We start from the raw sequence: 112750 nt of genomic DNA on the forward strand, positions 1-112750 counted from the left end.
CAGGACGAGCCGGTCCGCAGCCTCGCCTACGACATCGCCAACACGCAGGCCAACCAGCGCGGCATGCTGCTGGGCTGGCTGGACCTGTGGGGGCTGCCGAAGGTGGTGGCCGACGAGCCGCCGATGGCGTGGATGGGAACGTCCGGGGGCGGCCACGGCGGGCACGCGGGTCACTCCGCCGCGCCGGCGCCGCCCGCCGGGTCCGGGGCGATCATGCCGGGCATGGCCACGAAGGAGGAGCTGACGCGGCTCGGCGCCGCCGGCGGCCGGGACGCGGAGGTGCTCTACCTCCAGTTGATGACCGACCACCACAGGGGCGGGGTCGCCATGGCCGAGGGCTGCGCGCGCCAGTGCCAGACCCCGGCGGAGCGCTCGCTGGCCCAGGGCATGGTGGAGGCCCAGCAGTCGGAGCTCACCCTGATGGCGGACATGCTGCGGCAGCGCGGGGCGGCGCCGCGCGGCTGACGCGGGGCCCGTCGGGACGCGCCCGTACGCAGGTGGGAGGGGGTCGCCCTCGCCACCCGTACGGGCGCGTCCGCTTCGTGTGGAGTCGCGTAGCCCGAACGGGCGAACGAGGATGGGGAGGCCGGGACGGACGCGTCCGCGCCCGCCGCGACGGCGTGCTCAGGAGGTTCACCCATGACCACCGCCGGAGAGATCATGCACCCCGGGGCCCAGTGGATTCCCGCCACCGAGACCCTGGACCGGGCCGCTCAGCTGATGAGCCGCCTCAACGTGGGCGCGCTGCCCATCAGCGACGCCGAGCAACGGCTCTGCGGCATCCTGACCGACCGCGACATCGTGATCGGCTGCGTGGCCAAGGGCCACGACCCGTCGAAGGTGACGGCGGGCGACATGGCGAAGGGCACCCCGCGCTGGATCGACGCGGGCGCGGACGTCTCCGAGGTGCTGGAGGAGATGCAGAGCCACCAGATCAAGCGGCTGCCCGTGATCAGGGACAAGAAGCTGGTCGGCATGATCAGCGAGGCCGACCTGGCCCGGCACCTCTCGGACAAGCAGATCGCCGACTGGGCGGAGCAGGTCTACGCGCGGGGCTGACGGGGCCGCGCCGCTTCCAGGACCGCCCGCGCCACCTGGTGCGGGCGGTCCAGCATGACGAGGTGGCCGGCGGGTTCGGCCACCTCGAAGCGGGCACCGAGCCGCTCGGCCAGGGCCTCCTGGCGGGCGAGCCAGCGCAGGGCCCCGCGCCCGGCGCCGCCGGGGTGGCCCACGAGGACGGTGAAGGGCACGGCCGTGGGGCGGGTCTCCCGCAGGGCGGCCACCTCGGCGGCCATGTCGGGGTAGCGGGAGTTCTCCAGCAGCGCCCCCCGCCACACGCGCCCGGTGCGGTAGCAGCGGCGTACGAGGTCCCGGGGGGCCGGGTCGCCCCCGCCGGTCCGGGAGGCCCGTACGACGAGGGCGCGGGCGGCCGGGCCGAGCGCTGCGGGAAGGCCGGCGGCGGTCACCGCGCGGCCGGCGGCCCGGGCGGCGCCGGTGCGCCAGGCGGCGGGCAGGAGCGTACGGGGGTCCTCCTCGACGCTGGAGTCGAGGAGGACGGCGGCCGCGGTGCGCTCCGGGTACAGGCGGGCGAAGGCCTCGGCGTGGAATCCGGCGATGGAGTGCCCGACGACGGTGACGGGACCGGAGCCGGCCGGGCCGAGGGCGTCGAGGAGGGCGGCGATCCGGTGGGCCTCGCCGGCCGCGCCCGGGGGCTCGGCGGCCGGTCCGCTCAGTCCGTGTCCGGGCCGGTCGAAGCGGACCACGGTGCGGCCCCGGGCGGCGAGCAGCCGGGCGACGGGCTCCCAGTCGAACCAGGCCATGGCCAGTCCGGCGGCCAGGACGCAGACCGGTCCGCTGCCCTCGACGACCACGTGCAGCGGGACCCCGTCGACGCGTACGAAGCGTCCGGCGGCGCCGCTCACGTACGGCGCTCCCGGTGGACGGAGTGGGCGAGCAGGCCCAGCCAGAGCGCCACGAGCAGCACCTGGAGCCGCTGTCCGGCGCCGAGGGCCCAGGTGCCGTGCCCGGCGGTGTAGAGGGCGATGGCGGTGAGGGTCCAGGCGGTGGCGAGGAGTTCCAGGGCGACGAGGGCGGGGCCGTAGCGGGCGAGCGGCGCGAACCAGCCGTAGCGGCGGGCCGCGACGGTGAGGGCGACGATGCCGGTGAGGGCGCCGGTCATGGCGAGGCTGCTGCTGACGGCATGGGCCTGATGGGTGGCGGGAACCAGTCCGGCGGTTTCGCGGGCGGCGCACTCGGGGTCCACGGTGGGCGCGCAGCTCAGCGGCAGCCAGGCGTCGGCGGCGGTGGCCGCGCCGAAGAGGGTGACGCCGGCCCAGCCGATGACCGCCCAGGGGCGGCGGGACTCGGCGTACCGCGGCAGCCGGGCCAGGGCGAGCAGGCCGCCGAGGAAGACGAGGACGCCGGCGGTGAAGTCGGTGGCGCGGAAGAGGCCGCCGAGCGGCTGGTCCTGCGCGGCGAGCTCGCTGACGTAGGTCTCGATGGGGTTGAGACCGGTGGAGAGGACGACTTCCAGCACCCACGCGGTGTAGGCGGCGGCGCCGAGACCGATGAGGGTGGCGACGGGCCAGGCGCTCGGGGCGGCGGGGCCGTTGCTGCCATTCGTACGCATAGTGTGACTAATCCTAAGCAGATCCGGGGCCGGGGCCTCGGCCGTAGCCCACCAGACGGCCGACCGGGTCCCACGACAGGAAAGACGTACGAGCGGGCGGACGCGTGCCCGTACCGCACGGCGCGATCACGCGGCGGGCCGGGTGAACCGGGGCATTTCCCCCCGACCGGGGCGGGGCGGGCGGGCCGGGGCCGCCAAGTCGGTTGGTGGGGCTGCCCGGCCGTGGCAGGCTGACGCACGCAGGCCCCCAGCCCACCCACCGCCGAGGACGCCCCAGGTATGAGCACGCCCCCGAACCCGCCCAGCAGCCCCGCCGGTCCGCCGACGGAGCCCGAGGGCACGCCCATACCCGAGACCCCGGCGCGGCCGTCGCTGGACAAGCGGCCCCCGGCCGGGCCCGGCCCGGCGTCGCCCTCCCTGTCGAAGGCCCCGGCCCCGCAGGACGCGGCCCCGGCCGACGCGGCCCCCTCGCTGAGCAAGACCCCGGCTCCGGCCGACGCCGTCCCGGCCCCCGTGACGCCGCCCCCGGCGGCTCCGGCCGCTCCGGTGACCCCGGCGGCTCCCGCCACCCCGACGCTCGTGACGCCGTCGCCGGCCCCGGTGACCCCGCCGCCCGCCGCGCCCGCGGCCCCGTCGGCCCCCGCCGACCACAACCCCTTCGCGGCGCCCGCGCCCGGCGCGCCCGCGCCCGCCGGGCAGTTCGCGCCGCTCACGCCCGCGCCCGCCGCCCCGCCCGTCGGGGGCTACGGGGCTCCGGCCAACGCCTGGGGAGCCCCGGCCGGCCCCGTCGGCGGGGGTCCGGGCTACCCCGGCTACCCCGGATATCCGGGCCAGACCGGCTACCCGCCGCCCGCCCCCCGGGCCACCAACGGGCTCGCCGTCGCCTCCCTGGTCCTCGGCCTCGTCGCCCTCCCGGTCTGCTTCGCGCCGTTCTTCTTCTGGATCGGCACGCTCATCGGCCTGACCGGCCTCGGCATCGGCATCGCCGCCATGGCCCAGGCCCGCTCCGGCGCCCCGCGCAAGGGCATGGCCCTGGCCGGCACGGTCCTCGGCGGGCTCAGCCTCCTGGCCTCCGTCGGCGGCGGGTTCCTCACCGTCGCCGTCCTGCACGAGGCGTCCGACCGGGTCGAGCAGAGCATCGAGGAGGCGCAGCGGGACGAGCCGTACGCGATCCCGTCGTACGGCCTGCCGCCCGCGGTCCCCAGCGAGGGCCCCGGCCTGAGCACGCCGCTGGCGTTCGGCGAGACGTTCACGTACCCGAACGGCATCAAGGTGAGCCTGTCGTCGCCGAAGAAGTACGTCACCAGCAGCGAGTACATCGAGGTGGGCAACGCGGTCCAGGTGACCATGACGATCACCAACACCACCGACAAGCCGCACGAGGTCATCTACGCGGTGCCCGACGTCACGGACGAGAAGGGCAACGAGGGCAAGCTCGTCTACGACGGGCGGATGCCCAAGGACATCTCCGGCACGGTCAAGCCGGGCGAGACCGCCACTGGCACGATCGCCTACGAGGTGCCCGCGGGGACCAGGAACATCAACGCCCAGGTCTCCCCCGGCATCCTCCTGCCGGACGCGAAGTTCAGCGGCCCGATCGGCTGATCCGCGCGGAGCCCAGGACATCGCGTCAGAAAGACGATTAGACTGGGCTCCGTGCCTCAACTTCGTCTCGCTCTGAATCAGATCGACGCGCACGTCGGCGACATCGCCGCCAACGCGGACTCGGTCGTCCACTGGACCCGGCACTCCGCCGAGCAGGGCGCTCACCTGGTGGCGTTCCCGGAAATGGTGCTGACCGGGTACCCCGTCGAGGACCTCGCCCTGCGCGGCTCCTTCGTCGAGGCCTCCCGCACCGCGCTCCGCGAGCTCGCGGAGCGCCTCGCCGCCGAGGGCCTCGGCGAGCTGCCGGTGGTCGTCGGCTACCTCGACCGCACCGAGCAGGCCGTGCCCCGCCTGGGCAAGCCGGCCGGCTCCCCGGAGAACGCGGCCGCCGTCCTGCACGGCGGCCGGGTGGTGCTGCGCTTCGCCAAGCACCACCTCCCCAACTACGGCGTGTTCGACGAGTTCCGGTACTTCGTGCCGGGCGACACCCAGCCGGTCGTGCGGGTCCGGGGCGTGGACGTGGCCCTGGCGATCTGCGAGGACCTCTGGCAGGACGGCGGCCGGGTCCCGGCCACCCGCTCCGCCGGGGCCGGGCTGCTGATCTCCGTCAACGCCTCCCCGTACGAGCGCAACAAGGACGACGTGCGCCTCGAACTGGTCCGCAAGCGGGCCCAGGAGGCCGGCTGCACCCTCGCCTACGTGGCGATGATGGGCGGCCAGGACGAGCTGGTCTTCGACGGCGACTCGATCGTCGTGGACGCCTCCGGGGAGGTCGTGGCCCGCGCCCCGCAGTTCTCCGAGGGCTGCGTACTGGTGGACCTGGACCTCCCGGCCGCCGCCCCGGACGCCCCCGAGGGCATCGTCGGCGACGGTCTGCGGATCGACCGCGTGATCCTCTCCGAGGGGCCGGTGGAACCGTACGAGCCCGTGGTCCCCGGCGGGTACGCCGACCGCCTCGACGACGACGAGGAGATCTACGACGCGCTCGTGGTCGGCCTGCGCGCCTACGTCACGAAGAACGGTTTCCACTCCGTCCTGATCGGCCTGTCGGGCGGCATCGACTCCGCGCTCGTCGCCGCCGTCGCCTGCGACGCGGTCGGCGCGCAGAACGTGTACGGGATCTCGATGCCCTCGAAGTACTCCTCGGACCACTCCCGGGGCGACGCCGCGGACCTGGCCGAGCGGACCGGGCTCAACTTCCGCACCGTGTCGATCGAGCCGATGTTCGACGCCTACATGGGAGCACTGGGCCTGACCGGCCTGGCCGAGGAGAACCTCCAGTCCCGGCTGCGCGGCACCCTGCTGATGGCGGTGTCCAACCAGGAGGGCCACCTCGTGCTGGCCCCGGGCAACAAGTCCGAGCTGGCCGTCGGCTACTCCACCCTGTACGGGGACTCGGTGGGCGCGTACGGCCCCATCAAGGACGTCTACAAGTCGGACGTGTTCCGCCTCGCCCGGTACCGCAACCGGGCCGCCGCCGGGCGCGGCGAGATCCCTCCGATCCCGGAGAACTCCATCGCGAAGCCGCCGAGCGCCGAGCTGCGCCCGGGCCAGGTCGACACGGACTCGCTGCCGGACTATCCGGTGCTGGACGCGATCCTGGACCTCTACGTGGACCGCGACCAGGGCTTCGAGGCGATCGTCGCGGCCGGCTTCGACCGCGAGCTCGTCGCCCGCACCCTGCGGATGGTCGACACGGCGGAGTACAAGCGCCGCCAGTACCCGCCGGGCACGAAGATCTCCGCGAAGGGCTTCGGCAAGGACCGCCGGCTGCCCATCACGAACGGCTGGCGCGAGCAGGCGTAGCCCGCCCGTACGCGCGACGGGCCCCGGCCGCTTCCGAGGAAGCGCCGGGGCCCGTCGCGTACGGGGACTACGGGCGGACAGTGAGCTTCGCGGCGATGGGCAGGTGGTCGCTGCCGGTGCGCGGCAGGGTCCAGGAGGCCTCCGGCTTGATGCCGCGCACCATGATCTGGTCGATGCGGGCCATCGGGAACTGCGCGGGCCAGCTGAAGCCGAAGCCGTCGCCCGCCGCGCCCTGCGTGGACCGCATCTGCGAGGTGACCTCGGACAGGGCCCGGTCGTTCATGGTGCCGTTGAGGTCGCCGAGCAGGATGACCTTCCGCAGCGGTTCGGCGGCGAGGGCCGCGCCCAGCGCGTCGGCGCTGTTGTCGCGCTGGTTGGCGGTGAAACCGGCGTTGAGCTTGACCCGGACCGAGGGGAGGTGGGCGACGTAGACGCCGATGGCACCGGTGGGGCCGGCGACGGTGGTGCGCATGGCCCGGACCCAGCCGAGCCGGATGTCGACGGGCTTGCTGGAGGTCAGCGGGTACTTGCTCCACACGCCGACCGTGCCCTCGACGGCGTGGTACTTGTACGTGCTCGCCAGCGCCTTCTCGTAGACGGGGACGGCGCTCGCCTTGAGCTCGGTCAGCGCCAGCACGTCCGCCTGCGACTTCGCCACGGACTCGGCGGTGCCGCGCGGGTCCGGGTTGTCGGCGTCGACGTTGTGCGCGGCGACCGTCAGGTTGCCGCCGGGGCCCGACTTGTCGGTGACCAGTCCGGCGAAGAGGTTCGTCCAGACCGCGGCGGTCAGCAGTATCGCGATCAGCGCGGTGGCGGACTTGCGGATCACGGCGGCGACCAGCAGCAGCGGCACCATGACGCCCAGCCAGGGCAGGAACGTCTCGGTGAGGCTGCCGAGGTTGCCGACGTCGTTGGGCAGCTCCGCGTGCAGGATCATCACCAGCGACGTCAGTACGGCCAGTGCGGCGGTCACGATGCCGCGCTTCCAGATGCCCCGGTCGTGCCTCAGTCCGGCCAGCCGGCGCCGGAGACCGGATCGCGAGGGCCCCGGCTCGGAGCCGCCGTTCCCCGTCTCCGTCATGTACGCCTGTGCCATGCCCATGTCCTCGCTGCCGTGCTCGCGCTCCGTCCCCGCCCCTTGACCCTAGGCGATGCACGGAGCCTTCGGTGCCGTCCGTAGCGGCCATACAACCGGAGGGACGAACGGCCGTGCGGCCGGGGTTCCGCTTGTCACGAAACGCGCACATTCGCTCGGGCGTGGCCGGAGGCGCGCCGGGAGTGTGACGGACCGGTCATCGTGTCCCCTCCGTGGCACTTCCGCCGCGGGCGGGACGGGTGCCACCATGGTGGGTGAGTCCGGGGACGCCGTGAGGGCGCCTCGAGATGACACAAGGAGCAGTTGCAATGTCGCATGCCGTTTCGCCTGCCCGCGAAGCCTCTCCGACCCTGTACGGGGGCACGGGCACCCGGCGCATCACCGTCCGCGACCTCACCCTCGCCAAGGAACGCGGCGAGAAGTGGCCCATGCTCACCGCCTACGACGCGATGACCGCGTCGGTGTTCGACGAGGCCGGCATCCCGGTCATGCTCGTCGGCGACTCGATGGGCAACTGTCACCTCGGCTACGAGACCACCGTCCCCGTGACGATGGACGAGATGACCCTGCTGTCGGCGGCCGTCGTACGGGGCACCAGCCGGGCCCTGATCGTCGGCGACCTGCCGTTCGGCTCCTACCAGGAAGGCGCCGTGCAGGCGCTGCGCAGCGCGACCCGGCTGGTCAAGGAGGCCGGGGTCGGGGCGGTCAAGCTGGAGGGCGGCGAGCGCTCGCTGGCCCAGACCGAGCTGATCGTGCAGTCCGGCATCCCGGTCATGTCCCACCTGGGTCTGACCCCGCAGTCCGTGAACGCGATGGGCTACCGGGTGCAGGGCCGCAGCGACGAGGCCGCGCACCAGCTGCTGCGCGACGCGAAGGCGGCGCAGGACGCGGGTGCCTTCGCGGTGGTCCTGGAGCTGGTCCCGGCCGAGCTGGCCGCCGAGGTCACCCGGTCCCTGCACATCCCGACGGTCGGCATCGGCGCGGGCTCGGAGTGCGACGCGCAGGTGCTGGTGTGGACCGACATGATGGGGCTGACCGGCGGGAAGATGCCGCGGTTCGTGAAGCAGTACGCGAACCTCCGCCAGACCATGGGCGACGCGGCGAAGGCCTTCGCCGAGGACGTGGTCGGCGGAACGTTCCCGCAGGAGGAGCACGCCTTCCACTAGGCACGGAGGCGGCCCGGCGACCAGGATCGTCGCCGGGCCGTCGGCCGGCTGTCGGTCTGCTGTCGGATGCTTGTCGGCCGCATGTCGGGGCTTTGTCAGTGGCGGATGGTCCCATGGTCGGCATGACGCGAAACGACAAGCATCCCAACGCCGTGGAAGTGCGGGGTCTGGTCAAGCACTACGGCGAGACGAAGGCCCTCGACGGTGTCGACCTCGATGTCCGCGAGGGCACCGTCCTCGGGGTCCTCGGCCCCAACGGCGCCGGCAAGACCACCCTGGTCCGCTGCCTCTCCACCCTGGTCATCCCCGACGCCGGCACGGCGCGGGTCGCCGGGTTCGACGTGGTCCGCCAGCCCCGGCAGCTGCGCCGGACCATCGGCCTCACCGGCCAGTACGCCTCGGTCGACGAGAAGCTCTCCGGCTGGGAGAACCTGTACATGATCGGCCGGCTGCTGGACCTGTCCCGCAAGGACGCCCGGCTGCGCGCCGACGAGATGCTGGAGCGGTTCTCCCTGACGGAGGCCTCGAAGAAGGCCGCCATGAACTACTCGGGCGGCATGCGCCGGCGGCTCGACCTGGCCGCCTCGCTGATCGGCAACCCGGCCGTCCTCTACCTGGACGAGCCGACCACCGGTCTCGACCCCCGCACCCGCAACGAGGTGTGGGACGAGGTCCAGCGGCTGGTCGCCGAGGGCGCGACCGTCCTGCTGACCACCCAGTACATGGAGGAGGCCGAGCAGCTCGCCAGCGAGCTGACGGTCATCGACCGCGGCAAGGTCATCGCCAACGGCAAGGTCGACGAGCTGAAGGCGCGCGTCGGCGGCCGCACCCTGAAGATCCGCCCGGCGGACCCCTCCGACCTGCCGGGCATGGCCCGCTCGCTGTCCGAGGCCGGTCTGGACGGCGTGGCCGGCTCCCAGGCCGTGCCGGACGAGGGCGTGCTGCTGGTCCCGATCCTGAGCGACGAGCAGCTGACCGCCGTGGTCGGGCTGCTGGCCGCCCGCGGGTACGCGATCGCCGACCTCGGCACGTACCTGCCCAGCCTCGACGAGGTGTTCCTGTCCATCACCGGGCAGAAGCCGTCCTCGATCGGGGACTCCGTTCCCGCCGAGCACACCGAGAAGAATCAGGAGGTCGCGGCATGAGCACCGTAACCACGACGAAGCAGCCCGCCGACACCGCGGCCGTCCCGGCTCCGGCGGCCGTACCGTCCGGCGAGGGCCGGATCGGCCTGCGGGCCAACCTGCGGCACATCGGCGCCCTGGTGCGCCGCAACGCCCTGCAGATCAAACAGGACCCCGAGTCGATGTTCGACGTCCTGTTCATGCCGATCATCTTCACGCTGCTGTTCGTGTTCGTCTTCGGCGGCGCGGTCTCCGGCAAGGGCAACCAGGGCGCGTACGTCAGCTACCTGGTCCCGGGCCTGATGGCCATGATGGGGATGAACATCGCCATGGCGGTGGGCACCGGCGTCAACGACGACTTCAAGAAGGGCGTGATGGACCGCTTCCGGTCCATGCCGATCGCCCGGTCGTCCGTCCTCCTCGCGAAGATCGTCGTCGAGATCGGCCGGATGCTGATCGCCATCACGATCCTGCTCTGCGTCGGTTTCCTCCTCGGCCTGTCGATCGACGGCTCGATCCTGGACCTGTTCTTCGCGATCGGTCTGTCGGTCGTCTTCGGCGCCTCGCTGATGTGGATCTTCATCCTGCTGGGTCTCACCATGAAGACCGCGCAGGCCGTCCAGGGCATGGCGATGCTGGTCCTGATGCCGCTCCAGTTCGGCAGCTCGATCTTCGCGATGCCGTCCACCATGCCCGGCTGGCTGCAGAGCTTCACCGACTACAACCCGCTGTCCAACCTGGCCGACGCCGCCCGTGCCCTGATCAACGGCACTCCGGTCGGCGACTCGGTGTGGATGACGCTGGCCTGGTCCGTCGCCATCACGGCGGTCACCATGCCGCTCGCCGTCCGCAAGTTCCGCCAGAAGACCTGATCCGCGGACCGGTCCGTTCGGATCGCGTCCCGGACGGACCCCGACCGGGGGCCGGGTCAGACGAGGGCGGTGGCCTCCTCCAGGGTGAGGTCACCGCCTTCGGCGTACGCGGCCTCGTACGCCGCGTCGCCCAGTGCCGCCCGCGCCAGTTCCTCGGCGCGGGCGGCGTCGTCGCGTTCGGTGGTGACCGGGACGTGCCCGGGCGGCAGGTGCCTGCGGTACGCGCCGAGCAGCCGTGCCGCGTCGTCCGCGCGGCCGGGCCCGCCGGGCGGGGCGAGGCCGGCGAGGGAGACGGCCGCCGTCAGCAGGAACACGGCGGGCAGCTGCGGGGCGACCATCATCGCCAGCGGATCACGGGCCGCGGCGGCCGCCTGCCGGATCACGGTGAGCGCGTCGGCGTACTTGCCCTCCTGGTTGTCCAGCCAGGCCGCGGTGGCGAGGAGGAACACGTCGAAGATGGCGTACGCGCCGAGGGCGAACTCCTCGCGCAGGGACCGGAGCTGGGCGCGGGCCTCGGGGATGCGGCCGGTGCGGCCCAGGATGCCCGCGAGGAACATCCGGGCTGCGGGCATGGCCTCGTTGCCGTAGTGCCGGACGTGTTCGAGGATCTCGTTGAGGATCTCCTCGGCCTCCTCGGCCCGGCCGTTCTCGACGAGCGTGCCGGCCATCCGGACCCGCAGCACGGTCACCTGGGCCTTGGCGCCCAGCCGTTCGGCGTGCTCGATCGCGGCGCGGAAGTCCCGCGCGGCCAGGTCGTAGCGGCCGCGCTTCTCCAGTGACTCGGCGCGCGCGGAGAGCGCCTCGGCGCAGCCCCAGTCGTCGCCGAGCGCGCGGAAGAGCTCCAGGCTCTCGTCGGCGTCGCGGCTGGCGTCGCCGCCCCAGTCGGCGCGGTTGGCGAGGACGTTGGCGCGCAGCTGGAGCGCGGAGGCGAGCTCCCACGCGTAGCCCAGTTCGCGGGAGACGTCCACGGTGTCGTTCAGGACGCGCTGGAGCATGCCGGCGTCCCCGGCGATCATCACGGCGTAGACCCACAGTCCGGCCGGGGGGCGGCAGGTCTGCGGCAGTCCGGGCCGGTAGACGGCGAGCATGGCCTTGACCTGGGCGTGGACCTCGGGGGTGTTCCAGGAGTCGCTGGTCTGGTCGCGGGCGGCCAGCCGGATCATGTGGATGCCGCGCCAGGCCTCGGTGAGCAGTTCGCCGCTGTAGGGCGGGGGCGCGTCCACGACGCGTCCGTACACGGGCTGCGCGGGGGCGGCGGGCTCGGCGAAGGGGTCGGGGCCGAGGGCCACGGCGGCGTCGGACCAGTGGCGGGACTCGGTGCGCAGGTCGAGCATGTGCCAGTACCAGACCAGCGAGTGGACGAGGCACAGCACTTCGTGTGCGGCGCGGGCGGCGACGGCCCGGCGCAGGGCCGTGCGGAGGTTCTCGTAGTCGGTGGTGATGCGGTCGGCGGCGGCGCGCTGGCCGTGGCCGCGCAGCAGGGGTTCGGTGGTGCGGGCGAGTTCGCGGTAGTGGACGAGGTGGCGGCGTTCGGTGGCGGCGCGGTCGTCGCCGCGGGCGGCGAGGCGTTCGGCGGCGTACTCCAGGACGGTCTCCAGGAGGCGGTAGCGCATGCCGGTGCCGTCGGGGCCGGGGGCGGCGACCACGAGGGACTTGTCGACGAGGGAGCCGAGGATGTCCGCGACGTCGTACGCGGGGTCCGCGCACACCTCCTCGGCGGCCGCGAGGTCACAGCCGCCGGCGAAGACGGACAGCCGGGTCAGGACGGCCCGTTCGGCCTCGTCGAGCAGGTCCCAGGACCAGTCCACGACCGCGCGCAGCGTCTGCTGCCGGGGCAGGACGGTCCGGGCCCCGCCGGTCAGCAGCCGGAACCGGTCGTCGAGACGGTCGGCGATCTGGCGCGGGGTGAGCAGCCGCAGCCGGGCCGCGGCCAGCTCGATCGCCAGCGGGAGCCCGTCCAGGCGCGAGCAGATCTCGGCGGCCGCTGCCGGGTCGTCGGCCGGGGAGAAACCGGGGCGTGCGGCGGCCCCGCGGTCGGCGAGGAGCCGCAGCGCGACCGGGTCGGGCAGTGGCTCCACCGGCCGCAGGAACTCCCCCGGCACGCCCAGGGGCTCGCGGCTGGTGGCCAGGATCTGGACGCCGGGGCAGTGGGTGAGGAGGCGTTCGGCGAGTTCGGCGGCGGCCCCGATGACGTGCTCGCAGTTGTCGAGGAGCAGCAGGAGCCGGCGCCGGGAGCAGTGCTCGACGAGGCGGCCGAGGGGGTTGTCGCCGGTCCGGTCGGTCAGGGCCCGCAGCTCCTCGGCGGCGCGGAGTTTGGTCTCGCGGGCGCCCAGCGCGGTGAGGGCGGCTTCGGCGACGTCCTCCGGATCGTCGACGGGGGCCAGCTCGACGAGCCACACCCCGTCGGGCCAGCCGTCGGGGGCGTGGGCCTCGGCGGCCTCCTGGGACAGCCGGGTCTTCCCGGCGCCGCCGGGGCCGAGCAGGGTGACCAACCGGGAGCGGCCGAGGTCGCGGCCGATGACCCGGATGTCCTCTTCCCGGCCGACGAAGGTGGTGAGCCGCGCCCGGAGGTTCCCCGGGACGGCCTCCGGCTGCTGCGGGTGGTGGCCGCCACCACCGCCACCGGCCTCCAGGCCTGCGGGGCCGGGGCCCTGGGGGCCGGTGGCGGGCGCGGAGGCCGGAGTACCGCCGGCCGGAGTACCGCCGCCCGGGGTCCCGGCCCCGTCGCCGGGAGGGCGGGTACCGGGCGCCGGGGTGCCGGGGCCGGGTCTGTGGGGGCCGGGGGACGGGGTGAGGAGTTCCGTGTGGAGGCTGCGCAGGGCCGGGCCGGGGTCGGCGCCGAGGCGGGCGGCGAGGTCACGGCGGACTTCCTCGTACGCGGCCAGCGCCTCGGCCGGACGGCCCGCGTCGCGCAGGGCCCGGATGCGGAGCACCTGGAGGGGTTCGTCCAGCGGCCGGCGGGCGCACAGTTCGGCCAGCTCCGGCAGGATCTGCGGGGCCTCGCCCAGCTCCAGGGCCGCGGCGATCCGGCCCCGGCGCGCGTCCGCGCGTACGGCCTCCCAGCGGGCGGACTCGGCGGCCGGGTCGGGCAGGTCGGCCAGGGCCGGGCCGCGCCACAGGGCGAGGGCCTCGTCGTAGAGGGCGGCGGCCCGGGCGGGGCCGGACGCGGCGGCGGCTTCCCGCACCAGGCGCTCGAAGCGGTACAGGTCGACGTCCTCGCGGCGCGCGTCGAGCAGGTAGCCGCCCTCGGCGGAGCGCACGGCCCCGGGTCCGAGGGCCCGCCGCAGCCGTCCGACCAGCGCCTGGAGTGCGGCGGGGGCGTCGGCGGGCTGCTCGGCGTCCCATACGTCGGCGACGAGCAGGGCGGGAGGGACGGCCCGTCCCGGGCGCAGGGCGAGGGCGGTCAGCAGGGCCCGCAGGCGTGGGCCGCCGACGGCGACGGTGCTCCCGTCGTCGCGGAGGGCCTGGGCGGTGCCGAGAATCGCGTAACGCACCGGCCCATTGTCGCCGGACCCGCACTCCTGCCCGCGCACGGCCCGGGATAGGTTTCGCCGCATGGGTCACCAGGGCAGCCGCGGCGAGCGGCAGATCAGTTCCGTATTCCTCGGCGTCGTCGCCGTCATGGCGGTCACGGGCTGGGCGGTGTGGACGGGTTACGCGGCGAGCCCGGGGCTGGCCGTCTTCCTGTTCGTGACGTCGGCGTGGATCGTCTCGCTGTGCCTGCACGAGTACGCGCACGCCCGCACTGCCCTGCACGGCGGTGACATCAGCGTCGGTTCGAAGGGCTACCTGACGCTGAACCCGCTGAAGTACACGCACCCGCTGCTCAGCATCGTGCTGCCGGTGGTCTTCGTGATCCTGGGCGGGCTGGGTCTGCCCGGCGGCGCCGTGTACATCGAGCGGGACCGGATCCGGGGCCGCTGGAAGCACAGCCTGATCTCGGCGGCGGGCCCGCTGACCAACGTGGCCTTCGCGGTGGTGTGCACGGCGCCGTTCTGGCTGGGCGCCCTGGACGGGGTACCGGTGCCGTTCCGGATGGCGCTGGCCTTCCTCGCGCTGCTCCAGGTGTCGGCGGCGATCCTGAACTTCCTGCCGGTGCCGGGGCTGGACGGCTTCGGGGTCATCGAGCCCTGGCTGTCGCACCGGGTGCGCCGGGAGGTGGCGCCGCTGGCGCCGTTCGCGCTGATCGGCGTGATCGCGCTGCTGTGGATCCCGGCGGTCAACACGTTCTTCTTCGACGTGGTGACCGGGGTGCTGGGCGGGCTGGGCGTGTCGGACCTGGACACGTACTGCGGGCGCGACCTGTACCGGTTCTGGCAGGACGCGGACGGGTTCTTCTGCGCGGTCCCGGCCGAGTAGTCCGGACCCCGGAGTTCGGACCCGGGCGTTCGGGCCTCAGGGTCCGGACCTCGGGGTTCAGACCTTCTGGGGCTTCTCGGCCTTGGCCTTGCGCACGTAGTACCAGGCCATGTTGGACGTGAGGCCGGCCAGCAGCACCCACACGATCCCGAGGAAGCTGCCCTCCACGAAGGCGATCACGGCCGCGGCCACGGCGAGGGCGCAGACGACAACGGCGAACACGGCAAGGCGGGGCATCGGGCACAGCTCCTCGGCGACACGGGACGGGGTCGAGCCCCTCCAGTGTCCCCCATCGTCCCCGCGGTGCGCCGCCGGGCGGGTGCGGCGCGGCGGCGCGGGCTGCCGGGGCCGCGTCGGGCGGCCCCGGCGGCGGGCTCACACGTCGGTGAGGCGCAGGCCCGCGTGGGCCTTGTAGCGGCGGTTGGTGGAGATCAGGTTGGCGACCATGGCCTCGACCTGGTGGGCATTGCGCAACCGGCCCGCGAAGACGCCGCGCATGCCCGGGATGCGGGCGGCGAGGGCCTGGACGAGGTCGGTGTCGGCGCGGGACTCGCCGAGGACCATGACGTCGGTGTCGATCTCCTCCACGGAGGCGTCCTGGAGCAGGACCGCCGAGAGGTGGTGGAAGGCTGCGGTGACGCGGGAGTCCGGGAGCAGGGCGGCCGCCTGCTGGGCGGCGCTGCCCTCTTCGACCTGGAGGGCGTAGGCGCCCTGCTTGTCGAAGCCGAGCGGGTTCACGCAGTCCACGACGAGCTTGCCGGCGAGGTCCTCGCGCAGGGATTCGAGGGTCTTGGCGTGGCCCTCCCACGGCACCGCGATGATCACGATGTCGCTGCGGCGCGCGCAGTCGGCGTTGTCGGCGCCCTCCACGCCGAGGCCCAGCTCCGCGGCGGCGGCCTCGGCCCGGTCGGCGGCGCGGGAGCCGATGATCACCTTCTGGCCGGCCCGGGCGAGCCGGTAGGCCAGGCCGCGGCCCTGGTCGCCGGTGCCGCCGAGGACGCCGACCACGAGGCCGGAGACGTCCGGCAGGTCCCAGGGGTCCTTGGCCGGCGGCTTCTGCGTGCTGTCTGAGGAAGTCATGGGGGCGAGGGTACTGCCGAGTAGGCGACGGTTCGAGCCCCGTCGGGCAGGGCGAAGAGGAAGGAAGCGCTCCTCCCGGTCGGCCGGATGGTGCAGGATGCCGCCATGGACGCCGTCAGGGTCGCGCTGCTGCGCGAAGTGCTCGCCGGTACGCAGTGGCCGCGGGACGCCCGGCGCTTCGCCGGCTCGCTGCGGCGCTCGGTGGCGCCGTCCGGGGGCGCGCTGCTGCTGGTGGGGACGGAGCAGTACGAGCCGTGGCACATGGCCGCGCACCTGGTGGACGAGGCCGCCTGGTCGGGGCTGCCGGAGCTGGCGCCGACGCTGGTGCGCCACCGGGTGCTGCCGGGCGAGCCGCCGCACCTGTCGGTCGGGCTGACCCGGCTGGAGGCGGCGCGGCGGGGGCACACGCTGCTGGTGGTGGCTCCGGAGCGGCCGGGCGAGGGGCTGCTGGAGCGGATCCACGACGCCCGCCGGTCGGGGGCCACGGTGCTGGCGCTGGACGGTGGGGACCCTGATCTGGGGACGCTCGCGCACGAGGCGCTGTCGGTGCCGGACACCACGGCGGGGCTGGACCTGGACACGGTGCAGCACCTGGTCAGCGCGGCGGCCGGGGAGAACAGCCTGCCGGCGCAGCGGGGGCCGCGGCGGCTCCGGGACCGCCTGGCGCGGCTGGCCGATCAGCTGACCGCCCCGCCGCCCAGCCGCTGGTAGGGCGGGACGGCGTCCGGGCGGGGTCTACGGCGTCGTGCCCTCGCCCTCCTCCTCACGGGTCTTGTCGTTCCACTTGGGGTCGTTCTGCCATTCGAGGTTGCGTTCCTGCGCGGTCTCCATGGCGTGACCGGCTTCTTCGGGGCTCTGGTACGGGCCGAAGCGGTCCTTGGCCGGGCAGTCGGGGCCTTCTTCGACCTTGTTGTGGACGAGGCAGTAGTACCACTCGCCCGGTTTTCCCACCTGACGCTTCTTGAACAGGGCCATCGCCGTCGGGCTCCTCTCGATACCGGTCTCTGTCGCCATGCTGCCCCATCCCCGCTGGATACACTCGCTCGCATGTCTGGCCAGTCGCTGCTCGTACCAGGCGAGCTCTCTCCCGCCCGTTCCGTTCCCGGAAACATCCGCCGGCCCGAGTACGTGGGCAAGCCCGCGCCCACTCCGTACACCGGACCGGAGGTGCAGACGGCCGAGACCATCGAGGCCATGCGCATCGCCGGCCGGATCGCCGCCCAGGCGATGGAGGAGGCCGCCAAGCTGATCGCGCCGGGGGTGACCACCGACGAGCTGGACGCGGTCGCCCACGCGTACATGTGCGACCACGGCGCCTACCCGTCGACCCTGGGCTACCGGGGCTTCCCCAAGTCCCTGTGCTCCTCGCTGAACGAGGTCATCTGCCACGGGATCCCCGACTCGACCGTCCTGAAGGACGGCGACATCGTGAACCTCGACGTGACCGCGTACATCGGCGGGGTGCACGGCGACAACAACGCCACCTACCTGTGCGGGGAGGTGGACGAGGAGTCGCGGCTGCTGGTGGAGCGCACCCGCGAGGCCCTGAACCGGGCGATCAAGGCGGTCAAGCCGGGCCGCCAGATCAACGTGATCGGCCGGGTCATCGAGTCGTACGCGAAGCGCTTCGGCTACGGGGTGGTCCGGGACTTCACCGGGCACGGCATCAACTCGTCGTTCCACTCCGGGCTGATCATCCCGCACTACGACAGCCCGCACGCCACCACCGTCATCGAGCCCGGCATGACCTTCACGATCGAGCCGATGCTGACGCTGGGCACCCACGAGTACGACATGTGGGAGGACGGCTGGACGGTCGTGACGAAGGACCGCAAGCGGACCGCGCAGTTCGAACACACGCTCGTGGTGACGGACGCCGGGGCGGAGATCCTGACCTTGCCGTAGGCATGAACCACCCGGACCTTTTTACCGACAGGACGTCGGGAACACATTGACTTAGGCAAGCCTAAGTAGGAAGATCGGGCGTGGCGGCACTGCCGCCACGTCTGTTCCCCCTTCCTTCCGGAGGTCCGCCTTGGACGCCTTCTCCACGGTCATCCGTGTCGCCTCGCACGAGCAGCACACGGAGGCCGAGACCTCTACGTTCATGAGCGACCTGCTCGGCGGGCGGCTCGGCGTGGACGCGTACACCCGCTACACCGAGCAGCTGTGGTTCGTGTACCGGGCGCTGGAGGACGCGGCAGCCTCCCTGCGGGAGGACCCGGTGGCCGGGCCGTTCATCCAGCCGGAGCTGATGCGCGTCGCCGAGATCGAGCGCGACCTGGCGCACCTGCGCGGGCCCGGCTGGCGCGAGAGCCTGGTGGCGCTGCCCGCGACGCGGGCGTACGCGGACCGCGTCGCCGAGTGCGCGGCCACCTGGCCGGGCGGGTACGTGGCCCACCACTACACGCGCTACCTGGGCGACCTGTCCGGCGGCCAGATCATCCGCGACAAGGCGGAGCGCACCTGGGGCTTCGAGCGCAAGGGCGACGGCGTGCGGTTCTACGTGTTCGCCGACATCTCCAACCCGGCCGCCTTCAAGCGGACCTACCGCGAGCTGCTGGACGCGATCGCCGCGGACGACCTGGAGAAGCAGCGCATCATCGACGAGTGCAAGCGCGCCTTCGACTTCAACGGCGCGGTGTTCCGCGAGCTGGGCGAACAGTTCCGCCTCAGCGCCTGAGCACGCGTACGGGCGTACGCGCGGAAGGGCCGGCCGGTGCACGGTGCACCGGCCGGCCCTTCCGCGTGCCGCGGCTCAGGCGGCGAAGCGGACGCGGCCGCCGATCTCGATCGTGCCGTCGGGTCCGGGGGCGGTGAGGATCTGGGAGCCCTCGCCCTGGGTGATGTTCAGGGCGCGGCCGAGCTGGGCGGTCAGGAGGATCGCCGCCGAGCCGGTGGCCTCGTCCTCGGTGACGGCCCCGTCGGGGCGGCGGGGGAAGCCCCGGGCGCGGATCCGTCCGGCGGTCTCGTCCTCCCACGCCCAGGCGTACAGCCAGCCCTCGCCCGGCGGCGGGGCGGGCAGGGCCTCGACCTCGGCCGCGCTCGCGTACTGCTCGGTGCGCTTGCCCGTGACCCACTCGGGACGGGCGGTGATCCAGGTGAACTCCCCGTCGCCGCGGGCCCATACGGATCCGGCGGGCGGGTTGAGCTCCTCGATGTCGAGCAGCCAGGCCACCCCGACCAGCGGGTGTCCCGCGAAGGACATCCGCGTGCCGGGGGTACGGATGTCGACGACCCCGCGCTCGGGGTCGTCGACGAACACCGTCTCGCTGTAGCCGAGTTCGGCGGCCAGCGCCTGCCGGGACGCGTCGTCCGGGCAGGTGCGGCCGTCGCGGACCACTCCGAGCGGATTGCCGAACCGGCCGTCACCCGCGCAGAAGACCTTGATCACATCCAGATCGTTCACGCGGGCATTCAAACACGGCTCAGACCTGAGCCGTACGGCGGCGGCGTGCGGCGTACACCGCGCCCGCGCCGGCGGCGACCACCAGGCCGGAGACCCCGAGGAGGGCGCCGGCGGGGATCTCGGAGCCGGTGGAGGCCAGGTTGCCGCCGACGGAACCGCCGCCGCCGGCCGAGCCGCCGCCCACGGCGGAGCCGGTGGTACCGGTGCCGCCCGTGGTGCCGCTGCCGCCGGTGGCGCCGCCGGTCGCCGGGAGGGTGACGTCCTTGTCCACGGCCACCGAGAGGTCGAGGGAGTCCATCGGCTTGCCCGGCTTGTACTTGTCCAGGACCGCGTTGTCGTTGGCGAAGACGGCGGAGCCCTGGGCGGTGAACGCCGCGGGGACCGCGTTGAGGGCCAGCAGGCCGTTCGTGGTCTTGTAGTCGGCCTTGGACAGGTCGAGCGTGGCGAACGGGACGTCCTTCTGGGTGCCCGCGGCCGTCTTCGCGTCGAGGATCAGGGTGCCGGTCTTGCCGGTGGCGGCGATGCGGACGTTGCTGAAGGTCAGGTCGAGCTTGTGGGCGGGGTACTCGAAGCGCAGGGTGCCGTCGAAGGAGGCGTTCAGCTTCTGGTTCTTGGCGTCGAGTTCGCCCTTGCCGAAGGCGAAGGCGTAGGTGTTGCCGCTCTTGGCGGCGCCGCCGCTCGCGGTGATGCCCTTCTCGCCCACGTACTCGCGGAAGGACTGCATGATGCCCCAGGTGAGCTTGCCGCTCAGGATCTTCTGGGGGCCGTCGGCGGGAGCGGTGGACGTCGCCGTCGTGGAGGGCTTCGCGGTGGTGGACGGCTTCGTCGACGGGGTCGTGGAGGGCTTCGTCGACGGGGTCGTGCTGGGGGTGGTGCCGGGAGTGGTGCTGGGGGTCGTGCTCGGCTTGGCCGACGTGCTGGTGCTCGGGCCCGGCGACGGCTCCTTCGGCAACTCCAGCGCCGCCGTCAGCTTGTCGCCCTCCTTGCCCGCGTAGGCGGGGCGGTCGAACTGGGCGGCGAACTCGGGGGTGAGGGTGGTGGTCAGGCCGGCCATGTTCATCCCGGCGAAGGCCACGTCCGCCAGCGGGACGTCCTTGGTCTCCGTGCCGTTCTTGGTGACGTCGGCCGTCAGCTTCTTCGTACCGGTGTCGATCCGGAAGTTCTCCATCTTGATGACGAAGCCGTGGGCGGAGGCGTCGAAGACGACGCGGCCCTTGAAGGCCGCCTTCACGACGTGACCGTTGTCCTTGTCGTACTGGCCCGTCGCCTGGCCGAAGCGGAAGCCGCCCGGGACCTCGGTGGCACCGTCCTGCGTGGTGATCGAGCCGACGCCCTTGACGTAGTTGCGCAGGGACTCCAGCACGCCCCAGTCGAGGGTGCCGCCGACCACCGGTATCGGCGAGGCTGCGGCCTGGGCCGCCCCTGCCGCCGGTGCGCTCCCCGCCGCGACGGCGGGGATGACGAAGGCGGCGGTGCCGAGGCTGGCGGCGGTGAGGACGGCGGCCGCGAGGACGGCCGGACGGCGGTGGGACGACATGGCTGGGTACTCCTGGGGACACGAAGGAAAGGGGAAGGTGGGGCGGGGGTGTTACGGCGCTTCGGTGGGCGCGGCTCCGGCCGCGGCCGCACGGCGCCTGCGGAGCACCAGGAAGACGGCGCCGCCGGCCAGGACCAGGACGGCCGCGCCGAGGGCGAGGTACAGCCCGGTGCCGGAGGACTTCCCGGCCGCGGCGGCGGGCGCCGGGGCGGGGGCGGCGGACGACGGGGCCGCCGAGGGGGCCGGGGCGGACGGGGAGGCCGTGGAGCCCAGGTCGGGCAGGGCGGGCAGCTGCGCGCTGCCGTCCAGCGCGACGGCGAGCGAGACGGGGTCCATCTCGGTGCCCGCCTTGTACATCGAGTTGAAGGCCTGGGAGCCGCCCTCGGTGAGGGTCGCCGGGGCCTCGGTCACGGTGGCGAGCTTGCCCTCGGTCTTCAGGCCCTTGGCGTCGAACTCGACGAGCGGAACCGCGTTCTTCGTCTCGGTGCCGGTGGTGACGTCGGCCGTGAGGACGCCCTTGCCGTTCTCGACCTTCACGCTCAGCTTGGCGAGCTTGAGGTCCAGGTGGGCTCCGGTGAAGTGGACCGTACCGGCGAACGCGGCGTCGAGGGTGCCCTTCTGGCCGTCGTAGGAACCCTTGCCCCGGGGGAAGCGGAAGAGGGCTCCGCCGTCCTGGGCGCCGTCGGCGAGGGTCCACTTGCCCTGGCCGACGGAGCCGGTGACGTACTCGCGGAAGGTGCGGCGGACGCCCCAGTCGACGGCGGCGTCGGTGAAGGCGCCCTGCGTCTGCGGGGTTTCGGCGGGGGCGCCCGGCGTCTGCGAGGGCTGCGCGGGCTGCTCCGCGGCCGGGGCCTTGACGTCGGCGGACAGCGAGACCGGGTCGAGCTGCGCGCCGGCCTGGTAGTAACCGGCGAAGGCCTTGGCGCCCTGTTCCGTGAGGGTGGCCGGCACGTTGGTGAGGGCCAGCGGACTGCCGCCGCCCTTCATGTTGATGCCGCCGAGGCCGAGCGTGGCGAAGGGGACCTGGGACTGGTCGGTGACCTGCCCGGTGTCCTTGGCCTTGCTGGAGACGTCGAGGTAGAGGGTGCCGCTGCCGCCGGAGATCTTGACGGTCGGACGGCTGACGGTCATGTCCAGCTCGTACGCGCCGTCGGGCTTCTGGTGGCCCTGGAAGGACACGCCGCCCGTGAAGGAGGCGGTGAACTCACCGCTGTCGGGGTCGTAGGAGCCGTTCGCCGAGTGGAAGCGGAAGAGGCTGCCGCCGACGGTGGCGGCTCCGCTCTTCAGCTTGAAACCGCCCTTCGCGATGGGACCGGTGACGTAGCTTTGGAACGAGGACTTGAGGCCCCAGTCCAGCCGGCCTCCCTGGACGGTGCGGCCCGCCGCCTGAGCCGCGGTGGCCGGGAGCAGCGCCCCCAGCAGTGCCGCCAGCAGGGCGACGGCGTACACACGGGCGGATCTTGCGGGCATGAATGTCCCCTCCAGGGTCTGGCGAGCGAGGTTAGGCTAACCTAAGCTATCCCGGTCGAGGGGGGAACCCCCAGGTCGGCAGAACCTCACAGCCCTCCAGCCGGACGATCAGGACGGTGCCTTCGTGCCTACGCCCGCCGCGTCAAACCGCTTCCCCCGCCTCGCCGTTGCCCTCGTGGTGATGGCCCTGGCGGTCACGGGTTGCGGAGGTACGGCCACCACCGGAAGTTCCCCCGCTCCGGCCGCCGCCGCGGTCCCGGACCGGGTCGAGCCGCTCGCCGCCATGCCCGTTCCGGCGCTCCCGGTGACCGTGCCCTCGGCGGACGGAGCCCAGGTGACCGTCACTTCCGCGGACCGGGTCATCCCGCTGACCGGGAGCCTCAACGAGATCGTCCAGACCCTCGGGCTCGGCCAGCAGGTCGTCGCCCGGGACATCACCGCCACCTTCGAGCAGGCCTCGGCCCTGCCGGTGGTGACACGTGGACACGACGTCTCCGCCGAGAGCGTGCTGTCGCTGCGTCCGACGCTGGTGCTGGCCGAGACCACCACCGGTCCCGCAGAAGCGATTCAGCAGATCCGTGACGCGGGCATCCCGGTCCTGGTCATCGCCCCCGCCAAGACGCTGGAGGACGTCCCGAAGCGGATCGACGCGGTGGCCGGCGCCCTGGGCGTCAAGGAGGCCGGTACGCAGCTGAACCAGCGCACCGCCGACCGGATCGCCGCCGTCCGCAAGGACATCCCGGCCGCCTCGGGGAAGAAGCCCCGCGTGGCGTTCCTCTACCTGCGCGGCACCGCCTCCGTGTACCTGCTCGGCGGCTCCGACTCCGGCGCGGCCTCGCTGCTGGAGGCGGCGGGCGCCGTCGACACCGGCAAGGAGTCCGGCCTCGGCAAGGACTTCACCCCGATCACCAGCGAGGCCCTGGCCGCCGCCGCGCCCGACGCGATCCTGGTCATGACCAAGGGCCTCGAATCGGTCGGCGGCATCGACGGCCTGGTCAAGGTCCCGGGCGTCGCGCAGACCCCGGCCGGCATGGACCGCCGGGTGGTCAGCGTCGACGACGGCGTCCTGCTCAACTACGGCCCCCGCACCGACCAGGTGCTCGCCTCCCTGGTCGCGCAGCTCTACGGCAAGGGCGCCTGAGCATGACCCTGTCCTACGATCCCCCGCAGCCGGCCGCCGCGGACTCCCCCGCCGCCCCGAAGGACACCGCCGCCGGCGCCCCGGCCGGGCCCGTGGCGAAGGGGCCCGTGGCGAAGTCCGCCCGGCCGCGCGGCCGGCGGGCCCTGCTGCTGACGGTGGCCCTCGCCGTCGTACTCGTCGCGCTCGCCCTCTTCTCCGCCGGGACCGGCGCCTACCGCATCCCCACCGGGGACGTACTCGCCTCCGTCCAGCACCGCACTGGCCTCGGCGGCGCCGCCCTCGACCGGGTCGGGGAGAGCGTGCTGTGGAACGTACGGCTGCCGCGCGTCGTGCTCGCGCTGCTGGTCGGCGCCAGCCTCGGCTGCGCGGGCGCCCTGATGCAGGGCGTCTTCGGCAACCCGCTCGCCGAGCCCGGCGTGATCGGCATCTCGGCGGGCGCCGCCGTCGGCGCCGTCGCCGCGATCGGACTGGGCCTCAGCTTCTTCGGCAACTGGACCATCACGGCCTGCGCCTTCGTCGCCGGCCTGATCACCGTCGCCTCCGTCTACCTGCTGTCCCGCAACGGCGGCCGGACCGAGGTCGTCACCCTCATCCTCACCGGCATCGCCGTGAACGCCTTCGCGGGCGCCCTCATCGGCCTGTTCGTCTTCTTCGCGGACAGCGGCCAGGTCAACCAGATCACCTTCTGGCAGCTCGGCTCGCTCGCCCAGGCCACCTGGCCCAAGGTGCTCGCCGTGCTCCCCTGCGCGCTCGCGGGCCTGCTCGTCGCCCCCTTCTACGCCCGCAAGCTCGACCTGCTCGCGCTCGGCGAGCGGCCCGCGCGCCACCTCGGCATCGACGTCGAGCGGCTGCGCCTGGCCCTGATCCTGGTCGTGGCGCTGCTGACGGCGGCCGCCGTCGCCGTCGCGGGCGTCATCACCTTCGTCGGCCTGCTCGTCCCGCACCTGCTGCGGATGGCGAACGGGCCCGGCCACCGCTTCCTGGTACCGGGCAGCGCGCTGGCCGGGGCCGTCGTCCTGGTCGCGGGCGACCTGGCCGCCCGTACCCTCGCCCAGCCCGCCGAGCTGCCCCTCGGCGTACTGACGGCCCTGATCGGCAGCCCGTTCTTCTTCTGGCTGCTGCGCCGCACCCGCCGCAAGCAAGGAGGCTGGGCGTGACCGGCAAGCTGACCGCACTGTTCGGACGCCACCAGCGGACGGTGCCGCGCCGGCCGGCCCCCGGGGACGCCGTCGCCGAGGCCGAGGACCTGCACGTCCGGCTCGGGGACCGCGAGGTCCTCGCCGGGATCGCGCTGACCGCCGTGGCCGGCGAGGTGCTGGCCCTGGTCGGCCCGAACGGCGCGGGGAAGTCGACCCTGCTCGCCGCGCTCGCCGCCGACCTGCCCGCCGCCTCCGGGACCGTACGGATCGACGGGCGCCCCGTCGGCGACTGGTCGGCGCCCGACCTGGCCCTGCGCCGCTCCGTGCTCCCCCAGTCGGCCGCGCTGTCCTTCCCCTTCCCCGTGGCGGACGTCGTGCGGATGGGCCGCGCCCCCTGGGCGGGCACCCCGCTCGCCGACTCCGACGAGGAGGAGGTGGCCGCCGCCATGGCCGCCACCGAGGTCACCGCGTTCGCCGAGCGCCCGTTCTCCGCCCTGTCCGGCGGCGAACGCGCCCGGGTCGCGCTGGCCCGCGTCCTGGCCCAGCGGGCGCCGCTGCTGCTGCTCGACGAGCCCACGGCGGCCCTGGACCTGCGCCACCAGGAGCTGGTGCTGCGGATCTGCCGGGAGCGGGCCGCGGCCGGGGACGCGGTGGTCGTCGTCCTGCACGACCTCGGGCTCGCGGCGGCGTACGCCGACCGCACGGCCGTGCTCCACGACGGCCGGATCACGGTGGCCGGGCCCCCCACCGAGGTGTTCGAGGCCGCACTCCTGAGCCGGGTGTACCGGCAGCCGGTGGAGGTGCTCCCGCACCCGCGCACCGGTGCGCCGCTCGTGGTCCCGCTGCGCGCGGAGGGCGGCCCGGGACCCGTCGGCCGCTCCGCCGCGCCGAAGCCGGACGCGGACGCCGACACGGACGCCGGGACGGACGCGGACACGGACTTGACCCTCGCTTGACCGCCGCTTGGGGGCGCCATGGAAGGGCCGTGACGGCCTTGTGTCCGGGCGCGAAATGTGAGAGGTGATTCACTGGTCGAGCTGGTACGGGTGAGGTAAGCCTCGGTTAAGTTAGGTCCGCCTCACTGGCCCTTCACCCGTCGTCCGCCTCCCCTGGAGCACCCATGCGCCCCGCTCGCATCACCGTCCTCACCGCGGCCGCCGCCGTGGCCGCGCTCACCGCCGTGACCGGCTGCGCCGAGAAGGGCGGGGGCGGCGGCTCGGACGCGATCCACGTGAACGCGACCGACAGCGCCTGCGAGGTCTCCACGACCGAGTTCCCGTCCGGCAAGGTCACCATCGAGGTCGAGAACAAGGGCTCCAAGGTCACCGAGCTGTACGTGCTCTTCCCCGACGACCGGATCGTCACCGAGCGCGAGAACATCGGCCCCGGCACCAAGGCCTCCATCACCGCGGAGATCAAGGCCGGCGACTACACGGTCGTCTGCAAGCCGGGCATGAAGGGCGACGGCATCCGCCAGAAGGTCAAGGCCACCGGTCAGGGCGGCGGCGAGAAGCGCTCCCCCGAGCTGGACGCCGCGGTCGCCGCCTACCGCAAGTACGTGCAGGAGCAGGCCGACGAGACCCTCCCGAAGGCCCAGGTCTTCGCGGACGCCGTCAAGGCCGGGGACGTCGAGGCCGCGAAGAAGGCGTACGCGCCCTCCCGCATCGGCTGGGAGCGCACCGAGCCGGTCGCCGAGTCCTTCGGCGACATCGACCCGAAGGTCGACGTCCGCGAGGACGGCCTGGAGGCCGGCCAGGACCCGGCGAAGGACTGGACGGGCTGGCACCGCCTGGAGAAGTCCCTCTTCCAGGACAACAAGATCGACGACAACGACAAGAAGCTCGCCGACACCCTGATCACCGACCTCACCGACTGGCAGAAGAAGGTCGGCCAGGCGGAGATCACCCCGACCTCCATGGCCAACGGCGCCAAGGAGCTCCTCGACGAGGTCGCCACCGGCAAGGTGACGGGCGAGGAAGAGCGCTACAGCCACACCGACCTCGTCGACTTCAAGGCCAACCTCGAAGGCGCGCAGAAGTCCTACGAGCTCCTGAAGCCGGCCGCGCAGAAGAACGACGCCGCGCTCACCAAGCAGCTGGACACCCAGTTCGCGGCACTGACCGCGCTGCTCGACAAGTACCGCGCCGACAAGACCTCCTACGAGTTCACCTCCTACGACAAGGTCGGCGAGGCGGAGCGCAAGGAGCTCTCGGACGGTGTGAACGCGCTCGCCGAGCCGCTCTCGAAGCTGGCCGCCGCGGTCGTCAAGTAGTCCCGGCCCCGGGGCCGGACGGAAACATGGACGGGAGAGGCGGGAGAACCCGATGAGCGACTCGGAGCCGGAAGAGACCGGCGGCAGGGCGAACGGCCCCTCGCGCCGCGCCCTGCTCGGCTGGGGCGGGGCCGGGCTCGCGCTCGGCGCCGCCGCGGCCGGCGGCGGGGTCGCCGCCTTCCACGCCGGTACGGACGCGGTACCGGCGGCCTCGGCCGGCGGGGCCGTGCCCTTCCACGGGGAGCACCAGGCGGGGATCGCGACCCCGGTCCAGGACCGGCTGCACTTCGCGGCGTTCGACGTGAAGACCAAGGACCGCGCCGAGCTGGTCGCGCTGCTCAAGGAGTGGACCGTGGCGGCCCGGCTGATGACGGCCGGACTCCCGGTCGGCGAGGGCGGTTTCGGCGGCCTCCCGCAGGCCCCGCCGGACGACACGGGCGAGGCGCTCGGCCTGAAGCCCTCCCGGCTCACCCTGACCGTCGGCTTCGGCCCGGGCCTGTTCGCGAAGGACCGCTTCGGCCTGGAGGGCCGGCGCCCGGCCGCCCTGGTCGACCTGGAGCTGTTCCCCGGCGACAACCTGGACCCGGCCCGCTCCGGCGGCGACCTCTGCGTGCAGGCCTGCGCCGACGATCCGCAGGTCGCGGTGCACGCCGTCCGGCAGCTGGCCCGCATCGGCTTCGGCCGGACCGCGATGCGCTGGTCGCAGCTCGGCTTCGGCAAGACCTCGTCGACGACCCCCGACGAGCAGACCCCGCGCAACATGATGGGCTTCAAGGACGGCACCCGGAACATCGCGGGCACCGACACCGCGGCCCTGGACCGGCACGTCTGGGTCGGCGCCGGGGACGGCGGCGACTGGATGACCGGGGGCTCGTACCTGGTCGCCCGGCGCATCCGCATGAACATCGAGACCTGGGACCGCACCTCCCTCCAGGAGCAGGAGGACATCTTCGGCCGCGACAAGGGCGAGGGCGCCCCGGTGGGCAAGTCCAAGGAACGCGACGAGCCCTTCCTGAAGGCGATGAAGCCCGAGGCGCACGTCCGCCTCGCACACCCGGACAGCAACAACGGGGCGACCATCCTGCGCCGCGGCTACTCCTTCACCGACGGCACGGACGGTCTGGGCCGGCTCGACGCGGGCCTGTTCTTCCTCGCCTACCAGCGCGACGTCCGCACCGGCTTCGTCCCCGTCCAGCGCAGCCTGGCGAAGTCCGACGTCCTCAACGAATACATCCAGCACGTGGGTTCGGCCGTCTTCGCCGTCCCGCCGGGCGTCCGCGACGAGGACGACTGGTGGGGCCGGACGCTGTTCGCGTAGTCCCCTCCGGAGAGGAACCGCCGTGTTCGGCAATTATCTGATCGGCCTGCGCGAGGGCCTGGAAGCCAGCCTCGTCGTCTGCATCCTGGTCGCCTACCTCGTCAAGACCGACAACCGGGCCGCGCTGCGCCCGGTGTGGACCGGCATCGCGATCGCCTGCGCGATCTCCCTCGCCTTCGGCGCCCTGCTCGAATTCGGCACCCAGGAGCTCACCTTCGAGGCGCAGGAGCTGCTGGGCGGCACCCTGTCGATCCTCTCCGTCGGCCTGGTGACGTGGATGGTCTTCTGGATGAAGCGCACCGCCCGGCACCTGAAGGCCGATCTGCACGGCAGGCTCGACACGGCGCTCGCCATGGGCACCGGCGCGCTCGTGGCCACCGCCTTCCTCGCGGTGGGCCGCGAGGGCCTGGAGACCGCCCTGTTCGTGTGGGCCTCGGTCCGGGCCAGCGGCGAGGGCTCCTCCGCCCCGCTGATCGGGGTGCTGCTCGGCATCGCGACGGCGATCGTGCTGGGCTGGCTGTTCTACCGTGGCGCGCTGAAGATCAACCTGGCGAAGTTCTTCAAGTGGACCGGCGGGATGCTGGTGGTCGTGGCCGCGGGCGTGCTCGCCTACGGGGTCCACGACCTCCAGGAGGCCCGCTTCCTCGGCGGCCTGGAGAACAGGGCCTTCGACATCAGCGGGGCCGTCCCGCCGGACAGCTGGTACGGGGTCCTCCTCAAGGGCGTCCTCAACTTCCAGCCCGACCCCACCGTCCTCCAGCTCGTGGTGTGGACGCTGTACCTGGCCGTGGTCCTGACGCTGTTCCTGCTGCCGGCCCGCTCCGGCCGCCCGTCGGGCCCGCCCGCCCCGGCCTCCGCCCCGGCGCCGGGCGCGGCCGACAGGGACTGACACCCGGGCGGCCCGGCCGCCGGGCCCGGCCGCGGGGGTGCGGCGGTGTCACCAGAGCCGGTCGACGTCCCCCGGGTGGAGCGGAACGCGGACCCCGGTCAGCGCGGCGCGATCCGCTTCCGGATCCGGGGTGAAGAACGCGGCGAGGACGGCCTTGTCGAAGCCGGGGGCGTCGGTGGCCAGGGGTTCGGCCGGGGTGCCTCCGACCAGGACGGTGCCGGGCAGGCAGCCGAAGCCGGCCCCCTCGTAGAACGGGGTCAGCGGCCGGTCGCAGCTGAACAGGGCCAGGTCCACCGCCGGGTCGGCGGCCAGGGCCATGCGGGCCGCGTCCACCAGCCGGCCGCCGAGCCCCCGGCCGCGCAGCTCCGGCCGGGTCACCACCGAGCTGAGCCCGGCCGCGCGGCAGGTCCGGCCGGCGACCGGAACCTCCTTGTACAGCAGCGCGAGTGAGGCGCCGACCGTCCCGGCGGCGTCCACGAGCAGCAGCGCCCGCGGGTCGAGGGCGGGGTCGTGTCCGGAGGCCGCGCCGGGCCAGGCCGTCGCCTCCAGGGCGGCGATCCGGTCGGCGAGGGCCTCGGGGAGTTCTGCCTGCGCGTACGAGACCAGCCGCATCAGGGGATCCGTACGCCCGCGCCGGCCACCCGCACGCGGGGGTCGCCGGCCCGCAGTTCGACGGTCAGGACGCCGGGGCGGCCCATGTCGTCGCCCTGGTGGAGGGTGAGGACCGCCTGCTCCGGGACGAGGCCGAGCTCGCGGGCGTACGCCCCGAAGGCGGCCGCGGCGGCTCCGGTGGCGGGGTCCTCGACGACGCCGCCGACCGGGAAGGGGTCCCGTACGTGGAACAGGGCCGGGCCCGCCCGGTGCACGAGCTGGACCGTGACGAGGTCCAGGCGCCGCATCAGGGCCTCCAGCCGGGGGAAGTCGTAGGCCAGGTCGGCGAGCCGGGCGCGGGTGGCGGCGCCGAGCACGAGGTGGCGGGCTCCGGCGTAGGCGATCCGCGGCGGCAGCTGCGGGTCGAGGTCGCCCGCCGGCCAGTCGAGGGCGGCCAGCGCCTCGGCGAGGTCGGCTCCGGCGATGTCCTCGACGTGCGGGACGACGCTGGTCAGGGTCGCCCGCAGGCCCCCGTCCGCGGCGGTGACGGAGACCGGTACGGTCCCGGCCCGGGTGTCGAAGAGCAGCTCCCCGGGGCCGATCCGCTCGGCCAGCGCCACGGCGGCGGCGACGGTGGCGTGCCCGCAGAACGGCACTTCGGCCTTGGGGCTGAAGTACCGCACGGTGAAGCCGCGTCCGGGGTCCGGGGCGGCCTCCCCCGGCGGTACGGGCCCGGCCGGGCCGGTGAGGAAGGCCGTCTCGCTGTAGCCGAGCCGGGCGGCGATCGCCAGCATGGCGGTCTCGTCCAGGCCGGACGCGTCGAGGACGACCCCGGCGGGGTTGCCGCCGGCCGGGTCCTCGGAAAAGGCGGTGTAGCGCAGTACTTCGGTCGTCATGACCGGCTCAACCCCGCCGGACGGGGTGTCATTCCCGGTGGTCAGCCGCGCCCGATGAAGGGCATCGCGGTCGCCATCACCGTCGCGAACTGCACGTTCGCCTCCAGCGGCAGCTCCGCCATGTGCAGCACCGTGCGGGCCACGTCGGCGGCGTCCATGACGGGTTCGACCGCGAGCTGTCCGTTGGCCTGGAGGATGCCGGTCTGCATGCGCTCGGTCATCTCGGTCGCCGCGTTGCCGATGTCGATCTGCCCGCAGGCGATCCGGTACGGGCGTCCGTCCAGGGAGAGGGACTTCGTCAGGCCGGTCATGGCGTGCTTGGTCGCCGTGTAGGCGACGGAGTTCGGGCGCGGGACGTGGGCCGAGATGGAGCCGTTGTTGATGATCCGGCCGCCCTGCGGGTCCTGGGCCTTCATCTGCCGGAAGGCCGCCTGGGCGCACAGGAAGGACCCGGTCAGGTTGACGTCGACGACCGAGCGCCAGGCCTCGTAGCCGATGTCCTCCAGCGGGACTCCGGCCGGACCGAAGGTGCCGGCGTTGTTGAACAGCAGGTCCAGGCGGCCGTGGCGTTCCCGTACGGCCGCGAAGAGCGCGTTCACGTCGTCGGGGTCGCTGACGTCGGCCCGTACGGGGAAGACGTCGGCGCCGGCCCCGGCCGCCGCGGCGGTCTCCGCCAGGGGTTCGGCCCGGCGGCCGGCGACGACCACGGACCAGCCGGCCTCCGCCAGGGTCAGGGCCACGGAGCGGCCGATACCGGAGCCGGCCCCGGTCACTACTGCGATCTTGCTCAGACGTGCGCTCATGGGGCCGCAGGCTACGTCACACCGGCGACCGGGCCACGGACGTTCCGACAGCTGAGAGCATGGGTCGGTCAGGGGTGCGTAAAGCAGATGAAAAGACTGGAGTTCCGCATGTCGGAGAGAGGCCCCTCGACGGCCCCCTCGCACGAGCCGTCACCCGAGCCGCCGCCCGTGCCGTCGCCCGAAAAGTCCTCCGCGCCCGCCCTGTCCACCGCCCCCGTCCCGGACCCCGCCACCGTCGCCGCCGGCGTCCCGGAAGCCGGCACCGCGCCCGCACCCCTGGCGGCCGCGCGGCGCACCGGCCTGCTCGTCACCTTCGTGCTGGGCGGGCTCACCGCCCTCCCCCCGCTGTCCATGGACATGTACCTGCCGGCGCTGCCGGAGGTCACCAACGCCCTGCACAGCCCGGCCGCGACCGTCCAGCTCACCCTCACCTCCTGCCTCGCCGGCATGGCGCTGGGCCAGCTGGTCATCGGCCCGATGAGCGACAAGTGGGGCCGCCGCAGGCCCCTGCTGATCGGCATGGTCGTCTACGTCCTCGCCACCGCGATCTGCGCCCTCGCCCCGACCGCCGAGCTGCTGATCGGCTTCCGCCTGCTCCAGGGCCTGGCCGGAGCGGCCGCCATCGTCATCGCGCGGGCCGTCGTGCGCGACCTGTACGACGGGGTCGAGATGGCCAGGTTCTTCTCGACGCTGATGCTGATATCCGGGGCCGCCCCGATCGTCGCTCCGCTGATCGGCGGCCAGGTCCTGCGGTTCGCGGACTGGCGGGGCGTCTTCGTCGTGCTGACCGTGGTCGGCGCCGCGCTCACCGCCGTCGTGTGGCGCAGCCTCGACGAGACGCTGCCGCCGGAGCGGCGCCAGACCGGGGGCGTGGGCGCGGCCCTGCGGACCATGCGGGGGCTGCTCGGCGACCGGGTCTTCGCCGGGTACACCCTGACGGGCGGCTTCGCGTTCGCGGTGCTGTTCTCCTACATATCCGCCTCGCCGTTCGTGGTGCAGGAGATCTACGGCGCCTCGCCGCAGGCCTTCAGCCTGCTGTTCGGCGTGAACTCCGTCGGCCTGATCATCGTCGGCCAGATCAACGGCAAGCTGCTGGTCGGCCGGGTCAGCCTGGACAAGGCGCTGGCCGTGGGCATCGGGATCATCACCGTCGCCTCCGTGGCCCTGCTGCTGATGTCGACCGGGGTGTTCGGCGAGGTCGGGCTGTTCCCGGTCGCCTCGGCCCTGTTCGTCCTGATGTCGGCGATGGGCCTGCTGCTGCCGAACACCAACGCTCAGGCCCTGATGCGCACCCCGCACGCGGCCGGATCGGCGTCCGCGCTGCTGGGCACCTCCTCATTCCTCGTCGGGGCGATCGCCTCGCCGCTGGTCGGGATCGCGGGCGAGGACACGGCGGTGCCGATGGCGCTGGTCCAGCTGGTCTGCTCGCTGCTGTCGGCGGTCTGCTTCCTCGGGATGTGCCGGCCGTGGCGGCCCCGGAGCCCGATGGCGGCCGCGGGGTGACCGCGCACCGCGGCTGAGTGCGCGGGGGCCGTGCCGGTGATGCCGGGCGGCCCCTCGGAGCGCCGTAAACTTCGCGGGTGAACGCCTCCGTCCCCGCCTCCGTCCCGACCACCGCCGAAACCCTCCGGTCCGCGCTGGGCGGACTCCTCGACGGGCTCCCGCCGAAGCAGGCCGCGGCCGCCGTCGAGCGGCTGATCTCCAACTACCGGGGCACGATCCCGACCGACGTCCCCGTGCTGCGCGACCGCTCCGACGTCGCGGCGTACGCGGCGTACCGCATGCCGGCGACCTTCGAAGCCGTACGGTCCGCCCTGGACGGGCTGGCCGGGGCCGCTCCGGACTGGTCGCCGGCCTCGCACGTGGACGTGGGCGGCGGCACCGGCGCGGCCACCTGGGCGGTCGACGCCACCTGGGACGGGCCCCGCACGACCGCGGTGCTGGACTGGGCGGAGCCGGCGCTGGCCCTCGGCAAGGAGCTGGCGGGGCGTTCGTCCTCCGAGGTGCTGCGCGGCGCCGAGTGGCGGCGGGCGGTCATCGGCAGCGGGATCAGCCTGCCCGGGGCCGACCTGGTGACGGTGTCGTACGTGCTCGGAGAGCTGACGGAGCCGGCCCGCCGGGCCGTCGTCGCCGAGGCCGCCCGCGCCGGGCAGGCCGTGGTGCTGATCGAGCCGGGCACGCCCGAGGGGTACCTGCGCATCCGCGAGGCCCGCGACCAGCTCATCGGGGCCGGGCTGAAGGTGGCCGCGCCCTGTCCGCACGACGGCACCTGCCCGATCGAGGTCGGCCAGGACTGGTGCCACTTCTCGGCGCGGGTCAGCCGATCCTCCCTGCACCGGCAGGTCAAGGGCGGTTCCCTCGCGTACGAGGACGAGAAGTTCAGCTACGTCGCCGCGGCCCGGTTCCCCGTGGCGCCGGTCCCCTCCCGGATCACGCGGAGGCCGCAGATCCGGAAGGGGCTCGTACAGCTGGAGCTGTGCGGCCCCCGGGAGCAGGGCCTGACCCGGGCCACCGTGACCAAGCGCCACGGCGGCCTCTACAAGGCGGCCCGGGACGTCGACTGGGGCCAGGAGTGGCCCCCGGCCGACGCCCCGTAGCGCGCCCGGGTCCCTCAGTCCCCGGCCGCGGGCCGCAGCTCCTGGGTGCAGCACTTCACGCTGCCGCCGCCCTTGAGCAGTTCGCCCAGGTCCATCGGGACGGGCTCGAAGCCGCGGTCGCGCAGCGGTGCGAGCAGTCCGGTCGCCGCCTGCGGGAGCAGGACGTGGCGGCCGTCGGAGACGGAGTTCAGCCCGAAGGCCTCCGCGTCCTGGGTGTCCACGAGCAGGGCGTCCGGGAAGAGCCGGCGCAGCACGGCCCGGCTCCCGGCCGAGAAGGCCTGCGGGTGGTACATGATCTCGTCCCCGTCGAGCACGCACAGGGCCGTGTCCAGGTGGTAGAAGCGCGGGTCCACCAGGTCGAGGCCGATGACGGGGCGGCCGAAGAACTCCTGGGCCTCGTCGTGCGAGAGCGGGCTGGAGCGGAAGCCCCGGCCGGCGAGGATGTAGGTGGCGGTGACGGCGAAGTCGCCCTCGCCCTCGTTGACGTGGGACGGCTCGTGGACGTCCCGGAATCCGTGCGAGCGGAACCACGCGAGGTGGATCTCCGCCTCGGCGGTGCGCTCCGGGTAGGCGAACCGGGCCCCGAGCACCCGGCCGTCGACGACCAGGGCGCCGTTGGCCGCGTAGACCATGTCGGGCAGGCCGGGCTGCGGTTCGAGGGTCTCGACGGTGTGGCCGAGGGCCCGGTAGCGGTCCCGGAGGTCTTCCCACTGGGCTTGTGCGAGGGGCAGGTCCACCGGTTTCGTGGGGTCCATCCACGGGTTGATGGAGTACGTGACCTTGAAGTGTGCGGGTGGGCACATCAGGTAGCGCCGGGGTGTGGCGTCTCTGCGCAAAGAAGGCTCCTCACGACTTGCGGACTCACGGGGCGTGCGTGTGTGAAGAGAATCGTCTCTCCTCAACGGAAACCGCGCAGTGAACTGACCGGGTGGTTTATGAGATCGCTGGAAGACGAGACGTCTCGCATTGGTACGTTGGCCCGTATGAGCAAGACTCCCGACGCCACCCGCCGCAGCGACCGCTCGCGGCGCGCCATCCTCGACGCCGCGCTCGCGCTGGTCGGAGAGGTCGGCTACAACAAGCTGACCATCGAGGCCATCGCCGCCCGCGCCGGGGTCGGCAAGCAGACCATCTACCGCTGGTGGTCCTCGAAGGCGGCCGTCCTCCTGGACGCCTCGCTCGCGCTGGCCGGGGACGCGGAGACGGACGCCGACTGGTCGGGCTTCCCCGACACCGGGGACCTCGCGGCCGACCTGAAGTCCGTACTGCGGGCCACGGTGGACGAGTTCAACGACGAGAAGTACGAAGCCCCCGCGCGCGCCCTGACCGCCGCCGGAGCGACCGACCCGGAGCTGGGGGCCCGCTTCACCGAGCAGCTCCTCGAACCGCAGCTCGCCCTGTACGAAGCCCGGCTGCGGGCGGCCCGGGACGCCGGGCACCTCGCCCCGGACACCGACCTGCGGCTGACGGTCGAGATGCTGCTCGGGCCGCTCACCTACCGCTGGCTGATGCGGACCGCCCCGCTGACGCACGCCTACACCGACGCGCTCGTGGACGCGGTGCTGCGGGCGAACGCCGGGCCCGGCGCACACCCCGGACCGGCGTCCGGCGGCGTGGGATAGGTCACGGACCGGGGCGGCCGCGCACGGCCCGGCGGGCCGCGACGCCCTGCGCGGCCGGGAACACACGGCCGGATCCGGCCGCTCCGGGGGGACCCCGATCGTGGGGTGCGGTCACCCGGCGCGCAGGATGGTGGGACGATGTCTTGGTCTGGGCCGGTCTGCCGGGTCAACGGTGAGGTGAGGGGATAGATGGGGTCTGAGTCCGGCCGCGTCAAACGCGGCGAGCAGAGCAGGATTTCCCAGTGGCTGCGCCGCCGCTCGAAACCGGCTCCCGAAGACCCCGGCAGGGAACGCGAGGCGCTGCTCCTGGCCGTCGCCGCCGCAGGTCTCCCGATCGCCCCCGCCGCCCATCCCGCCGGCTACCGATGTTCGTGCGACCGCATCGGCTGTCCCACCCCCGCACGGCACCCCGTCTCCTTCGCCTGGCAGACGCAGTCGACCACCGACCGGGGGCAGATCGAACGCTGGGCGCGCAACCAGCCCCAGGCCAACTTCATCACCGCGACGGGCATGGTCCACGACGTCCTGGACGTGCCCCTGCAAGCGGGCCGCGGCGCGCTGGAGCGCCTGCTGGCCGCCGGGATCGAGGTCGGACCCGTCGCCGAATCGGGCGGTACGGGCGACCAGGCCCGGATGCTGTTCTTCACGGCGACCCGCGGTACGCCGGAGGACGAGGACGAATGGTGGCCCTGCGAACTGGACTGCCACCCCGAGACGATGGACGAGCACCCGGGCCTGCGCTGGCACTGCCGCGGCAGCTACGTCCTGCTCCCCCCGTCGACGCTGCCCGGTGACCTCTCGGTGAGCTGGCTGCGCGACATGGGCCATCCGCTCCCGGACCCCCTGACCCTGCTGGAGACCCTGACCGACGCCTGCGCCCAGTACGCGGGCGAGGCCGGGCACACTCCGGCCACCGTGGCCTGGCCCCTGGGCCGCTGAGCTTCCGGGCGGTGCCGGGGCGGCGCCCCCGTACCGCCCGGCCGGCGGGCCGCCGGTCGGCTGGCCGGCCTCAGTGGATCTGCGTCACGACCACGTCCAGCGACCAGGCCTTGCCCGCCTTCGCGGGCGCTTCGGCCTCCACCGCGTAGCCGAGGTCGCGCAGGGCGGTGACCAGCTCGGCGGGGGCCGCGGGGGCGGCTCCGGCCAGCAGCAGGTCGCGGACCAGGCGCCCCTTGGTGGCCTTGTTGAAGTGGCTCACCACCGAACGCCTCTCCACGCCGTCCACGATCTGCGAGTGCAGCACCCGCACGGTGGCCGTGCGGCCGGCCGCCTCGCCCTTCGGCTTCCACGCGCTCGCGTACGCCGAGGACCGCAGGTCGAGCACCAGCCCGTCCCCCGCCGCCTCCGGCAGCGCCCCGGCCATCGGGGTGCGCCAGTACGCGCCCAGAGCGCCGAGCCCCGGCAGCTTGACGCCCATCGAGCAGCGGTACGAGGGGATCCGGTCCGTCACCCGTACCGCACCCCACAGCCCGGAGAAGACCAGCAGCGAACGCTCCGCGGCGGCCCGGGCGGCCGCCGGCAGGTCCGCCAGGCCGAGGGCGTCGTAGAGGACACCGGTGTAGATCTCCCCCGCCGGGAGGGCGGGTGCGGACAGCAGCGCGGCGTTCTTCGCGACCTCGCCCCGCAGCCCCTCGCTGAGCCCGAGCACCTCACGGGCCTTCGTCTCGTCCGCCGCGCACAGCTCGACCAGTTCCTCCAGCACGGCCGCGCGCGCACCGGCCAGCCCCGGCAGCGACAGGGAGTGCGGATCCAGCGGTGCGCCGGAGCCGCCGGCGGCCTTTCCCTCGGAGGGCGGCAGCAGCACGAGCACGGTGGTTCTCCTTCAGTACGACGTGGCGCAGGGGGTGCGGCCCCCGAGCCAGGGTAGACCGCCCGCCGCACCCCCCGGACCCGCCTCAAGGACCGCCCGACCGCACGGACGAAAGCCCTGAATCCGCCCTCAACGGGTGAAAAGCCCTAGGCTCGGTCCATGCCACGCCGCCACATGCACATCACCGGCGCAGACGGGGCTGCCCTGCGGGCCGCGCTGCGCGCACTGCGGACGCGACTGGGCGTGCCCGAGGAGTTCCCGGCCGCGGTCCTCGCCGAGGCCGGACGGGCCGCCGCCGCGCCCCGGCTGCCCACCCTCGACGCCACCGACCTCCCGTTCTTCACCATCGACCCGCCGGGCTCCGTCGACCTCGACCAGGCGGTCCACCTCGCCCGGCGGACCGGCGGCTACCGCGTCCACTACGCCATCGCCGACGTCGCCGCCTTCGTCACCCCCGGCGGCGCCCTCGACGCGGAAGCCCACCGGCGCGTCACCACCCTCTACTTCCCCGACGGGAAGGTCCCCCTCCACCCGCCCGTGATCTCCGAGGACGCCGGCAGCCTGCTCCCCGACCGGGCCCGCCCCGCCCTCGTGTGGCGGCTCGACCTGGACGCCGAGGGCCGCGTCGAGACCACCGAGATCCGCCGGGCCCTCGTCCGCAGCCGCGCCCGCCTCGACTACGAGGGCGTGCAGAAGGCCCTCGACACCGGCACCGCCGACGCCTCCCTGGCCCTGCTGAGGGACATCGGGACACTGCGCGAGGCACTGGAGACCGAACGCGGCGGCATCTCCCTGAACGTCCCCGAACAGGAGATCACCGAGCACGGGGGCACGTACGGCCTGGCCTACCGGGCCCCGCTCCCCGCGGACGGCTGGAACGCCCAGATCTCCCTGATGACCGGCATGGCCGCCGCCGACCTCATGCTCGCCGCCGGTACGGGCGTCCTGCGCACGCTGCCCGCCGCCCCGGACGGCGCGGTCGGCCGGCTGCGGCGCACCGCGCAGGCCCTGCGGATCGAGTGGCCCCACCACGTCCCGTACGCGCAGCTGGTCCGCTCCCTCGACCCGCACCGCCCGGCGCACGCCGCGTTCCTCCAGGAGTGCACGGCCCTGCTGCGCGGCGCCGGGTACACCGTCTTCACCGGCGGCGAGACCCCCGACCCGGCCGTGCACGCCGCCGTCGCGGCCCCGTACGCGCACTGCACCGCCCCCCTTCGCCGCCTCGCCGACCGGTACGCCGGCGAACTGTGCCTGGCGGCGTGTGCCGGGACCGAACCCCCGGCGTGGGCGGTCGAGGCGCTGGACGCGCTGCCCCGGGAGATGGCCGAGGGCACCCGGCTGGCCAACACGGTGGAACGCGAGTGCGTGGCCCTGGTCGAGGCCGCCGTCCTCAAGGACCACGTCGGGGAGACCTTCGAGGCGACGGTCATCGACGTCAAGGAACACGAACCGCGGGTGGGCACCGTCCACCTGGAGGACCCCGCCGTCGTCGGCCGCGTCGAATCCCCCACCGGTGAACTCCCCCTCGGCGGCCGCATCCGGGTCCGCCTCACGCAAGCCGACCCGGGCACCGCGAAGATCCTGTTCGCACCCGCCTGAACCCGGGGGGCTGCGGCCATGGCTCCGCGCCCCGTTGCCTGTCATCATCTGCGCATCGCGGCCAGCCGGCCCGCGCGGACGACGACGGCAGCGGCCCGGGGAGGGAACGCGGTTGGGCTTCCCCGACACGAAGGGCTTCCCCGACACGAAGGGCTTCCTCGACGCACCCACCCGACCGTCGCCCGGGGCGGCCCCCGCCGGGAGCCGGCGGCGGCCCGCCGCCGTCCTGCGCCCCCACGTCCTCAACTACACCGGCTTCCGGACCCGGTTCGAGGCGCCCCGGCGCCGGCTCGAACTGCCCACCGGCTGCGTCACCCTCGTCTTCACCTTCAGCGAGGGCCTGTGGGTCACCCGCACCGGCGAGCTGTCCACCGCCCGGCTGCGCCCCGCCGCCGTCTCCCGCGCCCTGGTCAGCGGGCCGCGCACGGTCCCCGCCCTCGGGGTCCACGCGGGCGCGGTGCACGGCCTGGAGGTGAACATGAGCCCCCTCGGCGCCTACCGGCTCTTCGGCATCCCGATGGTCCACTTCGAGGAGGCCCTCGTGGACCTCGCCGAGGTCCTCGGCCCGCAGGGCCGCCACCTGACCGAACGGCTCCAGGCCCTCGACGGCTGGCCCGAGCGCTTCGACCTCCTCGACTCCGTCTTCGCCGCCCGTCTCGACGGGGGCCCGGCCGTCACCCCCGAAGTACGCGGCGCCCTCGCCCGGCTGTGGACCGACGGCGGCTCGCTGGCCCGGGCCACCGAGGAGACCGGCTGGAGCCCCCGCCACCTGCGGGCCCGGTTCCGCGAACAGGTCGGCCTGCCGCCCAAGGCCGTCGCCCGCCTGTTCCGGCTCCAGCACGCCCTGCGCCGGCTCGCGGCCGGAGCCGCCCCCGCCCTGGTCGCGGCCGCCTGCGGCTACCACGACCAGGCCCACTTCGGCCGGGACGTGAAGGCCATGACCGGCCTGCCGCCCGCCCGGTTCGCGGCCCTGCGCGGCGGCCTGCCGCCGGGCTCGGCCCTGGACCGGGTGCCGGGCCGGATCACCAGCGTGCTGCTCCCGGGGGATCCGCTCTGGCGGCCGTGAGCGGGGTCGGTGCCGTTTTTGACAAGACAGCGCCCCTCCGGCTTGCCACGCTCGGCCTACGGCTCCTCCTCCCCCCGGAGAGTCCCCACGCAGTGCGGCAGCCCGTCACGGGGGTGCGGGTTGCCGCAGTGCGGTGACCAGCGCGCGGGGGTCGTCGGCGTGGAAGCGGATCGTACGGGCCCGCGCGCGGGCGCCGAGCGGGCGGCGGAATTCCAGCGGGCGGTTCAGCTCCAGGGTCACCGAGGTCTGGCTCCCCACGATCAGGTCGAGCACGGCGTGCTCGTCGCCGTCGCCGTCGCCGTGTGACAGGGTGACCAGCCGGCCCTGCGGATAGCGCCGGTCGACCCGGACCGAGGCCACCGCGTCCGCCGGGACGGTGAGGTCGAACAGCGCCCCGTACCGGATCCGCAGCGACCCGTCGGCGCCCACCACGTGCGGCCGGACCACGCAGGCCGCGTGCAGGGCCAGCATCAGCAGCACCCCGTACACGTCCAGGACCAGCACCACCCGGTGCACGGCCGGCCAGGGGATGAGGAAGGCCAGCGCCACGGTCTCGACCACCGACACGAAGACCAGTCCGTACATCATCGCCGTCTGCGGCCCCGTGTACGCGGCGGCCGCGTCCCCCGGCCCGACCCCGTGCGGACGGCGCAGCACCCACCGGCCCAGCGAGGCGGCCGCACGCAGCTCGTGCAGCAGCAGGCGGCGTACGACGGCCGGCACCACGGCCCGCACCGCCTCCCGCCGCGCCCCGGCCCGGGTGGCCCCGCTCGCGCGGGCGGCCGCGTACAGGGCGCGCAGGACCCAGGCCTCCAGCAGCAGCACCCCGAGGACCAGCGCCTCGGCGGCGGCCGTCGCCCAGCCGGGCGGCCGGACCCCGGCCGCGAGGCACAGGACGAGGAGCAGCTCGCCCGGTATCACGGCGGCGACCGCGATCCGGGCCGCGCGGACGGCGCTCATCGCCGGCCACCCCCGTCCATGCGCCGGGTGAACGCCTCCATGACCCGGCGGACGACCTCGGCCTGCGCGGGGGCGTACTCGGCGAGCAGCGCCTCCTTGAACCCGTCCACCACCACCCCGTCGGCGGGGACGGCGGCGAACGCCTCCTCGGGGACGGCCGCCACCAGCGCGTCGGCGAGCGGCCCGATCCGCGGGTCGTCGACGGCGGCGTCGGCGAGGTCGTCGAGCCGCTCGTACAGTGCGAGGACCTCCGGGTCGGCGGCGAGCGGCCCGAGGGCCGCGTAGATCTCCTCGCCGCCGTTGCCCGTCGCGTCCAGCAGGAGCAGGTGCTCGCGGTCCTTGGCGGCGGCGGCCGAGTCCGTCGGCGGCGCCTGGGCCAGCAGCGCGGCGAGCGCGGGCGACACCGGTTCGCCCTCGCCCGGTCCGGCGGCGAGCAGCACCCCGAGCCGGCGCCGGCGTTCGGCCAGCTCGGCCTCCTGCCGGGCGAGGTCCGCGTCGAGTTCCGCCAGTACGTCGGCCAGCTCGCGCCCGGCGTCGTCCGCGAGCACGTCGCGCACCTCGTCGAGGCTCAGCCCGAGCTCCGTGAGCCGGCGCACGCGGGCCAGCAGCACGGCGTCGCGCACGGTGTAGACCCGGTATCCGTTGGGGCGCCGCTCCGGTTCCGGGAGCAGCCCGACATGGTGGTAGTGCCGGATCGCCCGGGTGGTGACCCCGACGAGCACGGCGATCTCTCCGATCCGCATGCCCCTCAGTAGAAACCCTGACGCTGCGGCAAGGTCAAGCCGCCACGGACAGCCGGTAGCATGGTCGGCACGACAGACGAGTCGGCCGGGCGGCCGCGTCGGGGTCCCAGGATCCCGCCGAGGAACGTCCGGGCTCCACAGGGCAGGGTGGTGGCTAACGGCCACCCGGGGTGACCCGCGGGACAGTGCCACAGAAAACAGACCGCCCGGGACTCCGGTCCCGGGTAAGGGTGAAACGGTGGTGTAAGAGACCACCAGCGCCTGAGGTGACTCAGGCGGCTAGGTAAACCCCACCCGGAGCAAGGTCAAGAGGGATCGGTCGTCTCCGGACGGCGGGTCCTGCGCGGACGATCGAGGGCTGCCCGCCCGATGTCCGCGGGTAGACCGCACGAGACCGGTGGCAACGCCGGTCCTAGATGGATGGCCGTCTCCCCGGCGACCGCGAGGTCTCCGGGCGACAGAACCCGGCGTACAGGCCGGCTCGTCTGCCGTACTCCTGCTCCGCGCCCGACGGCGCACGTACGAGAACCCCCGCCGGGACGGCGGGGGTTCTCGTCTTTCGCGGGGACCGGCGCTCAGCGCAGGTGCGCGGTGTCGTTCAGGAGGCGGACGGAGGCGTTGCCGTCGGCGTAGTAGGCCACCGCCGACAGGGAGGCCGCGGAGAGCTCCATCTTGAACAGCGCCTCCGGCGGGGCGCCCAGGGCGAGCCGGACCAGCGTCTTGACCGGGGTCACGTGCGTGACCAGCAGGACGGTACGGCCCGCGTGGGCCGACAGGAGCCGGTCGCGGGCGGCGGAGACCCGGCGGGTGACGGCCGCGAAGCTCTCGCCGCCGCCCGTGGGGGCCGCCTTCGGGGAGTCCAGCCACGCCTGGAGGTCGTCCGGGAACCGCTCCCGCACCTCGGCGAAGGTCAGCCCCTCCCAGGCGCCGAAGTCCGTCTCGCGCAGCCCTTCCTCGACCGTGACGGGGAGCCCGAGGCGGTCCGCGACGGCCTGCGCGGTTTCCCGGCAGCGGCGCAGGGGGGAGCTGACGACGGCCTGTACGGTGCCCCGCGCGGCCAGCGCGGCGGCGACGGCCTCGGCCTGGCGCCGGCCGGCCGGGGACAGCTCGGGGTCGGTGCCGCCGCTGCCGGAGAAGCGCTTCTGCGGGGTGAGGGCGGTCTCACCGTGCCGCAGCAGCACGAACGTGGCGGGCGTCCCCATGTCGGGACCCCAGCCGGTCCCCGCAGCGGTCTTCGTGGACTCCGCCGCCGCGGCGGGTGCCGCGGCGTCGCGGGTGTTCGCGGCGCCGCCGGAGGCGACGGCCAGCGCCGCGCGGACGGCCGCCGCGCCCTTCACCGCGTCGCCGGGGGGCCCGGAGGGGGCGGTGAACACGGCGGTGGACGCGGAGGGCTCCCAGCGCTCGCCGCGCTTGCCCGCGTCCATCGCCTCGTTCGCGAGCCGGTCCGCGTGCTTGTTGCGCTCGCGCGGGATCCACTCGTAGGTGACCTGCGCGCGCGGCAGGACCTTCGCCGCTTCCGCGGCGAGGGGCTTCATGTCCGGGTGCTTGATCTTCCAGCGGCCGGACATCTGCTCCACGACCAGCTTGGAGTCCATCCGGACCCGGACCGTCGCGTCGGGCGCCAGTTCGGCCGCCGCCTTCAGGCCCGCGATGAGGCCCTTGTACTCGGCGACGTTGTTCGTCGCGACGCCGATGAACTCGGCGCGCTCGGCGAGCGTCTCACCGGTCGCCGGGTCCAGGACGACCGCGCCGTAGCCGGCGGGCCCCGGGTTCCCCCGGGATCCGCCGTCCGCCTCCACGACGAAACGCGGCATCAGATGCCCGAGTCCGCCGCACGGACCAGGATGCGGCCGCAGTTCTCGTGGCGGACGACCTGGTTGCGGGCCGCGGCCTTGATCTCGTTGACCTCGGCCATGTCGAGCTCCAGCCGGCAGCCCTCGCAGCGGCGCTGGTACAGGCGCGCGGCGCCGACCCCGCCCTGCTTGACGCGGATCTTCTCGTACAGGGCCATCAGGTCGGCCGGCATGGAGCCGACGATGACCTCGCGGTCCTTGGCGATGCGGGCGGCCTCGTCGTCGAGCTCGCCGGTGGCGGCGTCGCGGCGCGCGGTGGCGTCGGTCAGCTTCGTCTCCAGGGCGGCGACGCGCTCGGTCAGGCCGGTGACGCGCTCCTGCGCGGCCTCCAGGCGCTCCATGACCTCCAGGACGACGTCCTCCAGGTCACCCTGCCGCTTGGCGAGGGAGACGACCTCGCTCTGCAGGTTGGCCAGGTCGCGGGCCGAGATGCCGACGCCGGTGTCGAGGCGCTGCTGGTCGCGGGCGGCCCGCTGGCGCACCTGGTCGACGTCCTGCTCCGCCTTGGTCTGCTCGCGGGCGGCGTCGCTGGCCTGGGTCTGCGCGGCGACGAGCAGGTCGCGCTGCTGGCTGAGGTCCTTGGTCAGGGAGTCGACCTCGGCGTGCTCGGGCAGCGACTTGCGCTTGTGGGCGAGCTGAGACAGCCGCACGTCCAGGGCCTGGACGTCGAGAAGTCGGATCTGGTCGGCGGGCTCGGCGTTCAGTTGGGGGCTCCTGTGTGAGAAGGGGGTGTGACGGACGGCGCGTGCGCCGTCCAGGGGTCGGTGACCGCGCGCGAGACGTGGGTCCGCAGACCCCATCCGTGGCGCTCGGAAATCGCGTCGAGCTGGGCGGCGGCCTGCTCGCACCAGGGCCACTCGGTGGCCCAGTGGGCGGCGTCGACGAGCGCGAGCGGGCTCTGCTCGCGGGCCTCGGACACCGGGTGGTGGCGCAGGTCCGCGGTGAGGAAGGCGTCCACGCCGGCGGCGCGGACCTGTGCGAAGAGGCTGTCGCCGGAGCCGCCGCTGACCGCGACGGTACGGATGACGGCGTCGGGGTCGCCGGCCGTGCGGATGCCCTGCGCGGTGTGCGGCAGCCGGGCGGCGGCGCGGGCGGCGAACTCGCGCAGGGTCTCGGGGTGGTCCAGCTCGCAGATCCGGCCGAGACCGCGGCGGCCCGCCGGGTCGGTGGGATCGGGCACGAGCGGGCCGGTGATGCGCAGGTCGAGCGCGCCGGCGAGGGCGTCGGACACGCCGGGGTCGGCGGTGTCGGCGTTGGTGTGGGCCACGTGCAGCGCGATGTCGTTCTTGATCAGCGTGTGCACGACACGGCCCTTGAAGGTGCCCGCCTCGACGGTCGTGGTCCCGCGCAGGTAGAGGGGGTGGTGGGTGACGATCAGGTCGGCGCCCAGCTTCAGCGCCTCGTCGGCGATCTCCTGGACCGGGTCCACGGCGAACAGCACGCGGGACACCTCGGCGTCGGGGTCGCCGCAGACGGTGCCGACGGCGTCCCACTGCTCGGCCCGCGAGGGGGGCCAGAGAGCGTCCAGCGCGGCGATGACTTCAGAGAGACGGGGCACAGGCCAAGGCTACCGCCCCTTTTTTGGGGGCTCCTTCGTCTCCGGGGCGTCCGCGGCCCGGCCCAAGGGTCGCCGCGTCCTCGAAAACGCCCGTTCCTCGTGTCCCCTCGGGGCGTTCGGGCCGGTTCCCCGGGCTGCTCGGCCCGGGGTCTCGTCCGAGGATCGCGCCGATGGAAGGGGCGGCCGCGTGGACCCGGCCGCGCCGGTACCCCAATCGCCCCGATATGCAACAGCACAATCAGGACGTCTTCCACCGGCGAATCGGCGGGTGGCCACCCGTACGTGTGAAGCCTGCTGCGTCGTGTGGTTCGGCAGGGGCTACGTAACTAGCTTCCTCGGCGGAGGTGACGGCCCGGATGACTGTCTGCGCCATCGAGATCACGAGGACCGACCCGTTCACGATCACCGCCGACGGCGCCTACGCCGCACGGCTGGCCGGTGAGGGGGAGGCGCGCTACCCGGAGCGCTGGACGCTGGCCGGGCCGGAGCCGTACGCGGTGCCGTTGCCGCTCGCGCAGCCCGAGGAGGCCGACAGCGAGGTGCAGCCGCTGGCCGACGGACGGGTGCTGATCCACCGCCGGGTGGCCGACCGGCACGTGTTCGCCCTGCTGTACCCGACGGGCGCCGCGGCGGGCCCCCGTACCGGGGAACTCGTCCTGGGCTCGCTGGCCGCGCGGCCGGGCCTGCGGGTCACCCTGCTGCCCCCCTCCCCCGACGGGGCCGCCGCCTACGCGCTGGCCGTGGGCCCCGAGGACAGCACCGTATGGCAGGTGGCCGGAAACCGTCCCGGACCGCAGCGGGTCTCCCACGTCCCGGGCCGCTGCTCGGGCGGCGTGTGGCTGGACCGGACGGGGCGGCTGCTGGCGCTGGACCGCGAGCTGGACGGCCGCACCAAGGCCGTCGCCGTGGACCTGGGCGGCGGCGGGGTCAGCCCGCTGCTCCAGATCTCCGAGGACAGCGACGACCGGCTGCTGCTGGCGGCCCCGGACAGCGGGCTGCTGGTGATCCGCTCGGACGCCCCGGGCGAACCGCGCCTCGGCTGGGGGGTGCTGGGCAGTGCCCGCCCGGTCCGCTTCCCGGAGTGCCTGCGGCTGGAGGGCGGGGCGACCCCGTTCGCGGTCCAGCCCGGCCAGGCGCTGATGCCGGAGACCTGCGGGGTGGCGCTGCGCGTGGGTGAGGCCGGCCTCGCGCTGTGGCGCCCGGCCGACCGGCACGTGTTCCGGCTCGGCGCCCCGGCGGGCTGGCTGGGGGGCACCGGCCTGTGGACGCCGGAGGGCCGCCTGCGGCTCCCGTACGCCGTCCCGGAGGTCCCCTGCGGCGTCATGAGCCTGAGCCAGCCCGTGGCCCCGCCCCCGCCGGTCCGGCTGGACCCCGCGCCGGCCCCGGCCCCGGCCCCCCGGCCCGTACCGCTCCAGCAGGCACCCCTGCACTGAGCGGGGCTGCCGGGGCGTGGTAGGCAGGGACGGTGACGATCTCCGAAGACAGCGGTACGGCCCGGCCCTTCGACGCGGTGCTGTGCGACATCGACAACGTGATCCGCTTCTACGACACCACGCGCCTGACCGAGCTGGAACACCGTGCGGGGCTGCCGGAGGGCACCACGTGGAAGGTGGCGTTCGCACCGGAACGGGACGGGCCGCTGATGGTCGGCCGGATCACCACGGACCAGTGGGTGGAGTCCGTCACCGAGGCGATGGCCGACGGGCACGGCCTGTCCGCGGAGCGGGCGCGGGAGCTGGCCACGGCCATGGCCAAGGCCCCGTTCTCGGCGGACGGGGCGGTGCTCAGCGCCCTGGGGGAGGCCCGGGCGGCGGGGCTCGCGCTGGTCCTGGTCACCAACGCGACCCTGGACCTGGAGGACGACCTGGAGACGATGGGCCTGTCCGGTTTCGCCGACCACGTCGTCAGCAGCGCCCGGGTGGGGGTGGCCAAGCCGGACCGGGAGATCTACGAGATCGCGGTCGAGCGGGCGGGGACCGCGCCGGGCCGGTGCCTGTTCGTGGACGACCGGCGGGAGAACGTGGAGGCGGCCGAGGCGCTCGGCATGACCGGTGTGCACTACCGGGGCCCGGCCGACCTGCGGAGCGCCCTCGCGTTCCTGAACTGACCGCGCACGCGCCGGGGCGGCGGCCCGGGGGTCCCCGCCCCGGGCCGCCGCCCCGTCTCCCTCCGTGGCGGTCAGTCGTGCTTGAGGCCCAGGACCTCCGTCGCGGCGAAGGTCTCGTTCGCCGGGCGGGAGTCGTAGTGCGGGGTGAGGACCTCGTCGAGCTCCTCGAAGGAGAAGGCCTCCTTGGTGGTGTCGAACTTGGCCGCCACCCTGGGCCGGTCCATCACGGCCACGATCCCGCCGTGCACCACGAACAGCTGCCCGTTGGCCTTCGCCGAGGCGGGCGAGGCCAGGTAGCCGACGAGCGGGGAGACGTGCTCGGGGGCGAGCGCGTCGAGTTTGCCCTCCTCCGGGACCTGGAAGCCGGCGAAGACGTCCTCGGTCATCCGGGTGCGGGCGCGCGGGCAGATGGCGTTGGCCGTGACCCCGTACTTGGCGAGGGCCAGGGCGGTCGAGGTGGTCAGGCCCACGATGCCGCCCTTGGCCGCCGCGTAGTTCGGCTGGCCGGCCGAACCGCCGAGGAAGGCCTCGGAGGAGGTGTTGACGATCCGCCCGTAGACCGGGCCGCCCGCCGCCTTGGACCGCTCCCGCCAGTGCGCCGAGGCGAAGTGCGTGGTGTTGAAGTGGCCCTTGAGGTGGACGCGGATCACCGAGTCCCACTCCTCCTCCGACATCGAGAAGACCATCCGGTCGCGCAGGATGCCCGCGTTGTTGACCAGGACGTCCAGTTTGCCGAAGCGGGACACCGCCAGCTCCACGAGCTCCCGCGCCTGCTCGAAGTCGGCCACGTCGCCGAGGTGCGCCACCGCCTGTCCGCCGGCGGAGCGGATCTCCTCGGCCACCTCCTCCGCCGGGGCGGCGGAGGCCTCGCCGGAGCCGTCGCGGCCGCTCTGCCCGAAGTCGTTGACGACCACGCTCGCGCCCAGCCGGGCGAGTTCGACCGCCTCGGCCCGGCCGAGTCCGCGGCCGGCGCCGGTGACGATGGCGGAGAGTCCCTCAAGTGGCAGTGACATCCGTACGGTTCCTCTCGAAACGGGTCAGAGTTCGATGCAGGTGCGCAGGGCCACGCCGGTGCGCATCTGGTCGAGGGCGTCGTTGATCTCGGCGAGCTGCACCCGGTGGGTGATCAGTCCCTCCAGGTCCACCCGGCCGGCCCGCCAGAGCGCGATGGTGCGTTCGTAGGAGCGCAGGACGTCGCCGCCGCCGTACATCGAGGGCAGGATCTTCTTCTCGTCGAAGAACAGCGAGAACATGTCGATCTGGAAGGTGTCGTCGAGTGCGCCCGCGCCGACGATGACGACGCTGCCGCCGCGCCGGGTCATCTTGTACGCGGTCTGCGCGGTGGCGGACTTGCCGACGACCTCGAAGACGTAGTCGAAGCCCTCGCCGCCGGTGATGCGGTTCTTGGCGTCGTCGAAGGCGTCCGGGGCGACCGCCTCCGTCGCCCCGAAGCGCAGCGCCGCCGCGCGCCGGGACTCCACCGGGTCGACGGCGACGACCTGCGCGGCGCCCTGCACCTTGGCGCCCTGGATGACGGAGATGCCGACGCCGCCGCAGCCGATGACGGCGACCGAGGAGCCGGCCTCCACCTTGGCGGTGTTGATGGCCGCGCCGAGGCCGGTGGTGACGCCGCAGCCGATGAGGGCGGCGATGTCGAAGGGCACGTCGTCGGGGATCGGTACCGCGCACTTGGCGTCGACGACGAGTTCCTCGGCGAAGGTGCCGGTCGCCGCGAAGCCGAAGATGTCCCCGCCCGCCCGGCGGAAGTTGGGGGTGCCCGCGTTGACCAGGCTCTCCAGGCAGAGGTGGCCCTGGCCGCGCTTGCAGGAGGGACAGTGTCCGCACGGCGGCAGCCAGCAGACCAGGACCCGGTCGCCCTGCTTCAGGTGGGTGACCCCGTCGCCGACGTCGGCGATCACCCCGGAGCCCTCGTGGCCGGGGACGAAGGGGGCGGGCTGGGGCAGGACGCCGCTCATCGCGGAGAGGTCGGAGTGGCACAGGCCGGTGGCCTTGATGCGGATCCTCACCTTGCCGGGACCGAGGCCCACGGCCTCCATGTCGTCGACGACCTCCAGCTTGTCCTGGCCGATCTCGCTCTGCAGTGCTGCGCGCACGGTGCGGCTCCTTCTGTCGGTCTGACTGCGTTACGCGTGTTCGACGACGGTGTCGGCGAGGACCGGCGCGTCGTCCCGTTCGACGGCGGTCACGGCGACCAGGACGCGGCCGGGCTCCTGCCACGTCCGGATGCGCAGCGTCTCGCCGGGGAAGACGATCCCGGCGAAGCGGGTGCGGTAGGCGCGGACCCGGGACACGTCGCCGCCGAGGACGGTGTCGACGACGGCCTTGAGGGTCATCCCGTACGAGCACAGGCCGTGCAGGATCGGCCGGTCGAAGCCCGCCAGTTTGGCGAACTCGGGGTCGGCGTGCAGGGGGTTCCAGTCGCCGGAGAGCCGGTAGAGCAGCGCCTGGTCCTCCCGGACGTGCCGCTCCTCGACCCGGTCGGGGGCCCGCTCGGGCAGTTCGGAGCGCACGGAGGGGCCGCGCTCCCCGCCGAACCCGCCCTCGCCGCGCACGAAGAGCTGCGCGTCGCTGGTCCACAGCGGGCCGTCGGCGTCCGCGACCTCGGAGCGCAGCACGATCACGGCCGCCTTCCCCTTGTCGTAGAGGGCGGCGACCTTGGAGGTGGAGGTGGCCCGGCCCTTGACGGGGATCGGGCGGTGCAGCTCGATGGAGTGGCCGCCGTGCAGGACGGAGGCGAGGTTCACGTCGATCCCGGGGGCGGCGAGGCCCCCGAGCATGGCCATGCCGGCGCCGGCGACGGTCGCGAAGCTGGGGAGCACGTGGAGCTTGGACTCCAGGGTGTAGCGCAGTTCGTCCGGGTCGGTGGCCGGGAGGCCGGCGCCGAGGCCGAGGTGGTAGAGCTGGATGTCCTTGTGGTCCCAGCCGATGTCCCCCTGGCGGGGTTCGGCGGCGAGGGCCCTGGCGGCATCGATCGGCATGAGGCTGCTGCTCCCTGTCGTTGGAAACCGAGGCCGTCGGGGCCCTTGGAAGACCTCGGTGCGGCCGTCCGCACCGTCGGCCGCACCGAGGTCGTATGCGGGACCGGCCCCGCGAGACGCGTTCTAGAACGCGTTCTAGGACCGGTGAGGGAATGTATAACGCACGCCCCAGCAGTTGGGAAGACTCCTGACTTCACGTCAGATGCTCTTTCCCTCAGGCGTGTTGCGGTTGCGGACCAGGGCCTGGACTTACGCTTCCGGGGTGGACGAAATGCCCTCCGCGCACCGCCCCGCCCGCTCCCTGCGCGTGCTGCTGCACCCGGCGAACCCGGCCCTGGCCGTGCACCTCGGACTCCAGCCGGACATCGAGGTCGTACGGGACCTGACGGCCCGCCCGGCGGTGGCCCTGGTCGAGGACGCGGCCGCCGTCACCGAACTGCTCGCGGACGACCCGGAATGCCGGGTCCTGGTGCTGACCGGCTCGGCCCGGCCGGGACTGCTGGACGCGGTCCTCGCGGCGGGCGCGGCCGGGCTGGTCCTGCGCGACGGTCCGGTCGAGGACCTGGCGGACGCCCTGCGGCGCGCCTCGCGCGGCGAGACGGTGATCGACCCGGCGCTGGCCGGGCCGTAGCCCGGTACGTACTACGCCGGCGCGGGGGTTGCGTACTACGCCGGCGCGGGGGTGAAGGGGAACAGCGCGTCCGCCCCGGGCCGCACGAGTCCGTAGCTGCTCTCCGGCACCTCGTTCCAGGCGCCGGGCAGGTCGCCGAGCGGCTCGGACACGACGAGCCGGGTCTCGTCGGAGACGTCCTGGAGGAAGGTCACGTCGGGGTGCAGCCGGCGCAGCGTGTCGACCCGGCTGCTGTAGAACAGCGACCGGGACGTGTGCGCGCTGGAATAGCGGAACGCCCACACGCTGACGCCGTCGGTGATGGCGAGCGTCATCTGCAGCGGGGACTCCACGCCGTGGGCGCGGCCGGCCCGTTCCACCACGCCCGCCATCCTGGCGACGGCGGCGGGCGGGTCCTCCTCCAGCCCGAAGGTGAGGGCCAGGTAGAACATCACCTCGGAGTCGGTCGTCCCCTCGATCTCGGCGAACAACTCCGGGTCGACGAGCAGGCACAGCTCGCGGCGCATGAGGTGGAACCCGGTGATGGCCCCGTTGTGCATGAACATCCAGCGTCCGTGGCGGAACGGGTGCGAGTTCGTCTGCTGCACGGCCGAGCCGGTCGACGCCCGGATGTGCGCGAAGAAGAGCGGGGAACGCACGTGGTCCGCGATCTCCCGGAGGTTGCGGTTGTTCCACGCGGGGCCGATGTCACGCAGTACGGCCGGGGTGTCGGTCTCCTCCGTTTCCGTGTACCACCCGACGCCGAAGCCGTCACCGTTCGTCGTCTCCACACCCAGCTTCGAGTGCAGGCTCTGATCGATCAGCGAGTGCGTGGGTTTGTACAGGATGGTGTCGAGCAACATCGGCGTTCCGGAATACGCGAGCCATCGGCACATGCGCCATCACCTGTAGTCCCTGGAGCCCCCTGGAACCCCGGAACCGCCCCGTCCGTCACCCGGTGCGGGCACCACCCCGGGGCGTGGTCCGGCCCTCCCATTCTCGGCCCCCTCCCCGGGGCGCGCCACGCGGGCGCCGGAAGCGCCTACCTCCGCAGCAGGGTCACCACCGCGGCTCCGCCCAGCCCGATGTTGTGGGCCAGGCCCACGCCCGCGCCGGGGACCTGGCGGGCGCCGGCCTCGCCGCGCAGCTGCCACACCAGTTCCGCCGCCTGCGCGAGGCCCGTCGCGCCCAGCGGGTGGCCCTTGGAGATCAGGCCGCCCGAGGGGTTGACCACCCAGCGTCCGCCGTAGGTGGTGGCGCCGCTCTCGACGAGCTTGCCGGAGGCCCCGTCCGCGCACATGCCGAGCGCCTCGTACGTCAGGAGTTCGTTGACGGAGAAGCAGTCGTGCAGCTCGATCACGTCGACGTCCTCGATGCCGAGCCCCGAGGCCCCGTACACCTGGCGGGCCGCCGCGGCCGTCATGGGCTTGCCGACGACGTCGATGCACGAGCCGCCGAAGCTGGCCCCGGTGTCCGTGGTCATCGCCTGCGCGGCGATCTCCACCGCCTTGTCGTGGAGGCCGTGCCGGACGACGAAGCGTTCCGACACCACCAGCGCGGCGGCCGCCCCGTCCGAGGTCGGCGAGCACTGGAGCTTGGTCAGGGGCTTGTGGATCTCCTTCGCCGCGAGAATTTCCTCGACCGTGTACACGTCCTGGAACTGCGCGTTCGGGTTGTTCGCGGAGTGCCGGTGGTTCTTCGCGCCGACCGCCGCGAGCTGTTCGGGCGTGGTCCCGTACCGCTCCATGTGCTCGCGGGCCGCGTTCCCGAAGATCTGCGCGGTGGGCGGGGACATCTCGAAGCCGTGCGCGGCGGCCATGATCCCGTAGTGCCGGGCCACCGGGGACGTCTTGAAGTCCCCGCCGTCGGCGCCGCCGCCGAGCGCGCCGCGCTTCATCTTCTCGAAGCCGAGCGCGAGGACGCAGTCGCTGATCCCGCCCTCCACGAACTGCCGCGCCATCATCAGCGCCGTCGAGCCCGTCGCACAGTTGTTGTTGACGTTGTAGACCGGGACCCCGCTCAGCCCCAGCTCGTACACCGCCCGCTGGCCGGCGGTGGAGGCCTGGAAGCAGTAGCCGACGGGCACCTGCTCCACCAGCCCGTACTCCACGCCCGCGTCCGCGAGCGCGGCCGTCCCGGCCTCCTCGGCCATGTCCCAGTACTGCCAGTCCCGCGATTCCGGCTTCTCGAACTTCGTCATGCCGACACCCACGATGTACGACTTCATGTCCGTGCAGTCCCTTCAGTCCCTGGGGAGGCCGAGAATCCGCTCGGCGACGACGTTGAGCTGGACCTGGGTGGTGCCGCCGGCGATGGTCAGGCAGCGGGACATGAGCATCCCGTGCACCGCCCGCTCCCCCGCCCCCTCCCGTACGGCGCCCGCCGGTCCCAGCAGTTCGAGCGCGAGCTCGGCGGTCCGCTGCTGGTGCGGGGTCTGGAGGAGTTTGCGTACGGAGGCACCCGCGCCCGGCTCCAGTCCGGACACCTGCTGGAGCGTGGTCCGCAGTGCGATGCAGGCCAGCGCGTGCGCCTCGGCGGCCAGCGCGCCGATCCGCGCCCGGCAGGCCCCGTCGAGGGCGGCGGAGCGGGTGATCAGCGCTTCGAGGCCGGTGTCGAAGGTCATCTGGTCGGCCATGTGGACGCGTTCGTTGCCCAGGGTGTTGCGGGCGACCTTCCAGCCGCCGTCGGCCGCGCCGACCAGGGCGTCCGCGGGGAGTTCGGCGTCGTCGAACCAGACCTCGTTGAAGAGGGCCTCGCCGGTGATCTCCTTCAGCGGGCGGACGTCGATGCCGGGGGTGTTGCGCATGTCGACGACGAAGTAGCCGAGGCCCTTGTGCTTAGGCGCGTCCGGGTCGGTGCGGGCCAGCAGGATCCCGTAGTCGGCGGTGTGCGCGGAACTCGTCCACACCTTCTGCCCGTTGATCCGCCACGTGCCGCTTCCGGTCCGTTCCGCCCGGGTCCGCAGCGAGGCCAGGTCGGAGCCGGCCTCCGGCTCGGAGAAGAGCTGGCACCAGGTCGTGTCGCCGCGCAGGGTCGGCAGGACGTACGCCTCGCGCTGCGCGTCGGTGCCGTAGGCGAGCAGCGAGGGCACGACCCAGGTGGCGATCCCGAGGTCGGCGAGGCGGACCCCGGCCTCCCGCAGTTCCTGCTGGACGACGAGCTGCTGGACCGGCCCGGCGCCGAGCCCGTACGGCGGCGGCAGGTAGGGGGCCGCGTACCCGGTGGGTGCCAGGACCCGGCGGGCGGCGGCCGGGTCGAGACCGCGCACGTCCTCGATGACGGCGCGGGCGGCCGCCCGGTGGGTCTCGGCGCTCGCCGGCAGTTCCAGCCGCAGTTCGCGCCGGGCACCGGCGGCGGCGGAGCGCACGGCGCGGACCCGGTGCCCGTCGCCGGATCCGAGGAGCTGGCGGGCGACGAGCGCCCGGCGCAGGTAGACGTGGGCGTCGTGCTCCCAGGTGAAGCCGATGCCGCCGAGGACCTGGATGCAGTCCTTGGCGCAGGAGTAGGCGGCGTCGAGGGCGGTTCCGGCGGCGAGGGCCGCGACGAGGGTGCGCACCTCGGGGTCGGCGTCGGGTTCGGCCGCACAGTTCGCGGCGTCCCAGGCGAGGGCGCGGGCCTGCTCCAGGCGGACCAGCATGTCGGCGCACAGGTGCTTGACGCCCTGGAAGCGTCCGATGGGCCGCCCGAACTGTTCGCGGACCTTCGCGTACCCGGCGGCGGTGTGCACGGCCCAGGCGGCGGTGCCGCAGGCGTCGGCGGCGAAGAGGGCGCAGGCCAGGTCCCGGACCAGGGCGGCGTCCAGGTCCAGCAGCCGGCCGGGCGGCACGACGGTCCCGCGTGCCCGCACCTCGGCGGTGGGGCGGGTCGGGTCCGCGCTCTCGTGGGTGCGGACGTCCAGCGCGGCGGCGTCCACGGCGAACCAGACGCTGCCGTGGGCGGTCTCGGCGGCCAGGACGACGAGGTCGGCCTCCCCGGCTCCGAGCACGGGCGGCGCGGCCCCCTCCAGCAGGTACCCGCCGCCTTCGACGGCGACGGCCGTGAGGCTGCCGGGCCCGAGGGCGACCGCCCCGACCCGGCCGTCGAGCGGTTCGGCCCCGGCCCGGTCCAGGAGTACGGAGGCCAGCGCGCTCGGCAGGAACGCCCCGGGCAGCGCCGCCCGGGCGGCCTCCTCCACCACGACGGCCAGGTCCAGCAGCGTCCCGCCCTCCAGGTGCGGCGCCAGCAGCCCGGCCTCGGCCAGCCCGTCCCAGTAGGCGGGCCGCACCCCGGTCCGCGGCGGGGTGTCGAGGAGCTTGCGCACCTCCTCGGGCGGCACGGCCCGCGCCACCCAGCCGCGCACGGCCCCGGCCAACTCCCGCTGTTCCCCAGTGATTCCGATGCCCATGCGCGGCAGACTAGAACACGTTCCAATCTGACGGAAGGTCAGATACGCGTGTTGTTGGACGCCCCGCCACCGCGACGCGCGACCCAGGGGCGCCGGAGACCCGCGCCGGTCTCCGGCGGACGCTGGAGGAGGAACGGCGGGCGGAACGCGGCGCCGGCCAGGGCCGGCCCTTCGGACGCCGAGGGAGGACGGCCGGGACGGCAGGCCCCCCGCCCGTGGTGTCCTACCAGCGGGTAGGGCAGCATGGGCCGCCACTCATCCGCAGCTCAGGAGGAACGACATGGCCAGCCCCAAGCCGGAGACCCTCGCCGCCTTCGAGGCCGCCAAGGGGTTCATGCCCCTCGGCGAGGGCCTCGCCCTGTACGAGGCCGCGACCGCGGCGGCGGCGCTGGGCCTGCCGCTCCTGGAGGTCGGCACGTACTGCGGGCGCTCCACGATCCTGCTCGCCGACGCCGCCCGCGAGGCCGGGGTGACCGCGATCACCGTCGACCACCACCGGGGCAGCGAGGAGCAGCAGCCGGGCTGGGAGTACCACGACCCGACGGTGGTGGACCCGGAGGTCGGGCTGATGGACACCCTGCCCACCTTCCGCCGCACCCTGCACCAGGCCGGCCTGGAGGACCACGTCCTCGCGATCGTCGGCCGCTCCCCGCGGGCCGCCGCAGCCTGGGGCGGCCCGCTGGGCCTCGTCTTCGTCGACGGCGGCCACACCGACGAGCACGCCACCGCCGACTACGAGGGCTGGGCCCCGCACCTCGCCGAGGGCGGTCTCCTCGTCATCCACGACGTGTTCCCGGACCCGGCCGACGGCGGACAGGCCCCGTACCGGATCTACCTGCGCGCCCTGGCCTCGGGGGCCTTCGAGGAGACCTCCGTCACGGACTCCCTGCGCGTCCTGCGCCGCACCGGAACCGGCATCTAGGCCGCCGCGCCCCCGGGGCCTCCTGTCCGATAAGCGCACCGCGCCCTCGAATGGCCCACGCTCCCTCCGTGGGGCGTCCGGGCGTTCTAGCATCGCGAGGTGCGCTACGACAACAGCCCCCCGTCCCCCGAGTCCGGCTCCTCGATCAGCCCGGACCGGCCCTGGTACACGCGTCGCTCCACCCTCGCGGTCGCGGCGGCGGTGCTCGCGCCGACCTGCCTGGCCGGCTGGGTACTGACCCACGCGCTCGCGGGGGCGGGGCCTGGTGAGCCGCAGGCCCGTGTGGCGCCGCTGCCCGCCTCGCACTCCGCCCACGCGGACGCCGACGGGAAGTCCAGCGCCTCCCCGAGCGCCCCGGCCTCCCCCCTGGCCTCCGCCTCCGCGTCCGCCTCGGCGTCCGCGAGTACTCCCGCGACCGCCCCGAACCCCCTCGCGGGCCGGACCGTGGTCATCGACCCGGGCCACAACACGGGCAACTTCCAGCACTCCCGCGAGATCAACCGCCAGGTCGACATCGGCACCAACCGCAAGGAGTGCGACACGACCGGCACCACCACCAACTCCGGCTACATGGAAGCCGAGTTCACGATGGACGTGTCCCGCAGGCTGCGGACCGTCCTGGAGGCGCGCGGGCTGAAGGTGGTCTTCACCCACGAGGCCGGGGCGGAACGCCCGTGGGGCCCCTGCATCGACGAACGGGCCCGCATCGGCAACGGGGCCAAGGCCGACGCGGTCGTCTCGGTCCACGCCGACGGCGTCTCCGAGGGCAGCCGCGGCTACCACGTCATCCTCCCCGCCAAGGTCAAGGGCGGATCCGCGGACACCGCGAAGATCGTCGGGCCGTCCCGTCAGCTCGGCGAACGCATCGCGAGCAACTTCGCCCGGACCACCGGTTCGGGCCCCGCGAACTACCTCGGATCCGGTACCGGTTTGGTCGTCCGCGACGATCTGGGCGGACTGAACCTCTCAACACAGCCCAAGGTGTTCATCGAATGCGGCAACATGCGTGACGCCAAGGACGCCGCACTGCTCACGAATCCGCAGTGGCGACAGAAGGCAGCGCAGGGCATCGCCGACGGCATCGTCGGCTTCCTCGGCGGGTAGTCCCATCAGGGCGGCCCGCCGCCCCGGTCAGCCCGGTCACGGAAAACCTCCGTACCATGGTGCCGCCCGCCCCGCTCCAGCCCTGATCTGCGACCGCGGCACCACGAGACGACCGAGACCGAGAAGGACACCTGAGACGTGAACATCCGCTCCCTCACTCGAGGCGACGGCGTGGTGATCGGAGCAGCGGTGCTGCTGTTCATCGCTTCGTTCCTCGATTTCTACTCCGCCACCGGCCTGGACCTCCCGAGCGTGTGGGACACCGACGTCTACCGGCTGGCGCTGCCCTCCATCTTCCTGACCGGCTTCATCGCCGCGGGTCTGCTGGTGGCCGGCCGCTTCCTGCCCGAGGGCCGCAAGCTCGCCGGCCTGCCGCTGTCGGCGTGGGGAACCGTCCTGGCCGTCGCGGCGGCCTGGTCCGCGCTGTGGTCCCTGATCACCAGCCCGGACGGCGCCGACCTGGGCGCCGGCTGCATCATCGCGTTCCTCGCGACCCTGGCCCTGGCCGGCGTCGCGATCGCCGGTGCGAAGATCCCCGCCCTGGCCGGGAAGCTCGTACCGGAGCCCCGTCCCGCCGCCGTCCCGCCGTACGGCGGCCAGCCGCAGCCCGGCGCCGGCTACGGCTACCCGGGCGGGCAGCAGCCCCAGCCCTACGGCAACACCCCGCAGCCCGTCCCGCCCTACGGCGGCGGCCAGACCCCGGCGCCCGGCCCGCAGGACCACGCCGCCCAGCAGCCGGCCCCCGCCCCGGCGGCGGACTTCACGCCGTTCTGGTTCGCGGTGCCGGTGGCCCGTCCCCTCTACGGTGAGGACGGCTCCCCCGCCCCGATCGCCGAGCTCGCGCCCGGCACCTGGTACCTGGCCGTCGACCAGCGCGGCCCGGCCACGCTGATCGCGCAGACCCAGGACGGCCGCCGCGGCGTCCTCAACGACACCTCCGGCATCCAGCGCGGCTGAGCCCTCCGCACGGACAGCCTCACGGCCCCCCGCCCTTCCGGGCGGGGGGCCGTTGCCCTACAGTCACCTGACGCATCGTCAGACACTGCTGAGGGGACGTCCATGCGCCTCGGACTCGCACTCGGGTACTGGGGCCGCGGGCCCGGACCCGGCCACCTCGACCTCGCCGTCGAAGCCGAACGCCTCGGCTACGACTCCGTGTGGACCGCCGAAGCCTGGGGCTCCGACGCCTTCACCCCCCTCACCTGGATCGCCGCGCACACCTCCCGGATCCGCCTCGGCACCGCGATCGCGCAGATGGCCGCCCGCACCCCCACCGCCACCGCCATGCACGCCCTCACCCTGGACCACCTCTCCGGCGGCCGGATGATGCTGGGCCTCGGACTGTCCGGCCCCCAGGTCGTCGAGGGCTGGTACGGCCGCCCGTTCCCGTCGAGCCCGCTCACCGCCACCCGCGAGTACGTCGACGTCATCCGCCAGGTGCTGCGCCGCGAGGCCCCCGTCGCCGTCGACGGCCGCTTCCACAGCCACCCGTACCGCGGCACGGACGGCACCGGCCTCGGAAAACCCCTGAAGCCCATCACCCACCCGCTGCGCGCGGACCTCCCGCTGCTGCTGGGCGCCGAGGGCCCCAAGAACATCGCCCAGACCACCCGGATCGCCGACGGCTGGCTGCCGCTCTACTGGTCGCCCACCCGCACCGACGTCTACCAGGGCTCCCTCGGCGACCTCCCCGAACAGTTCATGATCGCGCCGATGGCCCGGGCCCGGGTCTGCGAGGACGTCGCCGAGGGACTGCTGCCGGTCAAGGCCATGCTCGGCTTCTACATCGGCGGCATGGGCCACGCGGCCCGCAACTTCCACGCCGACCTCATGGCGCGCATGGGCTACGAGGAGGAGGCCCGGCGCATCCAGGAGCTGTTCCTGGCCGGGCGCAAGGAAGAGGCGGTGCTCGCCGTCCCGGACGCCTTCGCCGACGAGATCTCCCTCGTCGGCCCCCGCGAGCGGATCGCGGAACGTCTGGAGCTGTGGCGCAAGGGCCCCGTCACCGACCTGCTCGTCACCGCCCCGGACCCGCACACCCTGCGGGTCCTGGCGGAGCTCAACAGCTGACGCCGGACAACCGGAAGGGGCGACACGGGCGGGTTTGTCCTGGATTCGGGGTCCGCGAGCTCCCCATGATGGGGCGGGCCCCGCTCCGGGGCCGCTCCTCCGCCGGAAGGCCCCGTCGTGACGCGCACGCTCCGCCGGGCGGCGATCCTCCTCGCCGCCGTCTCCCTCTTCGCCCTCGCCCCGGCCCGGGCGGCCCCGCCCGCCGCAGCCGCCGGGGACGGACCCGCCGGCTGCCCGGCGGCCCCCGGGACCCGCCACCCCGGCCCCCCGGACACCGGGACGCCGCAGGGTCAGCTGGTCTCGGTCACCCCGGACATCGGCCCGCGCAGCGGAGGCACCACCGTCTCCCTCGCGGGCAGCGGCCTCACCGGCCACACCCGGGTCGTCTTCGGGACCCTGGACGCCGACGGCTGCTTCACCGGGGTCGACGCCACGGCCGTCGCCGTGATCGGCGACAGCCTCATCCTGGCGATCACCCCGGCCTGGCCCACCGCCGCGCAGGTCCTCGTGGCCGCCGCCACCCCGGACGGCCGCCTCACCAACCCGCTGCCCTTCACGTACGGGGACTGAGCGGAGTCCCCGCGCCTACTCGGGGACGACCTCCAGCAGTTCCCGCACGTCCAGCGGCATGACGGCAATCTCGATCTCCCCGCCGTCCGCGAGGGCGCAGGCCACGATCCGCGAGCCGGGGTTGATGGAGATCCCCTCCCGCACCGTGGGCACCCGCACGCCGGTGGAGCGGGCCCCCGACAGCTCCACGGCCCCGCCCCGCCGGGGCTCCCAGCGGGGCCCGCCGCCCCCGCCCGCGTACACCCGGCCCGAGCGCCAGCGGCCCTCACCGGCCGGGTACCGGGCCATGCACGGGATGCCGTCCGGGCTCCCGGCGGCCTGCCGCTCACGGTGCTTGCGGCGGACGAGCCAGCCGGTTCCGGCGGCCACCACGGCCAACACCAAGAATTCGATCACGTGACCCATTGAAACAGCCGGAACGGCGCGGGCGGGCCGGACGGCGGCCCACCGGCCCCGTCCGGCCCGCCCGTCCGGGTTCCGGCACTAGCCGCCGAGCTGCGACAGGCTCGGCACCTTGTCCGTCACCGTGGCTCCGGCGCTCTGGCCCGCGCCCTTCACTCCCTCGATGACGTTCTGGAAGGCGTCGATGTCGGAGTCCCCGGCCTGGCCCTTGCGGAGCTTGGTGCCGAGGCTCTTGAGGGACTCGATGCCCGCCGTCAGCGGGACCATCGCCTTCGACAGCAGCGGGTCGCCCTTGGCGTTGTCCGACGCCGCCTTCAGCCGGTTGTAGGCGAAGGCACCCGCGAGGCCCGCCTTGATCAGCGCGAACGTCCGGCCCGACGCGCCCTTCTTGAACTTGCCCGCGCGGTACGGCTTGATGATCCACTGGTACGTCGCCCCGGCCGCGAGACCGGCGTTCGCGACGAAGCGCGTCTTGGCGAACTTCTGCTTCTCCGCCGGCGTGGTCGGCGTCGGCGCCGCCGCCAGCTCATCGGCCTCGGCGGCCTGCGGCTCCGCCGCCGCGAGGACGGCCAGCTCGGCCGCCGCGGCGTTGGAGATCTCCGGCTGCCGGGCGGTGTCGGCGCCGCCGCCACCGCAGGCGGTCGCACCGGCCAGCAGTGCGCAGGACAGGACCACCGCGGTGAGCGTGCGGCGGAGTCGGACGGTACTGGGTTCGAGTACGGACACGGTTTCCTCCGGGGACGGGGGTGTCCCCCGCAGCCTCACCCCGGCCGTGGCCCTCCACCACTTGGGGGACCCGTTCGGGTTTGGACCGCGCGGCTGCGGCAACACGCGTGTCATGTCCCCACACACCCGAGCACACTCCCGTGTACACACCCGAGGCGGCGGCGGCATCGCCCGGGCCGTAGCCCTCGTCGCGGACGTGGCGGCCTTCCTGATCGTCCTGTGGATCGTGCTGTGGCTGCTGGACGCCAACCAGGGCAACAGCCTCGTCGCGTTCGTCCACGACTGCGCCGACTGGCTGACGAGCTGGTCCCGTGACCTGTTCAGCTTCGACAGCGAAGGGGCCCGGGTCGTCGTCGGCTACGGTCTGGCGGCCGTCGTCTACCTCCTCGCCGGACACGGCCTCGCCAACTGGCTGGCCCGGCGCTGATCCCGGACACCGCCGGCCGCCGGCTCCGCCCGAGGGCGGTCGGCGGCCGGCGGTGCCGGTTCAGTGACGGCAGCAGTCCGGCTCCAGGCCCGTCGGCAGCGCGAGACCGCCGAACACCTCGCCCGTGGGCTCGTCCCCGCCCAGCGCGGCGACGGCCAGCAGCAGCGACCCGGCCGTCCAGGTCGTCTGCTCCACCGGCCAGACGGCCCGGTCCTGGAACACGTACCCCGTCCAGTACATGCCGTTGTCCGCGCGCAGGTGACCGATCGAGCGCAGGATCTCCAGCGCCCGGTCCGACTCCCCCATCGCCCAGAGCGACAGCGCCAGTTCGCAGGACTCCCCGCCGGTCACCCACGGGTTCGGCAGGACGCACCGGACACCGAGGTCCGCGACGACGAACTCGTCCCAGCGCTCCTCGATCCGCGCCTTCGCCTCGGCGCCGGTCAGCGCCCCGCCCAGCACCGGGTAGTACCAGTCCATCGAGTAGTGCGACTTGTCCAGGAACCGCTCCGGATGCCTGCGGATCGCGTGCGCCAGCGCACCCGCCGCCAGCTCCCAGTCGGGCTGCGGATCCCCCCGGTGGTCGGCGATGGCCAGCGCGCAGCGCAGGGCCTGGTGGATCGAGGAGGAGCCCGTCAGCAGGGCGTCCGTGACCGGGGCGCCGTCCGCCTCCCGCTTCCAGCCGATCTCGCCGCCGGGCTGCTGGAGGGCGAGGACGAACTCCACCGCCGCCACGACCGCCGGCCACATCCGGTCCAGGAACGGGTCGTCGCCCGTCGCCAGGTAGTGGTGCCACACGCCGACGGCTATGTACGCGACGAAGTTCGACTCCCGGCTCGCGTCCTGCGGCTCGGCGGTGTCCACCCCCTCCGGCCGGTCGGCGTACGCCGCGAACCAGGAACCGTCCTGGTTCTGGTGCCGGGCCAGCCAGTCGTACGCCCGCTCCGCGGCCTCGTGCTCGCCCGCCACGTCCAGGGCCATCGCGGCCTCGGTGTGGTCCCACGGGTCGAGGTGGTGACCGCGGAACCACGGTATGGCCCCGTCCGGGCGCTGCGCCGCGAGGATCCCGGCCACCGTCTCGGCGGCCTCCTCGGCGGTCAGTACGCCGTCCAGGACGAGGTGTTCGGGTGCGGTGCGCCGGGGCGCGGTCACTGGGCCGCGCCGACGGGCAGGTGCGGCTTCGTCGCGTACGCCACGAAGCTCTTGCCGATGACCGGGTTGAGCGCCTGCTCGGCGAGCCGGGTGGCCAGCGGCTTCTTCATGATGTCCCAGACGAGGAGCTTGTGGTACGCCTTGACGGGCAGCGCCTTGTCGTTGTCGACGCCGAAGGCGCACTTGAGCCACCAGTACGGGGAGTGCAGGCCGTGCGCATGGTGGGTGCCGTACGGCTTGAGGCCCGCGGCCTCCATCTTGCCGAGCAGCTCGTCCGCCTTGTAGATGCGGATGTGGCCGCCCTCGACCTCGTGGTAGGCGTCGGAGAGCGCCCAGCAGATCTTCTCCGGGCCGTAGCGCGGCACGGTGATCGCGATGCGGCCGCCGGGCTTCAGCACGCGGACCATCTCGGCGAGGACGCCCTTGTCGTCGGGGATGTGCTCCATCACCTCGGAGATGATCACGACGTCGAAGGAGTCGTCGGGGAAGGGCAGCGCGAGGGCGTCGCCCTCCATCGCCGTGGCGGTGGCGCCCGCCGGGGCCTCACCGGCCTCCTTCATGGCGGCGAACCACTTGGCGACCTCGCGGATCTCCTCGCCGTTGCGGTCGACGGCGACCACCTGGGCGCCTCTCCGGTAGCACTCGAAGGCGTGGCGGCCGGCGCCGCAGCCCAGATCGAGCACACGGTCGCCTGCGGCGAGCGGGAACCGGGAGAAATCGACGGTCAGCACGGGGTCCTGCCTTCGCTGTCGCGGGGGTGGAAGGGATTGCTCATGAAGCGGTGGCGGTCGAAGGTCAGCGCGGCCGGCGGGTACGGGCGGAGGCGGCCTGCTCGATGGCGGCCCGGTAGTGCGCGGCGGTGCCCTCGGCCGCCTTGGCCCAGGTGAACCGGGACAGCACCCGCTCCCGTCCGGCGGCACCGAGCCGCTCGCGCAGCGCGGCGTCACCCAGCAGCCGGCCGAGGGCGGCGGCCAGCGCCCCCGCGTCACCGGGCGGCACGGCCAGGCAGGTCTCGCCGTCGGCGCCCGTCACTTCGGGGATCGCCCCGCCGGTCGTGGCGACCAGCGGGGTGCCGGTGGCCATGGCCTCGGCCGCCGGGAGCGAGAAGCCCTCGTAGAGGGAGGGCACGCAGGAGACCTGGGCGCCGCGCACGAGGTCGACGAGCTCGGCGTCGGAGATGCCCTTGACGAAGCGCACCGCGTCCTGGAGCCCGTACGACTCGATCGCGCGGGCGACGGGCCCGCTCTCGGCGCGCTTGCCGACGACCACGAGGTGGGCGTCGGGGCGCTCCGTGCGGAGCTTGGCGAGGGCCTCGACGAGGTGGACGAGCCCCTTGAGGGGGACGTCGGCGCTGGAGGTCGTCACGATCCGCCCGGGCACCTCGGCCACGGCCGGGTCGGGCGACCACAGGTCGGTGTCGGCTCCGATGTGGACGACGTGGATGCGGTCGTCGCGGACCCCGAGGTGCTCGGCGATCTCCTGCTGGGAGGAGCCGGAGACGGTCAGCACGGACGGCAGCCGGCGGGCCACACGGCCCTGCATGCGGGTGAAGCCGTACCAACGCCGCACGGAGAGGCGCCGCTTGAGGTCCTTGGCGGCGTCGATCTCCAGCTGCCGGTCGACGGTGATGGGGTGGTGGACCGTCGTCACCAGGGGGGCGCCGAGGTCGCCCAGCAGACCGTAGCCGAGGGTCTGGTTGTCGTGGATGACGTCGAACTCGCCCGCGCGGGCGCGCAGATGGCGCCGGGCGCGCAGCGAGAACGTCAGCGGCTCGGGGAAGCCGCCGGTCCACATCGTGGCGACTTCGAGGGCGTCGATCCAGTCCCGGTACTCGTCGCGCTTCGGCGTACGGAACGGGTCGGGACTGCGGTACAGGTCCAGGCTCGGCAGCTCGGTGAGCGTGGCGCCCGTGTCGAGGACCGGATAGGGCTGCGAACCGATGACCTCGACGGAGTGTCCGAGGCGGACGAGCTCACGCGAGAGGTGCCGTACGTAGACGCCCTGACCGCCGCAGAACGGGTTCCCCTTGTAGGTGAGGAGTGCGATGCGCAACGGGCGGTCGCCGTCGGTGGCGGAACCCGCGAAAGGGCTCGTCACGATGGCCTCAGCGGTCACTCTCGGCCCCCTTCTGCCTGCGACTTTCGCCGGAGCGTAACCGCTCGGATAATGTAGAACAAGTTTCAGACTTGATCCGTTGAAGACCATTGAATCTACCGGCCGGAAACCACACCGTAAGAGGCGGAGCAGGTGATTCGCGCCACGGCTCGGACGCCTGACATGCTGACCCCGGGTCACGCCCGGATCGGCCCCTGCGCAGCACCACCAGCGACGCCACGGAACGCCATGGAACGGGACACATGACAGCGGAAGCGAAGGCCGTCACCACGCCGGCGTCCCCTCCCCTGACGGAGCGCCAGGAGGCGCGCCGCCGTCGGATCCTGCACGCGAGCGCCCAGCTGGCCAGCCGGGGCGGCTTCGACGCCGTGCAGATGCGGGAGGTCGCGGAGCTGTCCAGCGTGGCGCTCGGAACGCTCTACCGGTACTTCCCCTCGAAGGTGCACCTGCTGGTGGCCACCATGCAGGACCAGCTCCAGCACATGCACACCACGCTGCGCAAACGCCCTCCGGCGGGCGACGACCCTGCGGCCCGCGTCGCGGAGACCCTGATGCGCGCGTTCCGCGCGCTCCAGCGCGAACCCCACCTCGCGGACGCCATGGTCCGCGCCCTGACCTTCGCGGACCGCAGCGTGAGCCCGGAGGTCGACACGGTCTCCCGGCTGACCACGGCCATCATCCTCGACGCGATGGGCCTGGAGGCCCCGCCGACGGCGGAACAGCTCTCGGCGGTCCGCGTCATCGAACACACCTGGCACTCGGCACTCATCACGTGGCTGTCGGGCCGCGCCTCGATCGCCCAGGTCAAGATCGACATCGAAACGGTGTGCCGCCTGATCGACCTGACGGCCCCGGAAAAGGCCTGAAGCGGTCGGGGCGGGGTCGGCCGGGGAGGCGGGGCCGGGGGACGGCGGGGTCCTAGCTGGTCCGTATCGGGGAGGGTTTGGTGGTTTCCCGTCAGTCTCATCGTCTCTCCGGGGTGGACCGGTCCCTCAAGGGCGCTCCTCCTTCGTCGTCGCGTCGCTACGCGATGGCCTACGGCCACCCTTGACCGACCGCCCCACCCCGGAAAGCCGAAGACAGCCGGGAACCCCCCAAAAGAACGGTCACGGGGAAGAGCCAGAGGAGCGGGTCTCTCAGCGATGAGGCGAGGGGCCGGGGGCCGGTAGGCCGGGCATACGGCCCCCTCGCGCCCCCTTCCGGGACCGAGCCAACGGCTTACCCACCCGAAATGACGACCACATCAGCCTGGCGTGCAGTCAGGCGCATCGGATCGCTACGCGCCCCTCTCGGCTTAGCGTCCGGCGACCGTCTGGGGCTGGACATAGACCGCCCACGCGCCCCACCCATGGCCCTTGACGTGCGGCTACCGCCCGCCTGTACTCCTGCGGCGACACCCCGCTGGCAGGAAAGACCCCAGACTGCCCGTGAGAGTGACCACGGCCGGTCGTCAGCCGCTGAGACGACACCGGGGCACAGATGCCTCCTGCGGCCTATGTCCAGCCCCAGACGGGCCGCTGCCGCTAAGCCGAGAGAAGCGCGTAGCGATCTCACGCGCGCCTGACTGCACCCCAGGACGTCCTGGTCGTCATTTCGGGTGGGTAGGGCTCGGGTGTGGTCCCGGAAGGGGCCGCGAGGGGCCGTGTGCCCGGCCTACCGACCCCCGGCCCCTCGCCTCGTCCCTGACGGAACCTTTGGGCAGTCGTTCCCCCCTGCCCTCCTTCGGGGGCTTCCCGGCAGTCTTTGGCATTTCGTTTCGGGCCGGTCGGTCAAGGGTGGCCGAAGGCCATCGCGAAGCGACGCGAACGAAGTGAGCGCCCTTGAGGGACCGGACCGAAACGGAAGGACAGTGGACTGACGGGCAGCCCCCGACACACACCCGACCCCATCAAGGGAGCACCGCCCACCCCCGACCCCGACCAGCCACCCCACCCCCGACCCCGACCAGCCACCCCACCCCCCACCCCACCCCCACCCCACCCCCCTCACTCCTCCGGCGGAAACACCGGTTCCCCCGTTTCGGCCAGCGTGATCAGGATGGCTTCCACCGGGCAGCCTTCGGCTGCCGTGAGGGTGGGTTCGTTCGCGTCCGTCTGCGGGGCCCGGGGGTGGGACTGGCGGGCCGAGTCGAGGGCGAAGCCGTCCGGGGCGTGGTTGACGCACATGCCCGAGCCGATGCAGACCCCCCGGTCCACCTCGACCTGCCAGCGGTCTCCCATCAGGCTCCCGCCCCGGAGGCGCCCGGGGCGTAGCCCGCCGGGAGGTGGATCATCTTGTGCTCCAGGTACTCGCTCAGGCCCTCCGGGCCGAACTCGCGGCCCACGCCGCTGTTCTTGTAGCCGCCGAACGGGCCCAGCATGTCGAGGCTGAAGGTGTTCACGTTGAAGGTGCCGGTGCGGATGCGGCGTCCGAAGTCGATGCCGTGTTCGGTGTCGGCGGTCCAGACGCTGCCGCTCAGCCCGAACTCGGAGTCGTTGGCGATCCGCGCCGCTTCCGCCTCGTCGCCGTAGGGGATCAGGCACACCACCGGGCCGAAGATCTCCTCGCGGGCGATCCGCATCGAGTTGTCGACGTCGCCGAAGAGCGTGGGCTCGACGTACCAGCCCCGTTCCAGGCCCGCCGGGCGGCCGCCGCCGGTGAGGACCTTCGCGCCCTCCTCCTGGCCGATGCGGATGTAGTCCAGCGAGCGCTGCTGCTGGCGCTGTGCGACGAGGGGGCCGAGCTGGGTCGCCGGGTCCAGGGGGTCGCCGACGACGAGGGCCCCGGCGGCCGCGGCGAGGGCGTCGGCGAACTCGTCGTAGCGGCCGCGCGGCGCGAGGACGCGGGTCTGGGCGACGCAGGCCTGGCCGTTGTTCATCCAGGCGGCCGGGACGATCCCGGCGACGGTGGTCTCCAGGTCGGCGTCGGGCAGGATCACGGCGGCGGACTTGCCGCCGAGTTCCAGGGTGACCCGGGTCAGGTTGCGCGCGGCGACCTCCATGACGCGCCGGCCGGCGGCGACGGAGCCGGTGAAGGCGACCTTGTCGATGCCGGGGTGGCCGACGAGGTACTCGCTGACCTCGCGGTCGGCGGGCAGGATCGACAGGACGCCCTCGGGCAGCCCGGCCTCCCGTGCGATGTCGGCCAGGATGTAGGAGTCGAGGGGGGCTTCGGGGGAGGGCTTGAGGATGACGGTCGAGCCGGTGAGCAGCGCCGGCGCGAGCTTGGCCGCGGCCACGAACTGCGGGACGTTCCACGGGATGACGGCGGCGACCACGCCCACCGGCTCCCGGCGGACCAGGATCGGCCCGAGTACTCCCTGGCGGTGCTCCTCGTACGGGTAGTCGCGGGCGACGGTGATCGCGGCGTCGTAGACCATCATCGGGCCGAGGGCCTGGGCGAGGATGCTCCAGGAGTACGGGGAGCCGTTCTGGGAGCTGATCGAGCGGGCGATCTCCTCGTGGCGGACGGCGATGGCGTCCTTGATCCGGGTGACGACGGCGATCCGCTCGTCCAGTGTCATGCGGGGCCAGGGGCCTTCGTCGAAGGCCTTGCGGGCGACGGCGACGGCCCGGTCGACGTCGGCCCGGGAGGCGTGCGGGACGCTGCCGATGACCTGCTCGGTGTGGGGGGAGACGACGCGCAGGGTGTCGGTGCCCAGCGGATCGGTCCATTCCCCGCCGATGAACAGCTGTCCGTGTTCCACGAGCTCGGTCATGACTGAGGCCTCCTGGGGTTTGGCGTTCCAGAACTGATACCAGTTCTAGTTGGAGGAGTCCACGGCCCGGACGGAACGGGCGAGAAGATCCAGCGACCGGTGAAGGCTAGTCAGCGAGGCCCGATGATGGTCGACTTGGGCTACTACTGGAACAAGTTCTCGTCAGCGGACAGGGGAGCCCCATGCCACAGGACAACGCGGCACCGGCGGACGGCGCGACGGACGGCAACACGGCACGGGTCGGCAACGCAAACGCGGCACGGGACGGCGACGCCCGGGACGCCGACGCGCCACACGCCGGCCCCGCACAAGCCGCCCCCGCGCACGACAACCCCGCGGACGCCCCCGCCTCCCAGGTCACCGACCACGGCGGCGGTGTCTGGGCCGTGAAGGTGCCCATCCCCGACAACCCGCTCGGGCACACCCTCGTCCACGTCCTCGACACCGACCGCGGTCCCGTCCTCGTCGACACCGGCTGGGACGACCCCGCCTCCTGGGACGCCCTCGCCCACGGCCTCGGCACGCTCGGGTTCGCCGTCGCCGACGTGCACGGCGTGGTCATCACCCACCACCACCCCGACCACCACGGCCTGTCCGGGCAGGTCCGGGAAGCCTCCGGGGCGTGGATCGCCATGCATGCCGCCGACACCGAGGTCGTCGTGCGCACCCGCTCCGCCGAGCCCGGCGTCTGGTTCGACTACATGAGCGAGAAGCTGGCCACCGCCGGAGCCCCCGAGGAGCACGTCGCCCCGCTGCGCGCCGCCCGCGCGAGCGGCCGCCTGCGGACCCTGCCCGGGCTGCGGGCCGCGGTCCCCGACCGGGAGATCGTCCCCGGCGAGCTGCTGCCCCTGGCCGGGCGCCGGCTGCGGGCGATCTGGACCCCGGGGCACACCCCCGGCCACGTCTGCCTGCACCTGGAGGAGGAGCACCCGGCGCACCTCCCCGGCAACGGCCGCCTCTTCTCCGGCGACCACCTGCTGCCGGGGATCTCCCCGCACATCGGCCTCTACGAGGACCCCTCCGACGAGCGCGTCACCGACCCCCTCGGCGACTACCTCGACTCCCTCGAACGGATCGGCCGGCTGGGGCCCGCCGAGGTGCTCCCCGCCCACCAGCACGCCTTCACCGACGCCCCCGCCCGCGTCCGGGAGCTCCTCGACCACCACGAGGAGCGGCTGACCGGACTGTGGCGGCTGCTCGCCGAACCGCTGACCCCGTGGGGGCTGGCGGAGCGGATGGAATGGAACCGCCCCTGGGAGCAGATCCCGTACGGCTCCCGGAACATCGCCGTCTCCGAAGCGGAGGCGCACCTGCGGCGCCTGGTCAAACAGGGCCGGGCTGAGGCGGTGCCGGGCACGGACCCGGTGACGTACCGGGCGCTGTGAGGGGGGCCCGGACCCGGGCCGGGCGGGGGCCGGGGCGGGCGGTGCCACCGGGTCGGCCTGCTACGGGCCGGTAGAGTGGGCCCGTCGTCCACACCTCCGTACGGGGGGAAGCCGGTGAGACTCCGGCGCTGACCCGCAACCGTGACCGCCTTCGGGCGGGCAGCCGGAATGCCCCGTACCGGAGGTGCGCGGCTCGTGCCGCCGGGTCCTCCGGCGGTCGGCACCGTCGAGGTAAACGGAGCCGGAGCCCGGTACCCGCGCGTGCCTGCCTCCCGTTCCCCAGCACGAGAGGCACCCGCCCCCCATGAACGTCCGCCGCAGCGCCGCCGCGCTCGCCGCCTCCGCCGTGCTCTGCGTGGGCGCCGCCCCCGCAGCCCTCGCCGACACCCCGCCGCCCTCCCCCGCGGCTCCCCCGGTCGTCCCGTCGGGCCTGTTCGGCAAGGCCGACCCGACGTACGACGGGGTGTGGCGCCAGTCCATCGCGCTGATCGCGCAGAAGACGGCGGGCGCGAAGCCCGCCGCGCAGGCCGTCGACTGGCTCGTCGGCCAGCAGTGCGCGAACGGCGGCTTCGCCTCGTTCCGCGCCGACACCGCGAAGGCCTGTGACGCGACGACGACGCTCGACACCAACGCCACCGCCGTGGCCGTGCAGGCCCTGAAGTCGCTCGGCGGCCAGGACGCCACGGTCAAGAAGGCCGTGGACTGGCTGAAGTCGGTCCAGAACGAGGACGGCGGCTGGAGCTACGTGCCCGGCTCCCCCAGCGACGGCAGCTCCACCGCGCTGGTGATCAGCTCGCTCGCCGTCGCGGGCGAGAAGCCGGCCGACGTCAAGTCCAAGGCCGGCAAGTCCGCCTACGACGGGCTGCTCTCCTTCCAGCTGGGCTGCGCCACCGAGCCGGCCGCCGACCGGGGCGCCTTCGGGCACCAGCCGACCGACGGCAAGCTCGACGCGAACGCCGACGCGACGGCCGCCGCCGCGCTGGCCGGACTCGGCAAGGGCATCGTCGTCGAGCCGGCCTCCACCGACACGGCCGCCGCCGCGCTGGCCTGTCCGGCCGGTGCCGCCGACCCGGCGGGTGCCACCCAGGGCGCGGCCGGCTACCTCGCCGAGGCGCTGAAGAAGGACGGCCACCTGACGCCCTCCACCCCGGGCGCCGACCAGCCGACCGCCGACACCGGCAACACCGCCGACGCGGTGATCGCCCTGGCCGCGGCCGGGCACCGGCAGTCCGCGGCGGGCGCGCTGGAATGGCTGAAGAACAACTCCGCCGAGTGGTCGAAGGGCAACCCGGCCGCGCTCGGCACCCTGATCCTCGCCGCGCACGCGACGGGCACCGACCCGAAGGCCTTCGGCGGCACCGACCTGGTGTCGGCGCTGAACGCGACGGGCCCCGCCCCGCAGGCGGCGGAGACCGGCGCGACGAAGGTCGAGAGCGAGGACGACAAGAGCTCCGGCAGCCAGAACGTCTGGTGGATCGTCGGCGCGGGCGCCGCGGCCGGCATGGGCATCGGCATCCTGCTGAGCGGCCGCCGCAAGAAGAACCAGCTGTGAGCCGCCGCCGTCCGCCGGCGCTCGCCGGCGTGGTCCTGGGTGTCCTCGGCCTGGTCCTCACCCTGTTCGCCGCCTCCCCGGCCCTGGCGGCGAGCTACCGCTACTGGTCGTTCTGGGACGGCGCGGGCGGCCAGTGGGCCTACGCCACCCAGGGCCCGTCGACGGCCCGCCCTGCGGACGGCACGGTGCTCGGCTTCCGCTTCTCCGTGAGCAAGGACGCGGCGGCCGAGTCCGCCCGGCCCCGCGCGGCCGCCGACTTCGAAGCCGTCTGCGCGGCGACCGCCCCGGCGGCCGGCAAGAAGCGGGTGGCCCTGGTCATCGACTTCGGGCTGCCCGAGGACGCCCCCGGCGGCGAACGCCCGCCGCAGGACGGCCCGCGCACCGCCTGCGCCCAGGTGGCCCCGGCCGCCACGGCCGCGGAGGCGCTGGCGGAGGTCGCGAAGCCGCTGCGCTACAACGGCGCCGCACTGCTGTGCGGGGTCTCCGGTTACCCCCGGACGGGCTGCGGAGAGCCGATCTCCGACTCCGGGGACGGCTCCGCGGCTCCGGCGGCCTCCGGCACTCCGTCCGCGCGGCCCTCGCCGCCGGCGGCTTCCGCCGGGCAGGACTCCGGCCCCTCCGTCGGGCTGGTCGCGGGCGTCGCGGCGATCGCCGCCCTGGCCGCGGCCGGCGTCTGGCAGTCCCGCCGCCGCAGGCGATGACGGGCCGCGCGGACGCGCCCGCCCCCCACGGCCCGGCGGCCGACAGCGCACCCCCGGCCCGGCCCGGTGCCGGGGCGCGGGTGGGCTCCCCGCGCGGGGCGGCGTACAAGAGGAGCAGGCCCTGGCAGGCGCCCGAAGCCGGCCGGGGCAACGCGCTGCACGCGGGGGCCTGGTGGCTGTGGGCCCTCGGGCTCGCCACCGCCGCCTCCCGGACCACGAACCCGCTGCTGCTCGGGATGATCGTCGGCGTCGCCGGGTACGTGGTCGCCGCGCGCCGTACGGACGCGCCGTGGGCCCGCTCCTACGGGGCCTTCGTCAAGCTCGGCCTGTTCGTCATCGGTCTGCGCCTGGTCTTCTCCATGCTGCTCGGCTCCCCCATCCCCGGGTCGCACACCCTCTTCACCCTCCCCGAGGTGCCGCTGCCCGCGTGGGCGCAGGGCATCCGCTTCGGCGGCCGGGTCACCGCCGAGCAGCTGGTCTTCGCCCTCTACGACGGCGCCAAGCTGGCCACCCTGCTCATCTGCGTCGGCGCCGCCAACGCGCTCGCCAATCCGGCGCGGCTGCTGAAGTCGCTGCCCGCCGCCCTGTACGAGGCGGGTGTCGCCGTGGTCGTCGCCATGACCTTCGCGCCGAACATGGTCGCCGACGTGGTCCGGCTGCGGACCGCCCGCCGGCTGCGGGGCCGTCCCACCGGCGGGGTGAAGGCGATCCTCCAGATCGGCCTGCCGGTGCTGGAGGGTGCGCTGGAGCGGTCGGTCGCCGTCGCCGCGTCGATGGACGCACGGGGCTACGGACGCACCGCGCAGGTCCCGCCGGCCGTCCGGCACACCACCAACGTCCTGACCCTCGGCGGCCTGCTCGGCATGTGCGCGGGCACGTACGGGCTGCTCGCGGCGGAGGGCGCCGTGTACGGGCTGCCCGTGCTCGGCGTCGGCCTCGTCCTGGCGCTGGCCGGGCTGCGGCTCGGCGGCCGGCGCAGCATCCGGACGCGTTACCGGCCCGACCGGTGGGGGGCCCGGGCCTGGCTGGTCGCCGGTTCGGGGGCGGCGGTGGCGGCCCTGATCGTCCACGCGGCGTCGGTCGATCCGGAGGCCATGCGGCCGGGCGTGGTGCCGCTGGTGTGGCCGACGCTGCCGCTGTGGCCGGCCGTGTCGGTCCTGATCGGCCTGCTTCCCGCCTTCGTGGCACCCGTACCGTCCAAGGAGTCTTCCCGGTGATCCGCTTCGAGCAGGTGTCGGTGACCTACGAGGGTGCCGGGCGGCCCTGTCTGCGGGACGCCGACTTCGTCGTCCCGGAGGGCGAGCTGACGCTCGTGGTCGGTCCGTCGGGCGTCGGCAAGTCGACGCTGCTCGGTGCGGTGTCGGGGCTGGTCCCGCACTTCACCGGGGGCCGGCTGGGCGGGCGCGTCACGGTCGCGGGCCGCGACACGCGCACCCACAAGCCGCGCGAACTCGCGGACGTGGTGGGCACGGTCGGGCAGGATCCCCTCGCCCACTTCGTGACGGACGTGGTGGAGGACGAGCTCGCGTACGGGATGGAGTCCCTGGGCCTGCCGCCCGCGGTGATGCGCCGCCGGGTGGAGGAGACCCTGGACCTGCTCGGGCTGAACGAACTCCGCGACCGTCCCCTCGCCACCCTGTCCGGCGGGCAGCAGCAGCGGGTCGCGATCGGCTCCGTACTGACCCCGCACCCGAAGGTCCTCGTCCTCGACGAACCGACGTCCGCGCTGGACCCGGCCGCGGCGGAGGAGGTCCTGGCCGTCCTCCAGCGGCTGGTCCACGACCTGGGGACGACCGTGCTGATGGCGGAGCACCGGCTGGAGCGGGTGGTCCAGTACGCCGACCGCGTGCTGCTCCTGCCCTCCCCGGGCGCGGCCCCCGTCCTCGGCACCCCGGCCGAGATCATGGCCGTCTCCCCCGTCCACCCGCCGGTGGTCTCCCTGGGCCGCCTCGCCGGCTGGTCCCCCCTCCCGCTGTCCGTACGCGACGCCCGCCGCCTGTCCGCCCCTCTGCACGCCCGCCTCGCGTCCCTCCCGGTCCCGGCCGGCCCGGGGGCCGGGAACGGGGCCGGGGCCGCCCCGTCGGGTCCGGCGCCGGGCGGCGCCGCCGGTCCGGGTGCCGGCGGGCCGGCGCGGGAGACCGGCCCGGCCGCCCCGCGGGGCGCCGGCCGGGGGCGGTTGCTCGGGCGGCTGCTCGGGCGGGGCGGGGGTGCGGCTCCTTCGAGCGGGGCCGCCGCAGACGGGGGCTCCGCGTACAGGGCCGCTGCGCACGGGGCCGCTGCGTACGGGGCTGGGGACGAGCCCGCCGCGGTCGTCACCGGCCTCGGGGTCCGGCGCGGCCGCGCGGAGGTGCTGCGTGACATCACCCTGAGCGTCGCCCCCGGCGAGACCGTGGCCCTCATGGGCCGCAACGGCGCCGGCAAGTCCACCCTGCTCGCCGCCCTGGTCGGCACGCTCGCCCCCTCCTCCGGCTCGGTCACCGTCGGCGGCGCGGCCCCCCACCGCACCCCGCCGGGGGAGATGGTGCGCCGGGTCGGGCTCGTCCCGCAGGAACCCCGCGACCTCCTCTACGCCGACACCGTCGCCGCCGAGTGCGCCGCCGCCGACGGCGACGCGGGGGCCGAGCCCGGTACCTGCCGGGGCCTGGTGAGCGCCCTGCTGCCCGGCGTACCGGACGACACCCACCCCCGTGACCTGTCCGAGGGCCAGCGCCTGACCCTCGCCCTGGCCCTGGTCCTCACCGGCCGGCCCGCGCTGCTCCTGCTCGACGAACCCACCCGCGGCCTGGACTACGCCGCCAAGGCCCGGCTCATCGGGCTGCTGCGGACCCTGGCCGGGCGGGGCCACGCCATCGTGCTGGCCACCCATGACGTCGAGCTCGCCGCCGACCTGGCCCACCGGGTCGTCATCCTGGCGGGTGGCGAGACCGTCGCCGACGGCCCGACCGCCGAGGTCGTCGTCTCCTCGCCCGCCTTCGCCCCGCAGGTGGCGAAGATCCTGGCCCCCGGCCACTGGCTCACCGTGTCCCAGGTCGCGGCAGCCCTTGCGACGCCCCTGGAGACGGCGCCCCCGGACGCGGCACCCCGGGACACCGCGCCCCCGGACGCGACCGCTCCGGACGGGGAGCGCACGCCGTGAGCCGCCCCTCCTCCGCCGACCGGCCCGTCCGCGTCGGCCCCCGCGCCGCCGCGGCCCTCGTCCTCGTCACCCTCATCGGCATCGCCGCCTTCGGCTGGCCCCTGCTCGCGGACCGCCAGTCCGGCCTGGCCCACTCCCAGGACGCGCCCTGGCTCTTCGCCGCCCTGTTGCCCCTCCTGGTGGCCGTCGTCGTCGCGACCATCGCCGACCAGGGCATGGACGCCAAGGCCGTCGCCATGCTCGGCGTACTGGCCGCCGTCGGGGCGGCGCTCAGACCGCTGGGGGCCGGGACGGCCGGGCTGGAGCCCATGTTCTTCCTGATGGTGCTCAGCGGCCGGGTGCTCGGTCCCGGCTTCGGCTTCGTGCTGGGCTCCGTCACGATGTTCGCGTCCGCCCTGCTGACGGGCGGGGTCGGGCCGTGGATGCCGTTCCAGATGCTGGCCCTGGGCTGGTTCTCGCTGGGCGCCGGGCTGCTGCCCGGCCCGGCGCGGATCCGGGGACGGGCCGAGCTGGCGATGCTCGCGGCGTACGGGTTCCTCGGCTCGTTCGCGTACGGCACGATCATGAACCTCCAGGGCTGGGTGATCCTGCAGGGCATGGGCCAGGGCATCTCCTTCCACCCGGGGGATCCCGTACCGGAGAACCTCGCGCGCTTCGTCGCGTACTGCCTGGCGACCTCGGTGGGCTGGGACCTGGGCCGGGCCGCGCTGACGGTCGTACTGACCCTCACCCTGGGCGCCACGCTGCTGAAGGCGCTGCGGCGGGCCACGAGGAAGGCAGCCTTCGACCCACCCATTTCCTTCGATTCCGGGGCAATTCCGACACTTGACCGGGCCCCTCAAAGGGGTACGAGCAGTGACGTTCGGTGAGATTCGGGCATCCCGGGGGTGAGCCGCCCCATAGGACCCACGTCACATACGACCCGGGCTAGTAGCCCACGGAGGCCCCTGACCCGCCCCCTCGGACCCGCCCCCACCTGCCCGGATCCCGCCCGGGGCGGCGGGGGGCCGTGGACCCCCGGCTGCGAGGACGGGTAGTAAGTGGGCTCGTTGCCAGGCGGGTGGGGCATCGGTAGAACTGGATGAGTCGCACGGCGGCCCGGGTGCTTCACCCGCCGCCGACGAACCCCTCTCCACCGCGTGAAGGGATCACGCATGCCTCAGGCATGCCGCGACCGCCCTTGTCCCCTGTGGAAGGTTCCCCTGTGTCGAACTCCGTCATCCGCCGCATCGCCGCCTCGAAGAAGACCCTCGCGGGCACCGTCGTCGCCCTCGGCGTCGCCGGCTCGATGCTCGCCACGGTGCCCGCCCAGGCGGCCCCGACGAGCGCCAAGGCGATCGCCCAGCAGATGATCAAGGACCCGGCGCAGTTCGCGGCGTTCAACAACATCGTGTCCCGTGAGAGCGGCTGGAACCACACCGCCACGAACTCCTCCTCGGGCGCCTACGGCCTGGTCCAGGCCCTGCCGGCCTCGAAGATGTCCTCCGCCGGTTCCGACTGGAAGACCAACCCGGCCACCCAGATCAAGTGGGGCCTGGACTACATGAACTCCCGCTACGGCAGCCCCGTCGGCGCCTGGAACTTCTGGCAGACCCACCACTGGTACTAAGCCGACCCGGCTAGGCACCCCAGTGGCAGCAAAGACCACAACAGCACCACCCGCACGCGCCCCCGCACCAGCGGTGCGGCAGCGCACCGACAGACGCCCGGCCGAGGATCCTCAGCCGGGCGTTCTGCATGTGCGGATGCGGACACGACCGCGACGCTCCCCAGCGGGCTACGCGGGGCCCTCCCAGCGCATCAGGTTCTGGAAGAGCTCGCCCTGCTCGATCGCGTCGTCCAGGGCGTTGTGCGTGTGGGGACGCGAAGACAGCAGGTGACCCGGCATCGACCGCTTCGTCGCCTCCCCGATCCGCACGTCGGCCTTGGCCGCGTACAACGACTTCAGGTCCATGCAGCGGGAATGGCCGAACGGCGAACCGCCGTCCGCGAACCGCATGAAGTACCAGTACATCCACATCCAGTCGTAACCCAGCGGGTAGGCGACGAACACCGGCGTGGCGCCCAGCTCTTGCGACACGGTGGCCAGCCACGCGGCCGCACCGTTCATCGCTTCGGCCGGATCCCGCCCCTCCCGCGCCAGCAGCCCCCGGTCCAGGCCGCTGACCGCCAGGGCCTCCGGGTCGAAGGCGTCACTGATCGGCTTCAGCTCGGCGTAGAAGGTGCGCTCGGCGGGATCGACCGCCCGGAACCCGTCCCCGTCGCGGACCCCCGCCACCGCCAGACCGAAGCTCGACATCGAGAACGGCCCGGGCACCGGCCCGTCGGCCTCGACGTCGGCCGAAACGTAAAACTCCGCTTTCGCCATGCTCTCGCCCTTCCGGGTACTAGGAGGGGACCTGGGCCGTGACGGTCAGCCCCGCGTGGGCCGCCGCGTCCAGAATCTTTAGCCGCAGCGCCTCCACCTCGTCGGCGGGCAGCGGGTCGCGCGCGTAGACGAGGGAGACCAGCCAGTCGTCATCCGCGTAGCGCCACAGCGACAGTTTCACCCGGCCCTCCTCCTTGGCGCGCAGCTCCAGCCTCCCGAGCTCCTCGTCCCAGTCGTCATTGACACGACCGCGCGGAGCCAGCCCCACCTGGTCGCGGAACGCCGAAAGCCCTCCCTTGGAGAAGGCCCCCTTCAGCCGGACACTCAGCTGCCTATCCATTTACGTCGCCTCCCGGGCGGTTGATGATCCATTCGGATTCACGAAAATGCGTGGGATCGTGCCGAGCCGGATCGAGCGGCGCCGGGCCGGCGCCTCCGGGGTTACGGCGAACTCGGGGCGCAGCGCGAACCGTACGCCGGGTACTTCCCGGGCCGGCGGGCGGGCCAGGGCCGCCGGCAGCTCCGAGCCAGGGTGGAAGGGGCAGCGTGCCACGCCCGGTGGGTTGGCCCCGGTCCCGGCCGTGAGCACCGGCGCCAGGTCGCCCGGCTGTGATGGTCGCGGGCGTGGAAGGCCAAGACGAGGGCGGCGAAACCGGTGGCCGCGCAGTTCGTCGTCGGGTCCGGCCGAGGCCGACGCGTCGGGAGGCTGGCGCGGCACCCCGGTCAGCGCGTCCGAGGACATGCCCTGGAGGCAGCGCCACGCCTCGGAAGTAGGTGCCGCAGCCGTCACCTACTGCGGCCCGGCGACGTTTCCGTGCTGCCTTCTCGCGGCATGGTCGACACAGCCCGGCCCCCGTAGATCGATCTCGACGGCTCATCCTAGGGTTGATCGAGATCGGGTCCAACTGGAGGGGCGGCGCCGGGATTCGGGACATTCGACTGGACGCCGGGCCAGTGCCGGCGAGCGGCGCGGCGCTCAGCTCACCGTGCTGCACCCGCACCTGCGCGAGGGGTCCCAGGAGGTGATCGGCAGCGGCCCGGTCGGCTACATGAAGCCGGGCAGTCACCGGGAACGCGGCGCCCGGCGGCCCCGGCCCCCGTCCGCTTACGGAGGGGGGCCGGGGCCGCCGGTCAGGCGTCGGCCGACAGTCCCTAGAGGCGCTGGATGATCGTTCCCGTGGCCAGCGCGCCGCCCGCGCACATGGTGATCAGGGCGAACTCCTTGTCGCGCCGCTCCAGCTCGTGCAGCGCGGTGGTGATGAGGCGGGCTCCGGTGGCGCCGACGGGGTGGCCGAGCGCGATGCCGCCCCCGTTGACGTTGACCTTCTCCAGGTCCTGGTCGAAGACCTTGGCCCAGCTGAGGACCACGGAGGCGAAGGCCTCGTTGATCTCGACGAGGTCGATGTCCCGGAGCGACATGCCCGCCTTGCCCAGTACGGCCCGCGTGGCGTCGATCGGACCGTCGAGGTGGAAGTGCGGGTCGGACCCGACCAGCGCCTGGGCGACGATGCGGGCGCGCGGGCGCAGCTTGAGCGCCCGGGCCATCTTGCGCGAGGCCCACATGACGGCGGCGGCTCCGTCGGAGATCTGCGAGGAGTTCCCGGCGGTGTGCACGGCCGTCGGCATGACGGGCTTGAGCCGGGCCAGGCCCTCCATGCTGGTGTCGCGCAGGCCCTCGTCCCGGTCGACCAGGCGCCACATGCCCTGGCCCGCCGCCTGCTCGGCCTCGGTGGTGGGGACCTGGACGGCGAAGGTCTCGCGCTTGAAGCGTTCCTCGGCCCAGGCGGCCGCGGCCCGCTCCTGGGAGAGCACGCCCAGGGCGTCGACGTCCTCGCGGGTGAGGCCGCGGTGGCGGGCTATGCGCTCGGCGGCCTCGAACTGGTTCGGGAGGTCGACGTTCCATTCGTCGGGGAAGGGCTTGCCCGGGCCGTGCTTGGAGCCGGATCCCAGCGGGACGCGGCTCATGGCCTCGACGCCGCAGGCGATGCCGACGTCGATGACCCCGCCGGAGATCATGTTGGCGACCATGTGGTTGGCCTGTTGGGAGCTGCCGCACTGGCAGTCCACGGTGGTCGCGGCGGTCTCGTACGGGAGTCCCATGGCGAGCCAGGCGTTGCGGGCGGGGTTCATGGACTGTTCGCCGGCGTGGGTGACGGTGCCGCCGACGATCTGTTCGACGCAGTCGGGCTGGATTCCGGTCCGGGCGAGGAGTTCGCGGTAGGTCTCGCCGAGGAGGTAGGCGGGATGGAGGTTGGCCAGCGCGCCCCCGCGTTTCCCGATGGGGGTGCGTACGGCTTCGACGATGACGGGTTCCGCGGCCATGAGCTCGTCCTCTCCTGCACAGCGCCAGCGCGGCGGGCCGTCCCGGCGCCCCGCCCGAACTAGTACGCGTTCTAGTTCTCCCCCGCAGTCTTATGACCTGGACCCCCGGCACGCAAGGGTCGTGCACGCGGCTCCACGGATTCCACACGCAACAGTTGGCGTTCCGACCCTTGTCACTTGTAGAACTCGTTACTACCTTCAAGCCAACTTCTGATGGTCCGTCAGACTTTGGAGTTGCCCCGATGTCCTGTCCCGCGCTGCCCGAAGGCTTCGACGCCACCGACCCCGATCTGCTCCAAAGCCGCGTCCCCCTCCCGGAGTTCGCCCAGCTGAGGCAGACCGCGCCCGTGTGGTGGTGCCCGCAGCGGCGGGGCATCACCGGCTTCGACGACGAGGGCTACTGGGTCGTGACCCGGCACGCGGACGTCAAGTACGTCTCCACGCACCCGGAACTCTTCTCCTCCACCACCAACACCGCGATCATCCGCTTCAACGAGCACATCCCGCGCGATGCCATTGATGCCCAGCGACTGATCATGCTGAACATGGATCCGCCGGAACACACGCGCGTACGCCAGATCGTGCAGCGGGGCTTCACCCCGCGTGCCATCCGCGGCCTGGAACAGGCCCTGCGCGACCGGGCCCGGAAGATCGCCGACGAGGCCCTGGCGGCGTCGGCCGACGGCAGCTTCGACTTCGTCACGCAGGTCGCCTGCGAACTCCCCCTCCAGGCCATCGCCGAACTGATCGGCGTGCCGCAGGAGGACCGGGCGCGGATCTTCGACTGGTCGAACAAGATGATCGCCTACGACGACCCCGAGTACGCGATCACCGAAGAGGTCGGCGCGAACGCGGCCATGGAACTCATCGGCTACGCGATGAACCTGGCCGCCGCACGCAAGGAGTGTCCGGCCAAGGACATCGTCACGCAGCTGGTCGCCGCCGAGGGCCAGGGCAACCTCGGCTCCGACGAGTTCGGCTTCTTCGTCCTGCTGCTCGCGGTCGCGGGCAACGAGACCACCCGCAACGCCATCAGCCACGGCATGCACGCCTTCCTCACCCACCCCGACCAGTGGGAGCTGTACAAGGAGACCCGGCCGGCCACCGCGGCCGAGGAGATCGTGCGCTGGGCCACCCCGGTGGTGTCCTTCCAGCGCACCGCCACCCAGGACACCGAACTGGGCGGCCAGAAGATCAAGGCGGGCGACCGGGTGGGCATGTTCTACTCCTCCGCCAACCACGACCCCGAGGTCTTCACCGACCCCGGCCGCTTCGACGTCACCCGCGACCCGAACCCGCACCTCGGCTTCGGCGGCGGCGGCCCGCACTTCTGCCTCGGCAAGTCCCTGGCCATCATGGAGATCGACCTGATCTTCAACGCCCTCGCCGACGTCCTGCCCGACCTGCGCCTCACCGGCGAGGACCCGCGCCGCCTGCGCGCCGCCTGGCTCAACGGCATCAAGGAACTCCGGGTCAGCCGCGGTTGAGCACGCGCGACCGCACCGGTTCCCGGGCGGCAGGGGCCGTTCCACCCACGCCCCGGCCCCTGCCGCCCGCCGCCCGGCGTGACCGCCCGAGTGGCGCGATCGCACGGGGGGCCCGATCCTGACAGGACGCGGCGATCCACCGGAGGGGCGCCGGGGCGGTGACGCCCCGGCGCCCCTCCGGCACGTCCGGGGCCGGGACGGCCGCAGGCTCCGCCCCTCTCGCCTCCCCCCGGATCGGGGGTCAGGTACGCGCGGGGGCGCGGGCCTCTTCCCGGGCGGCGGCCGCGCGCTGCGCGGGCAGGCTCACCCGCACGCCCCGCGGCCCGGACAGGACGTGGACCAGAGCGAAGCCCGCGGCGACGACGAGCGCGCCGCCCACCGCGTCGAGGACCCAGTGGTTGGCCGTGGCGACGATCGCGCACACCGTGATCAGCGGGTGCAGCACGCCCAGCAGCTTCTGCCAGCCCTTCGGCGCGAGGACCACGATGACGATCCCGCACCACAGTGACCAGCCGAAGTGCAGCGAGGGCATCGCCGCGTACTGGTTGGAGATCGCGGTCATCGCCCCGTACGAGGGGTTCGCCAGGTCCTGCACGCCGTGCACGGTGTCGATGAAGCCGAGGCCGGGCATCAGGCGCGGCGGCGCGAGCGGGTACAGCCAGAAACCGAAGAGGGCGAGGACGGTGGCGAGGCCGAGCGAGGCGCGGGCCCAGCGGTAGTCGCCGGGCCGGCGCCAGTACAGGACGCCCAGGATGCCCAGCGGGACCACGAAGTGGAAGGAGGTGTAGTAGAAGTTGAAGAACGCCTCCAGCCAGGGCGTGTTCACCACGGCGTGGTTCACGGCGTGCTCGATGTCGATGCCGAGCGCCCGCTCGATCCCGTGGACCTCGGCGGCGTTGCCCTCGGCGAGCGGGCGGCTCGCGGGGGCGGCGGCGCGGATGTGCGAGTAGAGCGAGTAGCCGACCCGTATCAGCAGCAGTTCCAGCAGCAGGTTGGGCCGGTTCATCACCCGCCGCCAGAACGGCAGCAGCGGTACCCGCGCCCAGCGGGACGCCCCGGGACGCACGTGGACGGTGGGCACGGGCGCGCGCCAGTACGGCGAGGAACGCGGCAGGAACGGCACGGCGCAGGCGGCGGCGAGGGCCGTCAGGAGCGGCACGTTGTCCCGTACGGGGGCCAGCGCGGTCATGTTCGGCAGCAGGACCGAGCTCGGCAGGGTCATGGCGAGGACGACGGCGACCGGCCACACGCGCCGGTCGGCGGCCCGCTCGCCGACCTTGCCGGCCACCGCGAGCAGCACCCACAGCAGTTGGTGGCGCCAGCCGGCCGGGGAGACGGCGACGGCCACGCAGCCCGTGACGGCGACGGCGAGCAGCAGCTGGCCGTCGCGGGCGTAGCGGGCCGCGCGGCGCAGGCCGAACCAGGTGACGGCCGCGGCGAGGGCGAGGTAGAGGGCGATCTCGGCGGGGCCGCCGAGGCCGAGGCGCAGCAGCGCGCCGTGGAGGGACTGGTTGGCGAGGCCGTCCGGGGCTCCGCCGAGGCCGGTGCCGGCGACGTGCTCGACCCAGTACGTCCAGGAGTCGCGCGGCAGGGAGGCCCAGGACAGGGCGGTGGCGCCGGCGAAGGTGACGGCGGCGGCCTGCGCGGAGGGGCGACGGCCGGTGAGCCACAGCAGCGCGGCGAAGACCAGCAGGGGCGGCTGGAGGGCGGCGGCGAGGCCGAGGAGGAAGCCGGCGGGGCGGTCGCCGGGTACCCGGAACACGGCCAGCAGCACCAGCAGCACGGGCAGCACCGCGGTCTGCCCCGGGGAGGCGGCCTCGCGGACGGGCAGCGAGACCATCATCACCGCGACCGCCAGGGGCGCGGCGAGCAGGGCCGTGCGGCGGGGCACGGGGTCGGGTAGACCGCGCGCGGCGACGAGCCCGATCGCGGCGACGAAGAGCAGGGTCACGCAGGTCCAGGCCACCTCCAGGGAGGGGGCGGCGAAACCGGTCAGCGGCTTCAGGACGAGGCCCGCGAAGGGAGTACCGGTGAACTGGCCCGCGTCGTAGAGCGAACCGGGCAGGCTGCCGGGGAGGTGGAAGCCGCCGAGCCACTCGCCGGGCGGCACCCGCAGCACGGCAGCGGCCTGTCTGACGGCGAGTGCCCCGGCCAACACCCACAGGACCAGGCGCACCGCGCCCAGCCCGGTGCCGCCACCGCCTATGGCCCCGGCACGTCCGTTCGCACCGCCGTGCTCCGCCGCGTCAGCCACGCCCCGTCGTCCTCCCGACCTGTCGCCCCGTCGACCGCGACCCCGACTTCGCCTGGCTGCCGCGCTGCGTACCGCGTTTGACTACCTGGACGACGATATCCCCCGCGGGGATACCTAGGATGGCGTCCATGAGCATCGTGAAGATCAACGCCCTGACCGTGCCGGCCGAGCAGCGGGAGGTCCTGGAGAAGCGCTTCGCCTCCCGGGCGGGCACCGTCGAGGGCTCGGACGGCTTCGAGTGGTTCGAGCTGCTGCGTCCCGTCGAGGGCACCGACCAGTACCTCGTGTACACCCGGTGGCGCTCGGAGGAGGACTTCCAGGCGTGGATGGAGGGCCCGATGAAGGCCGCCCACCAGGGCCCCGCGGGCGGCGACCGCCCGAAGCCGGCGTCGTCCGCCTCTTCGGTCTGGTCCTTCGAGGTGGTCCAGCAGACGGGGCCTAAGCAGGCCTGACGGCGGAGGGTTGGGGGGCGGGGCGGTCGGGTGGCTCGGCCGGGGGCTCGGCTGGGGCGGCCGCCCCGCGGCCACCCCTCGGGGGTGATCTGGGCCTCCGGGCCTCCGGGACGGCTATCGCCTTTCTCCTACGACCCGCTCGGGCCGTAGGAGCCCCGCCCCCGGGTGCGCCCTGCCCGGCCGGCGCCGAATCCGGCGGGCACCGCACCCGGCACCCGGGCGGCTGGCCGGGTGGCCGGAAGCCCCGCTACCCCCAGAACGCGTCCGACTCGTCGATGTCCTCCGTGCACTGGTCGACGTCCGTGATCTTCCCGCCGACGATGGTGAAGAAGAGGCCCTCGTGGATCTCGATGCCCCGGTCGCCGCGGTCGCCCTGCGCCAAGTGGAACGCCATCACGTGCCCCCGGCCGTCCGCCAGGACCTTGTCCAGGCGGATCCGGAGGGTGCCGCGGGTTTCCTCGCCGAGCCGCCGGTAGAGGTCGAGGACCGCCTCCCGACCCTTGTGGTGCCCGGAGAGCGGGCTGCTGCCGGGTACGTGGTGGATGACGTCAGCCGTCATCAGGGTGCCCAGCGTCTCCATGTCGCCCCTGCCGAAGGCCTCGTAGCCCCGGCGGACCAGCGCACAGTCCGGATGCTCCGCCATGCCTCTCACACCCTCCATTTGTCGTATTTTCACCTTTTCTCATCATCGACCCGTGCCTGTGGATATTCCACGCGGCCGACGCGGACCCCGCTCCACAATGGCGACATGAACACCGACGCGATCATCACCAGCACCCCGACGACCTCGACGACCTCGACGACGTCGACGACGACCCCCATCACCCCCACGACCCCCGCCCCCGGCGCCTGGAGCGTCGTCCCGGAGCCCTACACCACCCCGGACGCGACCACCCTGCGGCGCGCGTACTACGCCGAGGTGGCCGGCCGCTACTGGAAGCGGTCCGTCACCGAGGCCGAGATCGACCAGGGGATGCTGGACTTCCCGGCGGACGACCTGGCCCCACCGGCGGGCCGTTTCCTGGTCGGGCGACTGGACGGGCGGCCGATGTCCTGCGGCGGCATCCGCCTCATCGACCCCGTCACCGCCGAGCTCACCCGGGTGTACGTCGACCCGCGCGCCCGCGGCACCGGCGGCGGGGCGGCCCTGCTCGGCGCGCTGGAGGAGGCGGGCCGGGCCATGGGCGCCGAGCGGGTCCGCCTCGACACCCGGTCCGACCTCGTCGAGGCCCGCGCCCTGTACGCGCGGCACGGGTACCGGGAAATACCGGCCTACAACTCCGGCCCCTACGCCGAGCACTGGTTCGAGAAGTCCCTGGTCCAGGCCGCCCCTTCCGCCTGACCGCCGCCGCCCTCAGTGCGCGGCGTGGTCTCTCCGCGCCAGCGTGTCGTACGGCTCCTCGGAGTCGGATCCGCACAGCTCCCGGTTGATCTCCTCGACCAGTTTGACCAGGTCGGTGGGGCGTTCCGGCCCCCACCAGTCGCCGAGCAGCTCGGCCAGGGATTCCTGGCGGGCATCGGAGAGACGGCGCGCGGCCACCCGCCCCCGGTCCGTGAGGACCAGCGCGATCCCGTCGCGGGAGGCGAGCCCCCGTTCCTCGACCTGCCGGGCGGCGTCCGTGATGGCCCTGAGCGGGACGATGGTGCGTTCCGCGAGCACCGCCGGTTCGGCGGAGCCGTACTTGTTGATCCGCAGCAGCAGCCAGCTCGCGGCGGGGAGCAGGTCGTACCCGGCCTTCTCGGTGATCTTCTCGTAGACGTGCCGCCGGCCCTCGCGGGTGCCCAGCACGGACAGCGCGCGGGCGACCTCCTCGTGGGAGGAGCGCTGGACGGGGTTGGAGGCGAGCGTTTCCGTCACGTCGGGCGCGGTGACGGACGCGCGGAGCTTGTCCTCCTTGAGGAACCAGGCGATCACGAAGGCGATCAGCACCACGGGCACCGCGTAGAGGAAGACGTCGGTGATGGAGTTGGAGTAGGCGTCGAGCACTCGGGTCCGCACCTCGGCGGGCAGTTGGGCGACGGCCCGCGGATCGGCCTCCAGCTGGGCGACGTCCACGCCCGGTGGCAGCGCGACGCCGGCCAGGGCGGCGGAGAGCTGGTCGCCGAGCCGGTTGGTGAAGACCGTGCCGAAGATGGCGACGCCGAAGGAGGCGCCGATGGAACGGAAGAAGGTGGCGCCGGAGGTGGCGACGCCGAGGTCGGCGTAGCTGACCGAGTTCTGTACGACGAGGACGAGTACCTGCATGACGAGACCGAGGCCCACGCCGAAGACGAAGAAGTAGACGCTCATCTCCCAGTCGGAGCTGTCGCGGTGCAGCTGGTGCAGGAGCAGCAGGCCCACGGCGGTGACGCCGGTGCCCAGGATGGGGAAGACCTTCCACCGTCCCGTGCGGCTGACGATCTGCCCGGATGCGGTGGAGGCGATCAGCAGGCCGAGCACCATCGGCAGCATGTGCACGCCCGACATGGTGGGTGAGACGCCCCGCACCACCTGGAGGAAGGTCGGCAGGTAGACCATCGCGCCGAACATCGCGAAGCCGATGACGAAGCTGATCACCGAGCAGAGCGTGAAGGTGCGGACGCGGAACAGGCCAAGCGGCAGGACAGGTTCGGCGGCCCGCCGCTCGACGGCCACGAAGACGGCCAGGAGCACGGCGCCGAGGACGGCGAGCCCGATGATCCGGGCCGAACCCCAGCCCCAGGTACCGCCGAGGGAGGCCACGAGCACGAGGCAGGTGGCGACGCAGGCGATGAGGAAGGTGCCCAGGTAGTCGATGGTGTGGCGGGAGGAGCGGGCCGGGATGCGCAGCGCCGTGGCGATGACGACGAGTGCGACGAGACCGATGGGGATGTTGATGTAGAAGACCCAGCGCCAGGAGAGGTGGTCCACGAACAGACCGCCCAGCAGCGGCCCGAGCACGCTGGTCGCACCGAACACCGCACCGAACAGGCCCTGGTACTTGCCGCGCTCGCGCGGCGGGACGATGTCGCCGACGATCGCCATGGACAGGACCATCAGCCCGCCGCCGCCCAGTCCCTGGAGGGCACGGAAGCCGATGAGCTGCGGCATGTCCTGGGCGAGGCCGCAGAGGGCCGATCCCAGCAGGAAGATCACGATGGCGTACTGGAAGAGCTTCTTGCGTCCGTACTGGTCACCGAGCTTGCCCCACAGCGGCGTCGCCGCCGTCGAGGCCAGCATGTAGGCGGTGACCACCCAGGACAGGTGGTCCATGCCGCCGAGTTCGCTGACGATCGTGGGGAGCGCGGTGGAGACGATGGTCTGGTCGAGGCTGGAGATCAGCAGGCCCAGCAGCAGGGCCCCGATCGAGACGAGCACCTCGCGGGAGGGGCGCTCGGTGCCGGGACCGGGGTCCACGGCCGGCGTGGTCACTTCCTGAGCCATCGGCTCCTCCTCGGGCCGGATCAACATCTCCATCCTGAGCGGTCTGTCCGGTTATGGCCTGTCGGACGGGTTGGGTGTGGCCTGAGGGGTCTGCATAATCGCAGGCATTGGCCAGGGAGGGGTACCAGTGAGCGCTGAGCGCTGTCCAGAATGCGGCGCTGCGGGCGTCGAGTGCAGATGCACGCCGGGGGTGGGGTTCAACCCGCTGCGCATCCGCCCCTACGTGGCCCTGCCGGACCAGGGGCAGGCGGAGCCGGGCCCGACGCCGCCGCAGCCGGTCCTGGGCGCGGTCGCCCAGCCCTCCGACACCCCGGACCGGCCCCCGTTCCCGGCGGCCCCGACCCCGCCGGGTGCCCCCCGGGCACAGGGGCCGACCCCGCCGCGCCCGGCGCCGGGTCAGGAGCCGGGTCAGGAGCCGGTACCCGCCGACCTGCCCGCCGACCCGTCGCACGTCCCGCACACCCCGGCACCGGTCCCGCGGGCGGCGAACCCGGGCCCAGCCGCCGGTCAGGGGGCCGTCCCGCCACTGCGGCCCGGGCAGGGCACGGCGCACGCGTCCGGGCAGCCGGAGGCGGCTCCGGACCCGGCTGCGGGCCCGGGCCCGCATGCCGATGAAGCCGCGACGACCCTGCTTCCGCCGGTGCCGCCCGCCGGCCCGGCGGAGCCGAACACCCCCGCATACGGGATACCGGTACTGGCGTGGCCGGACCAGACGGTGCAGCTGCGCGCCGTTCCCCCGCAGCCCCCGCGAACCGCGGGCGCCGTCGACCGGGGTCCCGCCAAGCGGTCCCGGCGACTGGTCCCCGTCCTGGCCGGAGCAGGTGCGCTGGTAGCCGCCGGTGCGGTGGCCGTGGCGCTGGGCTTCACGGGCTCCGGGACGGGCGACGCGGCCCTGAAGGACCCGAAACCATCGGCGTACGCGGCCAGCGTGGCCCCCGTCGGCCCGTCCGGCCCCTCGGAGGAGGCGACCGGTCCGACGGCGAGCCCGTCCGCGTCGGCCTCGCGCTCCGCATCGCCCAGCGCGTCCCGCTCCGCGTCCGCGTCCCCCTCCCCCAGCGCGTCACGTTCGTCGGCAGCGCCCACCACCACGCCGTCCGCCGGCCCCAGCCGTTCGGCCAGCCCCAAGCCGCCGCCCCCTCCGCCGCCGCCCGCCCAGGCCCCGACCCTGCGGCACGGGGACTCCGGCGCCGAGGTGGAGAAGCTCCAACGGCTGCTCGCGGAGCAGGGTCTGTACCGCGGCAGGTTCGACGGCAAGTTCGGCCGTTCGGTCCGCAGCGCCGTCGAGGACTTCCAGTTGGAGTACGGCGTCTACGAGGACCCGTGGGGCGTGTACGGTCCGGCGACCCGGCGCGCTTTGGAGGGATAAGTCACGTCCCTCGCGGTGGCGGGCACCGCCCCCCGTTTTGTATCGTGTGGGAACAAAGTGGTTCCGTCCTCAATCCCTGACCGGTGGACGGAACCACTTGTTCTCTTTCTCCCGCCCCGTCTGGAGTCCCACCGATGCCGGCCAGCACCACCACCGCCCCCGTCGTCCTCACCGCCAAGGCCCTGCTGCTGGACATGGACGGCACCATCGTCAACTCCGACGCGGTGGTCGAACGCTGCTGGCGCGACTGGGCGGTGTCGCACGGGCTGGACCCGCACGAGGCGCTGAAGGTGGTCCACGGCCGCCAGGGCTACGCCACCATGGCGATCCTGCTGCCCGACCGCCCGGTGGAGCTGAACCACGCCGAGAACGCGGTGATGCTCGCCCGGGAGACCGCCGACACGGACGGCGTGGTCCCCGTCGGGGGCGCCCCGGAGTTCATGGCGGCGATCGGCGCCCTGCCGCACGCCCTGGTCACATCGGCCGACGCAGCCCTCGCCACGGCGCGGATGACGGCGGCCGCACTGCCGATGCCGCGCGTGCGGGTCACCGCCGAGTCCGTCTCGGCGAGCAAGCCGGACCCCGAGGGCTTCCTCAAGGGCGCCGCCGAACTGGGCGTGGACCCGGCCGACTGCCTCGTCTTCGAGGACTCCGGCGCGGGAATCGCCGCGGGCCTCGCCGCCGGCATGCGCGTGATCGGCATCGGCCCCCGCGCCGCCGCCCACGGCCCGACGGCCCACGTAGCCGACCTCACCTCGGTCCACGTCGACACCACCCCCGACGGCACGATCCACCTCACCCTCACCCCACCCTCCGCCTAACCACAGCCTCCCGCCCCCACCCCGACGGCCCCCCGCACCCAACCACCCCTCCGCCGGCAAGGCCCGCCGGTCCGCAGAACGGCGCCCCGCCGACCCGCGTGGACCCGCGCCCACCTCCGCCCCAGGCTCTCCGCCACACCTCGCCAGCCGCCGGCCAGGCACACCCGCACCCCCGGCGGGCCCGTCCCCTCGACCACACCCGCCCACCCACGGGCCGCCCACCCGCACCCACCGGCCCCTCCACCGGCACGACCCCGCCGCTCCGCAGAACGACGCCCCAGCGCCCCCGCGTGAGCGAGCCCCGCCCATCCCCCGGCCGAGCACACCCGCACCCCCGGCGAGCGCCCAGCCCCCTCCGCCGCGCCCGACCACCCAGGGACCAGCCCAGCCGCCCCCTCCACCGGCACGGCCCCGCCGGTCCGCAGAACGGTCCCCCCGCCGACCCCGCGTCAGCGAGCCCCCGCCTCTGCCCCCAGGCCCTCCCCCACACCCCGACGGTCGCCGGCCAGGTACACCCGCACCCCCGTCGGCTCCGCCCCCTCCGCCCCACCCAACCACCCACGGACCAGCCCAGCCGCCCCCTCCACTGGCACGGCCCCGCCGGTCCACAGAACGGTTCCCCCGCCGACCCCGCGTCAGCAAGCCCCGGCCTCCGCCCTCAGGCCCTCCCCCACACCCCGACGGTCGCCGGCGAGGTACACCCGCACCCCCGGCGGCCCCGCCCCCTCCGCCCCGCCCAACCACCCACGGACCAGCCCAGCCGCACTCAGCCCCCCCCCGGTTGGCAAGGCCCGCCGCTCCGTAGAAACGGTGCCCGCCGACCCCTCGTGAGCTCGCGCCCTCCTCCGCCCCAGGCCCTCCCCAACACCCCGCCCAGCTACCGGCCCAGCAGTCCGCCGACCGTCCCGACGGTCCGCAGAACGGTGCCCCCACCACCCCAGCGCGCGAGCCGCCCCTCCCACCGCCACCCCGGGCGCCTCCACCACACCCGCCCACCGCCGGCAGGGCACACCCGCACCCAGCCACGACCTCCGTCGGCACTCCCCCCACGAGCCGCGATACGGCGTCCGCGCCGCCCCAGCAGGCGCCCCGCCACCCCGAGGCCTCCACCACACCCCACCCAGCTACCGGCCGAGCAGTCCACCGACCGCCCCGACGGTCCACAGAACGGTGCCCCACCGCCGGCCGGGCACACCCGCCCCCCCTACAACCAGCCGCGCAGTTCGCTGGGACGGCCCGCCCTCACGGGACCGCGAAACGGTGCCTACGTCACCCCCAGCAGGCGAGCCCGCCGCGCCTCCTCCCGCGCCTCCACACCACCCCGCCCACCCACCGAGCGGGCACACCCGCACCCCACAACCGGCAAGCCGCGAACTCCCCCGGTACGCCCCCGGCGGCTGCAGGACGGCGCCCGCTCCGTCCCCGGTGGCGAGCGGGAGGTCCCGGTACTCCCCGGCGCGGCCTTTGCGCGGCCCAGCACGGCGGCGCCGCCGCCCCGCGAGGGCGCGCGCCCCGGGGCCCGACCCGCACCATCAGCACGCGCCACCCACACACCCGGTCGGCCCGCAGGCCCCGGGGCTCGTACTCCGCGCCGCGAGCGGGGCACGGGGCGACGACCGGCGCCGTCACCGCCCCTCGCGCCCGTCGACCCGCTCCCTCAGGAGATCGGCGTGGCCGTCGCGGCGGGGTCACTCCTGGACCATGCGCACCAGCGCCGCCGCCTCCCGCCGCCGCGTCGGCTCCTCACCTCCGCAGCCGGTGACGCCGAATTCGGGGTCCCGACCAGCCACTCGGCGCGGGCGGCGCCTCCCGCCAGGTCACCCACGCACGCGACGACCTCCGGGTAGGCCACGCCGCAGGCGGCACCCCCTTCGCGACCGGCCCTCCGCCGAGCGGTGGTGGCGGCGAATCCCTCCCCCGACAGGGCGTGCCGGACCAGTACCGCCCCACGCCCGCGAGGTACCGCCCCAGCCCAGCAGCGACAGGACCGACAACTACCACGGCGACGGCAACGGCACCGACCGACGAGCCGCCCCCCTCAGGCGCCGGGTCCGGACCCCGTCGTCTCCGGCGCGCCCCACCACGGACCCGGCGCACGGCAGGTGACCTCCCGGCAGCCCCGAGCCGGAGCTCACGCACCGCACCGCGACGGCGCCACCGCCCCCTCAGCGTCCGGAATGCGAGCTTGGCCCCACCCCGCCCCCTCCCCTGTGTGCGGAATCTCAACTTCCCCTTGATTCCAGGGCATTGGATGACTTGATGTGACGTGCGCATGTCGGCACGCTGTCACCTGGCGCCCACCCCAGCGACACCCAGCGGCGCCAGCATGGCCGCGTCCCGCCGGGGCAGCACGGCCACCACCCCCCGCACCCACGGAGCCCTCATGGCCCTCGCCTCCTTCCGCATGCCCTCCTTCTACGCGCGTCACCTCGGCCGCGCCGGAGTCCTCGCGTCCGCAGTCGCCCTCGCCTCGCTCACCTCGCTCGTCAACGCCCCCGGAGCCATGGCCGCTCCCCCCGCCCCCATCAGCGCCGCGGCCGCCCGCGCCTACCTGGCCACCGTCACGCCGGCGGCGGAAGGTTCCACCAGCGGCTACAGCCGTGACCTGTTCCCGCACTGGAGCACCGTCTCCGGCACCTGCAACACCCGCGAGACCGTCCTCAAGCGGGACGGCGTGAACGTCGTCACCGACTCCGCCTGCGCCTCCGTCAGCGGAAGCTGGTACTCGGAGTACGACGGCGCCACGTGGACCGCCGCGTCCGACATCGACATCGACCACATGGTCCCGCTCGCCGAGGCCTGGCGGTCGGGCGCCAACTCCTGGACCACCGCCCAGCGCCAGCAGTTCGCCAACGACCTCACCCGCCCTCAGCTCATCGCGGTCACCGACAACGTCAACCAGGCCAAGGGCGACCTCGACCCCGGCAAGTGGCTGCCGTCGCGGACCGCCTACCGCTGTACCTACGCCCGCATGTGGGTCCAGGTGAAGCAGTACTGGGGCCTGCGCATGGACGCCGGCGAGAAGACGGCCCTGACGAACGTCCTGAACGGCTGCTGACCCTCCCCGCCACCCTCCCCACCGCCACCCTCCGCGCCTCCCCCACGAGGGGGCGTTTTCTCCCCCGCCAGGGGGAGGCCAGGCTCCCCCTCCACCCCGTACCGTGATCACAGGGGATGTGCGAGGAGGGGGAGTGGGATGGCCGGACTGCGTCTGGGGCCGCTGCTGCGGTACGTGGACTGGGACACGGGCGGCTCCGCCACCATATGGGTGGAGGCGGACCGCCCGTGCACCGCCGAAGTGCGTTGCGCCGACGGAGCGGGCGGCAGCGCGCACACCTTCCAGGTGTCGGGCCACCACTACGCGCTCGTCCCGGTGACGGGCCTGACCCCGGGCACCACCACGTCCTACGAGGTCCTGCTCGACGGGATCCTCGTCTGGCCCGCGGCCGGCAGCGGATTCCCGCCCAGCACGATCAGCACCCCTGCGGTGGGCGGGGGCCCGGGACGGCCCGCGCCGGGCGTGCGGATCACCTTCGGCTCCTGCCGTCAGGCGGCGCCCCCCGCCGACCAGCGAGGACCGCACGGCGCCGACGCCCTCGACACGCTCGCGGCCCGGCTGGCCTCCGACCCGGAGGCGGTCCGGCCGGACGTCCTGCTGCTGCTCGGCGACCAGGTGTACGCCGACCAGCTGTCCCGGGAGACCCGGCGGTGGCTCGCGGCGCGCCGGGACCTGCGCGAGGCGCCGGGCGCCCAGGTGGCGGACTACGAGGAGTACACCCGGCTCTACTACGAGTCCTGGCTCGACCCCGAGATCCGCTGGCTCCTGTCGACCGTTCCCAGCCTGCACATATTCGACGACCACGACGTCATAGACGACTGGAACACGAGCGCGGCCTGGCTGGCGGAGATGCGCGCCACGCCGTGGTGGCCGGAGCGGGTGCTCAGTGGGCTGATGTCGTACTGGGTGCACCAGCACCTGGGCAACCTCTCGCCCGCCGAGCTCGCGGCGGACCCGCTGTACTCGGCGGTACGGGCCACCCCGGACGGCACCGACGCGTTGCGCGCCTTCGCGGCCGACGCGGACGCCGATCCGGCGTCGGTGCGCTGGAGCTACCGGCGGGACTTCGGCCGGACACGGCTGCTGATGGTCGACACCCGGGCGGCCCGGGTGCTGGCCGAGGACGGGCGGGCCATGCTCGACCCGGCCGAGCAGCGCTGGCTGCGGGAGAACGCGCTCGCAGGCCACGGCGGGTACGACCACCTGCTGATCGGGTCCTCGCTCCCGTGGCTGATGCCGCCGCTGATCCACGACGCGGAAGTGTGGAACGCCGCGCTGTGCCGGGGCGAGCGGGGGCCCCGGTGGGCGCGGATCGGCGAGAACCTGCGGCGGCGCAGCGATCTGGAGCACTGGGCGGCGTTCCCCGGGTCGTTCGAGGCGCTGAGCGACCTCATCGAGGAGGTCGGGACGGGCCCGCGCGCCCCGGCGACGGTGTGCGTGCTGTCGGGGGACGTCCACCACGCATACGTGGCCGAGCCTCGAATACCCAGCACGTCGCGGGTTTTCCAGCTGACCTGCTCGCCGGTGCACAACTCCATCCACACGGCGGTGATGCTGGGCTTCCGGCTCGGCTGGTCGCGGGTGGGCCGGTGGCTGGGGCGGGGCTTCTCCCGGCACGGCCGGACGGGGCGGCCGCCGCTGAGCTGGCGGCGTACGGGTGGCCCGTGGTTCGGCAACCAGCTGATGACGCTGGCCCTGGCCGGCCGGAGCGCCCGGCTGGGACTGGACCAGGCCCGCAAGGGCCGGTCGGGGGCGCGCCTGGTGACCGTGCTGGACCGTGAACTCACCGATGCGGAGTAACAGCACCGGGCTGACCTTCGGCGGTGACGGGGCGCGGCGTCCGGCAGGGGCCCGGATTCCGGTGACGCGGAGGCTCTGGGGAGCGGCCCCGGGGCTCGGGGGATCCGGCTCCGGGCGTACGCTGTATGGCTGTCAAGCCGCCCCTGCCGCTCCCCGCGACGACGCGGCGCTTCGGACTGGGGAGTTCCGCCTTGCTTGAGACGCTGGGGTCGCTGACCGCGAGCCCATGGATCTACGTCGTGGTGGCGGTGTCGGTCGTGCTGGACGTGTTCCTTCCGGTGCTGCCGAGCGGGGTACTGGTGATCACGGCTGCGGCCGCCGCGGCGGCCGCGGGCACTCCCGCGCAGGTCCCGGACATCATGGCGCTGCTCGTGATCGCCACGACCGCGTCCGTCCTGGGTGACATGGCGGCGTACCGGCTGGCCCGGCGCGGCGGAGCCCGCCTGGACCGGGCCATCGCCCGCTCGCGGCGGCTGACCCGGGCCCACGAACGCCTCGGCACGGCCCTGGCCAGGGGCGGGGGCGCCCTCGTGGTGATCGCCCGCTTCGCCCCGGCCGGCCGGTCGGTGGTGTCGCTGGGGGCGGGCAAGACGCAGCGCAAGGTGCGGGAGTTCCTGCCCTGGTCGGTCCTGGCGGGCATGAGCTGGGCCGGCTACAGCGTGGCCCTGGGCTACTTCGGTACCCAGTGGCTGGGAGCGACCTGGCTCGGCGGCGCGGTCTCCCTGATCGCCCTGTTCGCGGCGGGTTCCCTGGCGGCCTTCCTCATCCGCCGCCCTCCGACGTCCCCGGCCCCCGCGACCTGAGGGTCACAGCAGAGCCCCGCCGGGCGCGCGGCGCTGCGTCGCCGCCCCCCTCAGACCCCCGACAGGAGCCTCCAGCACGGCACGGGCGGCCCGGTCGTCGGCCCGGCCGTCCCGGTCCGGGAGCCGGCCGCGTCACTCGTAGGAGCTATCCGGCTCCAGGTCGAGGCGCTGTCGCCCGCCGGTCGGTGAGACGCGCCCGCCACGCCTGGCACGGAACGCCGCATCAGGACGCGGGAGGACACGGCACCGTCCCGAATCGGCGTCCGAACGCCCGCGAACAGGGCAGCAGACCACCCGGCCGGGCCGCCACACACCGTGGCGGGGAGGTAAAGACCCCTCGACCGGCGCCGGACTGGGCCGAGCGGGGCATGCGCTCACCCGTTCACCCGGCAGCGATCGCCGCGCCGGGGCAGGGCTTCTAGCGTCCAGAGCACGGCGCGCAACCGAATCCGCGTCACATCCGTGCCCTGGCCGCGCCGTTTCGAGGAGCCCGAGGAGTTCTCTCCATGACCCGCACGCGCAACCGGCACCGCCTGGCAGGGGTCGCGGCCGCGGCACTCGCCGTCGCGGCAGCCGTCCCCGCCACACTCGCCTCCGCCGCCCCCTTCGCCACCGTCTCGCCCGGAACCGCAGCCCCGGGCGCCCGGGTCAGCCTCAACGTCGAGGGGTGCGGCACCAAGACCGGCCGGGCCACCTCCCGCGCCTTCGGCGACGTGTCACTGACCCCGGGCAACCTGGAGGCCACCAACCTCTTCGGCGCCGCCACCGTCTACCGGGACGCACCTGCCGGATCGCACCCCGTCACCTTCGAGTGCGGCGGCGCGGGCGGCCAGCGCGTCACCGTCTCCTTCCAGGTCACCCCCGGCGCCGCCCGCGGCGGCCTGGGCGGCAGCGTCGGATCGATCAGCACCGGCCAGATCGCCCTCGGCGGAGCGCTCGCCGCAGGCGCACTCGGCACCGGCGTGTGGGTGCTGCGCCGCCGCTCGGCCTCCACGGGCTGACCGGCCGGCGCCCGCCGGGCACGGAGCAGCGGTGTCCCCACCCGGCCCGGGCCACGGCCCGGGCCGGCCAGTCAGAACAGTCAGGCCTCGGCCGTCGCCCGCCCCCGTACGTGCACCCCGTCGAGCAGCAGCCGGGTCGCCTCGGCGACGGCGTCCACGGCGGCGTCGAACACCTCCCGGTTGTGCGCGGCGGGCGCCCGGAACCCGGACACCTTCCGTACGTACTGGAGCGCGGCCGCGCGGATCTCCTCCTCGGTGGCCTTCTCGGGGATGGCGGGCGGACGCAGAGTCTTAATGGAGCGGCACATACCTCCACTATGGCGCTACCGCGGCAGCTCGGCCCCGGACAATTTCATGATCAGTCCGGCCTGCAGCCGCCCCCGCAGCTCCGGATCGGCGACCTCCTCCAACAGTCCGATCGCCTGCTGCGTGCTCTCGGCGGCCCGCCGGTCCTCGCGCAGGGAGGCCGTCTGAGCGGCCATGTGCCGGAGGGCGATGTCGGCCCGCCGGTGGAAGAGCTGCCCGACCAGCGTGACGACCAGTCCGACGGAACTCGTCACGACCCCGACGTACGCGTCCCCTGAACTCTCGGCCTTCCAGACCGCCAGCCCGACCCCGAAGAGCAGGATGGCCGCCCCGGCGCCGGCGAACCGCTGGCTGGTCGCGAAGCTGCTGCGCGCCTGCGTCAGTCCGTAGGCGTAGTACTCGACGAGGATCGGCGTGAAGTCGTCCCGCCGGTCACCCAGTTCGCCCGGCTGGCGGGCCCCGGCATCCACGAACCGCGGATCCCGCTCACCCTCCCCGGATCCCGCGCCCATCGACGCGATCAACCGCGCCCGCTCGACGTCCCGCCGCCGCTCGAACCGGTCACCGCCGAGCCGCTCGAACACCACCAGCGCGACGACCACCAGCACGACCGCCCCGACCCCCCAGAGCCACTCCCCCACGCCCACCACCCCCACCACCGGGATCCCCGCCCCCGGGCCCGGGAAACCCACCCCCGGCTCCCCCTGATGCGGGCGGCCCGCCCCGAACCTAGACTGACGAACGCCCGGATTGTCCGTGATGAGGGAGACGCCCCATGGCCAAGCGAGGAAACAAGCGCCGCGCCCGCAAGAAGAAGAAGGCCAACCACGGCAAGCGCCCCAACGCCTGACCCCCACGCGGAAAGGCCCCCGACCGCGACCGGTCGGGGGCCTTCTCGTCGGCGGACGCCGCTACGGCGAGGCCCGGCCCCACTGACGCCGCCGGCCGAGGACGCAGAACCCGTTGCCTTCGGGTCCGCCAGGACGACCCACGCCTGATCACCCTGGCCGATGTCGACGCGCCGCGCGCCGCGCGCCAGGAGACGAGCCACCTCGGCGCCCTGGCCGTCCGGCCCGAAGTCGAGGTGCAGCCGCCTCTTGGCCTTCTTGCCCTCGTCGATCCGCACGAAGCCCAGCCCGTGCAGCCGCTCCGGCCCCGACCGGATCAACCGTCAAAGGCCCCCAGCCGCATACGACTGGAGGCCTTCTCACTGGTGGGCGCGGACGGTTTCGAACCGCCGACATCTGCTTTGTAAGAGCAGCGCTCTACCCCTGAGCTACGCACCCGTGGATGAGTGGACAGCCTACATGGAGGGCGCACCCCCCACGCAAACCCGTTCCGGTGGGGGAGAATGGACCGGGGCATGGCGGACGGGGCACGGGAGAGGGATTGTGACGACGGCATCCCGGCGGTGGTTCGGCGGGCGGGACGAGAGTCGACGGGCGGACGCGCAGGCGGCGAAGGATGCCGCGGCGGCCGCGTTCTACGAGCTGGACACGGCGCAGCGGGATCTGCGGATCTCGATCGAGACCATCGCCGCGGCGGACGGGTCACCGGCGGCGCGGCACGCGACCGAGGGGTTCGCCGCGCTGGGCCTGCGGATCGACCAGGTCAGCCAGGTGTACATCGAGGCGGTGGACGCGCACGACCTGGACCGGGTCGATCTGGAGGGCTCCGTCGCGGCGCAGGCGCGGGAGCAGCTGACGCGGGCGCGGGACGAGCTGGTGCGGGCCAAGGGGGAGCTGGAGCGGTTCGCGCAGGGGTTGCAGCCGCTGCTGGACAAGGCGGAGACGCAGCTGGCGCGGGTGGCGCCGGCCCGGGAGCGGGCCAGGGCGGCACTGCTGGCGGCGAGCGACGCGCTGGACTCGGTGCGCGCCAAGGGCATGCGGGCCGATGACCTGGCGGCGCGGCTGGCGGCGCTGGGCCCGGAGCTGACCAAGCTGAACCAGGGTGCGGCGCAGCACGGGGTGCAGGGGACGGTGCAGCGGGCCGACCGGATCCTGCGCGACGCGGAGGCGATACGGGCCGAGGCGGAGCGGCTGCCGGAGCGGGCGGCGGAGATCGACCGTCGGCTGGTGAGTCTGCGGACCCGGGCGCAGGCGCTGCGCAACCGGGCGGACCGGGTGGATCCGGTGCTCAGCGAGCTCAGGCGGCGGTTCAGCGCGGCGTGCTGGCAGGACCTCCAGCAGGTACCGGACGAGGCGGTACGGGACGTCGCGCGGGCCGAGGACCGGCTGGCGGAGGCCGGCCGGGCGCGGGACGAGCAGCGCTGGACGGATGTCGGCGAGGCCATCGAGGCGGTACGGGCTTCCCTGGACGCGACGGACGAGGCGGTGTCGGCGGCGCAGGACCGGCTGGACCGGCTGGAGGCGGTGGCGCGGGATCCGCAGGCGGAGGTGCAGCGGACGCGGTTCGCGATCCGGGACGCGCAGCGCCTGGCGATGGCGGGCCGCAGCGTGCCCGATCCCCGCCACGCACGGCCGCTGGACGAGTCGGTGGCGCGGGTCGAGCGGGCCCTTTCCGCGCTGGAGGGGCGGCACCCGGACTACTGGGCGTTCCTCCAGGAGATGGAGGACGTACGGGGTGCGGTGAACCGGGTGGTGAACGAGATCCGGACGGACCTCGGCCACGGCTGAACCGGCCGGGGCTGGACCGGCCGGGCTGAACCGGCCGGGGCTGGACCGGCCGGGCTGAACCGGCCGGGGCTGGACCGGCCGGGCTGAACCGGCCGGGGCTGGACCGGCCGTGTCGTCGTACCCCTGGGCTCCCCAGGGGTACATGCCCCCGGGTTGTCGTCGCCCGGGGGACGGCGGATGCTGGAGGGGCGTACGGCCCGGCCGACACGGCCCAGGCCAGAGGAGGCCGTCATGGTTTCGCACGCGGCGCCGCGCATCCGCCGGCCGGTCGGGGCCCGGCTGGACGAGCACCTTCCGGTCGACCACAAGCTGAGCAAGGTGTACCGGGTGGGGGCCGGGCTGACCGGTCTGCTGCTGGTGGTGTTCGGGATCCTGGGGCTCATCGACCGGATCGGCTTCTTCGACACCGGCGGGGACACCGTCGCCGGCCTCAACACGAACGGCGCCCTGAGCGTGCTGTCGATCCTGGTCGGGCTGCTGCTGTTCGGCGGGATGGTCGTGGGCGGTAACTTCGCGTCGACCCTGAACATCGTGCTGGGCCTTCTGTTCATCGCGAGCGGCTTCGTGAACCTCGCGCTGCTCGACACCGGGCTGAACTTCCTCGCCTTCAAGATCCCGAACGTGCTGTTCAGCTTCGTCGTCGGCGTGATGCTGATGTGGTTCGGGATGTACGGGAGGGTGGGCAGCGCCCTGCCGCACGACAATCCGTACTGGCGCGCCCGCCACCCCGAGCAGGCGGCCCGGGAGGCTCGGACGGTGACGCGGAGGGGCCTGAACCAGTACCGCGGCGGGACCTGAACCGGAGGCCCGACAGTCCCCGAACCTAGCCCGACCGGCCCGAACCCGTAGCCCGGCACGCCCCGGACCAGTTGCCCAGAGCAGCCCGGACCAGCCGGCCCGGCCACAACACCGGCCGCGGGAGGTACCCGTAGGCCGTCCGGCCGCATAGCCTGGTCCGCATGCCTCGTTACGAATACCGCTGCCGGACCTGCGACGACACCTTCGAGGTGAGCCGTCCCATGGCCGAGTCGTCCGCTCCCGCCGACTGCCCCGCCGGTCACGCCGACACCGTCAAGCTGCTCTCCGCCGTCGCCGTCGGCGGCAGCAGCGCCGCCCCCGCGGCCGCGGCCCCGGCCATGGGCGGGGGCTGCTGCGGCGGCGGGGGCTGCGGCTGAGGCCGGGAGGCCCGGGCGCTACCGCTTGCGCGACAGGGTCAGGCCGTCCGAGATCGCCAGGAGGACGGATTCCATCCGGGAGTCGGCCGCGACGTGCTCGTTGAAGGCGTGGACGCTCGTGCCCCGGCTCCCGGGGGACCCGTCGAGGACCGTGCCGTGGAACAGGGTGTTGTCCGTGACGATCAGCCCGCCCGGCCGGAGCCGGGGGACGAGTTCCTCCCAGTAGAGGATCTGGCTCTGCTTGTCCGCGTCCACGTACGCGAGGTCGATGTGCTCCTCGGCCGGCATCGCGCGGAGCGTGTCGAGCGCGGGGGCGATGCGCAGGTCGATGCGGTCCGCGACGCCCGCCGCCTCCCAGGCCTCGCGGCCGTACGCCGTCCACTCCTCCGACACGTCGCAGGCGATGAGGCGGCCGTCGGCCGGGAGGGCCTGGGCCATGGACAGGGCGGAGAAGCCGGTGAAGGTGCCCACCTCCACGATGTGGCGGGCGCCCGTCAGCCGGACCAGGAAGGCCAGCAGAGGCCCCTGCTCCTCCGCCGACTGCATGCCGGCCGACTCCGGGAACTTCTCGTAGGTCGTGGCCACCAGCCCCCGCTGGACGGCGTCCAGCGGGGGGTTGTGCGCCAGGACGTACTGGTAGAGCTCGTCGGTGATCTTGGTGCTGTTGCCCTTGGTCATGCGGTCAGTGTCGCAACCGTCCCGCCGAACGCGCGGATGATTTCCTCACCCGCCAGCACTCCGGCGGTCGTCAGGGCCGTCACCGACGGCGCCGTCCAGCCCGCGTCGGCCAGCTCCCCGTGCCCCGGCCGCCAGCCGCGGTCCGCGGCGAGCAGCAGGTCGGCGTCGAGGAGGGAGTCGCCGGCGGCGAGGGTCGTGGTGGCGCCCGTGCGCCGGGCCACTTCCGCCATCGCCGCGCTCTTGGTCAGGGGCCGGGGGACGGCATAGATCTTGCGGCCCTGGAGGGAGACGGTCCAGCCTCGTGCCTCGGCCCATTCGGCGAGGGCCTTCAGCCATTCCGCGGGGACCAGGTCCCGCTCGACGACGAGGTACGCGAAGAGGTCCTCGGCCAGCCGCGCCTTGCGCAGCCACGCCGGGTCGGACACCGACAGCAGGTGCTGGTGCACCTCCTCCAGCGGGGCGCACTCCTGCGCGAGGCGGCCGGCGACGGCCCGCCGCCAGTCCCGGTCGGGGACGCCGTCGACCAGCAGCTGGCCGCCGTTGGCGCAGATCGCGTACGGGGCCGGGCGGCCGGGGAAGCGGATCCGCTGGTACTGCTTGCGGGTCCGGGTCGTGGTGGGGACCCAGACCGCCGCGGGGTTCTGGGTGAGCTCCGCCAGCAGCGCCGCCGCCGTTTCCGTCATGAACGACAGCGGCTTGCTCTCGTGCACCTCCACGCACAGCAGTCGCGGGGCCACCGGGTCGGGCATGGTCAGGCCGAGGGCGGCCGACGAGTAGATGAGCGTACGGTCGAGGTCACTGGCTACGAGGACGGTCACTTGGCGGCCACGGCCTTTCCGTCGGCGCCCGTGGCGCCGCGCGTGAATCGGGGGTGGATGAGTCCTACGCACGTGTAGGGCAGTCCGTCGACCTCCTCGACCGGCACCCCGCGCTGCTCGGCGAGCAGGCGTACGTGGTCCAGGTCGGCTCCGGCTCCGCGCTGGGCGAGGATCTTCCACGGCACGCGGCGCAGCAGCACCCGCGTCGTCTCGCCCACACCGGGCTTGACCAGGTTCACGTCGTGGATGCCGTACTCCTCGCTGATCCGCTCCACTGCCGCCCAGCCCACCCAGGTGGGGGTGCGGTCGGCCGCGAGCAGTTCCTTCACCTCGTCGGCGACGGCGTCGGCGACGGCGTCGAAGCGGGCCGCGACGGCGTCGACGAAGCCGACGGAGACATCGGCTCCGGCGAGTTCGCGGTAGAACTTCGCGCCGTGGAAGTCGGCGGGCCCGACCAGGTCGGACCTCAGCACCGTACGCGAGACCAGTCCGGAGACGGTGGAGTTCAGGCAGGCGGAGGGGATCAGGAAGTCCTCGCGGGTGCCGTACGTGCGGACGCAGGAGCCGGGGTCGGCCAGGACCACGATCTCCGGGTCGAAGCCCGGGAACGCGGCGAGGGCCTCCTTCAGCTCCCGGGTGATGGCGCCCTTGCCGGTCCAGCCGTCGACGAAGACGACGTCGGCGGGGTCGTGGTGGGCGGCCAGCCAGCGCAGCGCGTTGGCGTCGATGCCGCGGCCCCGCACGATGGAGACGGCGTAGTGCGGCAGGTCCAGGCCGTGGCGGTCGCGGGCCCAGCGGCGCATCAGCACGCCGACGGGGGTGCCGGCGCGGGCCAGGGACACCAGCACCGGGGAGGGGGAGCGCTCGGCGAGGACGGTCTCGGTGACGGTTCCTACCGCCCGGGCTATGCGGGTGGCGGAGGCGGCCAGGGCGCTGCGGTAGAGCTCCTGGTAGGCGTCGGAGGGCTGGTACTCGACCGGCAGGGACTCGGCGTAGTGGGCGCCGCCCGCCTGGATGGCCTCCTCGCGTTCCTCGGTCGGGGCCTCCAGTTCCACGTCGGAGAGGTCCTGGAGGAGCCAGCCGACGTCCTCGGGGGCGTACGAGGAGAAGGCCGGGCCGCGCAGCGGCTCGGGCAGGGTCGGCTCGGGCATGGTCGGCTCCCGCCGGTCGGGTGCGTGGGGCGACGGTACGTAGGACGGTACGACGGCGAGCAGGACCCGGCCGGTGTGCGGGGCGAGGGCGGCGAGCAGGCCGGTGCGCAGTGCGGGGGTGTCGCCGGCCGAGTCCACGACGGCGACGACGGTGTCGAAGCGGGGGGCGTCGGTGCGGACGACGTTGTAGGCGTACCGGTCTCCGGGCCCGTCGGCGGGGTCGTCGTGGGCGGGGAACACCAGGCGGGTGCGGATGGCGTAGCCGGGGTCGTCGACGGGCAGCACGGGCGAGCGGGTCGTGGTGGAGAAGCGGACCTCGGCGGCCGCCCCGGACCGCTCCAGGGCCAGTGCGAGCCGCAGCGGGGCGTACATCAGCTCCTCGTTGCCGAGGACGAGGACCCGCCCGGGGTCGGCGCCCAGCGCGTCCGTGAGCTGCCGGGAGAGGCGGGGCAGGGCCTCTTCGAGGGCGGCGCGGTGGGCCGGGGTGAAGCCGTGCCGGCCGCCGTCGGGGACGCCGGCGGGCCAGTCGAGCTCGATCCGCCCGGCGGGGGCGGGGGCCCCGGCGGGCCCTCCCGGGACGGCTCCCGCGTCCTGCGCGGCCGCTCCGTCGTACTGCTCGACCAGCGCCCGGCCCTTGGCGAGTACCCCTTCGGGGAGGGACACCGTGCCCGCGGCGAGGGCGATCAGGTCGACGCGGGCGCCGATCTCGGCGGCGAAGACGGTCAGCCGGTCGCGGTCGGCGGCGGAGCGCACGTCCACGAGGGCGACGACCACGTAGTGCGTGCGGGGGTGGCGGGCGTGCAGGTCACGGATGGTGTTCAGGACGGTGTTGCCGGTGGAGAACTCGTCGTCGACGAGGACGAGCGGCCCGGTGCCGGCCAGCAGCCGCGGGTCCTCGGGCAGCAGCAGGTGGGAGGTGGCGTGCGAGTGGGCCTCCTCGAAGCCGCCCGCGGCCGCCACGCCCGGTACGGGCCGCCGGGTGGAGTGCAGGTAGGGGGCGGTGCCCAGGCCGTCGGCGACGCAGTGGCCGAGGCCGGTCGCGGTCTCGGCGTACCCGAGGACCACCGCCGAGGCGGCGTCGGCGCCGAGCAGTGCCCGGACCCGCTCGCCGAGGCGGTACCCGGCGCCGTGGACGACCACCGGGGACTGCGGGACGTGCTTGCCCAGCACCTGCGACACCAGCAGGTGGGCGCGCTTGGGGTTGCGCCGCAGCGCGAGCCCGAGCAGCTCGTCCAGCGGGGGCTGCTCCGGGTCTGCTCCGCCTTCCAGGCCCACGCCCAGCCGGTCCGCGACCCAGGTTCCCGACCACACCTCTTCGATCGTCTTGCCCTTCTCCGTAGGAAACACCGCCGTCACCGGTCCGCGCCCGCTCACACCTGGAGCCCGGCCGTGAGGAGGTCGACGAAGCCGACCTCCTCCCTCGCCACACCGAAGGCCTCGGCGCGCCGCATGGTGCGCTCGGCCCAGGCCCGGTGGGGCTTCACCTCATTCATTTTGTTCGTATAGGCGGACCGCAGCACGCCGCCGCCCCCGCGCTCGGGGCGCAGGATGTCTTGGGCGTCGCTGAACTCCTCGTGGGAGACCACGGACAGTGCGTGGACGGGCGTGACGTGGGCGGGGTGGATGCAGGTCTTGCCCAGCAGCCCGTTGGCCCGGTCGAGCTCGATCTCGCGGAGCAGCCCGTCCAGGTCGTGCTCGATGAGCGCGGTGCGCAGCTCCTCCACGCCCTCTTCCAGGAAGGGGCTGCGGCGCAGCTGCGGCTTGAAGAGGCGCTGCTGGCTGCGGAAGTACTCCCAGACCGGGCCGGTGACGGTGAAGCCGGTGCCGTCGGCGCGGCTGAGGACGTTGACCACGTCCGCGATCACGCCGGCCACGATCTGGACGTCGTAGGCGGTCATGTCGGGGGTGCGCCGCAGCCCGTAGGCGGAGCAGAAGTCGGTCACGCCGAGCCGCAGGGCCAGGACGTGCTCGCGGTGGCGGTTGACGGTGCGCGAGATGCCCGCGAGGGTCTCGACCCGGGTTTCGAGGTGGAGGAGCTCGGGGGATTCGAGGACCGGCATGGCATACAGGCGGGGCAGTCCGGCGGCGGCCTGCGCGTCGGCGACGGCGTCGAGGAAGGCCGTGCCCCGGCTCTCGGTGAACTTGGGGAGTACGAATCCGGCCAGGTTCCGCACCGAGCGGCCGAGGCGGCGTACGAGATCGCCGATCTGCTCGGGCGTGCGGACGCGGATGAACAGCAGCGGCAGCTCGGCGGCGTCGGGGCCGTCCGCGTCGAGGTCCGCGAACTGCCGGACGAGGTTCTCCTCGCCGTCGACGACGTCCGCGTCGCTGATGGAATCCTCCAGGCAGAGGACCATGGAGACGACTCCGCGGGCGGCCTGCTTGCGGATGTCGGCGGCCAGGTGCGGCCGGGTGGCCGGGCTGTAGAGGGTGGCTCCGAGCGCGGCGGCGAGCGTACCGGCGGGGGAAGCGAGGGTGAACTCCGCGGGCTCCTGGTGGAAGAGGTCCTTGCGGACGCTGGGCGAAATGTGCCCGAAGTGACGCATGTGCTTCCCCCGTACTGCCTCGGCGGCCCAACTGGCGTGGCCGGTAATAGTACGTACGAATATGAGTCAAGAGTTCCTCAAGCACATGAAGTTCAGGTAACCCTCTTGCACCATGCCCAGCTCTCGCGTTCGGTACAAGGCCCAACGGGGGGCCGCATTGTCCCGGTCGGGCCCGGGAGGGCAGGATGACGGGCATGACGCACGCGATGCAGAAGGGCTCGAACATCCCGGTGGCCGCCGTGGCGGTCCGGGCGGTGCTGCGCTGGTCCACGGGGCCAGAGGTGCCGGACGTGGACGCCTCGGCGCTGCTCGTGGGCGCGGACGGGCGCGTGCGCTCGGACGAGGACTTCGTCTTCTACAACCAGCCCCGGCACCCCTCGGGAGCCGTGTGGCGGCTCGGGAAGAAGCAGCTCGGCGACGGGATCACCGACGCCGTCCAGGCCGACCTGCGCACCGTCACCCCGGAGGTGGACCGGATCCTGGTGGTGGCCTCGGCCGAGGACGTCCCCTTCGAGCGGGTCCACGACCTGCGGATCCTGCTCTACGACGCCACCCCGGGCGCCGGCCCCGAGCCGCTGGCCTTCTTCGACGTGCGGCCGGAGACGGGCGCCGAGACCGCGCTGATCTGCGGGGAGCTGTACCGCAGGGGCGAGGGCTGGAAGTTCCGCGCGCTGGGCGAGGGCTACTCCGACGGGCTCGTGGGGCTGGCGACCGACCACGGCATCTCCGTGGACGAGAACGCCGCCGAGGGCGGCTCCGAAGAGGCCGCGCCCGCGGCGGCCTCCGTGTCCGGCGCCGGGCCCACCGCCGAGCAGACGGCCGCGATGCGCCCGCCGCTCCCGGCCCCGCCCACGCAGGCCCCGCCGGCCGTCGAGCCGGCGTACGGATATCCGCAGCCGGTGTCCCCGGCGCCGGTGCCGGCCCCGGGCGGGGACCCGTCGTTCCGGCTGCCGGTGCAGGGCCCGCAGTTCATCCGCCGCTGACGCCGCTCACACCGCCCACGCCGCCCGTGCCGCTCACACCGCCCGTGCCGCCCGCCCCGGCGGTCACCGTCGGCTCCGGTCCCCCGGAGCCGGCCGGTCAGGCCTTGGTGCTCTTGTAGCCCCGCCCCCACTGGAGCCCCCAGCCGTACAGCCGGTCGAGCTCGGCCTGGAACCCGTAGACGAACTTCACCTCGCGCCGGACGATCAGCTCGCCCTTGACGTTCTCCAGGGACAGGACCGCGCAGGAGCGGGCCTGCGGCTGCCTCTCCTCCAGCGGGATCTCGATCCGCGGCCCGGTCACCGGGTACAGGGTGACGAGGGCGTGCGTCCGGTCGAAGGCCGGGGTCTGGTCGTAGATGTAGACGAAGACGAGCAGCCGCTTGATGTCCTCGGCGTGGTCGAGGTTGATGTAGAGCGTCTCCCCCGAGGCCGAGCCGAACCGGTCGTCCCCGCTGAGCTTCACGTACGGCGGGTCGTTGAGGTCGCCGAGGAGGTTCCCGAGGGGCTGCACGGCACCCCGGGTGCCGTCGGTCAGCTCGTACAGGCAGCCCATGTCGAGGTCGACGTTGACCATGCCCTGGGTGTGGGCCTGCACCATGTCGGGCTTGAACAGCCTGAGCGGGTGCCGCAGCAGCTGCCCGCTCTGCCCGGAGCGGCCGCCGATGTCCGAGGTCCGCATCCGCCACGAGAGGTTGACGCGCAGGTTGCCGTGGACCGCCTGCTGCTTGGTCAGCGACACCGTCGGATGTCGTTTGGTCAGCTCGATGGCGTTCGACGAGGCGTGCCCCGAGTCGAACCCCATGGCGCGCGCGCCCCTGATCCCGTCGAAGAACCCCATGGTCCCCTGCCCCCCTGCTGCCTCACGAGTACGAACCCCTCACCCATACGGAAGCGGGGCGGCCGCCGGGTCCGTGGACCCGTCCGGCCGCCCCGCAACTGGAGCGTTCCGCATTAGCGCCGAGGTCATGCCTCGGCTGCGGCACCCTCCAGCTCCAGGCGCTTGTTGCGGCGCACCGAGGACCAGAAGGACCAGCCGATGAGCACGACGCCGACGAGGCCGGTGATGACCTCGTTGATCTCGTACTGGATGGTGACGAGCAGGATCACGGCGAGCGCGCCGATGGCGTAGTGGGCGCCGTGCTCCAGGTAGACGTAGTCGTCGAGGGTGCCCTGGCGGACCAGGTAGACCGTGAGCGACCGGACGTACATGGCACCGATGCCGAGGCCGAGGGCCATGAGCACGATGTCGTTGGTGATGGCGAAGGCGCCGATGACCCCGTCGAAGGAGAAGGAGGCGTCGAGGACTTCCAGGTAGAGGAACATGAAGAAGGCGGCCTTGCCGGCCATGGCCACAGCGGAGACGGGCTTGCCGGTCTTCTTGGCCTCTTCCTCGGCCTCGTGCTCGGCTTCCTCCTCTTCCTCCAGCTTGTTCTCGAAGTAGCCGGAGAGACCGCCGACGACCATGTAGGTGATCAGGCCGAGGACGCCGGAGATCAGGACGGTCTGCGCCTTGTCGACGTGCGCGCCGCCGTGCTGGTGGGCGTTGGTGGCGAAGGTCATCGCGGTGATGACCAGGATGATCAGCGCGATGCACGCGGACAGCATGTCGATCTTGCCGAGCTTGGCGAGCGGACGCTCCAGCCAGGCGAGCCACTTGATGTCGCGGTCCTCGAAGATGAAGTCGAGGAAGATCATCAGCAGGAACATGCCACCGAAGGCGGCGATGGACGGGTGGGCGTCCGTGACGAGCTGCTGGTACTGGTCCTTGTCGGACAGTGCGAGGTCGACCGCCTCGATCGGCCCGATCTTGGCGCTGATCGCGACGATGACGACGGGGAACACCAGGCGCATGCCGAACACGGCGATCAGAACACCGATGGTGAGGAAGATCTTCTGCCAGAAGGCATTCATCTTCTTCAGGATTCCGGCGTTGACCACCGCATTGTCGAAGGACAGCGAGATCTCCAGGACCGACAGGATCGCCACGATCCCGAAGGCCTGCCACCCCCCGTAGAACACCGCTGCGACCAGACCGAGCGCAGTGATTGCGAACGACCAGCCGAAGGTTTTGAGAACCACTGGCACCCCATCGTCTTGTACGGCTTTACGAAACGTTGACCCCGAAGTCTAGAGCGATGCCCCGCAGGCCCGACGCGTACCCCTGCCCTACCGCTCGGAACTTCCATTCACCGCCGTACCGGTAGACCTCGCCGAAGATCATCGCGGTCTCGGAGGAGGCGTCCTCGGTGAGGTCGTAGCGGGCCAGTTCCTGGTCGTCGGCCATGTTGACGACGCGGATGAAGGCATTGCTGACCTGGCCGAAGCTCTGGCGGCGGGCGTCCGCGTCGTGGATCGAGACCGGGAAGACGATCTTGTCCACGTTCGCCGGCACCTTGGTGAGGTCGATGATGATCGACTCGTCGTCACCCTCACCCTCGCCCGTGAGGTTGTCGCCCGTGTGTTCGACGGAGCCCTCGGGGCTCTTCAGGTTGTTGTAGAAGACGAAGTACGCGTCCCCGAGCACCCGGCCGCTGTTGCACAGCAGCGCGCTGGCATCGAGGTCGAAGTCGGCTCCCGTGGTCGAGCGCGCGTCCCATCCGAGTCCGACCAGAACCCGGGTGAGGTTCGGTGCGGCCTTGGACAGGGAGACGTTGCCCCCCTTGGCGAGTGTGACGCCCATGTTGTGTTCCTCCCCGGACGACGTGATGTGGTGGCAAAGCCGGTCCGGCGCCGTACACACAGTGCACGGCGCCGGACGGACGGACTGCTGTCGGCTCAGACGTTGACGCCGAAGTCCTGCGCGATGCCGCGCAGGCCCGAGGCGTAGCCCTGGCCGATGGCGCGGAACTTCCACTCCGCGCCGTTGCGGTACAGCTCGCCGAAGACCATGGCGGTCTCGGTCGAGGCGTCCTCGGAGAGGTCGTAGCGGGCGAGCTCGGTGTTGTCCGCCTGGTTCACGACGCGGATGTACGCGTTGCGGACCTGGCCGAAGCTCTGCTGACGGCCCTCGGCCTCGTAGATCGAGACGGGGAAGACGATCTTCGCGACATCGGCGGGGACGCCGGCCAGGTTGACCTTGATCGCCTCGTCGTCGCCCTCGCCCTCACCGGTGGTGTTGTCACCGGTGTGCTCGACCGAACCGTCCGGGCTCTTCAGGTTGTTGAAGAACACGAAGTTCGAGTCGTTGGCGACCTTGCCCTGGTCGTTGGTCAGGATCGCGCTGGCGTCGAGGTCGAAGTCGACACCGGTGGTGGTGCGAGCGTCCCAGCCCAGACCGACGATGACCGCCGTCAGGTTAGGCGCGGCCTTGGTCAGCGAGACGTTGCCGCCCTTGCTGAGGCTGACTCCCACGGGTCCTCCATTGGGTATGTGTCTGGGGCGGGGCCCCGTCGTGCGGTTGCTACCGGATCAACGTTCCGATCCTAGTGACGGGTTCCCGTTCGTACACGGTTTTGGTACGGAATCTGCCCGCGAGGGCAGCAGAGACCTGCGGAGGCCTCAGAGGCTGTCGAGGGCCTTGATGTACTCGTTCAGGTCACGGGCGTCGGGCAGTCCGTTGACGACAGTCCACCGCACGACGCCGTCCTTGTCGATGATGAAGGTGCCGCGGACCGCACAGCCCTTGTCCTCGTCGAAGACCCCGTAGGCGCGGGAGGTCTCCCCGTGCGGCCAGAAGTCCGACAGCAGGGGGTAGTCGAGGTTCTCCTGCTCGCCGAAGACGCGCAGGGTCGGCACCGAGTCGTTCGACACGGCGAGGAGCTGCACCTCGTCGTTCTGGAACCGGGGCAGCTGGTCGCGCAGCTCGCAGAGTTCGCCGGTGCAGACGCCGGTGAAGGCGAACGGGTAGAAGAGCAGCACCACGGCCTTCTCCCCCCGGAAGTCGGAGAGCCGCACGGTGGCGCCGTGATTGTCCTTGAGCTCGAAGTCCGGAGCCTTGTCGCCGACCTCGATGGCCATCTCTCTCATCCCTTCGTTCTGCATTCCTGCACGTGCGCGTTGGACCGTTCGGGTGAGCCCGCCGGTCCCGGGGCCCAGCCTAGGGGGTGTCCGGCCGATCGGAGCGGGCGCGGTCGCGCCCCGTCCGGCCGGGCCCGGGGTGCCGCCGGGTGCCCGAACGACCGCGCCCCGCCGACCTCGGGTGATCCGGGTCGGCGGGGCGCGTCCGCTTGACTGCGGGGTTCGGCTCAGCGCTTCTTGGCGGCGGCCTTCGGGGTCGTCAGCTTGACGGCGGTCCAGTCGTCGCCCACCTTGACGGGCTTGGCCTGGGAGAGGCCGGCGGTCTCGACTGCCTCGCTGATGTCGCTGGCCTGCACGAAGCCGTCACGGCCCGTCTTGGGGGTCAGCAGCAGGACGACGGAGTTCTCATCGACCAGTTCGATGGCATCGACCAGCGCATCGGTCAGGTCACCGTCCTCTTCCCGGAACCAGAGGATCACGGCGTCGACCTCGTCGTCGTAATCCTCGTCGACGAGTTCGCTGACGTGCTTCTCGACGGCGTCACGGAAATCCTGATCGACGTCGTCGTCGTAGCCGATCTCCTGGACCACCTGTTCGGACTGGAAGCCAAGTCGGGTGACCGGGCTCTCCGCGTGGTCCGCGGTCGCGCTCACGGGGTGCCTCCTGCTCATGTTCGGTGAATGTCTTTCGGCGGCGCGCGTACGCGCAGCATTGGGCGTAGTCCACACGGGCGCGGCGGATCGCGCAAGTACCCGGCCGCCGAGACCGTCGAAACGGTGACGATTGCGGCCGTCTCGCCGCAACTTTCAGGCTTCCCGTTCACGCCCCTGGTGATTCATCCCACACCATTCCAGCTCATTCGGCATCGCATGAGGACTTTCCTACCTGTTTGAGGGACGAACGGCCTTACGAACCGGGTGATCGACCGGGGCGTAAGGTTGCGATTTGGCCCTACCCGCTCCTCCGCTCCTTCGCCGCTCCAGGTGTTACCCAGTGGTAGAGGTGAAGATTTCGGCCGAGCGTAAGACCATGGGAGGCGGCGACCCAAGGCACGACTCCCCCGACAGCGAAGGAACAGCGTGGCTTCCGCATCCGATCGCAATCCGATCATCATTGGCGGCCTGCCGAGTCAGGTCCCGGACTTCGATCCGGAGGAGACGCAGGAGTGGCTCGACTCCCTGGACGCCGCAGTCGACGAGCGGGGCCGTGAGCGTGCCCGGTACCTGATGCTGCGGCTGATCGAGCGGGCCCGCGAGAAGCGCGTGGCCGTGCCGGAGATGCGCAGCTCGGACTACGTCAACACCATCGCCACCAAGGACGAGCCGTTCTTCCCCGGCAACGAGGAGATCGAGCGCAAGGTCCTGAACGCCACCCGGTGGAACGCGGCCGTGATGGTCTCGCGCGCCCAGCGTCCCGGGATCGGCGTCGGCGGCCACATCGCCACCTTCGCCTCCTCCGCCTCCCTCTACGACGTGGGCTTCAACCACTTCTTCCGGGGCAAGGACGAGGGCGACGGCGGGGACCAGATCTTCTTCCAGGGGCACGCCTCCCCCGGCATCTACGCGCGCGCCTACCTCCTGGACCGGCTCTCCGAGCAGCAGCTCGACGCGTTCCGGCAGGAGAAGTCGAAGGCCCCGTACGGCCTGTCCAGCTACCCGCACCCGCGGCTGATGCCGGACTTCTGGGAGTTCCCGACCGTCTCGATGGGCCTCGGCCCGCTGGGTGCGATCTACCAGGCCCGGATGAACCGGTACATGGAGGCGCGCGGGATCGCGGACACCTCCAAGTCCCACGTCTGGGCGTACCTGGGCGACGGCGAGATGGACGAGCCGGAGTCGCTGGGCCAGCTGTCGATCGCCGCCCGCGAGGGCCTGGACAACCTGACCTTCGTCGTCAACTGCAACCTCCAGCGGCTCGACGGCCCGGTGCGCGGCAACGGCAAGATCATCCAGGAGCTGGAGTCGCAGTTCCGCGGGGCCGGCTGGAACGTCATCAAGCTGATCTGGGACCGCTCCTGGGACCCGCTGCTGGCCCAGGACCGCGACGGCATCCTGGTCAACAAGATGAACTCGACGCCGGACGGCCAGTTCCAGACGTACGCCACGGAGTCCGGCGCGTACATCCGCGAGCACTTCTTCGGCGGCGACCAGCGGCTGCGCGCGATGGTCGAGAACATGACCGACTACCAGATCCAGCACCTGGGCCGCGGCGGTCACGACCACAAGAAGGTCTACGCGGCCTACGCGGCGGCCAAGGCCCACAAGGGCCAGCCGACGGTGATCCTGGCGCAGACGGT

At 73.4% G+C, this 112750-nt stretch carries 106 protein-coding genes, 1 tRNA gene, 1 other RNA gene and 1 pseudogene (2 of these 109 running past the window's edge); 56 read left to right on the plus strand and 53 right to left on the minus strand.

All coding sequences use genetic code 11. From position 1 onward, the window contains the following. Both AC07B0_RS17780 and AC07B0_RS17785 read left to right on the plus strand, forming a co-directional pair. A protein-coding gene (locus AC07B0_RS17780; protein WP_478898560.1) for a DUF305 domain-containing protein crosses the window boundary here: on the plus strand, positions 1–465 show its 3' portion. Its footprint begins 213 nt before the window's first position; only the last 465 of its 678 coding nucleotides appear in the window; the start codon falls outside the window, past its left edge; its stop codon occupies positions 463–465. Positions 466–639: 174 nt separating this feature from the next. Beyond that, positions 640–1059 carry a CBS domain-containing protein gene (locus tag AC07B0_RS17785; protein ID WP_356877452.1) on the plus strand — a complete coding sequence of 140 codons (420 nt, stop codon included), beginning with the start codon at positions 640–642 and terminating at the stop codon, positions 1057–1059. On the opposite strand, the gene AC07B0_RS17790 is transcribed toward AC07B0_RS17785, so the two are convergent. Further along, positions 1044–1922: an alpha/beta fold hydrolase gene (locus AC07B0_RS17790; RefSeq protein ID WP_469379876.1), complete on the minus strand. Its 879-nt coding sequence runs from the start codon at positions 1920–1922 to the stop codon at positions 1044–1046. The two genes, AC07B0_RS17785 and AC07B0_RS17790, sit on opposite strands and share 16 nt — an antisense overlap. Then, positions 1919–2629 carry a DUF998 domain-containing protein gene (locus AC07B0_RS17795; RefSeq protein WP_356877449.1) on the minus strand — a complete coding sequence of 237 codons (711 nt, stop codon included), beginning with the start codon at positions 2627–2629 and terminating at the stop codon, positions 1919–1921. Before AC07B0_RS17795 ends, AC07B0_RS17790 begins: the two co-directional genes overlap by 4 nt. Before the next feature lie 279 nt (positions 2630–2908). Between AC07B0_RS17795 and AC07B0_RS17800 the strand changes: the two genes are divergently transcribed. Further along, positions 2909–4234 (plus strand): DUF4190 domain-containing protein, encoded by a 1326-nt coding sequence (locus AC07B0_RS17800; RefSeq protein ID WP_478898561.1) that lies wholly within the window; start codon positions 2909–2911, stop codon positions 4232–4234. 51 nt (positions 4235–4285) lie between these two features. Then, positions 4286–6040, plus strand: coding sequence for an NAD+ synthase (locus tag AC07B0_RS17805; protein WP_469379872.1), 1755 nt, complete (start codon positions 4286–4288; stop codon positions 6038–6040). 67 nt (positions 6041–6107) lie between these two features. Here AC07B0_RS17805 and AC07B0_RS17810 read toward each other — a convergent pair whose 3' ends face one another. Further along, on the minus strand, positions 6108–7136 hold the full coding sequence (locus AC07B0_RS17810) for an endonuclease/exonuclease/phosphatase family protein (RefSeq protein ID WP_356877443.1): 1029 nt from the start codon (positions 7134–7136) through the stop codon (positions 6108–6110). A 308-nt stretch (positions 7137–7444) separates the two neighbouring features. On the opposite strand from AC07B0_RS17810, the gene panB reads away from it, so the two are divergent. From panB to AC07B0_RS17825, 3 genes are all read left to right on the plus strand, one after another. Next, positions 7445–8302: a 3-methyl-2-oxobutanoate hydroxymethyltransferase gene (gene panB, locus AC07B0_RS17815; protein ID WP_467290899.1), complete on the plus strand. Its 858-nt coding sequence runs from the start codon at positions 7445–7447 to the stop codon at positions 8300–8302. A gap of 113 nt (positions 8303–8415) precedes the next feature. Then, positions 8416–9447: an ATP-binding cassette domain-containing protein gene (locus AC07B0_RS17820; RefSeq protein ID WP_478898562.1), complete on the plus strand. Its 1032-nt coding sequence runs from the start codon at positions 8416–8418 to the stop codon at positions 9445–9447. Beyond that, a complete protein-coding gene (locus AC07B0_RS17825; protein ID WP_478864698.1) occupies positions 9444–10298 on the plus strand; it encodes an ABC transporter permease in 855 nt (284 codons plus the stop codon). The genes AC07B0_RS17820 and AC07B0_RS17825 overlap by 4 nt, the downstream gene beginning before the upstream one ends. Before the next feature lie 56 nt (positions 10299–10354). Here the strand turns inward: AC07B0_RS17825 and AC07B0_RS17830 are convergent, their stop codons facing one another. Continuing rightward, positions 10355–13792: an AfsR/SARP family transcriptional regulator gene (locus AC07B0_RS17830; RefSeq protein ID WP_478898563.1), complete on the minus strand. Its 3438-nt coding sequence runs from the start codon at positions 13790–13792 to the stop codon at positions 10355–10357. 61 nt (positions 13793–13853) lie between these two features. On the opposite strand from AC07B0_RS17830, the gene AC07B0_RS17835 reads away from it, so the two are divergent. Continuing rightward, positions 13854–14657 carry a site-2 protease family protein gene (locus AC07B0_RS17835; protein WP_356877433.1) on the plus strand — a complete coding sequence of 268 codons (804 nt, stop codon included), beginning with the start codon at positions 13854–13856 and terminating at the stop codon, positions 14655–14657. Positions 14658–14714: 57 nt separating this feature from the next. Here the strand turns inward: AC07B0_RS17835 and AC07B0_RS17840 are convergent, their stop codons facing one another. Together AC07B0_RS17840 and npdG are read right to left on the minus strand one after the other, a co-directional pair. Beyond that, positions 14715–14894 carry a hypothetical protein gene (locus AC07B0_RS17840; RefSeq protein ID WP_356877431.1) on the minus strand — a complete coding sequence of 60 codons (180 nt, stop codon included), beginning with the start codon at positions 14892–14894 and terminating at the stop codon, positions 14715–14717. A 138-nt stretch (positions 14895–15032) separates the two neighbouring features. Then, complete coding sequence (gene npdG, locus AC07B0_RS17845) at positions 15033–15737, minus strand: NADPH-dependent F420 reductase (protein ID WP_356877429.1); 705 nt, start codon at positions 15735–15737, stop codon at positions 15033–15035. 105 nt (positions 15738–15842) lie between these two features. On the opposite strand from npdG, the gene AC07B0_RS17850 reads away from it, so the two are divergent. Then, positions 15843–16448 (plus strand): hypothetical protein, encoded by a 606-nt coding sequence (locus tag AC07B0_RS17850; RefSeq protein ID WP_478898564.1) that lies wholly within the window; start codon positions 15843–15845, stop codon positions 16446–16448. 24 nt (positions 16449–16472) lie between these two features. On the opposite strand, the gene AC07B0_RS17855 is transcribed toward AC07B0_RS17850, so the two are convergent. Beyond that, positions 16473–16712 (minus strand): hypothetical protein, encoded by a 240-nt coding sequence (locus AC07B0_RS17855; RefSeq protein ID WP_356877499.1) that lies wholly within the window; start codon positions 16710–16712, stop codon positions 16473–16475. A 72-nt stretch (positions 16713–16784) separates the two neighbouring features. Between AC07B0_RS17855 and map the strand changes: the two genes are divergently transcribed. After that, complete coding sequence (gene map / locus AC07B0_RS17860; RefSeq protein ID WP_478898565.1) at positions 16785–17642, plus strand: type I methionyl aminopeptidase; 858 nt, start codon at positions 16785–16787, stop codon at positions 17640–17642. 130 nt (positions 17643–17772) lie between these two features. Beyond that, positions 17773–18420 (plus strand): biliverdin-producing heme oxygenase, encoded by a 648-nt coding sequence (locus tag AC07B0_RS17865; protein WP_356877423.1) that lies wholly within the window; start codon positions 17773–17775, stop codon positions 18418–18420. A gap of 75 nt (positions 18421–18495) precedes the next feature. On the opposite strand, the gene AC07B0_RS17870 is transcribed toward AC07B0_RS17865, so the two are convergent. The 3 genes from AC07B0_RS17870 to AC07B0_RS17880 are packed head-to-tail and all read right to left on the minus strand — an operon-like array spanning position 18496 to position 22153. Next, a complete protein-coding gene (locus AC07B0_RS17870) occupies positions 18496–19146 on the minus strand; it encodes a PhzF family phenazine biosynthesis protein (RefSeq protein ID WP_356877421.1) in 651 nt (216 codons plus the stop codon). Positions 19147–19165: 19 nt separating this feature from the next. Further along, positions 19166–20683 carry an HtaA domain-containing protein gene (locus tag AC07B0_RS17875; protein ID WP_478898566.1) on the minus strand — a complete coding sequence of 506 codons (1518 nt, stop codon included), beginning with the start codon at positions 20681–20683 and terminating at the stop codon, positions 19166–19168. Positions 20684–20734: 51 nt separating this feature from the next. After that, the gene (locus AC07B0_RS17880; RefSeq protein ID WP_478898567.1) at positions 20735–22153 is read right to left on the minus strand and encodes an HtaA domain-containing protein; all 1419 of its coding nucleotides are present in this window, start codon (positions 22151–22153) and stop codon (positions 20735–20737) included. A 124-nt stretch (positions 22154–22277) separates the two neighbouring features. Here AC07B0_RS17880 and AC07B0_RS17885 point away from each other — a divergent pair, with 124 nt between their 5' ends. The 6 genes from AC07B0_RS17885 (at position 22278) to efeU (ending at position 28912) form a co-directional block, all read left to right on the plus strand. Next, positions 22278–23294: a heme/hemin ABC transporter substrate-binding protein gene (locus AC07B0_RS17885; RefSeq protein ID WP_478898568.1), complete on the plus strand. Its 1017-nt coding sequence runs from the start codon at positions 22278–22280 to the stop codon at positions 23292–23294. A gap of 2 nt (positions 23295–23296) precedes the next feature. Then, on the plus strand, positions 23297–24451 hold the full coding sequence (locus AC07B0_RS17890) for a FecCD family ABC transporter permease (protein ID WP_356877413.1): 1155 nt from the start codon (positions 23297–23299) through the stop codon (positions 24449–24451). Next, entirely contained in the window at positions 24448–25389 is a 942-nt protein-coding gene (locus AC07B0_RS17895) for a heme ABC transporter ATP-binding protein (RefSeq protein WP_478898569.1), read from the plus strand. The genes AC07B0_RS17890 and AC07B0_RS17895 overlap by 4 nt, the downstream gene beginning before the upstream one ends. A 164-nt stretch (positions 25390–25553) precedes the next feature. Then, positions 25554–26705: an iron uptake system protein EfeO gene (gene efeO, locus AC07B0_RS17900; protein WP_356877411.1), complete on the plus strand. Its 1152-nt coding sequence runs from the start codon at positions 25554–25556 to the stop codon at positions 26703–26705. Positions 26706–26757: 52 nt separating this feature from the next. Then, positions 26758–28023, plus strand: coding sequence for an iron uptake transporter deferrochelatase/peroxidase subunit (efeB, locus tag AC07B0_RS17905; RefSeq protein ID WP_356877409.1), 1266 nt, complete (start codon positions 26758–26760; stop codon positions 28021–28023). 22 nt (positions 28024–28045) lie between these two features. Then, positions 28046–28912, plus strand: a complete 867-nt coding sequence (gene efeU, locus AC07B0_RS17910) for an iron uptake transporter permease EfeU (RefSeq protein WP_356877407.1) — start codon at positions 28046–28048, stop codon at positions 28910–28912. A 48-nt stretch (positions 28913–28960) separates the two neighbouring features. Here efeU and AC07B0_RS17915 read toward each other — a convergent pair whose 3' ends face one another. Genes AC07B0_RS17915 through AC07B0_RS17925 form a run of 3 tightly spaced genes read right to left on the minus strand, consistent with a single transcriptional unit; the run spans position 28961 to position 31202 of the window. Further along, positions 28961–29524: a GNAT family N-acetyltransferase gene (locus AC07B0_RS17915; RefSeq protein WP_478898570.1), complete on the minus strand. Its 564-nt coding sequence runs from the start codon at positions 29522–29524 to the stop codon at positions 28961–28963. Beyond that, on the minus strand, positions 29524–30399 hold the full coding sequence (locus AC07B0_RS17920; RefSeq protein WP_478898571.1) for a PhzF family phenazine biosynthesis isomerase: 876 nt from the start codon (positions 30397–30399) through the stop codon (positions 29524–29526). The genes AC07B0_RS17915 and AC07B0_RS17920 overlap by 1 nt, the downstream gene beginning before the upstream one ends. Positions 30400–30440: 41 nt before the next feature. Next, on the minus strand, positions 30441–31202 hold the full coding sequence (locus AC07B0_RS17925) for an SDR family oxidoreductase (RefSeq protein WP_469379847.1): 762 nt from the start codon (positions 31200–31202) through the stop codon (positions 30441–30443). Positions 31203–31310: 108 nt separating this feature from the next. Here AC07B0_RS17925 and AC07B0_RS17930 point away from each other — a divergent pair, with 108 nt between their 5' ends. Both AC07B0_RS17930 and AC07B0_RS17935 read left to right on the plus strand, forming a co-directional pair. Continuing rightward, the gene (locus AC07B0_RS17930) at positions 31311–32705 is read left to right on the plus strand and encodes a multidrug effflux MFS transporter (protein WP_469379845.1); all 1395 of its coding nucleotides are present in this window, start codon (positions 31311–31313) and stop codon (positions 32703–32705) included. A gap of 77 nt (positions 32706–32782) precedes the next feature. Beyond that, the gene (locus AC07B0_RS17935; RefSeq protein ID WP_469379843.1) at positions 32783–33799 is read left to right on the plus strand and encodes a small ribosomal subunit Rsm22 family protein; all 1017 of its coding nucleotides are present in this window, start codon (positions 32783–32785) and stop codon (positions 33797–33799) included. Positions 33800–33813: 14 nt separating this feature from the next. On the opposite strand, the gene ddaH is transcribed toward AC07B0_RS17935, so the two are convergent. Continuing rightward, on the minus strand, positions 33814–34701 hold the full coding sequence (gene ddaH / locus AC07B0_RS17940; RefSeq protein ID WP_356877395.1) for a dimethylargininase: 888 nt from the start codon (positions 34699–34701) through the stop codon (positions 33814–33816). A gap of 81 nt (positions 34702–34782) precedes the next feature. Between ddaH and AC07B0_RS17945 the strand changes: the two genes are divergently transcribed. Next, complete coding sequence (locus AC07B0_RS17945) at positions 34783–35421, plus strand: TetR/AcrR family transcriptional regulator (protein ID WP_467290858.1); 639 nt, start codon at positions 34783–34785, stop codon at positions 35419–35421. Between the two features lie 189 nt (positions 35422–35610). Further along, positions 35611–36360 (plus strand): bifunctional DNA primase/polymerase, encoded by a 750-nt coding sequence (locus AC07B0_RS17950; protein WP_356877391.1) that lies wholly within the window; start codon positions 35611–35613, stop codon positions 36358–36360. 70 nt (positions 36361–36430) lie between these two features. On the opposite strand, the gene yaaA is transcribed toward AC07B0_RS17950, so the two are convergent. Next, positions 36431–37231: a peroxide stress protein YaaA gene (yaaA, locus tag AC07B0_RS17955; protein WP_356877389.1), complete on the minus strand. Its 801-nt coding sequence runs from the start codon at positions 37229–37231 to the stop codon at positions 36431–36433. A 159-nt stretch (positions 37232–37390) separates the two neighbouring features. Here yaaA and AC07B0_RS17960 point away from each other — a divergent pair, with 159 nt between their 5' ends. Next, a complete protein-coding gene (locus AC07B0_RS17960) occupies positions 37391–38830 on the plus strand; it encodes an RNB domain-containing ribonuclease (protein ID WP_478898572.1) in 1440 nt (479 codons plus the stop codon). 112 nt (positions 38831–38942) lie between these two features. Continuing rightward, a complete protein-coding gene (locus AC07B0_RS17965) occupies positions 38943–39896 on the plus strand; it encodes a helix-turn-helix domain-containing protein (protein ID WP_469379837.1) in 954 nt (317 codons plus the stop codon). Between the two features lie 105 nt (positions 39897–40001). Here AC07B0_RS17965 and AC07B0_RS17970 read toward each other — a convergent pair whose 3' ends face one another. Together AC07B0_RS17970 and AC07B0_RS17975 are read right to left on the minus strand one after the other, a co-directional pair. Then, positions 40002–40856, minus strand: a complete 855-nt coding sequence (locus tag AC07B0_RS17970; protein WP_469379835.1) for a hypothetical protein — start codon at positions 40854–40856, stop codon at positions 40002–40004. Continuing rightward, a complete protein-coding gene (locus AC07B0_RS17975) occupies positions 40853–41599 on the minus strand; it encodes a MerR family transcriptional regulator (RefSeq protein ID WP_469379833.1) in 747 nt (248 codons plus the stop codon). The genes AC07B0_RS17970 and AC07B0_RS17975 overlap by 4 nt, the downstream gene beginning before the upstream one ends. A gap of 77 nt (positions 41600–41676) precedes the next feature. Here AC07B0_RS17975 and rnpB point away from each other — a divergent pair. Next, an RNA gene (gene rnpB / locus AC07B0_RS17980) (RNase P RNA component class A) lies at positions 41677–42087 on the plus strand. Positions 42088–42174: 87 nt separating this feature from the next. On the opposite strand, the gene AC07B0_RS17985 is transcribed toward rnpB, so the two are convergent. The 3 genes from AC07B0_RS17985 to AC07B0_RS17995 are packed head-to-tail and all read right to left on the minus strand — an operon-like array spanning position 42175 to position 45010. Continuing rightward, positions 42175–43413 (minus strand): bifunctional RNase H/acid phosphatase, encoded by a 1239-nt coding sequence (locus AC07B0_RS17985; protein WP_478898573.1) that lies wholly within the window; start codon positions 43411–43413, stop codon positions 42175–42177. Then, entirely contained in the window at positions 43413–44156 is a 744-nt protein-coding gene (locus AC07B0_RS17990) for a zinc ribbon domain-containing protein (protein ID WP_356877497.1), read from the minus strand. Before AC07B0_RS17990 ends, AC07B0_RS17985 begins: the two co-directional genes overlap by 1 nt. After that, a complete protein-coding gene (locus tag AC07B0_RS17995) occupies positions 44153–45010 on the minus strand; it encodes a Nif3-like dinuclear metal center hexameric protein (protein WP_356877377.1) in 858 nt (285 codons plus the stop codon). The genes AC07B0_RS17990 and AC07B0_RS17995 overlap by 4 nt, the downstream gene beginning before the upstream one ends. Before the next feature lie 356 nt (positions 45011–45366). Between AC07B0_RS17995 and AC07B0_RS18000 the strand changes: the two genes are divergently transcribed. Together AC07B0_RS18000 and AC07B0_RS18005 are read left to right on the plus strand one after the other, a co-directional pair. Continuing rightward, the gene (locus AC07B0_RS18000) at positions 45367–46443 is read left to right on the plus strand and encodes a TolB-like translocation protein (protein ID WP_356877375.1); all 1077 of its coding nucleotides are present in this window, start codon (positions 45367–45369) and stop codon (positions 46441–46443) included. A gap of 32 nt (positions 46444–46475) precedes the next feature. After that, positions 46476–47117 carry an HAD family hydrolase gene (locus tag AC07B0_RS18005; RefSeq protein ID WP_356877373.1) on the plus strand — a complete coding sequence of 214 codons (642 nt, stop codon included), beginning with the start codon at positions 46476–46478 and terminating at the stop codon, positions 47115–47117. Positions 47118–47188: 71 nt separating this feature from the next. Here AC07B0_RS18005 and AC07B0_RS18010 read toward each other — a convergent pair whose 3' ends face one another. From AC07B0_RS18010 to AC07B0_RS18020, 3 genes are read right to left on the minus strand one after another with little or no spacing between them, the layout of a single operon-like run. After that, positions 47189–48130 carry a 3-oxoacyl-ACP reductase gene (locus AC07B0_RS18010; RefSeq protein WP_478898574.1) on the minus strand — a complete coding sequence of 314 codons (942 nt, stop codon included), beginning with the start codon at positions 48128–48130 and terminating at the stop codon, positions 47189–47191. Positions 48131–48154: 24 nt separating this feature from the next. Then, positions 48155–49231, minus strand: coding sequence for a Zn-dependent alcohol dehydrogenase (locus tag AC07B0_RS18015; protein ID WP_356877369.1), 1077 nt, complete (start codon positions 49229–49231; stop codon positions 48155–48157). Between the two features lie 30 nt (positions 49232–49261). Beyond that, positions 49262–50116 carry a MaoC/PaaZ C-terminal domain-containing protein gene (locus tag AC07B0_RS18020; RefSeq protein WP_478864683.1) on the minus strand — a complete coding sequence of 285 codons (855 nt, stop codon included), beginning with the start codon at positions 50114–50116 and terminating at the stop codon, positions 49262–49264. 271 nt (positions 50117–50387) lie between these two features. Here AC07B0_RS18020 and AC07B0_RS18025 point away from each other — a divergent pair, with 271 nt between their 5' ends. Next, entirely contained in the window at positions 50388–50747 is a 360-nt protein-coding gene (locus AC07B0_RS18025; protein ID WP_356877496.1) for a response regulator, read from the plus strand. 35 nt (positions 50748–50782) lie between these two features. Here the strand turns inward: AC07B0_RS18025 and AC07B0_RS18030 are convergent, their stop codons facing one another. From AC07B0_RS18030 to AC07B0_RS18040, 3 genes are all read right to left on the minus strand, one after another. Further along, positions 50783–51622: a class II glutamine amidotransferase gene (locus AC07B0_RS18030; protein ID WP_478864682.1), complete on the minus strand. Its 840-nt coding sequence runs from the start codon at positions 51620–51622 to the stop codon at positions 50783–50785. A gap of 146 nt (positions 51623–51768) precedes the next feature. After that, entirely contained in the window at positions 51769–52953 is a 1185-nt protein-coding gene (locus AC07B0_RS18035; RefSeq protein ID WP_478898575.1) for a lipid-transfer protein, read from the minus strand. Between the two features lie 15 nt (positions 52954–52968). Beyond that, the gene (locus AC07B0_RS18040; RefSeq protein WP_478898576.1) at positions 52969–55110 is read right to left on the minus strand and encodes an acyl-CoA dehydrogenase; all 2142 of its coding nucleotides are present in this window, start codon (positions 55108–55110) and stop codon (positions 52969–52971) included. Between the two features lie 280 nt (positions 55111–55390). Between AC07B0_RS18040 and AC07B0_RS18045 the strand changes: the two genes are divergently transcribed. From AC07B0_RS18045 to AC07B0_RS18065, 5 genes are all read left to right on the plus strand, one after another. Next, on the plus strand, positions 55391–56032 hold the full coding sequence (locus tag AC07B0_RS18045; protein ID WP_469379817.1) for a class I SAM-dependent methyltransferase: 642 nt from the start codon (positions 55391–55393) through the stop codon (positions 56030–56032). Positions 56033–56131: 99 nt separating this feature from the next. After that, positions 56132–57136: an N-acetylmuramoyl-L-alanine amidase gene (locus tag AC07B0_RS18050; RefSeq protein WP_478898577.1), complete on the plus strand. Its 1005-nt coding sequence runs from the start codon at positions 56132–56134 to the stop codon at positions 57134–57136. Between the two features lie 138 nt (positions 57137–57274). Then, positions 57275–58093, plus strand: a complete 819-nt coding sequence (locus AC07B0_RS18055) for a DUF5336 domain-containing protein (RefSeq protein WP_478864678.1) — start codon at positions 57275–57277, stop codon at positions 58091–58093. A 102-nt stretch (positions 58094–58195) separates the two neighbouring features. Continuing rightward, the gene (locus tag AC07B0_RS18060) at positions 58196–59206 is read left to right on the plus strand and encodes an LLM class F420-dependent oxidoreductase (RefSeq protein ID WP_478898578.1); all 1011 of its coding nucleotides are present in this window, start codon (positions 58196–58198) and stop codon (positions 59204–59206) included. 117 nt (positions 59207–59323) lie between these two features. After that, entirely contained in the window at positions 59324–59776 is a 453-nt protein-coding gene (locus AC07B0_RS18065; protein ID WP_356877351.1) for an IPT/TIG domain-containing protein, read from the plus strand. 15 nt (positions 59777–59791) lie between these two features. Here the strand turns inward: AC07B0_RS18065 and AC07B0_RS18070 are convergent, their stop codons facing one another. Further along, on the minus strand, positions 59792–60172 hold the full coding sequence (locus AC07B0_RS18070) for a hypothetical protein (RefSeq protein WP_469379811.1): 381 nt from the start codon (positions 60170–60172) through the stop codon (positions 59792–59794). An 87-nt stretch (positions 60173–60259) separates the two neighbouring features. Further along, positions 60260–60904: a hypothetical protein gene (locus AC07B0_RS18075; protein ID WP_356884235.1), complete on the minus strand. Its 645-nt coding sequence runs from the start codon at positions 60902–60904 to the stop codon at positions 60260–60262. Positions 60905–61016: 112 nt separating this feature from the next. Between AC07B0_RS18075 and AC07B0_RS18080 the strand changes: the two genes are divergently transcribed. After that, on the plus strand, positions 61017–61331 hold the full coding sequence (locus tag AC07B0_RS18080; protein WP_356884233.1) for a hypothetical protein: 315 nt from the start codon (positions 61017–61019) through the stop codon (positions 61329–61331). Between the two features lie 60 nt (positions 61332–61391). Here AC07B0_RS18080 and AC07B0_RS18085 read toward each other — a convergent pair whose 3' ends face one another. The 3 genes from AC07B0_RS18085 to AC07B0_RS18095 form a co-directional block, all read right to left on the minus strand. Further along, a complete protein-coding gene (locus AC07B0_RS18085; RefSeq protein WP_356884231.1) occupies positions 61392–62483 on the minus strand; it encodes a prenyltransferase/squalene oxidase repeat-containing protein in 1092 nt (363 codons plus the stop codon). Continuing rightward, positions 62480–63214 (minus strand): class I SAM-dependent methyltransferase, encoded by a 735-nt coding sequence (locus AC07B0_RS18090; RefSeq protein ID WP_266838794.1) that lies wholly within the window; start codon positions 63212–63214, stop codon positions 62480–62482. The genes AC07B0_RS18085 and AC07B0_RS18090 overlap by 4 nt, the downstream gene beginning before the upstream one ends. 64 nt (positions 63215–63278) lie before the next feature. Next, positions 63279–64598, minus strand: coding sequence for a glycosyltransferase family 4 protein (locus AC07B0_RS18095; RefSeq protein WP_356884228.1), 1320 nt, complete (start codon positions 64596–64598; stop codon positions 63279–63281). A gap of 242 nt (positions 64599–64840) precedes the next feature. Here AC07B0_RS18095 and AC07B0_RS18100 point away from each other — a divergent pair, with 242 nt between their 5' ends. After that, positions 64841–65464: a TetR family transcriptional regulator gene (locus AC07B0_RS18100; RefSeq protein WP_356884226.1), complete on the plus strand. Its 624-nt coding sequence runs from the start codon at positions 64841–64843 to the stop codon at positions 65462–65464. A gap of 1119 nt (positions 65465–66583) precedes the next feature. Here AC07B0_RS18100 and AC07B0_RS18105 read toward each other — a convergent pair. Beyond that, positions 66584–66817, minus strand: coding sequence for a ferredoxin (locus AC07B0_RS18105; RefSeq protein WP_356884191.1), 234 nt, complete (start codon positions 66815–66817; stop codon positions 66584–66586). Then, a complete protein-coding gene (locus tag AC07B0_RS18110) occupies positions 66817–68295 on the minus strand; it encodes an aldehyde dehydrogenase (protein ID WP_469384987.1) in 1479 nt (492 codons plus the stop codon). Before AC07B0_RS18110 ends, AC07B0_RS18105 begins: the two co-directional genes overlap by 1 nt. Positions 68296–68477: 182 nt before the next feature. Between AC07B0_RS18110 and AC07B0_RS18115 the strand changes: the two genes are divergently transcribed. The 7 genes from AC07B0_RS18115 (at position 68478) to AC07B0_RS18145 (ending at position 76678) form a co-directional block, all read left to right on the plus strand. Next, positions 68478–69680, plus strand: coding sequence for an MBL fold metallo-hydrolase (locus AC07B0_RS18115; RefSeq protein ID WP_478898579.1), 1203 nt, complete (start codon positions 68478–68480; stop codon positions 69678–69680). 304 nt (positions 69681–69984) lie between these two features. Further along, a complete protein-coding gene (locus AC07B0_RS18120) occupies positions 69985–71232 on the plus strand; it encodes a prenyltransferase/squalene oxidase repeat-containing protein (protein WP_478898580.1) in 1248 nt (415 codons plus the stop codon). Further along, positions 71229–71933 (plus strand): SCO2322 family protein, encoded by a 705-nt coding sequence (locus AC07B0_RS18125; protein ID WP_478898581.1) that lies wholly within the window; start codon positions 71229–71231, stop codon positions 71931–71933. The genes AC07B0_RS18120 and AC07B0_RS18125 overlap by 4 nt, the downstream gene beginning before the upstream one ends. After that, complete coding sequence (locus tag AC07B0_RS18130; protein ID WP_478898582.1) at positions 71930–73150, plus strand: energy-coupling factor transporter transmembrane component T; 1221 nt, start codon at positions 71930–71932, stop codon at positions 73148–73150. Before AC07B0_RS18125 ends, AC07B0_RS18130 begins: the two co-directional genes overlap by 4 nt. Beyond that, positions 73147–75069 (plus strand): ABC transporter ATP-binding protein, encoded by a 1923-nt coding sequence (locus tag AC07B0_RS18135; RefSeq protein WP_478898583.1) that lies wholly within the window; start codon positions 73147–73149, stop codon positions 75067–75069. Before AC07B0_RS18130 ends, AC07B0_RS18135 begins: the two co-directional genes overlap by 4 nt. Further along, a complete protein-coding gene (locus AC07B0_RS18140) occupies positions 75066–75938 on the plus strand; it encodes an ECF transporter S component (protein ID WP_478898584.1) in 873 nt (290 codons plus the stop codon). The genes AC07B0_RS18135 and AC07B0_RS18140 overlap by 4 nt, the downstream gene beginning before the upstream one ends. A 335-nt stretch (positions 75939–76273) precedes the next feature. After that, positions 76274–76678, plus strand: a complete 405-nt coding sequence (locus AC07B0_RS18145) for an aggregation-promoting factor C-terminal-like domain-containing protein (RefSeq protein WP_467290803.1) — start codon at positions 76274–76276, stop codon at positions 76676–76678. Between the two features lie 168 nt (positions 76679–76846). Here the strand turns inward: AC07B0_RS18145 and AC07B0_RS18150 are convergent, their stop codons facing one another. The 3 genes from AC07B0_RS18150 to AC07B0_RS18160 all read right to left on the minus strand — a co-directional run bounded on the left by AC07B0_RS18150 (position 76847) and on the right by AC07B0_RS18160 (position 79759). Continuing rightward, positions 76847–77437, minus strand: coding sequence for an exonuclease (locus tag AC07B0_RS18150; protein WP_478864669.1), 591 nt, complete (start codon positions 77435–77437; stop codon positions 76847–76849). A 19-nt stretch (positions 77438–77456) separates the two neighbouring features. Continuing rightward, positions 77457–77777: a hypothetical protein gene (locus tag AC07B0_RS18155; protein ID WP_478898585.1), complete on the minus strand. Its 321-nt coding sequence runs from the start codon at positions 77775–77777 to the stop codon at positions 77457–77459. An 812-nt stretch (positions 77778–78589) separates the two neighbouring features. Beyond that, on the minus strand, positions 78590–79759 hold the full coding sequence (locus tag AC07B0_RS18160) for a steroid 3-ketoacyl-CoA thiolase (RefSeq protein ID WP_467290797.1): 1170 nt from the start codon (positions 79757–79759) through the stop codon (positions 78590–78592). Between the two features lie 242 nt (positions 79760–80001). On the opposite strand from AC07B0_RS18160, the gene AC07B0_RS18165 reads away from it, so the two are divergent. Continuing rightward, positions 80002–81246: a cytochrome P450 gene (locus AC07B0_RS18165; RefSeq protein ID WP_469385003.1), complete on the plus strand. Its 1245-nt coding sequence runs from the start codon at positions 80002–80004 to the stop codon at positions 81244–81246. A 241-nt stretch (positions 81247–81487) separates the two neighbouring features. Here AC07B0_RS18165 and AC07B0_RS18170 read toward each other — a convergent pair whose 3' ends face one another. Then, entirely contained in the window at positions 81488–83500 is a 2013-nt protein-coding gene (locus tag AC07B0_RS18170; protein ID WP_478898586.1) for a bifunctional glycosyltransferase 87/phosphatase PAP2 family protein, read from the minus strand. Between the two features lie 128 nt (positions 83501–83628). Here AC07B0_RS18170 and AC07B0_RS18175 point away from each other — a divergent pair, with 128 nt between their 5' ends. Continuing rightward, the gene (locus tag AC07B0_RS18175) at positions 83629–83952 is read left to right on the plus strand and encodes an antibiotic biosynthesis monooxygenase family protein (RefSeq protein ID WP_356880423.1); all 324 of its coding nucleotides are present in this window, start codon (positions 83629–83631) and stop codon (positions 83950–83952) included. Positions 83953–84199: 247 nt separating this feature from the next. Here AC07B0_RS18175 and AC07B0_RS18180 read toward each other — a convergent pair whose 3' ends face one another. Continuing rightward, positions 84200–84595, minus strand: coding sequence for a nuclear transport factor 2 family protein (locus AC07B0_RS18180; protein ID WP_467290793.1), 396 nt, complete (start codon positions 84593–84595; stop codon positions 84200–84202). 105 nt (positions 84596–84700) lie between these two features. Between AC07B0_RS18180 and AC07B0_RS18185 the strand changes: the two genes are divergently transcribed. Next, on the plus strand, positions 84701–85294 hold the full coding sequence (locus AC07B0_RS18185) for a GNAT family N-acetyltransferase (RefSeq protein WP_478898587.1): 594 nt from the start codon (positions 84701–84703) through the stop codon (positions 85292–85294). Between the two features lie 12 nt (positions 85295–85306). On the opposite strand, the gene AC07B0_RS18190 is transcribed toward AC07B0_RS18185, so the two are convergent. Next, a complete protein-coding gene (locus AC07B0_RS18190; protein ID WP_469384664.1) occupies positions 85307–87382 on the minus strand; it encodes an MDR family MFS transporter in 2076 nt (691 codons plus the stop codon). Between the two features lie 163 nt (positions 87383–87545). On the opposite strand from AC07B0_RS18190, the gene AC07B0_RS18195 reads away from it, so the two are divergent. From AC07B0_RS18195 to AC07B0_RS18220, 6 genes are all read left to right on the plus strand, one after another. Then, positions 87546–88721, plus strand: coding sequence for a peptidoglycan-binding domain-containing protein (locus AC07B0_RS18195; protein WP_469384657.1), 1176 nt, complete (start codon positions 87546–87548; stop codon positions 88719–88721). A gap of 134 nt (positions 88722–88855) precedes the next feature. Continuing rightward, on the plus strand, positions 88856–89542 hold the full coding sequence (locus AC07B0_RS18200; RefSeq protein WP_356880431.1) for an HAD-IA family hydrolase: 687 nt from the start codon (positions 88856–88858) through the stop codon (positions 89540–89542). Between the two features lie 2404 nt (positions 89543–91946). Next, positions 91947–92600, plus strand: a complete 654-nt coding sequence (locus AC07B0_RS18205) for an HNH endonuclease family protein (RefSeq protein ID WP_467291484.1) — start codon at positions 91947–91949, stop codon at positions 92598–92600. A 138-nt stretch (positions 92601–92738) separates the two neighbouring features. Further along, positions 92739–94400 carry an alkaline phosphatase D family protein gene (locus AC07B0_RS18210; protein ID WP_469384655.1) on the plus strand — a complete coding sequence of 554 codons (1662 nt, stop codon included), beginning with the start codon at positions 92739–92741 and terminating at the stop codon, positions 94398–94400. A 191-nt stretch (positions 94401–94591) separates the two neighbouring features. Next, positions 94592–95203, plus strand: coding sequence for a DedA family protein (locus tag AC07B0_RS18215; protein ID WP_356880437.1), 612 nt, complete (start codon positions 94592–94594; stop codon positions 95201–95203). Between the two features lie 506 nt (positions 95204–95709). Further along, a complete protein-coding gene (locus tag AC07B0_RS18220) occupies positions 95710–96204 on the plus strand; it encodes a hypothetical protein (protein WP_356880439.1) in 495 nt (164 codons plus the stop codon). 80 nt (positions 96205–96284) lie between these two features. Here AC07B0_RS18220 and AC07B0_RS18225 read toward each other — a convergent pair whose 3' ends face one another. After that, positions 96285–96512, minus strand: coding sequence for a DUF2277 domain-containing protein (locus AC07B0_RS18225; RefSeq protein ID WP_356880440.1), 228 nt, complete (start codon positions 96510–96512; stop codon positions 96285–96287). A gap of 15 nt (positions 96513–96527) precedes the next feature. Continuing rightward, entirely contained in the window at positions 96528–97202 is a 675-nt protein-coding gene (locus AC07B0_RS18230) for a TRADD-N-associated membrane domain-containing protein (protein ID WP_478898588.1), read from the minus strand. An 83-nt stretch (positions 97203–97285) separates the two neighbouring features. Between AC07B0_RS18230 and AC07B0_RS18235 the strand changes: the two genes are divergently transcribed. Further along, the gene (locus tag AC07B0_RS18235; RefSeq protein ID WP_100661309.1) at positions 97286–97360 is read left to right on the plus strand and encodes a 50S ribosomal protein bL37; all 75 of its coding nucleotides are present in this window, start codon (positions 97286–97288) and stop codon (positions 97358–97360) included. A 61-nt stretch (positions 97361–97421) separates the two neighbouring features. On the opposite strand, the pseudogene AC07B0_RS18240 reads toward AC07B0_RS18235, so the two are convergent. Together AC07B0_RS18240 and AC07B0_RS18245 are read right to left on the minus strand one after the other, a co-directional pair. Further along, positions 97422–97675 (minus strand): annotated as a pseudogene (locus AC07B0_RS18240) (VOC family protein); the annotation flags it as partial. A 46-nt stretch (positions 97676–97721) separates the two neighbouring features. Further along, positions 97722–97796, minus strand: a tRNA-Val gene (locus tag AC07B0_RS18245). Between the two features lie 105 nt (positions 97797–97901). Here AC07B0_RS18245 and AC07B0_RS18250 point away from each other — a divergent pair. From AC07B0_RS18250 to AC07B0_RS18260, 3 genes are all read left to right on the plus strand, one after another. Beyond that, positions 97902–99146 carry a hypothetical protein gene (locus AC07B0_RS18250; RefSeq protein ID WP_469384650.1) on the plus strand — a complete coding sequence of 415 codons (1245 nt, stop codon included), beginning with the start codon at positions 97902–97904 and terminating at the stop codon, positions 99144–99146. 231 nt (positions 99147–99377) lie between these two features. Next, the gene (locus tag AC07B0_RS18255; protein WP_356880444.1) at positions 99378–99944 is read left to right on the plus strand and encodes a DUF4383 domain-containing protein; all 567 of its coding nucleotides are present in this window, start codon (positions 99378–99380) and stop codon (positions 99942–99944) included. Positions 99945–100105: 161 nt separating this feature from the next. After that, positions 100106–100321, plus strand: a complete 216-nt coding sequence (locus AC07B0_RS18260; protein WP_356880446.1) for an FmdB family zinc ribbon protein — start codon at positions 100106–100108, stop codon at positions 100319–100321. Positions 100322–100339: 18 nt separating this feature from the next. Here the strand turns inward: AC07B0_RS18260 and AC07B0_RS18265 are convergent, their stop codons facing one another. Genes AC07B0_RS18265 through AC07B0_RS18280 form a run of 4 tightly spaced genes read right to left on the minus strand, consistent with a single transcriptional unit; the run spans position 100340 to position 105514 of the window. After that, the gene (locus AC07B0_RS18265; protein ID WP_356880448.1) at positions 100340–100999 is read right to left on the minus strand and encodes an O-methyltransferase; all 660 of its coding nucleotides are present in this window, start codon (positions 100997–100999) and stop codon (positions 100340–100342) included. After that, positions 100996–101817 carry an HAD family hydrolase gene (locus AC07B0_RS18270; protein WP_469384645.1) on the minus strand — a complete coding sequence of 274 codons (822 nt, stop codon included), beginning with the start codon at positions 101815–101817 and terminating at the stop codon, positions 100996–100998. Before AC07B0_RS18270 ends, AC07B0_RS18265 begins: the two co-directional genes overlap by 4 nt. Then, entirely contained in the window at positions 101814–104315 is a 2502-nt protein-coding gene (locus tag AC07B0_RS18275; RefSeq protein ID WP_469384643.1) for a phosphoribosyltransferase, read from the minus strand. Before AC07B0_RS18275 ends, AC07B0_RS18270 begins: the two co-directional genes overlap by 4 nt. A 23-nt stretch (positions 104316–104338) precedes the next feature. Next, positions 104339–105514 carry an HpcH/HpaI aldolase/citrate lyase family protein gene (locus AC07B0_RS18280; protein ID WP_469384642.1) on the minus strand — a complete coding sequence of 392 codons (1176 nt, stop codon included), beginning with the start codon at positions 105512–105514 and terminating at the stop codon, positions 104339–104341. A gap of 194 nt (positions 105515–105708) precedes the next feature. On the opposite strand from AC07B0_RS18280, the gene AC07B0_RS18285 reads away from it, so the two are divergent. Continuing rightward, entirely contained in the window at positions 105709–106497 is a 789-nt protein-coding gene (locus AC07B0_RS18285; protein WP_467290770.1) for a TerD family protein, read from the plus strand. Positions 106498–106594: 97 nt separating this feature from the next. On the opposite strand, the gene AC07B0_RS18290 is transcribed toward AC07B0_RS18285, so the two are convergent. The 6 genes from AC07B0_RS18290 to AC07B0_RS18315 all read right to left on the minus strand — a co-directional run bounded on the left by AC07B0_RS18290 (position 106595) and on the right by AC07B0_RS18315 (position 111107). Beyond that, positions 106595–107335 carry a TerD family protein gene (locus tag AC07B0_RS18290; RefSeq protein ID WP_356880454.1) on the minus strand — a complete coding sequence of 247 codons (741 nt, stop codon included), beginning with the start codon at positions 107333–107335 and terminating at the stop codon, positions 106595–106597. A 125-nt stretch (positions 107336–107460) separates the two neighbouring features. After that, positions 107461–108576 (minus strand): DUF475 domain-containing protein, encoded by a 1116-nt coding sequence (locus AC07B0_RS18295; RefSeq protein ID WP_356880456.1) that lies wholly within the window; start codon positions 108574–108576, stop codon positions 107461–107463. A gap of 25 nt (positions 108577–108601) precedes the next feature. Beyond that, on the minus strand, positions 108602–109177 hold the full coding sequence (locus AC07B0_RS18300) for a TerD family protein (protein WP_356880458.1): 576 nt from the start codon (positions 109175–109177) through the stop codon (positions 108602–108604). 95 nt (positions 109178–109272) lie between these two features. Then, positions 109273–109848 carry a TerD family protein gene (locus AC07B0_RS18305; RefSeq protein WP_356880460.1) on the minus strand — a complete coding sequence of 192 codons (576 nt, stop codon included), beginning with the start codon at positions 109846–109848 and terminating at the stop codon, positions 109273–109275. Positions 109849–109995: 147 nt separating this feature from the next. Further along, positions 109996–110454, minus strand: a complete 459-nt coding sequence (locus AC07B0_RS18310; RefSeq protein ID WP_356880524.1) for a peroxiredoxin — start codon at positions 110452–110454, stop codon at positions 109996–109998. A 227-nt stretch (positions 110455–110681) separates the two neighbouring features. Further along, the gene (locus AC07B0_RS18315) at positions 110682–111107 is read right to left on the minus strand and encodes a DUF3052 domain-containing protein (RefSeq protein WP_281206266.1); all 426 of its coding nucleotides are present in this window, start codon (positions 111105–111107) and stop codon (positions 110682–110684) included. 426 nt (positions 111108–111533) lie between these two features. On the opposite strand from AC07B0_RS18315, the gene aceE reads away from it, so the two are divergent. Next, positions 111534–112750 carry the 5' portion of a pyruvate dehydrogenase (acetyl-transferring), homodimeric type gene (gene aceE / locus AC07B0_RS18320; RefSeq protein WP_469384640.1) on the plus strand. The gene runs 1516 nt beyond the window's last position, so only the first 1217 of its 2733 coding nucleotides appear in the window; it begins with the start codon at positions 111534–111536; its stop codon lies off the right edge, out of view.

This window comes from Streptomyces sp. NPDC044704 (assembly GCF_056433525.1).

Coding starts and splice junctions, on each gene's coding strand:
- AC07B0_RS18225 (WP_356880440.1), bottom strand. CDS start 96,512: ATGTGCCGCTCCATTAAGACTCTGCGTCCGCCCGCCATCCCCGAGAAG.
- AC07B0_RS18310 (WP_356880524.1), bottom strand. CDS start 110,454: ATGGCCATCGAGGTCGGCGACAAGGCTCCGGACTTCGAGCTCAAGGAC.
- AC07B0_RS18165 (WP_469385003.1), top strand. CDS start 80,002: ATGTCCTGTCCCGCGCTGCCCGAAGGCTTCGACGCCACCGACCCCGAT.
- npdG (WP_356877429.1), bottom strand. CDS start 15,737: ATGACTTCCTCAGACAGCACGCAGAAGCCGCCGGCCAAGGACCCCTGG.
- AC07B0_RS18280 (WP_469384642.1), bottom strand. CDS start 105,514: ATGCGTCACTTCGGGCACATTTCGCCCAGCGTCCGCAAGGACCTCTTC.
- AC07B0_RS18185 (WP_478898587.1), top strand. CDS start 84,701: ATGAACACCGACGCGATCATCACCAGCACCCCGACGACCTCGACGACC.
- AC07B0_RS17820 (WP_478898562.1), top strand. CDS start 8,416: ATGGTCGGCATGACGCGAAACGACAAGCATCCCAACGCCGTGGAAGTG.
- AC07B0_RS18160 (WP_467290797.1), bottom strand. CDS start 79,759: ATGGCCGCGGAACCCGTCATCGTCGAAGCCGTACGCACCCCCATCGGG.
- AC07B0_RS18115 (WP_478898579.1), top strand. CDS start 68,478: ATGCCACAGGACAACGCGGCACCGGCGGACGGCGCGACGGACGGCAAC.
- AC07B0_RS18100 (WP_356884226.1), top strand. CDS start 64,841: ATGACAGCGGAAGCGAAGGCCGTCACCACGCCGGCGTCCCCTCCCCTG.
- AC07B0_RS18120 (WP_478898580.1), top strand. CDS start 69,985: ATGAACGTCCGCCGCAGCGCCGCCGCGCTCGCCGCCTCCGCCGTGCTC.
- AC07B0_RS18300 (WP_356880458.1), bottom strand. CDS start 109,177: ATGGGCGTCACACTCGCCAAGGGGGGCAACGTCTCCCTGTCCAAGGCC.
- AC07B0_RS17890 (WP_356877413.1), top strand. CDS start 23,297: ATGACCCTGTCCTACGATCCCCCGCAGCCGGCCGCCGCGGACTCCCCC.
- AC07B0_RS18010 (WP_478898574.1), bottom strand. CDS start 48,130: ATGTCACTGCCACTTGAGGGACTCTCCGCCATCGTCACCGGCGCCGGC.
- AC07B0_RS17825 (WP_478864698.1), top strand. CDS start 9,444: ATGAGCACCGTAACCACGACGAAGCAGCCCGCCGACACCGCGGCCGTC.
- AC07B0_RS18080 (WP_356884233.1), top strand. CDS start 61,017: ATGTCCCCACACACCCGAGCACACTCCCGTGTACACACCCGAGGCGGC.
- AC07B0_RS17795 (WP_356877449.1), bottom strand. CDS start 2,629: ATGCGTACGAATGGCAGCAACGGCCCCGCCGCCCCGAGCGCCTGGCCC.
- AC07B0_RS18000 (WP_356877375.1), top strand. CDS start 45,367: ATGACTGTCTGCGCCATCGAGATCACGAGGACCGACCCGTTCACGATC.
- AC07B0_RS17915 (WP_478898570.1), bottom strand. CDS start 29,524: ATGCGGCTGGTCTCGTACGCGCAGGCAGAACTCCCCGAGGCCCTCGCC.
- AC07B0_RS18105 (WP_356884191.1), bottom strand. CDS start 66,817: ATGGGAGACCGCTGGCAGGTCGAGGTGGACCGGGGGGTCTGCATCGGC.
- AC07B0_RS17925 (WP_469379847.1), bottom strand. CDS start 31,202: ATGAGCGCACGTCTGAGCAAGATCGCAGTAGTGACCGGGGCCGGCTCC.
- AC07B0_RS18035 (WP_478898575.1), bottom strand. CDS start 52,953: ATGAAGTCGTACATCGTGGGTGTCGGCATGACGAAGTTCGAGAAGCCG.
- AC07B0_RS17840 (WP_356877431.1), bottom strand. CDS start 14,894: ATGCCCCGCCTTGCCGTGTTCGCCGTTGTCGTCTGCGCCCTCGCCGTG.
- AC07B0_RS17970 (WP_469379835.1), bottom strand. CDS start 40,856: ATGAGCGCCGTCCGCGCGGCCCGGATCGCGGTCGCCGCCGTGATACCG.
- AC07B0_RS18200 (WP_356880431.1), top strand. CDS start 88,856: ATGCCGGCCAGCACCACCACCGCCCCCGTCGTCCTCACCGCCAAGGCC.
- panB (WP_467290899.1), top strand. CDS start 7,445: ATGTCGCATGCCGTTTCGCCTGCCCGCGAAGCCTCTCCGACCCTGTAC.
- efeB (WP_356877409.1), top strand. CDS start 26,758: ATGAGCGACTCGGAGCCGGAAGAGACCGGCGGCAGGGCGAACGGCCCC.
- AC07B0_RS17975 (WP_469379833.1), bottom strand. CDS start 41,599: ATGCGGATCGGAGAGATCGCCGTGCTCGTCGGGGTCACCACCCGGGCG.
- AC07B0_RS17785 (WP_356877452.1), top strand. CDS start 640: ATGACCACCGCCGGAGAGATCATGCACCCCGGGGCCCAGTGGATTCCC.
- AC07B0_RS18285 (WP_467290770.1), top strand. CDS start 105,709: ATGACGCACGCGATGCAGAAGGGCTCGAACATCCCGGTGGCCGCCGTG.
- AC07B0_RS18260 (WP_356880446.1), top strand. CDS start 100,106: ATGCCTCGTTACGAATACCGCTGCCGGACCTGCGACGACACCTTCGAG.
- AC07B0_RS18130 (WP_478898582.1), top strand. CDS start 71,930: ATGACGGGCCGCGCGGACGCGCCCGCCCCCCACGGCCCGGCGGCCGAC.
- AC07B0_RS18210 (WP_469384655.1), top strand. CDS start 92,739: ATGGCCGGACTGCGTCTGGGGCCGCTGCTGCGGTACGTGGACTGGGAC.
- AC07B0_RS18040 (WP_478898576.1), bottom strand. CDS start 55,110: ATGGGCATCGGAATCACTGGGGAACAGCGGGAGTTGGCCGGGGCCGTG.
- AC07B0_RS18220 (WP_356880439.1), top strand. CDS start 95,710: ATGACCCGCACGCGCAACCGGCACCGCCTGGCAGGGGTCGCGGCCGCG.
- map (WP_478898565.1), top strand. CDS start 16,785: ATGTCTGGCCAGTCGCTGCTCGTACCAGGCGAGCTCTCTCCCGCCCGT.
- AC07B0_RS18290 (WP_356880454.1), bottom strand. CDS start 107,335: ATGGGGTTCTTCGACGGGATCAGGGGCGCGCGCGCCATGGGGTTCGAC.
- AC07B0_RS18175 (WP_356880423.1), top strand. CDS start 83,629: ATGAGCATCGTGAAGATCAACGCCCTGACCGTGCCGGCCGAGCAGCGG.
- AC07B0_RS17930 (WP_469379845.1), top strand. CDS start 31,311: ATGTCGGAGAGAGGCCCCTCGACGGCCCCCTCGCACGAGCCGTCACCC.
- AC07B0_RS17850 (WP_478898564.1), top strand. CDS start 15,843: ATGGACGCCGTCAGGGTCGCGCTGCTGCGCGAAGTGCTCGCCGGTACG.
- AC07B0_RS18020 (WP_478864683.1), bottom strand. CDS start 50,116: ATGCCGATCGATGCCGCCAGGGCCCTCGCCGCCGAACCCCGCCAGGGG.
- AC07B0_RS18150 (WP_478864669.1), bottom strand. CDS start 77,437: ATGGCGAAAGCGGAGTTTTACGTTTCGGCCGACGTCGAGGCCGACGGG.
- AC07B0_RS18265 (WP_356880448.1), bottom strand. CDS start 100,999: ATGACCAAGGGCAACAGCACCAAGATCACCGACGAGCTCTACCAGTAC.
- AC07B0_RS17985 (WP_478898573.1), bottom strand. CDS start 43,413: ATGCCGCGTTTCGTCGTGGAGGCGGACGGCGGATCCCGGGGGAACCCG.
- AC07B0_RS18255 (WP_356880444.1), top strand. CDS start 99,378: ATGGTTTCGCACGCGGCGCCGCGCATCCGCCGGCCGGTCGGGGCCCGG.
- AC07B0_RS18045 (WP_469379817.1), top strand. CDS start 55,391: ATGGCCAGCCCCAAGCCGGAGACCCTCGCCGCCTTCGAGGCCGCCAAG.
- AC07B0_RS17855 (WP_356877499.1), bottom strand. CDS start 16,712: ATGGCCCTGTTCAAGAAGCGTCAGGTGGGAAAACCGGGCGAGTGGTAC.
- AC07B0_RS18205 (WP_467291484.1), top strand. CDS start 91,947: ATGCCCTCCTTCTACGCGCGTCACCTCGGCCGCGCCGGAGTCCTCGCG.
- AC07B0_RS18110 (WP_469384987.1), bottom strand. CDS start 68,295: ATGACCGAGCTCGTGGAACACGGACAGCTGTTCATCGGCGGGGAATGG.
- AC07B0_RS17880 (WP_478898567.1), bottom strand. CDS start 22,153: ATGCCCGCAAGATCCGCCCGTGTGTACGCCGTCGCCCTGCTGGCGGCA.
- AC07B0_RS18180 (WP_467290793.1), bottom strand. CDS start 84,595: ATGGCGGAGCATCCGGACTGTGCGCTGGTCCGCCGGGGCTACGAGGCC.
- AC07B0_RS18060 (WP_478898578.1), top strand. CDS start 58,196: ATGCGCCTCGGACTCGCACTCGGGTACTGGGGCCGCGGGCCCGGACCC.
- AC07B0_RS17810 (WP_356877443.1), bottom strand. CDS start 7,136: ATGGCACAGGCGTACATGACGGAGACGGGGAACGGCGGCTCCGAGCCG.
- AC07B0_RS17960 (WP_478898572.1), top strand. CDS start 37,391: ATGCCACGCCGCCACATGCACATCACCGGCGCAGACGGGGCTGCCCTG.
- AC07B0_RS18030 (WP_478864682.1), bottom strand. CDS start 51,622: ATGTGCCGATGGCTCGCGTATTCCGGAACGCCGATGTTGCTCGACACC.
- AC07B0_RS17800 (WP_478898561.1), top strand. CDS start 2,909: ATGAGCACGCCCCCGAACCCGCCCAGCAGCCCCGCCGGTCCGCCGACG.
- AC07B0_RS17920 (WP_478898571.1), bottom strand. CDS start 30,399: ATGACGACCGAAGTACTGCGCTACACCGCCTTTTCCGAGGACCCGGCC.
- AC07B0_RS17950 (WP_356877391.1), top strand. CDS start 35,611: ATGGGGTCTGAGTCCGGCCGCGTCAAACGCGGCGAGCAGAGCAGGATT.
- AC07B0_RS17875 (WP_478898566.1), bottom strand. CDS start 20,683: ATGTCGTCCCACCGCCGTCCGGCCGTCCTCGCGGCCGCCGTCCTCACC.
- AC07B0_RS17945 (WP_467290858.1), top strand. CDS start 34,783: ATGAGCAAGACTCCCGACGCCACCCGCCGCAGCGACCGCTCGCGGCGC.
- AC07B0_RS17835 (WP_356877433.1), top strand. CDS start 13,854: ATGGGTCACCAGGGCAGCCGCGGCGAGCGGCAGATCAGTTCCGTATTC.
- AC07B0_RS18025 (WP_356877496.1), top strand. CDS start 50,388: ATGCCCTCCGCGCACCGCCCCGCCCGCTCCCTGCGCGTGCTGCTGCAC.
- efeO (WP_356877411.1), top strand. CDS start 25,554: ATGCGCCCCGCTCGCATCACCGTCCTCACCGCGGCCGCCGCCGTGGCC.
- AC07B0_RS18155 (WP_478898585.1), bottom strand. CDS start 77,777: ATGGATAGGCAGCTGAGTGTCCGGCTGAAGGGGGCCTTCTCCAAGGGA.
- AC07B0_RS18190 (WP_469384664.1), bottom strand. CDS start 87,382: ATGTTGATCCGGCCCGAGGAGGAGCCGATGGCTCAGGAAGTGACCACG.